The sequence below is a fragment of the Vibrio atypicus genome (assembly GCF_009811315.1).
In the GTDB taxonomy this organism is placed as follows: domain Bacteria; phylum Pseudomonadota; class Gammaproteobacteria; order Enterobacterales; family Vibrionaceae; genus Vibrio; species Vibrio atypicus.
Genome location: NZ_BLID01000013.1, coordinates 1 through 95,880 on the forward strand (window position 1 = coordinate 1; position 95,880 = coordinate 95,880).

General features: G+C 44.4%; 82 protein-coding genes, 7 tRNA genes and 1 riboswitch. Of the genes, 31 read left to right on the plus strand and 58 right to left on the minus strand.

The features are described 5' to 3' along the window. Positions 1-571: 571 nt before the first annotated feature. The 6 genes from fre to trxA form a co-directional block, all read right to left on the minus strand. Positions 572-1,285, minus strand: a complete 714-nt coding sequence (gene fre / locus GVO60_RS20180) for an NAD(P)H-flavin reductase (protein WP_159657307.1) — start codon at positions 1,283-1,285, stop codon at positions 572-574. A gap of 14 nt (positions 1,286-1,299) precedes the next feature. Further along, positions 1,300-1,569 carry a 2Fe-2S iron-sulfur cluster-binding protein gene (locus tag GVO60_RS20185; RefSeq protein WP_159657309.1) on the minus strand — a complete coding sequence of 90 codons (270 nt, stop codon included), beginning with the start codon at positions 1,567-1,569 and terminating at the stop codon, positions 1,300-1,302. After that, complete coding sequence (gene ubiD / locus GVO60_RS20190; RefSeq protein WP_159657311.1) at positions 1,566-3,422, minus strand: 4-hydroxy-3-polyprenylbenzoate decarboxylase; 1,857 nt, start codon at positions 3,420-3,422, stop codon at positions 1,566-1,568. Before ubiD ends, GVO60_RS20185 begins: the two co-directional genes overlap by 4 nt. A 97-nt stretch (positions 3,423-3,519) precedes the next feature. Then, entirely contained in the window at positions 3,520-4,512 is a 993-nt protein-coding gene (locus GVO60_RS20195; protein ID WP_159657313.1) for a hypothetical protein, read from the minus strand. A 106-nt stretch (positions 4,513-4,618) separates the two neighbouring features. Further along, positions 4,619-5,878, minus strand: a complete 1,260-nt coding sequence (gene rho / locus GVO60_RS20200) for a transcription termination factor Rho (protein ID WP_159657315.1) — start codon at positions 5,876-5,878, stop codon at positions 4,619-4,621. A 195-nt stretch (positions 5,879-6,073) separates the two neighbouring features. After that, positions 6,074-6,400, minus strand: a complete 327-nt coding sequence (gene trxA / locus GVO60_RS20205; protein WP_038139762.1) for a thioredoxin TrxA — start codon at positions 6,398-6,400, stop codon at positions 6,074-6,076. A gap of 111 nt (positions 6,401-6,511) precedes the next feature. Between trxA and rhlB the strand changes: the two genes are divergently transcribed. Continuing rightward, positions 6,512-7,813, plus strand: coding sequence for an ATP-dependent RNA helicase RhlB (gene rhlB / locus GVO60_RS20210; RefSeq protein ID WP_159657317.1), 1,302 nt, complete (start codon positions 6,512-6,514; stop codon positions 7,811-7,813). Between the two features lie 7 nt (positions 7,814-7,820). Then, complete coding sequence (gene gppA / locus GVO60_RS20215; RefSeq protein WP_159657319.1) at positions 7,821-9,311, plus strand: guanosine-5'-triphosphate,3'-diphosphate diphosphatase; 1,491 nt, start codon at positions 7,821-7,823, stop codon at positions 9,309-9,311. Between the two features lie 77 nt (positions 9,312-9,388). Here the strand turns inward: gppA and GVO60_RS20220 are convergent, their stop codons facing one another. The 3 genes from GVO60_RS20220 to recQ form a co-directional block, all read right to left on the minus strand. After that, a complete protein-coding gene (locus GVO60_RS20220) occupies positions 9,389-10,057 on the minus strand; it encodes a 7-cyano-7-deazaguanine/7-aminomethyl-7-deazaguanine transporter (RefSeq protein WP_159657321.1) in 669 nt (222 codons plus the stop codon). A 203-nt stretch (positions 10,058-10,260) separates the two neighbouring features. After that, complete coding sequence (locus GVO60_RS20225; protein WP_225874952.1) at positions 10,261-10,593, minus strand: DUF3630 family protein; 333 nt, start codon at positions 10,591-10,593, stop codon at positions 10,261-10,263. Continuing rightward, positions 10,586-12,421, minus strand: a complete 1,836-nt coding sequence (gene recQ, locus GVO60_RS20230; RefSeq protein ID WP_159657323.1) for an ATP-dependent DNA helicase RecQ — start codon at positions 12,419-12,421, stop codon at positions 10,586-10,588. Before recQ ends, GVO60_RS20225 begins: the two co-directional genes overlap by 8 nt. A 157-nt stretch (positions 12,422-12,578) precedes the next feature. On the opposite strand from recQ, the gene rarD reads away from it, so the two are divergent. From rarD to ggt, 4 genes are all read left to right on the plus strand, one after another. After that, the gene (gene rarD / locus GVO60_RS20235) at positions 12,579-13,493 is read left to right on the plus strand and encodes an EamA family transporter RarD (RefSeq protein ID WP_159657325.1); all 915 of its coding nucleotides are present in this window, start codon (positions 12,579-12,581) and stop codon (positions 13,491-13,493) included. A gap of 72 nt (positions 13,494-13,565) precedes the next feature. After that, positions 13,566-14,360 carry an AraC family transcriptional regulator gene (locus tag GVO60_RS20240; RefSeq protein ID WP_159657327.1) on the plus strand — a complete coding sequence of 265 codons (795 nt, stop codon included), beginning with the start codon at positions 13,566-13,568 and terminating at the stop codon, positions 14,358-14,360. Positions 14,361-14,433: 73 nt separating this feature from the next. After that, positions 14,434-15,102 carry a LysE family translocator gene (locus tag GVO60_RS20245; protein WP_159657329.1) on the plus strand — a complete coding sequence of 223 codons (669 nt, stop codon included), beginning with the start codon at positions 14,434-14,436 and terminating at the stop codon, positions 15,100-15,102. A 112-nt stretch (positions 15,103-15,214) separates the two neighbouring features. Continuing rightward, positions 15,215-16,963 (plus strand): gamma-glutamyltransferase, encoded by a 1,749-nt coding sequence (gene ggt, locus GVO60_RS20250; RefSeq protein WP_159657331.1) that lies wholly within the window; start codon positions 15,215-15,217, stop codon positions 16,961-16,963. 770 nt (positions 16,964-17,733) lie between these two features. Here the strand turns inward: ggt and uvrD are convergent. Further along, positions 17,734-19,905 (minus strand): DNA helicase II, encoded by a 2,172-nt coding sequence (uvrD, locus tag GVO60_RS20260; protein WP_159657333.1) that lies wholly within the window; start codon positions 19,903-19,905, stop codon positions 17,734-17,736. Between the two features lie 280 nt (positions 19,906-20,185). Between uvrD and GVO60_RS20265 the strand changes: the two genes are divergently transcribed. The 4 genes from GVO60_RS20265 (at position 20,186) to GVO60_RS20280 (ending at position 22,616) form a co-directional block, all read left to right on the plus strand. Beyond that, complete coding sequence (locus GVO60_RS20265) at positions 20,186-20,446, plus strand: BufA1 family periplasmic bufferin-type metallophore (protein WP_159657335.1); 261 nt, start codon at positions 20,186-20,188, stop codon at positions 20,444-20,446. An 80-nt stretch (positions 20,447-20,526) separates the two neighbouring features. Continuing rightward, positions 20,527-21,390 (plus strand): MNIO family bufferin maturase, encoded by an 864-nt coding sequence (bufB, locus tag GVO60_RS20270; protein WP_159657337.1) that lies wholly within the window; start codon positions 20,527-20,529, stop codon positions 21,388-21,390. Continuing rightward, a complete protein-coding gene (locus GVO60_RS20275; RefSeq protein ID WP_159657339.1) occupies positions 21,387-22,148 on the plus strand; it encodes an HvfC/BufC N-terminal domain-containing protein in 762 nt (253 codons plus the stop codon). Before bufB ends, GVO60_RS20275 begins: the two co-directional genes overlap by 4 nt. 12 nt (positions 22,149-22,160) lie before the next feature. Then, on the plus strand, positions 22,161-22,616 hold the full coding sequence (locus GVO60_RS20280) for a DoxX family protein (protein WP_159657341.1): 456 nt from the start codon (positions 22,161-22,163) through the stop codon (positions 22,614-22,616). Here GVO60_RS20280 and GVO60_RS20285 read toward each other — a convergent pair. Beyond that, positions 22,613-22,798, minus strand: a complete 186-nt coding sequence (locus tag GVO60_RS20285) for a hypothetical protein (RefSeq protein ID WP_159657342.1) — start codon at positions 22,796-22,798, stop codon at positions 22,613-22,615. The genes GVO60_RS20280 and GVO60_RS20285 overlap by 4 nt on opposite strands. 105 nt (positions 22,799-22,903) lie before the next feature. Then, on the minus strand, positions 22,904-24,946 hold the full coding sequence (gene prlC, locus GVO60_RS20290) for an oligopeptidase A (RefSeq protein WP_159657344.1): 2,043 nt from the start codon (positions 24,944-24,946) through the stop codon (positions 22,904-22,906). Positions 24,947-25,105: 159 nt separating this feature from the next. Between prlC and GVO60_RS20295 the strand changes: the two genes are divergently transcribed. The 7 genes from GVO60_RS20295 (at position 25,106) to GVO60_RS20325 (ending at position 35,047) form a co-directional block, all read left to right on the plus strand. Next, on the plus strand, positions 25,106-25,945 hold the full coding sequence (locus tag GVO60_RS20295) for a 23S rRNA (adenine(2030)-N(6))-methyltransferase RlmJ (protein WP_159657346.1): 840 nt from the start codon (positions 25,106-25,108) through the stop codon (positions 25,943-25,945). Positions 25,946-26,148: 203 nt separating this feature from the next. Continuing rightward, on the plus strand, positions 26,149-27,504 hold the full coding sequence (gene gorA, locus GVO60_RS20300) for a glutathione-disulfide reductase (RefSeq protein ID WP_159657348.1): 1,356 nt from the start codon (positions 26,149-26,151) through the stop codon (positions 27,502-27,504). A 160-nt stretch (positions 27,505-27,664) separates the two neighbouring features. Beyond that, positions 27,665-28,972 (plus strand): serine/threonine protein kinase, encoded by a 1,308-nt coding sequence (locus GVO60_RS20305; protein ID WP_159657350.1) that lies wholly within the window; start codon positions 27,665-27,667, stop codon positions 28,970-28,972. Position 28,973: 1 nt separating this feature from the next. Next, complete coding sequence (locus GVO60_RS20310) at positions 28,974-30,425, plus strand: chromosome partitioning protein ParA (protein ID WP_159657352.1); 1,452 nt, start codon at positions 28,974-28,976, stop codon at positions 30,423-30,425. Beyond that, positions 30,426-31,001, plus strand: coding sequence for an ECF-type sigma factor (locus tag GVO60_RS20315; protein WP_159657354.1), 576 nt, complete (start codon positions 30,426-30,428; stop codon positions 30,999-31,001). Further along, positions 30,998-32,548 (plus strand): hypothetical protein, encoded by a 1,551-nt coding sequence (locus GVO60_RS20320; protein WP_159657355.1) that lies wholly within the window; start codon positions 30,998-31,000, stop codon positions 32,546-32,548. Before GVO60_RS20315 ends, GVO60_RS20320 begins: the two co-directional genes overlap by 4 nt. A 195-nt stretch (positions 32,549-32,743) precedes the next feature. Then, positions 32,744-35,047 carry an acid phosphatase gene (locus GVO60_RS20325; RefSeq protein ID WP_159657357.1) on the plus strand — a complete coding sequence of 768 codons (2,304 nt, stop codon included), beginning with the start codon at positions 32,744-32,746 and terminating at the stop codon, positions 35,045-35,047. Between the two features lie 74 nt (positions 35,048-35,121). On the opposite strand, the gene GVO60_RS20330 is transcribed toward GVO60_RS20325, so the two are convergent. From GVO60_RS20330 to GVO60_RS20375, 10 genes are all read right to left on the minus strand, one after another. Beyond that, positions 35,122-36,069: an SPOR domain-containing protein gene (locus tag GVO60_RS20330; protein WP_159657359.1), complete on the minus strand. Its 948-nt coding sequence runs from the start codon at positions 36,067-36,069 to the stop codon at positions 35,122-35,124. 156 nt (positions 36,070-36,225) lie between these two features. After that, on the minus strand, positions 36,226-37,164 hold the full coding sequence (locus GVO60_RS20335) for an ABC transporter permease (RefSeq protein WP_159657361.1): 939 nt from the start codon (positions 37,162-37,164) through the stop codon (positions 36,226-36,228). 2 nt (positions 37,165-37,166) lie between these two features. Further along, positions 37,167-38,144: an ABC transporter permease gene (locus tag GVO60_RS20340; RefSeq protein WP_159657363.1), complete on the minus strand. Its 978-nt coding sequence runs from the start codon at positions 38,142-38,144 to the stop codon at positions 37,167-37,169. 129 nt (positions 38,145-38,273) lie between these two features. Further along, positions 38,274-39,827, minus strand: a complete 1,554-nt coding sequence (locus tag GVO60_RS20345; RefSeq protein ID WP_159657365.1) for an ABC transporter substrate-binding protein — start codon at positions 39,825-39,827, stop codon at positions 38,274-38,276. A gap of 90 nt (positions 39,828-39,917) precedes the next feature. Then, entirely contained in the window at positions 39,918-41,633 is a 1,716-nt protein-coding gene (locus GVO60_RS20350) for a dipeptide ABC transporter ATP-binding protein (RefSeq protein WP_159657367.1), read from the minus strand. A 764-nt stretch (positions 41,634-42,397) separates the two neighbouring features. After that, positions 42,398-42,474: transfer RNA gene (locus tag GVO60_RS20355), tRNA-Pro, on the minus strand. Between the two features lie 9 nt (positions 42,475-42,483). Next, positions 42,484-42,559, minus strand: a tRNA-His gene (locus tag GVO60_RS20360). 44 nt (positions 42,560-42,603) lie between these two features. Beyond that, positions 42,604-42,680: transfer RNA gene (locus tag GVO60_RS20365), tRNA-Pro, on the minus strand. Positions 42,681-42,832: 152 nt separating this feature from the next. After that, positions 42,833-42,908: transfer RNA gene (locus tag GVO60_RS20370), tRNA-His, on the minus strand. 34 nt (positions 42,909-42,942) lie between these two features. Beyond that, positions 42,943-43,019, minus strand: a tRNA-Arg gene (locus GVO60_RS20375). A gap of 288 nt (positions 43,020-43,307) precedes the next feature. Between GVO60_RS20375 and GVO60_RS20380 the strand changes: the two genes are divergently transcribed. Next, a complete protein-coding gene (locus tag GVO60_RS20380) occupies positions 43,308-43,721 on the plus strand; it encodes a c-type cytochrome (protein WP_159657369.1) in 414 nt (137 codons plus the stop codon). Between the two features lie 53 nt (positions 43,722-43,774). On the opposite strand, the gene rep is transcribed toward GVO60_RS20380, so the two are convergent. Further along, positions 43,775-45,793 carry a DNA helicase Rep gene (rep, locus tag GVO60_RS20385; RefSeq protein WP_159657371.1) on the minus strand — a complete coding sequence of 673 codons (2,019 nt, stop codon included), beginning with the start codon at positions 45,791-45,793 and terminating at the stop codon, positions 43,775-43,777. A gap of 199 nt (positions 45,794-45,992) precedes the next feature. Between rep and GVO60_RS20390 the strand changes: the two genes are divergently transcribed. The 4 genes from GVO60_RS20390 (at position 45,993) to ubiK (ending at position 51,219) form a co-directional block, all read left to right on the plus strand. Then, complete coding sequence (locus GVO60_RS20390) at positions 45,993-46,574, plus strand: TetR/AcrR family transcriptional regulator (RefSeq protein ID WP_159657373.1); 582 nt, start codon at positions 45,993-45,995, stop codon at positions 46,572-46,574. An 18-nt stretch (positions 46,575-46,592) separates the two neighbouring features. Then, complete coding sequence (locus GVO60_RS20395; protein WP_159657375.1) at positions 46,593-47,699, plus strand: efflux RND transporter periplasmic adaptor subunit; 1,107 nt, start codon at positions 46,593-46,595, stop codon at positions 47,697-47,699. Positions 47,700-47,710: 11 nt separating this feature from the next. Next, positions 47,711-50,833: a multidrug efflux RND transporter permease subunit gene (locus GVO60_RS20400; protein WP_159657377.1), complete on the plus strand. Its 3,123-nt coding sequence runs from the start codon at positions 47,711-47,713 to the stop codon at positions 50,831-50,833. A gap of 134 nt (positions 50,834-50,967) precedes the next feature. Then, positions 50,968-51,219, plus strand: a complete 252-nt coding sequence (ubiK, locus tag GVO60_RS20405) for a ubiquinone biosynthesis accessory factor UbiK (RefSeq protein ID WP_126575583.1) — start codon at positions 50,968-50,970, stop codon at positions 51,217-51,219. A gap of 452 nt (positions 51,220-51,671) precedes the next feature. Here ubiK and ilvC read toward each other — a convergent pair whose 3' ends face one another. Continuing rightward, complete coding sequence (gene ilvC / locus GVO60_RS20410; protein WP_159657379.1) at positions 51,672-53,156, minus strand: ketol-acid reductoisomerase; 1,485 nt, start codon at positions 53,154-53,156, stop codon at positions 51,672-51,674. Between the two features lie 144 nt (positions 53,157-53,300). On the opposite strand from ilvC, the gene ilvY reads away from it, so the two are divergent. Further along, the gene (gene ilvY / locus GVO60_RS20415; RefSeq protein ID WP_159657381.1) at positions 53,301-54,191 is read left to right on the plus strand and encodes an HTH-type transcriptional activator IlvY; all 891 of its coding nucleotides are present in this window, start codon (positions 53,301-53,303) and stop codon (positions 54,189-54,191) included. A gap of 186 nt (positions 54,192-54,377) precedes the next feature. Here ilvY and hemN read toward each other — a convergent pair whose 3' ends face one another. From hemN to GVO60_RS20440, 5 genes are all read right to left on the minus strand, one after another. Continuing rightward, on the minus strand, positions 54,378-55,766 hold the full coding sequence (hemN, locus tag GVO60_RS20420; protein ID WP_159657383.1) for an oxygen-independent coproporphyrinogen III oxidase: 1,389 nt from the start codon (positions 55,764-55,766) through the stop codon (positions 54,378-54,380). A gap of 186 nt (positions 55,767-55,952) precedes the next feature. Further along, on the minus strand, positions 55,953-56,441 hold the full coding sequence (locus GVO60_RS20425) for a DUF2489 domain-containing protein (RefSeq protein WP_159657456.1): 489 nt from the start codon (positions 56,439-56,441) through the stop codon (positions 55,953-55,955). 8 nt (positions 56,442-56,449) lie between these two features. Next, complete coding sequence (yihI, locus tag GVO60_RS20430; RefSeq protein WP_159657385.1) at positions 56,450-56,995, minus strand: Der GTPase-activating protein YihI; 546 nt, start codon at positions 56,993-56,995, stop codon at positions 56,450-56,452. After that, entirely contained in the window at positions 56,995-57,633 is a 639-nt protein-coding gene (locus tag GVO60_RS20435) for a class I SAM-dependent methyltransferase (protein ID WP_162596559.1), read from the minus strand. The genes yihI and GVO60_RS20435 overlap by 1 nt, the downstream gene beginning before the upstream one ends. Before the next feature lie 739 nt (positions 57,634-58,372). Beyond that, on the minus strand, positions 58,373-58,990 hold the full coding sequence (locus GVO60_RS20440) for a c-type cytochrome (RefSeq protein WP_159657387.1): 618 nt from the start codon (positions 58,988-58,990) through the stop codon (positions 58,373-58,375). A 148-nt stretch (positions 58,991-59,138) separates the two neighbouring features. Here GVO60_RS20440 and yihA point away from each other — a divergent pair, with 148 nt between their 5' ends. Further along, positions 59,139-59,804: a ribosome biogenesis GTP-binding protein YihA/YsxC gene (gene yihA / locus GVO60_RS20445; RefSeq protein ID WP_159657389.1), complete on the plus strand. Its 666-nt coding sequence runs from the start codon at positions 59,139-59,141 to the stop codon at positions 59,802-59,804. 517 nt (positions 59,805-60,321) lie between these two features. On the opposite strand, the gene spfP is transcribed toward yihA, so the two are convergent. From spfP to hemB, 4 genes are all read right to left on the minus strand, one after another. After that, the gene (spfP, locus tag GVO60_RS22700; RefSeq protein WP_438356636.1) at positions 60,322-60,369 is read right to left on the minus strand and encodes a small protein SpfP; all 48 of its coding nucleotides are present in this window, start codon (positions 60,367-60,369) and stop codon (positions 60,322-60,324) included. A 193-nt stretch (positions 60,370-60,562) separates the two neighbouring features. After that, positions 60,563-63,355 carry a DNA polymerase I gene (gene polA / locus GVO60_RS20450; protein ID WP_159657391.1) on the minus strand — a complete coding sequence of 931 codons (2,793 nt, stop codon included), beginning with the start codon at positions 63,353-63,355 and terminating at the stop codon, positions 60,563-60,565. Positions 63,356-63,979: 624 nt separating this feature from the next. Further along, positions 63,980-64,417 carry a GNAT family N-acetyltransferase gene (locus tag GVO60_RS20455; RefSeq protein WP_159657393.1) on the minus strand — a complete coding sequence of 146 codons (438 nt, stop codon included), beginning with the start codon at positions 64,415-64,417 and terminating at the stop codon, positions 63,980-63,982. Positions 64,418-64,487: 70 nt separating this feature from the next. Then, positions 64,488-65,531: a porphobilinogen synthase gene (hemB, locus tag GVO60_RS20460; protein ID WP_159657395.1), complete on the minus strand. Its 1,044-nt coding sequence runs from the start codon at positions 65,529-65,531 to the stop codon at positions 64,488-64,490. Between the two features lie 160 nt (positions 65,532-65,691). Here hemB and GVO60_RS20465 point away from each other — a divergent pair, with 160 nt between their 5' ends. Further along, complete coding sequence (locus GVO60_RS20465) at positions 65,692-66,453, plus strand: TatD family hydrolase (RefSeq protein WP_159657397.1); 762 nt, start codon at positions 65,692-65,694, stop codon at positions 66,451-66,453. An 80-nt stretch (positions 66,454-66,533) separates the two neighbouring features. Here GVO60_RS20465 and tatC read toward each other — a convergent pair whose 3' ends face one another. The 7 genes from tatC to rmuC form a co-directional block, all read right to left on the minus strand. Further along, positions 66,534-67,283 (minus strand): twin-arginine translocase subunit TatC, encoded by a 750-nt coding sequence (gene tatC / locus GVO60_RS20470; protein WP_159657399.1) that lies wholly within the window; start codon positions 67,281-67,283, stop codon positions 66,534-66,536. Between the two features lie 63 nt (positions 67,284-67,346). Next, positions 67,347-67,778: a Sec-independent protein translocase protein TatB gene (gene tatB, locus GVO60_RS20475; protein ID WP_159657401.1), complete on the minus strand. Its 432-nt coding sequence runs from the start codon at positions 67,776-67,778 to the stop codon at positions 67,347-67,349. 3 nt (positions 67,779-67,781) lie between these two features. Then, positions 67,782-68,036 (minus strand): Sec-independent protein translocase subunit TatA, encoded by a 255-nt coding sequence (gene tatA, locus GVO60_RS20480; RefSeq protein WP_159657402.1) that lies wholly within the window; start codon positions 68,034-68,036, stop codon positions 67,782-67,784. Between the two features lie 51 nt (positions 68,037-68,087). Then, on the minus strand, positions 68,088-69,722 hold the full coding sequence (gene ubiB / locus GVO60_RS20485) for a ubiquinone biosynthesis regulatory protein kinase UbiB (protein WP_159657404.1): 1,635 nt from the start codon (positions 69,720-69,722) through the stop codon (positions 68,088-68,090). After that, a complete protein-coding gene (locus tag GVO60_RS20490; protein ID WP_159657406.1) occupies positions 69,719-70,324 on the minus strand; it encodes a ubiquinone biosynthesis accessory factor UbiJ in 606 nt (201 codons plus the stop codon). Before GVO60_RS20490 ends, ubiB begins: the two co-directional genes overlap by 4 nt. 9 nt (positions 70,325-70,333) lie before the next feature. Then, a complete protein-coding gene (gene ubiE / locus GVO60_RS20495) occupies positions 70,334-71,116 on the minus strand; it encodes a bifunctional demethylmenaquinone methyltransferase/2-methoxy-6-polyprenyl-1,4-benzoquinol methylase UbiE (RefSeq protein ID WP_159657408.1) in 783 nt (260 codons plus the stop codon). Positions 71,117-71,173: 57 nt separating this feature from the next. Further along, positions 71,174-72,724: a DNA recombination protein RmuC gene (rmuC, locus tag GVO60_RS20500; protein ID WP_159657410.1), complete on the minus strand. Its 1,551-nt coding sequence runs from the start codon at positions 72,722-72,724 to the stop codon at positions 71,174-71,176. A gap of 167 nt (positions 72,725-72,891) precedes the next feature. Here rmuC and GVO60_RS20505 point away from each other — a divergent pair, with 167 nt between their 5' ends. After that, positions 72,892-73,797, plus strand: coding sequence for a DMT family transporter (locus tag GVO60_RS20505; protein ID WP_159657412.1), 906 nt, complete (start codon positions 72,892-72,894; stop codon positions 73,795-73,797). Positions 73,798-73,817: 20 nt separating this feature from the next. Here GVO60_RS20505 and GVO60_RS20510 read toward each other — a convergent pair whose 3' ends face one another. The 4 genes from GVO60_RS20510 to ftnA form a co-directional block, all read right to left on the minus strand. Further along, positions 73,818-74,642 carry an HDOD domain-containing protein gene (locus tag GVO60_RS20510; protein ID WP_159657414.1) on the minus strand — a complete coding sequence of 275 codons (825 nt, stop codon included), beginning with the start codon at positions 74,640-74,642 and terminating at the stop codon, positions 73,818-73,820. Positions 74,643-74,731: 89 nt separating this feature from the next. Further along, positions 74,732-75,925: a BaiN/RdsA family NAD(P)/FAD-dependent oxidoreductase gene (locus tag GVO60_RS20515; protein ID WP_159657416.1), complete on the minus strand. Its 1,194-nt coding sequence runs from the start codon at positions 75,923-75,925 to the stop codon at positions 74,732-74,734. A gap of 108 nt (positions 75,926-76,033) precedes the next feature. Continuing rightward, positions 76,034-76,357, minus strand: coding sequence for a universal stress protein UspB (gene uspB, locus GVO60_RS20520; RefSeq protein WP_159657418.1), 324 nt, complete (start codon positions 76,355-76,357; stop codon positions 76,034-76,036). Between the two features lie 73 nt (positions 76,358-76,430). Next, complete coding sequence (gene ftnA, locus GVO60_RS20525; RefSeq protein ID WP_159657420.1) at positions 76,431-76,958, minus strand: non-heme ferritin; 528 nt, start codon at positions 76,956-76,958, stop codon at positions 76,431-76,433. A gap of 154 nt (positions 76,959-77,112) precedes the next feature. On the opposite strand from ftnA, the gene uspA reads away from it, so the two are divergent. Together uspA and GVO60_RS20535 are read left to right on the plus strand one after the other, a co-directional pair. Next, positions 77,113-77,538, plus strand: coding sequence for a universal stress protein UspA (uspA, locus tag GVO60_RS20530; protein ID WP_159657422.1), 426 nt, complete (start codon positions 77,113-77,115; stop codon positions 77,536-77,538). Positions 77,539-77,594: 56 nt separating this feature from the next. Next, positions 77,595-78,473: a carboxylate/amino acid/amine transporter gene (locus GVO60_RS20535; RefSeq protein WP_159657424.1), complete on the plus strand. Its 879-nt coding sequence runs from the start codon at positions 77,595-77,597 to the stop codon at positions 78,471-78,473. Positions 78,474-78,535: 62 nt separating this feature from the next. On the opposite strand, the gene GVO60_RS20540 is transcribed toward GVO60_RS20535, so the two are convergent. From GVO60_RS20540 to GVO60_RS20550, 3 genes are all read right to left on the minus strand, one after another. Continuing rightward, positions 78,536-79,102, minus strand: coding sequence for a hypothetical protein (locus GVO60_RS20540; RefSeq protein ID WP_159657426.1), 567 nt, complete (start codon positions 79,100-79,102; stop codon positions 78,536-78,538). 100 nt (positions 79,103-79,202) lie between these two features. Then, positions 79,203-79,982 carry a class I SAM-dependent methyltransferase gene (locus GVO60_RS20545; protein WP_159657428.1) on the minus strand — a complete coding sequence of 260 codons (780 nt, stop codon included), beginning with the start codon at positions 79,980-79,982 and terminating at the stop codon, positions 79,203-79,205. Positions 79,983-80,031: 49 nt separating this feature from the next. Beyond that, positions 80,032-83,178: an ABC transporter substrate binding protein gene (locus GVO60_RS20550; RefSeq protein ID WP_159657430.1), complete on the minus strand. Its 3,147-nt coding sequence runs from the start codon at positions 83,176-83,178 to the stop codon at positions 80,032-80,034. 94 nt (positions 83,179-83,272) lie between these two features. On the opposite strand from GVO60_RS20550, the gene asnC reads away from it, so the two are divergent. Then, a complete protein-coding gene (gene asnC, locus GVO60_RS20555; protein ID WP_159657432.1) occupies positions 83,273-83,737 on the plus strand; it encodes a transcriptional regulator AsnC in 465 nt (154 codons plus the stop codon). A 29-nt stretch (positions 83,738-83,766) separates the two neighbouring features. On the opposite strand, the gene tsrA is transcribed toward asnC, so the two are convergent. Together tsrA and GVO60_RS20565 are read right to left on the minus strand one after the other, a co-directional pair. Next, the gene (tsrA, locus tag GVO60_RS20560; RefSeq protein ID WP_159657434.1) at positions 83,767-84,051 is read right to left on the minus strand and encodes an H-NS-like global regulator TsrA; all 285 of its coding nucleotides are present in this window, start codon (positions 84,049-84,051) and stop codon (positions 83,767-83,769) included. Positions 84,052-84,136: 85 nt separating this feature from the next. After that, positions 84,137-85,330, minus strand: coding sequence for a multidrug effflux MFS transporter (locus GVO60_RS20565; protein WP_159657436.1), 1,194 nt, complete (start codon positions 85,328-85,330; stop codon positions 84,137-84,139). A 106-nt stretch (positions 85,331-85,436) separates the two neighbouring features. On the opposite strand from GVO60_RS20565, the gene GVO60_RS20570 reads away from it, so the two are divergent. Then, positions 85,437-86,378, plus strand: a complete 942-nt coding sequence (locus GVO60_RS20570) for a LysR family transcriptional regulator (RefSeq protein ID WP_159657438.1) — start codon at positions 85,437-85,439, stop codon at positions 86,376-86,378. Between the two features lie 84 nt (positions 86,379-86,462). After that, entirely contained in the window at positions 86,463-88,253 is a 1,791-nt protein-coding gene (locus tag GVO60_RS20575; protein ID WP_159657440.1) for an aminopeptidase P family protein, read from the plus strand. Between the two features lie 91 nt (positions 88,254-88,344). Here the strand turns inward: GVO60_RS20575 and thiH are convergent, their stop codons facing one another. From thiH to GVO60_RS20620, 9 genes are all read right to left on the minus strand, one after another. Further along, entirely contained in the window at positions 88,345-89,472 is a 1,128-nt protein-coding gene (gene thiH, locus GVO60_RS20580; RefSeq protein ID WP_159657442.1) for a 2-iminoacetate synthase ThiH, read from the minus strand. A 12-nt stretch (positions 89,473-89,484) separates the two neighbouring features. Next, positions 89,485-90,252: a thiazole synthase gene (locus tag GVO60_RS20585; protein ID WP_159657444.1), complete on the minus strand. Its 768-nt coding sequence runs from the start codon at positions 90,250-90,252 to the stop codon at positions 89,485-89,487. Between the two features lie 5 nt (positions 90,253-90,257). Further along, positions 90,258-90,467 (minus strand): sulfur carrier protein ThiS, encoded by a 210-nt coding sequence (gene thiS / locus GVO60_RS20590; RefSeq protein WP_159657446.1) that lies wholly within the window; start codon positions 90,465-90,467, stop codon positions 90,258-90,260. Beyond that, entirely contained in the window at positions 90,464-91,303 is an 840-nt protein-coding gene (locus GVO60_RS20595) for a HesA/MoeB/ThiF family protein (protein WP_159657448.1), read from the minus strand. The genes thiS and GVO60_RS20595 overlap by 4 nt, the downstream gene beginning before the upstream one ends. Then, on the minus strand, positions 91,300-92,559 hold the full coding sequence (locus GVO60_RS20600; protein WP_159657461.1) for a thiamine phosphate synthase: 1,260 nt from the start codon (positions 92,557-92,559) through the stop codon (positions 91,300-91,302). The genes GVO60_RS20595 and GVO60_RS20600 overlap by 4 nt, the downstream gene beginning before the upstream one ends. Before the next feature lie 5 nt (positions 92,560-92,564). Beyond that, entirely contained in the window at positions 92,565-94,502 is a 1,938-nt protein-coding gene (gene thiC / locus GVO60_RS20605; RefSeq protein ID WP_159657450.1) for a phosphomethylpyrimidine synthase ThiC, read from the minus strand. 154 nt (positions 94,503-94,656) lie between these two features. Then, positions 94,657-94,755: riboswitch (TPP riboswitch) on the minus strand. Positions 94,756-94,824: 69 nt separating this feature from the next. Beyond that, on the minus strand, positions 94,825-95,208 hold the full coding sequence (crcB, locus tag GVO60_RS20610; protein WP_159657452.1) for a fluoride efflux transporter CrcB: 384 nt from the start codon (positions 95,206-95,208) through the stop codon (positions 94,825-94,827). Positions 95,209-95,631: 423 nt separating this feature from the next. Beyond that, positions 95,632-95,708: transfer RNA gene (locus GVO60_RS20615), tRNA-Trp, on the minus strand. A 64-nt stretch (positions 95,709-95,772) separates the two neighbouring features. Continuing rightward, positions 95,773-95,849 (minus strand) — tRNA-Asp (locus tag GVO60_RS20620). Between the last annotated feature and the right edge of the window lie 31 nt (positions 95,850-95,880).

Here is a 95,880-nt window from a genome sequence, read left to right on the forward strand (position 1 = left end):
TGAGCCATGATCAAACTCTTCAATTTAAGATTTTGTTCGGCTCAATGAATACTGACTTCAAAACTACTGTGTAATTTTAAAGCTATTATCGTTCCAACAGAACGATAATGAATTGACTGTGCCAAGTCTTTCGACTCGTTTGGTCACTCAGTTCATTGAAACCTAATTTGATACCGCTCTCTATAAAGAAAGAATATCTAATTGGATTATCATCAACGAGTGCCCACACAGATTGATAGGTTTATATTGTTAAAGAGCTTTTCTTCTTTGTGACTCACATCACTTCGGAAGAGGCAGCCATTCTAGCGTTTCATTCTCAAGTGTCAAACACTTTTTTGAATTTTTTGTTTCAAGCGTTTCAGCATCAAAACAAGCGAGTTGGCTTTACTGATTTATCGACAAAGCCTTGTGGCGTCTGCCGTGTCAGTGGATGCGCATTATAGGGAGTTCAGCTTTAAGCGCAACCCCTTTTTCAAATAAAATTGAAAAAAGTAACTGTTCGTTGAATTTGTATTCAAAAGCACAAAAAAAGAGAGCAATTCGCTCTCTTTTTAGTCTCTTTTAATCAAGTTTAGATAAATGCATAGGCATCAGCGAACATTCTATCGCTTTGAGCACCTTTATTCTGAGTAAATTGCTCACGCGCAGCTCCTGCCATTTCGAAACGACCCGCAATGTAGATGTCATACTCGGCCAGTGAGGCGAAATCCCCACTCACCGCTTCTAATACGTTACCGACTTTACCTTGCCACTCCGTTGGCGCTTGCTCAACGACTGGTACAAAGTGAACATTGCTGTGTTGCGCTGCGATCTGGTCTAACTCTTCTTTTGCATACAGTTGGCAATCATCACGACCACCCCAGTATAGGTAGATTTCATTATTTAAACTCTGTGCAACACAGTGATCAAGAATTGAACGCACATAGCTAAAGCCAGTGCCACCTGCAATAAGCAGCAATGGACGATCACTATCTTCTTGGATCCAAGCATCACCATGTGGAGCATCAATAGTCATATCACCGCCATTATCAAGGGCAGCTTTCATAGCTTCTACCACTTCTAAGGCGTAAGCGTTTTGTTCAGCTGCACCAATATGCAGTTCTAGCTCACCCTCATGACGGCATGGGCTACTTGCAATAGAGAAAGGACGCTTGTCTTTTTCACCCATCACAACCATTAGGTACTGCCCTGCTTTAAAGTTAACAGGTGACTCTGGGTGAAGAAGAATTTGATAAGTATTACAAGCTAACGGCCTAATTGACTTTACTTTACATTGGATGGTCATGGTGTTCCTCTTACTTACTCCTCAAAAGTAAGTACTAAATTACTTTCGGCGTACGCCTGACAAGCAAATACCCAACCTTGTTGTTGCTCTTTCTCAGTGAGCATCGGTTCAAGGTGGTAACTTACTGTTCCTTCAAGTTTGCGGCACAGACACGCTGCACACGCCCCAACCTGGCATCGATGAGGGAAGCGAATATTATTGTTGAGCGCCGCTTCCAATATCGTCTGCCCATCTTGCACCTCAAAAGCAATACCTTGAGGCAGCAAGACGATAGTGTTTATCATGATATTCCCAGCTTACTCCATTTCGCATCAACCTGCGCAACGAGCTCTGGGTCTTTCTTAATGGGAACGCCCCATTCTCTTTCTACTTCACCACTGAATTTATTCGTTGCATCTAAAGCCAGTTTAGAACAACGTCCATTCTGTGCCGAGATTTGAACCGTATCACGTGCAGGGTCCATTCGAGTCGTCATCGCCCAAATAATGTCATTCCAATCGTGAACATTGACATCTTCATCGCATAACACCACAAATTTTGCGTCCGTATACTGCTCTAATAGTTGCCACAGTTTCTCGAGCAGACGCTTAGACTCTCCAGCCTGGGATTTACGCATCGATACAATCGCAAAGCGGTCGTCACCTGCCGATTTAGGTAGTGCGATATCGATCACTTCACTATTTTCAGCTTTAAATTGTTCTAAGACCTCTTGACTTAGAGACTCAATAGAACGAACCGCTAAATCTGGATCAGACGCTTTTTCTGCGTCCCATTTAATCGTCGCATCCATACCCATTTTTGAGCCTAACCCAACGATAGGTGAAGCGAAGTCTAACGAATCAATCGGCGTATTTTCGATCATCAGAGTATCTCGAACCGGTTCCATGTTATTAGCCATTGCTTTAATCACATCGTCCCAGCTACGAGCATCAACGCTTTCATCACATACGACGACAAATTTGGTATACATGAACTGACGCAAGAAAGACCACACGCCTAACATCACGCGCTTGGCATGACCAGGGTACTGCTTCTTGATCGTCACGACTGCCATCCGATACGAGCACCCTTCAGGCGGTAGGTAGAAATCTTCTATCTCAGGAAACTGCTTTTGTAAAATAGGAACAAACACTTCATTCAGTGCAACTCCTAACACAGCAGGTTCATCTGGCGGACGCCCCGTGTATGTGCTGTGGTAAATCGGGTCTTTACGCATTGTGATATGCGTAATTGTGAAAACGTGGTGCTTTTCTTTTTCGTTGTAATAGCCAGTATGGTCACCATAAGGACCTTCATCAGCATACTCATTTGGATCGATATAACCTTCCATCACAATTTCGGCACTCGCAGGTACTTCAAGGTCATTACTGACTGATTTAACCACTTCAGTTTTACTACCACGAAGTAATCCAGCAAATGCGTATTCAGATAGGGTATCCGGAACCGGTGTAACCGCGCCGAGTATCGTCGCAGGGTCAGCCCCAAAAGCCACAGAAATTGGGAATGGTTTACCCGGGTGTGTTTCCATCCAATCACGTAGATCCAGCGCACCGCCTCTATGGGCTAACCAGCGCATGATGATCTTGTTCTTAGCGATTTTTTGCTGACGGTAAATCCCCAAGTTTTGGCGTTTCTTGTGTGGGCCGCGCGTGACGGTTAATCCCCAAGTCAATAAAGGAGCAACATCATCTTGCCAGCAGCTCATCACAGGGATCTTATCTAAATCGACGTCATCTCCTTGCCAAACCACTTCCTGACATGCGGCTTTTCGAAGACGCTTTGCGGGCATGTTGAGCACTTGCTTAAAAACCGGAATTTTATCCAACGCGTCTTTAAATCCACGTGGCGGTTCTGGTTCTTTCAAGTACGCCAGCAGTTTCCCAACTTCACGCAGCTCTTTCACTTCGCTGCGGCCCATACCCATCGCCACTCGTTCAGGCGTACCAAACAAGTTAGTCAGAACCGGAATATCATAGCCAATGGGATTTTCAAATAACAAAGCAGGACCACCTGAACGTAAAGTCCGGTCGCTGATTTCAGTCATTTCATAATGTGGGTCAACAGGGTGAGTGATGCGTTTCAGTTTGCCCTCTTGTTCAAGATGAGCAATGAAATCACGTAAATCCTTAAAACTCATAGGCCTTCATAATGGCTGGTTAAACTGCAAGCAGTATAACAAAAAGAGGAATCATTCGATCCCTCTTTTTCTTGTGGTTATTTTTACCTGATCAACGCTATTGTGACAGTACGTTCATTATTGCGCTGCTACGCACCGATTGGTTACTACTGACCAACTCTTCTAACCAAGATGTATAGCCTTGGCGTGCCAATTCCTGCGCAACCAAAGGCGCGTCATCCTTTAGAGCCATTCGTTCGATGAGGAATGCTTTTGTCTCTTGGCTCATAGGCCGAATACGGGTTAGCTGCTTAAAGGCATGCTCTTTTAGGCTTGGGTTTTGCGATGCATGAATAATTTGCTCAATAGAAAACTCATCCGCGACTTTCGCCAATCGAGACAACTCTTGTTGGCTATTAAAATCAGCGCGCATTAACCACACCAATTTATACACTTCAGGATCTTCGCTGACTTGAGCCAAACGAACCATCACCTCAGATGAAGGAAGCCAGCTTATTACCGCCTCTTCCGTTAATTGTTTGGCTAACCCAGAAACCGCTTCAGCAGATAGACTATCGAGTTCTCTAATCAATAAGGCTTCACGGGTTTGCACTTGGTAATCGTTACCTGATAGCCACTGCTGTAAATCAAGCTCTCCTCGCTCAGCTTTTAACACAAAGTCGAGTGTCGACTGATCTTGTTTCCACTGTTTCAACAAACGGCTAGCAATAGCAGGATAGTTAAAAGCAGGCACAGAGAACTCGTAGCCATCCCCTCGTTCCAATACTTGATAGGTTGGAACCATAGACTTTTGCTGTTCGACGAATACAGCCATTTTAGGGGTCAGAATGATTTGTTGATGTTCGATCTTATTAAGCAGTAGATAGCGGGTGACTTCTTGTTGAGGTAGGGAAAGCCTTTCGAGAGCGAAATTAAGAGAGTCAATATTGTCTTCAATCACATACTGAAGCAACTGAGCGACTTTTTGATGAACTTGCTCATCTTGCAATAATGTTTCGACGCGGTTGGGCGTCATCTCTGATGCAGAGACAACGGGCGCTCCTAGTAATAATGCGGATAGGAGTACCGACGACAACAGTCCTTGTTGCATGTTAACCTCCTTGTAACATTTCCACCATTGTGCTTGTTATCAGGTGATAATGCAAACAAAAACGCCACCGCTTGTGCGGTGGCGTTTTATTAGAAATCAGTCCGAATTACTGACGACGCATTGCATCGAAGAACTCATCATTGGTCTTCGTCATTGCAAGCTTATCAATCAGGAATTCCATCGCATCGATTTCGCCCATTGGGTGAACAATCTTACGTAGAATCCACATCTTCTGTAGCTCTTCGTTCTTGGTTAGAAGCTCTTCACGACGCGTACCACTACGGTTAAAGTCGATTGCTGGGAATACACGTTTCTCAGCGATCTTACGGTTCAGGTGAATTTCCATGTTACCTGTACCTTTAAACTCTTCGTAGATTACTTCGTCCATCTTAGAACCTGTATCTACTAGCGCTGTCGCCAGAATCGTCAAACTACCGCCTTCTTCAACGTTACGAGCAGCACCGAAGAAGCGCTTAGGACGATGAAGGGCATTCGCATCCACACCACCAGTAAGAACTTTACCTGATGAAGGAACAACGGTGTTGTAAGCACGCGCTAGACGAGTGATAGAGTCAAGCAGGATAACCACGTCTTTCTTGTGTTCAACAAGACGTTTTGCTTTCTCGATCACCATTTCAGCGACTTGCACGTGACGTGATGCTGGCTCATCAAAAGTAGAAGCGATAACTTCACCTTTCACTAAGCGCTGCATCTCTGTTACTTCTTCTGGACGTTCGTCGATAAGAAGTACCATCAACTCACACTCTGGGTGGTTGTAAGCAATGCTCTGCGCAATATTTTGCAGCAGCATTGTTTTACCCGCTTTAGGCGGCGCCACGATCAGACCACGCTGACCTTTACCAATTGGTGACGCTAAATCTAGAACACGAGCAGTAATATCTTCTGTCGAACCGTTACCACGCTCCATAACCATACGCTCGTTTGCGTGCAGTGGCGTCAAGTTTTCAAATAGAATCTTGTTACGCGCGTTATCTGGCTTGTCATCATTAACTGTATTGACTTTAAGCAGAGCAAAATAACGTTCACCGTCTTTTGGTGGACGAATTTTCCCGGCAATAGAGTCACCTGTACGTAGGTTAAAACGACGGATCTGACTTGGAGAAACGTAAATATCGTCCGGACCAGCTAGGTATGAGCTGTCTGCACTACGCAAGAAACCAAAGCCGTCTTGAAGTATTTCCAGAACACCGTCGCCAAAAATATCTTCACCACTTTTAGCGTGCGCTTTTAGGATGGAGAAGATGATGTCTTGCTTTCTTAGACGTGCTAGGTTTTCAAGGCCCAAGCTCTCGCCAAGTTTAACAAGATCAGACACAGGTCTGTTCTTCAATTCTGTAAGATTCATTGTGGTGGATACTTGTTTAGTCAAAATAGGATCTGTTATTTAGTTAAGATGGATTCGGTCTCAGGATCGACCAAGAAGAGAAACTTGTTTAATTAACGTGCGATAAACTAGCACTAAATAGTAGCCTAGTCTAGATTTTGTTGGTGTTCAAAAAACAAAACCGTGCACTATTCCAATGCACGGTCTCATCTACGACTAAAGATTTGCGTCTAAGAACTCTTTTAGTTGAGTCTTAGATAGTGCGCCTACTTTAGTAGCGGCTACGTTACCATCTTTAAATAGAAGCAACGTTGGAATACCACGGATACCAAATTTAGGCGGTGTACCCGCATTTTGGTCGATATTTAGTTTACCGATAGTGAGCTTGCCTTCGTACTCGTCCGCGATTTCGTCCAGGATAGGAGCGATCATTTTACAAGGACCACACCATTCTGCCCAAAAATCAACAAGAACTGGGCCTGCAGCATTGATTACATCGTTTTCAAAACCGTCATCAGTAAGCTGCAAAATCTTATCACTCATCTTCCACTCCAATGTGTTTTTTTGAACTGGTTGCAAGATAACCAGGATTTAGATGCCCTATTGGAATGTATTTACTTTCGTATTGCAAGCTTAAGCTGATATTCTATAGCCATGAAAAAGACGCATATCACAGAGCAAAAGTTCGCCGATTTGGGATTACATCCTCAAGTTACTGAAGGTTTGGAGAAAAAAGGGTTCGAATTTTGTACCCCAATTCAAGCTTTGGCGTTGCCGGTACTGCTCACCGGCCAAGACATCGCAGGTCAGGCTCAAACAGGCACAGGTAAAACCCTGGCTTTCCTGACGGCTACTTTTAACCACTTACTGACGACACCTGAACATGAAGGTCGTAAGCCAACTCAACCGCGCGCTATTATTATGGCACCAACGCGTGAGTTAGCGATTCAGATCTACAATGACGCTGCCCCACTGATTGAAAGCACGGGTATTAAAGCGGCATTAGCTTACGGTGGCGAAAGCTACGACAAGCAATTAGGTAAGCTTGAGCAAGGTGTGGATGTACTGATTGGTACAACTGGCCGCATCATTGACTTCTATAAACAGAAAGTCTTTAACCTAAATCACATTCAAGCCGTTGTACTTGATGAAGCGGATCGCATGTTCGATCTTGGGTTTATTAAAGATATTCGTTTCTTGTTCCGCCGTATGCCAGAACCACAAGACCGCATGAACATGCTGTTTTCTGCCACGCTATCTTACCGTGTACAAGAGTTAGCTTTCGAACACATGCACAACCCAGAGCATGTGGTTGTTGAGCCAGAACGCAAAACGGGTCACCGCATCCAAGAAGAGTTGTTCTACCCATCTAACGAACACAAGATGTCATTGCTTCAGACTCTAATTGAAGAAGAGTGGCCAGATCGCGCGATTATTTTTGCTAACACCAAACACAAATGTGATTCAGTGTGGGGGCACCTAGCGGCAGATGGACACCGAGTCGGTCTACTAACCGGTGATGTTCCACAGAAGAAACGTGAACGCATCCTTGAGCAATTTACTAAGGGCGAAGTGGATCTGTTGGTTGCGACTGATGTTGCCGCTCGTGGCCTACACATTCCACAAGTAACGCACGTATTCAACTTCGACTTGCCTGACGACTGTGAAGACTATGTTCACCGTATTGGCCGTACTGGCCGTGCTGGTGCAAGTGGTCACTCGATTAGCTTTGCTTGTGAAGATTACGCCATTAACCTTCCACCAATCGAAGAATACATTGAACACGCAATTCCAGTTTCGGATTACGACCCAAGCGCTCTGATCGAAGATCTACCTGCGCCAATTCGCATGCGTTCAAATCGTCCGCAGCAGCGTCGTACCAATACTGGTGGTTCTCGTTCAGGTAACCGTCGCCAAAACAATCGCTCTCGTCCACGTCAGCAAAAGGATTCTTAAGTCGTCTATGAGCCAAGCAGTTTCTTCTCCGCTTTACGCAGCCATCGACCTCGGGTCGAACAGTTTTCATATGCTCGTTGTGCGTCACATTGATGGCAGTGTACAAACGATGGCTAAAATCAAACGCAAAGTTCGCCTTGCGGCAGGTTTGGACGAAAATAACGCCCTAAGCCTTGAAGCCATGCAACGCGGTTGGGACTGCTTGAGTCTTTTTGCTGAACGACTGCAAGATATCCCGACGGAAAATATTCGTATCGTCGGCACCGCAACGCTGCGCACCGCAACAAACGTGGATATTTTCTTAAAGAAAGCCAATCAAATCTTAGGTCATGATATTGAAGTGATCTCTGGTGAAGAAGAAGCCGCAACCATATACAAAGGCGTTGCTCATACTTCTGGAGGCAGTGGTCGTCGATTGGTGGTCGATATTGGTGGAGCCAGTACCGAACTGATCATTGGCCAAGGTTTTGAAGCTAAAGCCCTCACCAGTTTAAAGATGGGATGCGTCACTTGGTTGGAACGTCATTTTAAAGACCGCCAACTCACCGTGACTAATTTCAACAATGCCATTTTGGCGGCGAAAGAAACACTTCAGCCGATTTTGGAGCAGTATACAAATATCGGTTGGGATGTCTGTGTCGGCGCCTCTGGCACAGTGCAAGCATTACAAGAAATCATGTTGGCGCAAGGTATGGATGAAGTGATCACTCATGCCAAATTAAAACGCCTACAGAAACAAGCAATGCGAGCAGACCATCTTGAAGAGCTTGAGATTGAAGGTCTGACCCTTGAGCGTGCTTTAGTTTTCCCAAGTGGCTTGTCTATTCTGATTGCGATTTTCGAATTGCTTGAGATTGATTCAATGACACTGGCAGGCGGTGCTTTGCGTGAAGGCTTAGTATATGAAATGGTCGACGAGCTTAAGCAAGACGATATTCGTGCCCGCACCATTGCTAGCATCCAAAGCCGCTACCAGATTGATCGCGCTTATGGCGAGCAAGTCGCAACACTTGCAAATTCGCTGCTGAGTCAATGTCAACCGGACTGGATCGCGGAAGAACAAGGTAAGGTTTTACTCGAAACGGCTGCGAAGCTGCATGAAATTGGTTTAACCATCGATTTCAAAAAAGGTGGGACTCATAGCGCTTACCTTCTACAAAGCTTAGACCTACCAGGCTACACCTTGGCGCAAAAGCACCTATTGGGTGAAATTGCTCGCCGGTATCGTGAGCAATTAACCTCACTGCCTGAGCAACATGCGATCTCAGGAGCAAGTGCTAAGCGCGTATTGCGCCTATTACGCCTTGCGGTGCTACTGACTCATCGCCGTAATCCAGCGCTTGAGCCAGCGATTACATTGGCATCAGAGGCCGATAAGTTAGTCTTAACTGTTGATGCACAATGGTTGGATAACAACCCTCTTACTGCGGCAGAGCTTGAAATTGAAGCAAACCGTCAAAGTGATATTGGGTGGCCGCTGACCGTGATTGCGAACTGATCATTTATCCTCTAATGCAAAAAGCCTGAGAGACCTTATCCCTCGGGCTTTTTATTATCTTCAGCATGTCAAAACAATCAGTTTGCGCCAACGATTTTGAAATCTGGATTTACTGCAGTGAGTTTTCTTACTAAATAGTTAAGAAGCATGCCGTACATTGGTACAAACAGGCCTAAACTAATCACTAGTTTAAATCCGTAATCCACCAGCGCAATTTCCGTCCAGTGCTCTGCCATAAATGGATCTGGGCTTTGGTAAAAAGCAATCGCAAAGAAGGCAATCGTGTCCAACGCATTACCAAACAGCGTCGAACAAGTTGGTGCTACCCACCACTGCTTCAACTGACGTAGGCGGTTGAATACATGCACATCCAGAATTTGCCCTAATAAATAAGCCATAAAACTGGCGATAGCAATACGAGCCACAAACAAGTTGAATTCGCCTAAGTGCGAGAACCCTTGAAATTGACCTTCAAAGAACAAAACGGATAAAGCGTAAGAGACAGCAAGTGCCGGCAACATCACTAAGAAAATGATTTTTCTTGCTAACTTGGCGCCAAAAACACGCACGGTCAAATCTGTCGCTAGAAAAATAAATGGGAAAGTGAATGCACCCCAAGTGGTATGGAAACCGAACACAGTAAAGGGTAATTGTACTAGGTAGTTACTTGATGCAATGATGACCAAGTGAAATAACACTAACAATAGAAGGGCTTTGCGCTGCTGCGCAGGGGTAAAGTTACTCATGCGATACCTTTTTAGTTTGGTTTGGGGGCGAGGGAACCCAAATCGAATCTATTCCAACCCTTTGGAATGACTCTGACCAACAATGTAAAACAAACATGATATTTGAAATGATGAAACTTCTAGCAAGACAAATATCGCGGCGGGCGATTATACATTAACCAATTAACGTCGCAAGCCTAGGTTTCTAAGCAATCGTTGGCGTATTAAAATCCACGTTCAAACAGTGATGCAAGGAAGTCGAGTTCCTGTTTCGAATCACCTGAAGATAACGCTTCTAACCACACACATTCACTGTAGTGCTCCGCACGAAGAAACAGTTGGCAATCTTCAAAATCAATCAACCATGAATGGATATCTGCATCCCACTGCTTCTCGATCGCTTGTGCTGAAAGTAATTTCAACAACTTATCGCCAAGCTCAGGGAAAGTATCAAAATCAAAATTTGGAGTACGGATGATGATGCGACCTTCTTCTGCGTCATACTGAGAAAGACCAAATTCCGTTTGTTGTTCGTTCACCATATTCGTATCAGCCATGATTGGTTAAGTGTTCCTGAATTAAATTTAAAAATGGGTCCGCGTATTTATCCAGTTTACGTTGTCCAACGCCGTTAACCGCGAGCATTTCCCCGTAAGAGGTCGGCAGGATTTCCGCCATATCAATCAAAGTCGCGTCACTGAATACCACGTAAGGTGGTAAGCCATCTTCATCTGCTATCGCTTTGCGCAGCTTACGCAACTTAGCAAACAACTTCTTATCGTAATTCTTACTCGACAACTTATCTGATTTCGCAGCCCGAGCCGCAGTATCAAGGCGAGGCACAGCCAACTCCAGCGACATTTCCCCTCTCAATAAAGGACGCGCTTCTTCGGTCAGTTGCAATGTCGAGTTGCGGGTAATATTTTGCGTCAGTAGTCCTTTATGAATCAACTGACGGAAGATACTCACCCAATAGTCGTGGCTGTTTTCACGGCCAATACCATAAGTAGAGAGTTTGTCGTGGCCATTCTCTCGCACACGGATGTTCTGCATACCACGCAGTACTTCAACGACATAACCAATACCAAAACTCTGATTGACGCGATACACACAAGAGAGCGCTTTTTGTGATTGCTCCGTCGCATCGAAGTGTTTTGGTGGGTCAAGGCAGATGTCGCAGTTACCACAAGGCTTCTCACGATATTCGCCAAAGTAATTAAGCAGAACCTGGCGACGACACGTTTGCGCTTCAGCGAATGCGGTCATCGCATTCAGTTTATGTGCTTCAACCTGCTTTTGTGGGCCTTCGTCTTTTTCATCTAACATTCGGCGCAACCAACTGATATCAGCTGGATCGTACAACATCATCGCTTCAGCGGGTAAACCGTCGCGACCTGCACGTCCTGTCTCTTGATAGTAAGACTCAATGTTACGAGGAATATCAAAGTGCACAACAAAACGTACGTTAGGTTTGTTAATGCCCATACCAAACGCCACCGTCGCGACCACAATTTGAATATCATCGCGTTGGAAGGCTTCTTGTACGTAAGCCCGTTCGTCGGTCTCTAGCCCTGCATGATAGCTGGCCGCTCGCAAACCGTTGTTACACAGCTTCTCTGTGACCATTTCCACTTTTTTACGGCTACCACAATAAATGATGCCGCACTGACCACGTTGGTTTTCCAAAAAGCGTACGACTTGAGAAACCGGTTTATGCTTTTCAACTAAGGTGTAGCGAATATTTGGGCGGTCAAAGCTACCTAAATAACTGTGTGGCTCAGTCAACTGCAGACGCTGCATAATATCTTTACGCGTTGCGTCATCAGCAGTTGCGGTTAGCGCCATAAAAGGCACATGCGGGAAGTATTGCTTCAGTTGGCCAAGAGACGCGTACTCCGGCCTAAAGTCATGTCCCCATTGAGAGATACAGTGAGCTTCATCTACGGCAATCATCGAGAGTGGCAAGTGCTCTAAACGCTCGATAAAATCACGCATCAGCACTCGCTCAGGCGATACATAAATCAACTTGATTGCACCTGAATTCATCCGGTTATACACCGAAATCAACTCTTCGCGTGGCATTGATGAGTTAATGCACTCTGCTGCCACCCCATTCGCCTTCAGCTGATCCACTTGGTCTTTCATCAAAGAAATCAACGGCGATATAACTAAGGTAAGGCCATTTCTCACTAATGCAGGAATTTGATAACAGAGCGACTTACCACCACCAGTCGGCATAATCACCAGGCTATCTTGTCCGGCGACGGCCGCTTCAATCACCTCTTGCTGACCATCGCGAAATTCTTGATAGCCAAAAATCTCCTCAAGTACGCTTTGAGGAGTGGCCATCAAATCAGGTTGTTCAGCGAGCAGTGTGGCAGTCATTCAATTCTCAATAGGGATAGGTATGGAGGTGCAAAAAGCAAAGCGCTAATTGTAATGGGGATTGATGGTGAATAAAACTGCAAATTGTTAGGTGATTTAGAGCGTCGTTCGTATACTGGATGTTTCATTTTGTAAATATAGTGTTGAGAAAACGCGCATGACCCCAGAAGAACAACAGAGAGCAAAGCAAGGCGTCCTACTTGCTATTGGCGCGTATACCATGTGGGGAATCGCCCCAATCTACTTTAAAACCATTAGTGATGTTTCTCCGCTAGAGATCCTCAGCCATCGCGTCGTTTGGTCTTTTTTCCTGTTGGCTGCCCTACTTCATTTTGGAAGGCATTGGCGCGGCGTTCGTGATGTTCTTAAATCAAAAATCAAGATGACATACTTATTGGCCACCTCCATCGTCATCGCTGCAAACTGGTTGATTTTCATCTGGGCGGTCAACACCAATCATATGCTTGATGCGAGCTTGGGCTACTACATCAACCCACTGATCAATGTGCTGCTTGGAATGCTGTTCCTTGGCGAGCGCTTACGTAAAATGCAATGGTTTGCTGTTGTTTTAGCAAGTTGCGGCGTATTGGTTCAGCTGATCGCCTTTGGCTCGGTGCCTGTCGTCGCTATCGTGTTGGCTTTGAGTTTTGGTTGCTATGGCTTGCTAAGAAAGAAAGTCAGCCTAGATGCGCAAACAGGATTATTCATCGAAACTCTGATTTTGCTTCCAGCAGCCGCTATCTATTTATTATGGATAGCTGACAGCTCAACTTCAGATTTAATGGCGAACCCAATCACCCTTAACTTGCTTTTGATTTCAGCCGGTGTGATTACCACCCTGCCACTGCTCTGCTTTACCGGTGCTGCCACTCGCCTAAAGCTCTCGACGTTAGGTTTTTTCCAGTACATTGGGCCAAGCCTGATGTTCCTACTTGCCGTCTTGGTTTACGGCGAAGCCTTTACCGCAGACAAAGCCATCACCTTCGCTTTTATTTGGGGAGCCTTGGTGGTGTTTAGTGTGGATGGAATCAAAACCAGTCGTCAGACACGTAAAACATCACTCGCTAAATGATCGTTTTTTACAAGACAACAACGATATAGCGTTATAAGCTTGGTGAAATATTCACCAAGCTTTTTTTACATTATGGATAAGGTCGATTACCACACCACACAAAATAAAGAGATAAACCTGATTAACGCGAACTATCAAAACTTCGCCTTTCAGCGTCACTATCATCTTGATTTTCACATTGGTCTTATCACTCATGGCGAACAAAAATTTTATCACCAAGGTCAATCTCATCAAGTCGGTCCCGGACAAATGGTCATCATGCCGCCAGATGAGTTGCATGATGGGTATTCAAAGTCTGATTCAGGCTATCAAGTTAAAGTCTTTTCCATTGATCCTAAATGGCTTTCTGATCTTGCCGATCTAAAACGATCCGGAGATATCTTGAGTTTCAATCAGTTAGTGGTTCAGGACCCTCGAGTATTTGCTCCTTTAGTACATTTACACAACTCCCTAGCTCTGCACAATCTTCCTCAGCTCACTAAAGATTGCCTTCCTTATGAAGGCTTAAGTCAATTATTCGAACGCTATGGAAGCATAGAGCAAAAGAACTGTATTCCGCTTGGTAATCAATCTGTTGCCACTTTGAAAGAGTTCTTAATGGAAAACCTTGATCAACCTGTCAGGCTCGAACAGCTGTCTGAGCTTTGCCAATTAAGCCCAACTCAGTTCCAGCGTCATTTCAAAGCAAAGGTAGGTCTAACCCCTTATGCATGGCTGAGCCGCTTACGTTTAGAGCAAGGAATGAGGTTATTAAAAGCAGGAGTGTGTGGCACCGAAGTCGCGCTGCAAATTGGCTTTTATGATCAAGCACATTTCAGCAAAGCGTTTAAATCAACTTATGGCGTACCTCCTTCTCAAATCAGTTAGTGTCAGTTTTTTACAATCACCTCCGAAGTGAACGCGACATAATGGTAGCTCATTAATTTTTAGGTACGACATCATGAGCGAATTCACTATCCTCGCTACACTAGCTTCAGTCCACTTTATCGCCTTAATGAGCCCTGGGCCCGATTTTGCTTTAGTGGTACAAAATGCCACGCGATATGGTCGACAGACTGGGCTATACATTGCGCTGGGTTTATCTTGCGGTATTTTACTCCACTCAATATTGAGCCTTACTGGCGTCAGCTACCTTGTTCACCAACAGCCAACCCTTTTTGCCCTATTGCAAATTGCAGGCGGTAGCTACTTGTCATACCTAGGTTACGGCGCCCTAAAAGGCACATGGCAATCAGTGCAATCTAAGCAAAGTGAACAACAAAATATTGAAGATCCAAGCTTACTACTGACCAATAAGCGCCAAGCTTTCTCCCGAGGCTTTGCGACCAATATTCTCAACCCTAAAGCTCTGGTCTTTTTCGTCAGTCTGATGTCGAGTTTAGTTCCAGCCACGATGTCGCTGACTGGCAAAGGCATCGCGCTCATGATTTTATGGAGCCTATCATTGGTGTGGTTTTCTTTTTTAGCTTGGGCATTGTCTACTCAGCGTATGCAAAAAAAAGTCAAAGCGATGGCTATCTATGTCGATGGGCTTTGTGGCGTACTTTTCTCCGTTATTGGCGTCAGTATTCTATGGCAATCAACAGCAACATTATTCGGCCTGCTTTAAGCGTCCAACTGTCTAAGATTTGATTCAGGATTACAATTTCGTAACAAACCTTTAGACCTTATCCATATCCACTGTCACTCTGAATCTGGCATACCAAGAAAGGAGAATAAAAATGCAGTGGAAATTGACACTTCTCACCACCTATTTGCTTGCAACATCAACCGCAGCTTGGGCCAACCAAGCCGCTGACTCCATCGCACCAGAACAAAGTAGTGGCCTTGAACAAAAGCAACTGGTCACAGCCAAAGATTGGATGGTGACGGCCGCAAACCCAATCGCAACTCAAGCTGGTGCTGACATATTAGCCAAAGGGGGCAACGCCATTGATGCGATGGTGACAACTCAATTAATGCTAGGGTTAGTAGAGCCTCAGTCCTCTGGTATTGGTGGCGGCGCTTTCTTGGTCTACTGGGATGCAGAAAAACAGCAACTCACCACATACGATGGACGTGAAACCGCCCCACTCAATGCGACGCCTCGTTTATTCCAAAACGAAAATGGCGAGCCGCTCAAATTTTATGATGCCGTTGTCGGTGGACGCTCTGTTGGCACCCCAGGGACAGTCAAACTGATGTGGGACACGCACCAGAAATATGGCCAATTGGAATGGGCGGAGTTGATCAAGCCTGTCATTTCAGTCGCTGAACAAGGCTTTGAAATCAGCTCTCGCCTTGCAACTCTGATTGAAAAAGACGCCGAGCGGCTGAGTCGGTTTACAGCAACCAAAGCCTACTTCTTTGAAACCGATGGCTCACCTAAAGCCGCTGGAACACAACTCAAAAACCCTGAATACGCCAAAACACTCACAGCTATTGCTCAGCAAGGTGCAAAAGCGTTCTACCAAGGTAAAATCGCCAACGATATTGTCAACACAGTCCAAAACGCACCCGGTAATCCGGGCGTACTCAGCCAGAAAGACTTAGATACGTATTCGATTAAACAGCGCCAGCCTGTTTGTTCTGCTTATCAGAGTTTCGATGTTTGTGGCATGGGGCCGCCAAGTTCTGGCGCTCTCACTGTCGGCCAGATTCTCACCATGACTGAGCAGTTTGATCTTAAAACGTGGGGACCAGACAATCCAAAATCGTGGCAAGTTATTGCTGACGCATCTCGTCTGGCGTTTGCCGATCGTGGGATGTATATGGCGGATGAAGACTTTGTGCCTATGCCAACGCAAGGTTTGCTTGATAAAGCCTATCTAATACAACGAGCGAAGCTGATCAAGCCAGGGCAAGCATTAGACTCGGTTGACGCTGGCATTCCACCGTGGAGTTACGCGCTCCGCCAAAGCAGTGACGAGTCGATTGAGCTACCATCTACCAGCCATTTCAATGTAGTCGACAAAGCTGGCAATGTTGTTTCTATCACGACAACGATTGAAAATGCATTTGGTTCACGCCTGATGACGAACGGATTCTTACTAAACAATGAGCTAACTGACTTTTCTTTCCGAACCCATAAAGATGGAAAACCGATAGTAAACAGGTTAGAACCTGGCAAACGTCCACGCTCTTCCATGGCACCAACCATTATCATGCAAAACGATCAGCCCTATATGGCGATCGGTTCACCCGGTGGTAGCCGAATTATTGGCTATGTCGCACAAGCGATTATTGCTCATACCCAGTGGGACATGGATATTCAGCAAGCAGCCAATCAGCCTCATTTACTAAATCGGTTCGGTACTCTCGATATAGAGCAAGGTACGCCCGCTGAAAGCCATCAGGCAGCACTGGAAGAAATGGGCTTTAAGGTCAATGTTCGCGACTTAAACTCTGGAATTCACGCTATTTTATTGCAAGATGACCAACTTCAGGGCGCTGCAGATCCACGTAGAGAAGGGACCGCAATCGGGCAATAACGACGATCAGCTCACTTGCTTGTGCGAGATCTCTCACAAGCAAGTGAGTAAAAATAGCTTTTGCGCATAGAAAAATTCAACTTACAAACAATAACTCATTGATTTTAAATGATACGTATAAAATACAAACGAATTTTTATATAGAAAACCGTTTGCGTCATATTGCTCAGCGGAGTTAATAGCGTAATATTAATCCTGTCGGAAGGATGCTGACACGGAACAGGAAATTGCCACGGATTAGGTAATCTTCAGGAAGAAGATACGGTTACTTAGGATGAGTAGTCGGCACGGATAGCAAATTGGACATTGAACGGACGCAAATAGTAACTAGGATGGTTGCTACTAAGGATGGGAAATGGACACCTCTGGACGAGGAAAGGACTAATCATCAGGATGATGAAAAGGACACCGCTCAGGGAACAAGCGAAGAGAGCTAACGAGGATTGTTAGTGGACCAGGATAGGGTCAAGGACACCGCTAGGATGGCGAGAAAAGGACTAAGCTGAAGGACATCAGCATACTATCAAGGATTTGATGCATGGAGCACTTTTAGTAGCCGGATTGCTGCGAGTAAGACTATAACCCCGATGGGCGCAAGCCCTCGGGGTTTTTCTTTATCTTTTTATCTGCATAATTGAACTCGCTGCTACGTTAACTTCGCTTGTACACCCCATCACATAGGTTCCCTATGCTCAGGGGCTTCACTCACTTATTGCCTTGCAGCAAGCCCAATTCTTTTGATAAAAACACTCTCAATAGAGACTGAAAATTTATAGGGTTTCTAACTTAGCGTAAGCAGTCACCAACCACTTAATCCCTTCACCGTTAAAGGCAACTTGCACTCGGCTTTGTGGACCACTGCCTTCAAAATTGATGATAGTGCCTTCGCCAAATTTCGGGTGCATGACTCGTGAGCCAAGGCTAAAGCCAGTTTCATTAAAAGTCTCTTTTACTACCGTTTGGCTAAAGCGGCCTGCACTGGTTGGACGGCTGACTTGCGCTTTCATACGCACTTCATCCAAACACTTTTCCGGTAATTCGCGAATAAAACGCGACGGCTTATGGTATTTATCTTGGCCATATAAGCGGCGCATTTCAGCGTAAGTGATGTAAAGCTTTTCCATCGCTCGGGTCATACCAACGTAGCAAAGACGACGCTCTTCCTCCAAACGCCCTGCTTCTTCAGCTGACATTTGGCTTGGGAACATTCCTTCCTCTACACCAACCATGAAGACTAATGGAAACTCTAGACCTTTCGCACTGTGCAGAGTCATCAATTGCACTGCATCGTCAAACTCATCCGCTTGACCCTCACCGGCTTCTAATGCAGCGTGAGTCAAGAACGCCGTCAGCAGGGTCATTTCATCCGCTTCTTCTGGCTTTTCAAACTGACGGGTTGCGGTAACCAGTTCTTCCAAGTTTTCAATACGAGCTTTTGATTTCTCGCCTTTTTCTTGCTCGTACATCGCAAACAGGCCGGAGTATTTGATCACATGGTCTGTCTGTTCATGCAGTGGCATTTCACAGGTGTCATCTTCTAGCGCATTAACCAACTCAACAAAGCGACTCAACGCGCCCGCAGCTCGACCTGCTAAAACTTTATCTTCCAACAATCGAATACTGGCTTGCCACATGGTGCTGCCTTGATCGCGAGCAGCGAAACGAATCGTCTCTAGTGTTTTATCACCCAAACCACGCGTTGGCGTATTCACCACTCGCTCAAAGGCAGCATCGTCGTTACGGTTCGACATTAAGCGAAGATAGCTCAGCGCATCTTTGATCTCTTGGCGCTCGAAGAATCGCATGCCACCATAAATACGATACGGCAATCCAGCTTGAATCAAGGCTTCTTCAAGTACACGAGACTGGGCGTTGTTTCGATACAACATCGCCGCATCGTTAAGAATGCCGCCCTTGTCTTGCCACTCTTTAATTTTGTTAACTGCAAAGCGGGCTTCATCTAACTCGTTGTAGGCTGAGTAAACAGAGATAGGCTCACCTTCCGCACCATCGGTCCACAGCTCTTTACCCATGCGCTCAGTATTGTTGGCAATCAGGGTATTCGATGCTTCAAGGATGGTTTTCGTTGAACGGTAATTTTGCTCTAGTCGCACCGTGTTAACACTTGGGAACTCAAGCGTAAATTTCTCGATGTTTTCAATTTTCGCGCCGCGCCAACCATAGATAGATTGGTCATCATCACCAACAATCATAACGTGTGCATCAGGACCCGCCATCATGCGCAACCAAGCATATTGAATGTTGTTAGTATCTTGGAATTCGTCAACTAAGATATGCTTGAAGCGCGCCTGGTAGTGCTCACGGATGTGTTTTTTATCACGCAATAGCTCATGCGTACGCAACAAAATTTCTGCGAAATCAACCAAACCCGCACGATCACATGCTTCTTGATAAGCGGTATAAAGCTGAAGGTAAGTTTTAGTGATCGGATCGTGGTACGCATCAATATGACTTGGGCGTAAGCCTTCATCTTTCTTGCCATTAATCCACCACGCAGCTTGCTTCGCTGGCCACTGTTTCTCGTCTAGGTTCTGAGCTTTAATCAGACGACGAAGAAGGCGAACTTGATCATCCGTATCGATAATTTGAAAATCTTCTGGCAACTTAGCATCAAGATAATGAGCGCGTAAGATTCGGTGACAGATACCATGGAATGTACCATTCCACATCCCTGATGCACTGCCCATCATGAGCTCTTCAATACGTCCACGCATCTCTGCCGCAGCCTTGTTAGTAAAGGTTACGGACATAATCGAAAATGGGGAGGCTTGCTCAACGGACATCAGCCACGCAATTCGGTGCACCAAGACGCGTGTTTTACCACTCCCCGCACCTGCAAGTACAAGTAAGTTTTCTAGTGGGGCGGCAACGGCTTCACGCTGCTTGTCGTTTAGACCATCGAGAAGTAATGAAGGATCCATTCGGGGCTCAGCTACTGGTTATCTATACATGAAAAGTGATTATAACCTAAACAGAGCCCGCATTTCAGGAGAAAACCAATAAAATATTACGACTAATTTTCGCCTTATTATTCATAAACTTACATCAACTAAAATAATAAAAATCACTTCTTCTATAATTTTTTTGAAAGTTTTTTTGCTGCTTTTCTATCCTTTTGAATAAGCATGTTAGCTAAACACCCTTGGTTAACTTGCCCAATGAAACTCAAGGAAAAGTAAATAAAAGTCTGAGGAAATTACGATGAAAAAATCAAATCTTGCTGTTACTGCTGCTGTTACTGGTCTTCTAGCTCTAGGTGGCACAATGCTTACTGCTGCGCCTGCTTTTGCAGCAGAAAAAGAGAAATGCTATGGCGTATCTAAAGCGGGCAAAAATGACTGTGCAACTAAAACAAGTTCATGTGCAGGTACAGCAAAAGAAGATAACCAAACCGATGCATTTGTTGTTGTTCCTAAAGGACTTTGCGGCAAGTTAACTGGTGGTAGCACTCAGTCTTCATAATTCTTATCTGCTACCTAATCGATGTGGCGGCTTAGGCTCAACGGGCCGCCCATCAATTACCGCTCGCAAAGGACTCGCACGTGAACAACAATAACTATCACAAACACATTGGTGTAGGGCTGCGATCACCTCATCTGGATTTTTTCTCCACTCAACAGCCTGCGCTCTCGTGGTTAGAAATTCATAGCGAAAACTATTTTCAGCCTTACTCGGCAGCACGACAAACGCTGCGTCAACTTGTCGAACACTATCAAATTAGTTGCCATGGTATTGGTTTATCGCTCGGTAGCGTAGAGCGTGTCAGCCAAAATCACTTAAAGCAACTCAAACAATTGGTCGATGAAGTACAACCTTTTCTTGTCTCTGACCATTTAAGTTGGAGTGAAAATGGTGGTCACTACTTTAATGACCTACTACCGCTCCCTTACACCGAAGAAGCGTTGCAGGTATTTTGTCGCAACGTCGATGAAGTCCAAGATTACCTACAAAGACCCATTCTGATTGAGAATCCATCTAGCTACGTGAAATTCCAACACTCAACGATTAACGAATGGGATTTTTTGACTGAAGTGCAACGTCGCACCGATTGCCGCCTGCTGCTCGACCTGAACAATATTCATGTCTCTGCGTTTAACCACGGCTTCGATACCAAAACCTACCTTGATGCCATTCCAGCTGAATGTGTGGATGAAATTCACTTGGCAGGATTTACCGTCAAACAGTTAGAAAAAGGGGAAATTTGGATTGATACCCATAGCAAACCCGTTAGCGATGAGGTTTGGAAGCTATATGAGCAATGGTTAAGCCAATATGGCTCGCGTCACACTCTGATTGAATGGGATTTGGATATTCCACAGCCAGAAATTTTGCTCGCAGAAGCAGATAAAGCCAACACTCGCGTACTCACTTTTGAATCCCAAACGGCTGAGAGGATTGCCTCATGACATTAGCTCTCGCCAAATTACAACAAACCTTTTCTGCCGCGCTTCATTACCGAGCGAAAGGGGAAGAGTGCAATATCGAAAGTGATCTGTTTACGGCGGACGAACGAATGCAGATCTACCGTAATAACTTCATCATGAGTTTAAGTGAAGTTTTAGAAGCAACCTACCCTATGGTTTGTGCTCTAGTCGGTGAAGAGTGTTTTACTCAGCTCGCTCGTCAGCACGTCCTCCGTTATCCATTGGAAGAGGGAGACGTAACTTACTACGGTGAGCATTTTTGCAACACGATTGAGCGTTTTCCTGCCGTGGTAGATGCCGCTCCATACGCATCTGAAGTTGCGCGCTTTGAATGGCATATCGATCTGGCGCAGCAACTACAAGGAAGTATTCGCCAACCGGAAGATCTGCGGCCTCTTGCTAGGCTCAGCGAAGTGCCACCGGAAGAGCAGCCAACGATTCACTTTCATTTAGCGCCTGGGGTGATTCCCTTTCACTCGCAATATGCCATTTTCTCGCTACGCCAAGCGATTGAACAACAAAGCTTTGATGGTTTAGAGCTGAATGAAACAGAGCAAGGCGCGATTTGCTGCATCAATGATGGGCGGTTATGGACACAATCACTCGACAGTGATGCCTTCTCCTTACTGCAGTACATTCATTCAGGTTGTACGCTTGGTGAGATCCCGCCAGAGCAACTGCCACACCTTAATTTTTTAGTTGAAAGCGAATTAGTCGCTGGGTTTTCGCTTGCGCGATAAAAGGAAAGATAGATGTCGAACTCAATAACAAACTTACTGAAAGGCTATGACTCAGCCATCGACAAAGCGCAATTTGCCTTTGTTCCACTGCTACTGCTCTTTTGCCGACTATGGGTCGCATGGGTATTTTTTAATTCTGGTCTGACTAAGATATCGACTTGGGATAGCACCCTGTTTTTATTCGAATATGAATACCAAGTACCACTTTTACCTTGGCAACTGGCGGCCTATATGGGTACTGCCGCCGAGTTAATCTTGCCGGTATTTGTTGCCATTGGCCTATTAACAAGACCAATGTCAGCCATTCTGTTTGTCTTCAATATTATTGCGGTCGTCTCTTACCCTGTCTTATGGGACAAAGGTTTCTATGACCACCAGCTTTGGGGATTAATGTTACTGATCGTTGTCGTATGGGGACCAGGCCCATTATCCGCTGATAAACTCATTCGCAATAAAGTTGAAAACTAGTCTTCAGAACTCAAGTCATCTTTGACCGAGTTAACTGCGTCACGTGATGCATGACCAATTGCTTTGGTTGTATCGCGTGTCGCATGACCAATCGCCGTCCCTGCCTCTTTTAATTCAGCGCACCCTGATGCACCAACAAGTAAAAAAAGACTCACTAACAATGCTTTAGATAAATTGAGCATATAACCTCCTTGCTAACTAAGTTGCCAATAATACCAATAAACAAAGCCCTTGCCTCATAAAATGAAGCAAGGGCTTAAGCTTATACCTATTCAGTCAGATTCTTGTTAAGCGCTAATACCAGAATGACGTAACAGTGCATCAATTTCTGGCTCACGACCGCGGAAGCGTTTAAATAGCTCCATTGGCTCTTCGCTACCTCCCATTTCTAGGATGTTGTTCAGGAAGCTTTGACCCGTTTCAACGTTAAAGATGCCCTCTTCTTCAAAACGAGAGAAAGCATCTGACGACAAGACTTCAGCCCAAAGATAGCTGTAGTAACCTGCGCTGTAACCACCTGCGAATATATGACCAAAGCTGTGAGAGAAGCGGTTCCACTCTAAGCTAGGCAGAACGGCGACTTTCGATTTCACTTCAGCCAGAGTCTCAAGAACGCGTGGGCCGACTTCTGGATCGAATTCAGTGTGCAACGTGAAATCAAATAGGCCGAACTCTAGTTGGCGCAAGATGAACATCGCTGATTGGAAGTTCTTCGCCGCTAGCATCTTCTCTAGCATCTCTTTTGGTAACGGCTCACCTGTTTCAAAGTGACCAGAGATAAACGCCAGCGCCTCTTCCTCCCAACACCAGTTCTCAAGGAACTGACTTGGCAACTCAACCGCATCCCAAGGCACGCCATTGATACCTGACACTGCGCCCGAATCGACTTTCGTCAACATATGGTGAATACCGTGACCAAATTCGTGGAACAGCGTGACCACTTCATCATGAGTAAACAGTGCGGGCTTATCACCAACAGGACGGTTAAAGTTACACGTTAAGTAAGCCACTGGTGATTGCAGTTCGCCTTCAGCATTGATACGACGTACACGACACTCATCCATCCAAGCGCCACCACGTTTGTGTTCACGCGCATAGAGGTCAAGGTAGAAGCTGCCACGTAGATTGTTATCCGCATCAAAGATGTCAAAGAAGCGGACAGACTCGTGCCAAGTATCCACACCTTCACGTTCTTGAACTGACATGCCAAACACACGCTTAAGCACTTCAAACAGACCGCTTACCGCTTTCGCCTCTGGGAAGTAAGGACGCAGCTCTTCGTCTGAAATTTGGAATAGGTGCTGCTTTTGTTTTTCGCTGTAATAAGCGATATCCCATAGGTTGAGCTCATCAACACCAAACTCTGCTTTAGCAAACTGGCGCAGCTCTTCAACTTCACGTTCGCCTTGCGGTTTCGCTTTGCTTGCTAAATCATTTAAGAAACCAAGTACCTGAGAGGTATTCTCTGCCATCTTGGTGGCTAACGACTTCTCACTGTAGGTATTGAAACCAAGCATACGAGCGATCTCATGACGCAGTTTAAGTTGCTCGTTAATGATTTCGCTGTTATCCCACTCACCCGCTTTCGGACCACGATCTGACGCACGAGTCACGTACGCTTCATACAGCTCTTTACGTAGCTCTTGGTTGTCACAATAAGTCATCACAGGAAGGTAAGAAGGGATATCCAACGTGAGTAGATAACCCTCAAGCTCTTTGGCTTCCGCCGCTGCTTTGGCCGCCGCTAACGCTGACTCCGGCATGCCAGCCAGCTCTTTTTCGTCTGCAACGTGCTTTGTCCAACCCATAGTGGCATCAAGCACATTGTTAGAAAACTTAGAACCTAGCTCAGACATGCGTTTGCTGATCTCACCGTAACGGTGTTGTTCATCAGCCGGCAGCCCGATACCCGATAACTCAAAATCACGCAGTGAATCGGTGATGGTTTTCTTCTGCGCTTGGTTTAATGTCGCAAACTCATCGCTCGCTTTGATCGCTTTATATGCTTCAAATAGACCTTTATGTTGTCCAACCCAAGTGCCGTATTCAGACAATAGTGGCAAACAGCTCTCGTACGCATCACGCAACTCATCGCTATTCACCACAGAATTCATATGGCTCACTGGCGACCAAATGCGGCTTAAACGGTCATCCACCTCTTCGATAGGCGCCACTAAATTCGCCCAGCTTGGAGAAGCGTTATCTTTTAATACAAGTTCAATCTTAGTTCGGCATGCTTCAATCGCTTGCTCAACCGCTGGTTTTACGTGCTCAGGCTTAATCTGTGAAAACGGAGGAAGATCCGTGAAAGTCAGTAGAGGGTTAGACATAAAGCATTCCTTTTGATTCGAAGATGTTATCTCGCGACATCTTTTATTTCTTGTTCGTCTTAGATAGTAAATATAGGTAGGTTCAGCAATTTTCAATAGTAACGTATACTAAGAGCCATCATTCATCATGCTCTTTGCACCTATTCTGAGAGAAATATTTTGTTAAGTTATCGCCATAGCTTTCACGCAGGCAATCATGCCGACGTAATTAAGCATATTGTTCAAAGCCTTATCCTTGATTCTCTTAAGCAGAAGGATAAGCCTTTTGTCTATCATGACACCCACTCTGGCGTTGGTCGCTACGACCTTACTCACGAATGGTCGGAGAAAACCGGTGAATATAAGCAAGGTATTGCGCGAGTTTGGGATCAAAAAGAGATTCCAGCAGATATTCAAGGCTACCTAGACGCGATAAAAACGCTGAACAACGGTGACACCCTACGTTACTACCCAGGCTCACCACGTGTTGCTCGCGCACAAATTCGTCCGCAAGATCGCATGGTATTAACCGAGCTTCACCCAGCTGACCATCCGCTGCTTGAGCAAGAGTTCCATCGCGACCGCCAAGTCGCTATCTATAAAGAAGATGGCTTCAAGCGTCTAAAAGCGAGCTTACCACCACAAGAGCGTCGTGGTCTTGTGCTAATCGACCCACCGTATGAACTTGCAAAAGAGTATCGTGATGTGGTGCAAGCGATCTTCCAAAGCTATAAGCGCTGGGCAACGGGCATCTACGCCATTTGGTATCCAGTGGTTAATCGCTGCGACATCGAAGATATGATTGAAGGACTAGAAGGCCTCGGCATTCGTAAAATTCTGCAAATCGAATTAGGTGTTGCCCCAGATACCAACGAACGCGGAATGACAGCATCAGGCATGATAGTCATCAATCCACCTTGGAAGCTAGAAAGCCAAATGAATGAAATTCTGCCATTCTTAAAAGAAGCAATTGCGCCGGCAACCGGTCACTTTAAAGTGGAATGGATTGTACCGGAATAATCAATTTCAAAAGAGCAGAGTCCAAAAGGCTCTGCTTTATCGCTAATTGTCATAAGCCCTCTCACTTTTTCTCATTGGGAAATGGATGATTGTCGATTTATGATAAGGGACAAAGGACAGCTATGTGCTGCGATTGAGTTTAGTGCTTATCGCCCCAATGTCTTTGGCATAGCAATCAATAATTCAAAAGCTCGGAGAAAGTAATGGCGACTCATTTTGATTACATCTGTATCGGCGGCGGCTCAGGCGGTATCGCATCAGCAAACCGCGCAGCGATGTACGGCGCGAAAGTAGCGCTAATTGAAGCTCAAGATCTAGGTGGCACCTGTGTAAACGTAGGTTGTGTGCCAAAGAAAGTGATGTGGCATGGCGCGCAAATCGCAGATGCAATGAATCTATACGCTGAAGATTACGGCTTCGACGTTGATGTTAAAGGCTTTGACTGGAGCAAACTGGTTGAAAGTCGCCAAGCTTACATTGGTCGCATTCACCAATCTTACGATCGTGTTCTTGGTAACAACAAAGTAAACGTCATCAAAGGCTTTGCTAAATTTGTTGATGAGAAAACCGTTGAAGTAAACGGTGAGCACTACACGGCTGATCACATCCTGATCGCTGTCGGTGGTCGTCCAACTATCCCTAACATCCCTGGTGCTGAGTACGGCATCGACTCAAATGGCTTCTTCGATCTTGAGCAGCAGCCAAAACGCGTGGCGGTTATCGGCGCAGGTTACATCGCAGTAGAAATTGCAGGTGTACTGAATGCGCTAGGCACCGAGACTCACCTATTTGTTCGTAAGGAATCACCGCTACGTAGCTTCGACCCTATGATCATCGAAACATTGGTAGAAGTGATGGAAGCGGAAGGTCCTCAGCTTCATACACACTCTATTCCAAAAGAGATCGTCAAAGAAGCGGATGGTAGCCTGACTCTACACCTAGAAAACGGTAACACGCAGAACGTTGACCAGCTTATTTGGGCAATCGGTCGTCACCCAGCAACGGATGCGATCAACCTGGCGTCAACGGGCGTTGAGACGAATGATCGCGGCTACATCAAAGTAGACGAATTCCAAGCGACTAACGTTCCTGGTATCTACTGTGTGGGTGACATCATGGAAGGCGGTATCGAGCTCACTCCTGTCGCTGTTAAAGCAGGTCGTCAGCTTTCTGAGCGCCTATTCAACGGTAAAGCCAACGCAAAGATGGACTACAACCTAGTTCCGACTGTTGTATTTAGCCACCCACCTATCGGCACTATTGGCCTAACAACTCAAGAAGCTGAAGAGAAGTACGGCAAAGACAACGTGAAAGTGTATACGTCTGGCTTTACGGCAATGTACACTGCGGTAACTAAGCACCGTCAACCATGTAAGATGAAGCTAGTTTGTGCTGGCGAAGAAGAGACTGTAGTCGGCCTACACGGCATCGGCTTCACGGTTGATGAAATGATCCAAGGCTTCGGCGTTGCAATGAAGATGGGCGCAACCAAAGCAGACTTCGACTCTGTCGTTGCTATCCACCCAACTGGCTCGGAAGAGTTTGTTACCATGCGCTAAGCGACTAGCTTGATTTTGAAAAGCAGCCAACTTGGCTGCTTTTTTATTACCCGATCTATCAAATAACCCTTTAACATTCTCAATTTCAATAATTTTAATAAGAAACCTCTGAATTTTTCTATACACTGTACGCCGAAAAATAAATATAAACCGACGTTCAGTGAAGCTAGATTCAAGTAAAACCGATGTGTATTACTTGCTGTTGGATTTAGATGACCAACAAAAAAGAGAAGCCTTAGAAAAACTACAAAAGCAACACCCCTCGCTATACAAACAAGTTGCCCCATTAGTGGCAGCAGAGATGTCCGATCAACTTGATCAGATATTTCAGTTTACGCTTGAGCATAGCGCTTCTCAGCAAGTGGATTACACCAACCGACAAATAGACAAATATCGCATTCTGCACGAGATTGGTCGTGGTGGGATGGGAGTAGTGTATGCTGCGTGCCGCGCAGATGAAGCGTTCGAGCAAAAACTGGCGATCAAATTCCTGCAATCAGACCTTGCACCTATACTCAGCCAACAAGCACTGTTCCAAGAAGCGCAGCTACTCGCGAAACTGAATCATCCTAATATTGCCAAGGTATTTGACGGTGGTATTCACAACGAATCCGTCTACATCGTAATGGAGCAAATCGAGGGCCAATCACTGGCTGATTATGACAAAACTCAACTCAATAAAAATGAACGCCTTCAACTCGTTGTCCAACTTTGTAATGCTCTAGAACATAGCCATCAGCAAGGGGTCGTGCATGGCGATCTGAAACCCGACAATATTTTGATCGACAGCAATCAGCAGGTGAAGCTGATTGATTTTAATCTGACCCAAAAAACCAATCAGGATAGCAACAGCCAACTAATTGCATTCAATAAAGAGTACGCAAGTCCAGAGCAGCAATCTCAAGCAACATTGACCCCCTTGAGTGACATTTACTCGGTAGGCAAACTTCTGAACTGGCTATTCCCAAATGAGCGCACTTTATCTGATCTTTGGGCTATTCAGCACCATGCTACCGATTTAGCGCCAACCAAACGTTATTCCAGTATCGATAAGGTTCGACTGGATATTGAAGCAGTGCTCTCCAAAAGACCGGTATCGCAGAAAAAAAGCATTCCGTTTTATCCATCATTGCGCCTATTTCAACGCAATCCTATCACCAGTAGCCTATGCCTATTGTTAGCACTCTCAGGGGCTTTCTTTACTCACTTTTTAGTTGCAAAGAATCAACAGCTACAAAAAGAAAAACAAATTGCGGAAAACATGATTTTCGAGGTTTCAAGCATGATGTTTCATTCAAAAAGTTTGGCTGCCCAGGAAATGCCATTGCACGCCGTTGTCGATTTAACTCGACGCCGCATTCTTGCTAACCCCGAAATACCAAAACATATCAAGCACAAACTGCTATTGGTCATGATGACCCCCATTGAAGAAAAAGCAGCACCTACCCCAACCCAAAATGAGAGTTAAAATGCGCACCATCTATCAAACACTTTCATGGTTAAGCCTACTATTACCCTCATTTTGCTTGGCCAATGATACGTCAATTGAAACCGGCTACTTTATCGATTCCCCCGTTACTGGTCTCTACTACCAGACGAGCTCGAATCTAAGTGGTCGAACAGATAAAGGGGCTTTTCAATTCCGCTCGGGCGATGTTGTAAACTTTTTCTTAGGGGAGGATGAAAACGACTACTTATTATCTACGGTTTCAGCGCAATCGGTTTTGACGCCCAATCATATCTCGACAAAACCAAGCCGTAGCATCAACATTACTCGACTGCTGCTTTCTTTAGACAGTACACCCAAAAATCGCCAAGAGATTTTATTACTCGACTCGCAATTAAGTGACGCTCGATTTCAAGAAGCGCTGACTAAAATTGACCTCAACCAACTGGTGGAGGACGACATAAAAAACCTACAGCTTGATCATTTGGCGTCAGTACAAGAAGCGGTTGAACATTTAAATCAGAGTCAGAAGTACATTCGTGAAAACTTTCAATCTGAGCAGGTTATTTTTGAGCCTATCAATCGCTATTTAACCAACGTCATCATTAAACAACGTGACAACGCCGGCCGCCTATGCGCTTTTGATCTGAGACTGCGTAATCACCCCAATTACAAGCCTCCTATCGGCAAGCTAACTTATAAAATCACTCAAAATTCCATAGTGGAATACCCTGATATTGGTGATGACTTCAGAGGTTGCCAAATACAACCACGCCAAGATACTGAGCAAGTGGAAACTCCACTAGCACAGTACCCAGATAGCTATGGAACCTTCCACTGTGCGGCTCGTGGATGCACGCGTAATGATTTGAACGGCTTTACTATTGATGATTTCAACGATGAAGGTGACTACAAATACCGCTCGATTGCCATTAACTTCGATCCGACAACTCAACTGTTAATGGAGAAATCGCAGGGGTTAGGTGTAAGAGAGAATATTACTCACCCAAACAAAGGTGAAAAGATCTGGTTTACCTTTCCCAAGGAACACTTCACTCGCTTGAATTATCAAGGCGTATGGCGTCAGACCACCTACGAACAAAACCAGATAGACGAAAGCTGCTTATGGATTGCAAACGGCCTAATTAAGCGTGCTGACCTTGTCGGTGACCAATGCCCTTTGAGTCGAGACCACTATCAGCAGAACGTGACTCATCAATTTGCCGATATGTGGTGGGTGCGAGCAGACACACCAACCGCTTCCATTGAGCAACTCAACCTGATAGTCCGCTGGTATCTACCAAAACAACCAAGACCCAAGTACACCACATGGGAGTATCTACCCGCAGGTGAGAAGTGGGACAAAGGTGTACTTTATCGTTACCAGCAACAACTCACAAAAACACAAGATGGAACAGAGCTACTTCGCACAGAGAGTGTCTCTGAATACAGAAAAGTTAAGGAGAGTATTTAAATGGCTTCAGCCACTTCGTTAACTCAAATCATTCACCAATGGCAATCGGGTGATAAACAAGCCGAGCATCATCTGTATCAATTTGCCTACCTACAACTAAGAAAAATCGCCCAACAAGAGAGAGCTCGTAGCGCCAAAAAGTATGGCGAAGCCAATCAGGTTCTGGCAGATAGCGTCAATAGCACAACCGCATTGATTCATGAAGCCTACTTAAAAATGTCAAAGTCAGACCTATCAGAAGTCGCTTCTCAGAGAGAATTCTATTTGATGGCGGCTAAAATCATGCGCCAGATTTTGATCGACAATGCACGCTCACAACAGGCTCAAAAAAGGCAGCTGCTCTATCTAGAGCCAGAGCAAAGTGAACAACGCTTTGAACAACTCTTTATACTCGACCGAGCATTAGACAACTTTAGTGATCGCTACCCAAGGCAATCCAATGCGCTCAAACTGAAGTACCTGATGGGGCTCAAGAACCAAGAAATTAGTCAACTACTGGAGTGCAGCAGTAGCCTTATAGAGAAAGACCTAAAATTCTCTCGCAGTTGGCTTCAGTCTCGTATGGCTGCATCATGAAAAAGAAAATCACGCTAGGAGCCGTTATACTCCTAGCAACATTGAGCTTTAGTCAGTTTCAATCTGCCAGTGATGATACCCAACTAAATAGCCCGAGTGATCACTTATCTATTGAACCGAACAATAAGTCATTGACTGAGCTTCAAACCAACTCATTTGATGGAAAAACAAACTCCGCTTTTGATGATGAAAATACGGGGCTAGCCCGTGTGAAGCCTACCAACACACCTGAAGTTCAAACCAATCACGAAACCGCCCCACCTCTGACAGAAGCACAACACTGGTATAGCGACGACTCTATCCACCAAACAGAAGTAATAAACCCAACGAAAATGCCACTTGAGGGCGTCGGCGAGAATTCCCTTCCTTTTATCGTACAAGACATTTACCAACAGCTTCAGCAGCAGATAGATAACTGGACACTGTCCGAGTCTGAAGCCATCCACTATCAACTCAATGTGAGCAATCTGTTTGATGACCCTGATAACGACTTGTTGTCCTCACGTATTTCCCTTAACTTGGCGGGCGTAAAGCTTTCTGGAAACCACTTAATCACGCTATCTGGCACGCCTAAAACAACCACCTCTCCAAGCTTGACCATTGCCGCTCAAGATAGTTACCACGGTGAACAGTGGGTAGAAGCACACTTCACTCTACCTAGCATCAACCATGACCTAGCAACACAGCACCCACTCGAAGGCGAGTTGTTGTTTCGCTTGGAAAGCAGTAATGAGTTTGCCGGACAATATACTCTGTATGAAGTGGTGTACTGCCAAGCATTTAAATTCATCAACCAAGAGGTCTATTTTGCTACAGCAAGTAATCGATCACACTGCCCGACAGAAGCTCAGCTAACCAAAGTCGGTAGCTATCATATCGATAACGAACACATTGTTATTTCAAACCAAAATTCATATCTTGCAGCCAACCAACGCTGGCAACTTCAACATCAATACCCATCTAGCGTGAAGACTGATGTGACGAATTACTTCGTCTCTGTACATGACGGCAACCAATATGAAAGTTACACCATGCAAAAAGATGTCAAAGCAATGGAGCAAAGGCTCAGTGCAATGACGGGCCAATACTTGTTTCAAATAACGTGGTTTGACTATCTACTACCAATACCAAACCATCAATTTTTGCCTATTAAAGTCGGTAACTACCTATTTGATCACCAAGAAAATATTGCAGGGCCAAATAACGAAACCATCGATTCAGATCTTAACCTAAAGGCTTATGGGACTAGCTTAAACTGTGAAAACGTCGCGACCTGGTATGAGGTTGATGTCGTGGGTGGTCAAGGAGAATATGGGATAGAGCTGGTTTCTTCATCTGATTCCTCGAACCCGCGTTATAACGTTGAATGTTTGGAGTACATCAGTAACCCAGAAACAGGGCAGATTTCACTGGCTTTTGATGCAGCCTATACCCCTTATGACAAGTTTGTCGATGGTGAGATCTACAGCTACATACTCAGACCGAAGCCACAATACGCAGATAAAGTCGAAGAGCTAAAAATCAATATGATTTATCGACAGCCTTAGGGAAAAACAACCAATCCAACAAATAGAGAAAATAAATAAAAAAAATTACGGTTTTTTTGCTGTTTTCCGTGCCTTGCTTTCGCCTGGATGCAACGGTAAAAAGTGACCAATTTATCAGCAAACTAAACTTTGGGCTTAAAATTTTAGTGTGCTGAATACTTATAAAGAGCTTAAACAAGCAAGGAAATATTTAGAATGAAGAAGATCAGTTTACTAGCAACGTCAGTCGCAATTGCGTTAACCGGTTGTGGTGGTGGTTCAGGTGGCAGTAGTGATGACAATACAACTCGTGATGGCGTAATCCTAACAGGCTTTGATGGTTATTTTAAAAATGCCGTAGTATTTGTCGACAACAACAATAACGGTCAATGGGACATCACTACAGATACGTTTCTAGGCTTAACAGACGGCCGTGGTCAAATCAATGTTGGTTCGAGCAAACCACAAGGTACACTTGCACTCCAAACCCTAACACCAGGCGGGACAGCTCAAGGAAAACTGATCTCTGTTGATGCTGAAAAATATGCTGGCGTATACACCGTAGATATGGATTTGCCAGGGCAACCAATGGAGCATGAGTTGGTCTTCCGTGCACCAAACTCATCAAATGTGATTTCTCCTATTACTGATCTTGTGGCAATTGAAGTTGAAAGTGGCAAATCACTTGAGGCAGCAGAAGAAGCAGTAAAAGAAGCGCTGACAGGTCAAACAGACGGTGACATCAACCTATACTCTGATTACGTAGACGGAGCGCAAGCCGATTCTAAACTGCATAAAACTGCGCAGATCCTTACAGAAACTAAAGCTGCAAACCCTAGTACTTACCAAGACTCTGCCACTGAGATTGCCAAAGAAGCAGATAAAGCCGTAGAGGAAATAGCACAAACAAACCCTGAACTGCTTGATGAAGACAGCTTCAAGCCTGTGGTGCCTGTCTCAGGTAGCGGTTCCGTATCACCGATCCCAAGCGATACGATTGATAATCCAAGCTTTAAAACCACAGTTAATGACGATGTCCATGATGCCATCCAAGAGTCACTAGACTCACTTGATCTAGAACTGGGAATGGCAGGTTCAACAGATTACTTTATTCAACTTGATCTAACAGGCTTGTTTGAAGATAAAGACATTCAAGAGATCGACTTGAGCTACATTAAGGTTGACGACAGCTCACTTAATGGCAGTAACATCCAAACCGTTTACAGCTATGATACCCAGAAGCTAAATATTGGCGTCAGCCCAAGTGAAAGCATTATCAAGGCTGGTGAGTTTGAAATCATCGTCGAGATTGGAAATTCAGAGCACACCAATTACACCACAGCTATTTTCACGTTAGAAGTTGACGAAGGAGAAGCTCAAGCACCTGAGTATTCAGAGAATGACCTAGCTGGCCTACAAGACGGTGTCGATCTTTGGGAGCTAATCAAAGGTACAGATTTAGGTGAAGGCTACACGCTAGACTTTTCTGGGTTATTCAACGGGGAAAACCTCACTCTAACTTTTTCTTCTAACGCAACAACCAATGGTCTTATCTTTGACGCCATGGGCGAAGGCCTGATCGGTGTGCAAGGTACGCCAATTCGTTCCGAAAATGAAGATGACACAGATTACACTATTAAGTTAACGGCAACAGACCGAGCAGGTCTCTCAACAACTGTCGAACTTGAACTACCAGAAGTTCAACAAGCTGCAACTCCAGAGCCAGAGCCTCAACACCCGCTAGTAGGCCAGACTCTCTACTTCATTGAAACGCCAGAAGGAGACGACGAGGTTCAATTGAACTACTGCGAGACTTTCCATTTAGAAGGCGGTCAGGTTTACTTTGGCAGTGATTCTTACAATGGTGATTTAACTAAAAGCTGTGCGCCAGTGTCTGATACAGCCAGCGCAACTTACACCATCGAAGGAAATGTTATCACCATCCGCGAAGATGACTATGACCCAATGACTCTAGAGATCAAACATACTTCTACAGTAGGAGATAACCCTCGCTATATAGTAAACAGTGTGGAATTGGACTCAGGTGACGATGACTACTATTCAGCATTTGAAGCTCTGACCAACAAAGCTGAAGCTGAAAGTCGACTCAACACCGTCTCGACAGGTACATGGGAAAATACAGCTCAATTAACCACACTCTTCATTAATGGAGATTACGTAGAACTGTACATCACCCCACAAATGCGAAATAACGCAAACGACGGTGAAGTAGCTGATGCAGACCTTTTCATTGACAATCCAAACGGTGATATTTCTTGTTCAGACATTCAAAATTCGTTTGATGCAGGCTTCTTTGGCGAAGAATGGGCAAACTTTACCGAAGATAACAAGTGTTGGACGCAGACTGAAGACGATAAGGAATACGTAAGCTTAGACTTTGACTACAGCAATGAGTTTACTAACCCAAGCACTCATCGTATCCAACTGATGGGCCTTACTGATCGAGTACCTTCATTCAATATGAACATTCAGTATGTAGGTGATAGTGCTTACGATTAAATAGCTCTAAAAGTCATAACTTTAACAAAGCCCCGCAATCGCGGGGCTTTTTATAGTCTTGAATGATAGGGAAATCACTTCACACACATCACATTCAACAATGACGAGCCTTTCAGTTGATTAACCTTGCCACTAAAGAATAGACCTGCTTTTTGCGATCCCCAGTAAGGTAAGTGCATTGGCCACTTGTCTTTTTCCATCACTTTCGAATCCAATAATGCCTGCCACTCTACTGGCGTTGCTAAACGCATTCCTTGTCGGTAACAGGTTTTATACGCTTGCTCGTAACTCATTCGATTCCATGGTAAATCGTGTTCCATATAGAATTGATCATCGCTGAACATGATGTAAGGCACTTGGTATTCAACACCATCGATAGAAGCAGTTAAACGAATCGCAACTTCACTTTCTATCTTATCTTTCGCTGGACGAGTGTTTGAAATAGCTGGAGTAGAAACCACAGGCGGTAAAACAGTTGTTGCTTGCTTAACTGGAGCAGGAACGGGCTTCGGTTCAACTTTTTGCTTTGCTTTTGGCTTTACAACAGGTTTAGGCGCTGGTTTAGTTTGTTTGGCAGGCGCACCTTTTACAATCTCTCGCACGAACGCTTCTTTGTAATCCGAGAGTTGCTTCACTTTTGCTAATTCACCTTTCACCACAGAAAAATCTTGATACGGACCTATCAAACAACGATACGCTTTAGACTCCGGCTTCAGCCATACATCCGTTGATATGTGCTGATACAACGCTTTTGCCTTTTGTAGCGACAAAGGCTTACTGTACACACCACACTGTATCCAAAACTGAGACTCTTGGCCTTTAGGTTTCTGCTTTCCCCACAAACCTTTACCTATTGGACACGATTGATCTAATTGCGGTAACTCTTGAGTCGATACCTGAGTGGCATCACATAGAAACTCGTCCGCAAAAGATGGCGCGGATATCATTGGCAAGGCTAATAATGCAGTGCTCAAGAGTGTTACTAATGGTCGCTTTGGCATCACAGCCATCTTCATATCCATACCCTTAATTCAAACCTTTAGTTTCCTATCCTAGCGATGGGATAGTGTGACATTATTGACGGCTCACGGCTGAGAAAAATAGATGCAAAAAAAGAGCCGTAACAAGTTACGACTCTTAGTGTAGTGAAATTTTTAGATTAAAATCTAAGGGTTAGATCACCCTTTGTAGATTTTCGGGTTAAATACATCACGTAGCCAGTCACCCAGTAGGTTAATCACCAATACTAACGTCACCAAAACAATCCCAGGGAAAGCGGTAATCCACCATGCACCTGAGAAGATGTAGTTAAAACCAATACTGATCAGTGCACCGAGTGAAGGTTGGTCTACCGGTAAACCTAAACCTAGGAAGGAAAGTGCCGCCTCAGACATGATGGCATTTGCCACCTGAACCGTCGAGATAACCAAGATTGGTGATAAACAGTTAGGCAAAATATGTCGGAACATAATACGCGGTGCCTTAAAACCCATCACACGCGCAGCTTCAACGTATTCTTTCTTCTTCTCAGCCAATACGGATGCACGAATGGTACGCGCATACTGAGGCCATTCTGCCACACCAATGATCACCACCAGCATGACAACGGCGTACTGACTGTAGAAGTCACTGCCAAAGCTGGCTTTGAATATGGCTGACACAATGATCGCAACCATCATGGTTGAGAATGAAAGCTGTACGTCAGCAAATCGCATCAAAAAGCTATCAATACGACCACCAAAGTAACCCGCAGACAATCCAATCACGATACCAAGAAAGAGCTGAAGGCCAACGGCCAGAAAACCAATCGTCAAAGACAATCGAGAACCATAAAGAATGGTCGATAAAATGTCTCGGCCCTGCTCATCTGTCCCCAAAAGGAAACGAGAATCCCCATCTTCCATCCAAGACGGTGGTAATTCCGAGTCCATGATATCGATAGAGGCTAGATCATAAGGGTCCGTTGGTGATAGAACTGGCGCTGCCAATGCCATCACCAAGAACATCATGAAGATGGTAAAACTTGTCATCGCGACTTTGTCACGCTTGAAGTAATACAAGAAATCAGACTGTTTAAATCGCTCCCAACGAGAAGGAGCTGCTGCTGTTTGACTCATGATTATGCTCCTTTTCCGGTTAGATTTACGGTCGGGTTGATGATGCCGTATAGCAAGTCAACGATGGTGTTTGTAACCACGAAAATCAGGCCAACAAATATAACGTAAGCGGTGATGAGTGGCGTATCAACACGGTTGATCGCTTCTAGGAAAAGGAAACCAGTACCTGGCCATTGGAATACGGTTTCAGTCAGAATGGTATAAGCCACCATGGTACCAATTTGAACACCACCGACAGTCAGTACTGGCAGCATGGTGTTTTTAAGTGCATGTTGGTAATAGATTTTGTTTAGCGCTAATCCTTTGGCCTTACCAAATTTGATGTATTCAGAGCTCAATACTTCCAGCATTTCTGAGCGCACCAAACGAATAAATAGGGGTAGCATGATCGATGCTAGAGCGATACATGGCAGTACAAGATGGGCTAAACCATCAAGGGTAAAGTAGCCTGACTCCCAACCAAATATATTCGCAGTTTCACCTCGCCCATAAGACGGTAACCACCCAAGCTCAATTGAGAAAACGTACATCAGCATAATCGCGGTTAAGAAGACTGGGATTGAAATACCGATACTGCTGCCTGCCATCACGATTTTGGTGAAGATGCTTTTTGGGTTAATCGCAGAATAGACCCCTAGTGGGATCGAACAGAAGACAATAATTAGAGTCGCACCAAACACTAGCTCTAGCGTCGCGACGAGTTTATCGAGGATGACTTCAACCGCCGGGCGTTTGAAGAAATAAGATGTGCCTAAATCACCTTGCAGCGCATTACCAACAAAGCGAGTGTATTTTGTAATGAAGGGATCATTCAGTCCTAAGTCATCACGTAAAGCTTGACGCTCTGATTCCGAAACAGACTGACCAACAAGCTCACGCAGCGGGTCACCCAGGTTATCCTGAATGGCAAACGCCACCAAACTGATCACAAACATCACTATCAGTGCCTGAAACAGGCGCTTGACCAGAAACGAAAACATTCCTTGCCCCTTAACTTTCCATAGATTTCAGTCTTAAAAATGGTACTTAACCCGACTGAAACAAAGCTAAGCACCAAAAATCGACCAAGTACTCAGAGAGTCACGAGTACTTGGTCTGGTTCACTGTGATTATTTAACCACTAGATCACCGAAGTATGGGAAGTTCATACCGTTGATGATTGGACCAATCTCAACGTTACCTTTCGCAGCCCATGAAGGATCTTGCCAGTGTAGAGGAACGAACGCCGCTTCGTTGTATAGAATCTCTTCTACTTTCTTCAACGATGCACTACGTTTAGCAAGATCTGTCATCTTGTTCGTTTCTTCGATTAGCTTGTCCACTTCTGCATTTGAGTAGTGACCACAGTTGTACTGACCTTTACCAGTCTCTGCATTACGAGTCATAGCAAGGAACTCAGTGAAGTTACCTGAATCTTCTGTATCTGGGTGCCAGCCGATCATTAACATGTCTGCTGCACACTTATCAAACTCAGGCCAGTATTGCGCTTTAGGCATTGTCTTCAGGTCAACCTTGATACCAATCTTAGATAGCATTGCCGCAGAAGCTTGAGCGATCTTGTCATCGTTCACGTAACGGTTATTCGGCGCCATCATCGTTAGCGTGAAGCCTTTCTCGTAACCCGCTTCTTTCATCAGCTCTTTAGCTTTATTAAGATCGTAGCGAGGTTTTAGGTCGTCATTGTGACCAACAAAACCAACTGGGCTCTGTTGAGCAGCTGCTGTCGCCGCACCTTTCATTACTTTCTTCGTGATACCTTCGTTGTTGATCGCATAGGTAATCGCTTGACGAACGCGCACATCTTTCAGTGCAGGGTTGCTGTTTTGGTTCATTTGGAACGTGATAACGCGAGTACCAGGCATAGTGTAAAGGTCTACACTGTCAGCCTTCTCGATACGCTTGTAATCATTCGGAGCAACTGGCGCAATCATGTCTACATCACCAGAAAGAAGTGCTGCTACGCGTGTTGCATCTTCTTTGATTGGCACTAGAGTTAGCTTGTCTACGTTACCTTCTGACGCGCTATCCCAGTAATCATTGAAACGCTCAAACGTTACTTTCACACCTTGCTCACGCTGAGTGATAATGAAAGGCCCCGTACCTGACACGTTTGTTGAAGCAAAAGAGTTACCGTGCTTCACTAGCTCGTCTTTCGCTTTACCATCTGACGTTTGACCAGAGTAAAACTTACTATCCATTGGGAATAGGTAAGTCATTACGTTCTCAACAAGTGGGTAAACGCCATCGGTTTTGATTTCTACTTTGTAGTCACCAGCTTTCGTGATCGAAACGATTGGACCAAAGATACCTTTGAAGTCTGGAGAGTTTTTCAGACGGTCAAAAGTCCAAACTACGTCGTCTGCACTTAACGTGTTGCCAGAGTGGAACTTAACACCTTGGCGAATGTTGAAGTGCATTGTTTCGCCGTCAATACGTTCCCAAGACTCTGCTAAGCGAGGTTCAAATTCCATTTTTTGATTGAAGCGAATAAGTGGGTCAAACACCATGTGAGACATTTGCAGTGTGCCGCCAGATAGCTGCTCATGCGGGTCAAGAGACACTGGGTCTGCGTCATAAGCGACGGTGATATCTGCTGCAGCTGCACTAAAGCTTAAGCCTGCTGCCATTAAAGCCACTGCTAGTTTGCTTTTCATGGTTTTCATTGCATAACTCCTTATGCGGGATTCATCCCTAGTTGTTGTATTTGCGTCTGTTTTTGTAACCCAAGTTTGTCTGGGCCGTAGATCTACGACTTACGCCGTTTTTATTTCTTCTCTTAAGCCCGTAAATTCAGGCATTAGGGAAATCAGTTGCTTGCTGTATTCATGCTGTGGATTAGTAAACAATTGCTCGGTCGGAGCGACTTCGAGCAAAGTTCCCATCTGCATCACTCCGACGCGATCACACATCTGGCGAATCACAGGTAAATCGTGACTGATAAACAGCATGGTTAGATTGAGCTCATCTTGGAGATCTTTCAGCAAGTTGAGAATTTGTGCTTGTACCGATACATCAAGCGCTGAAGTTGGTTCATCACAAATAAGAAGACGAGGTCGCGTCGCAAGCGCACGTGCAATCGAAATACGCTGACGCTGACCACCTGAAAACTCATGCGGGTATTTCACACCTGCCATTTTACCCAGACCAACATGATCCAGTAGATCGTTCACGATCGTGCGAGTTTCTGTCTCGCTGTTGGTAAGCTTATGAAAACGGATGGGCTCTGCGATGATATCGAAGATTTTCATACGCGGGTTCATAGAAGTGTATGGGTTTTGGAACACCATCTGCATTTGGCGGCGCAGTGGGCGACGCTCTTTTTCAGATTTAAGAGCCGTTAAATCAATGCCCTCAAATGTGACCTTGCCAGAGTTTGGTTCATACAACCCAGCAATAACACGTGCAATCGTCGATTTACCCGAACCAGACTCACCCACTAAACCAAACGTTTCACCTTCAAATACATCGAAGCTGACATTATTGGATGCCTGAACGTATTCGCGGCGGCTTTCAAATAGCGAATCTTTAGTCACAAAGCGTAGATTTACATTTTCGACGCTCAGTAGTGAACCGGTGTAATCTCGATGATCTTGGCTTTGACCCAGCCAGTGGTTTTTAACATCTAAAGGCTCCATCTCGTGAGCTTCTTCGATGTAGCTCACTAACGGAAAGCGATCGAGCTTCATGTCTGAGCGCGGAACCGCTGAAATCAAGCTTCGAGTGTATGAGTGGTCTGGATCACCCAGCACTTTCGCTGTTGGACCAAACTCAACTAAGTCACCACGATACATAACCGCCACTCGATCAGTCACGTTAGAAACCACACCCATATCGTGCGTCACCAACATACAACCAACGTTATTCTTAATACATAAATCACGGATCAAGCTTAGAATTTGGTCTTGAATCGATACATCAAGCGCTGTGGTTGGTTCGTCTGCAATGATTAGATCTGGTTCACCGGCAAGTGCTATAGCAATAACCACACGCTGACGCATACCACCCGAGAATTGGTGCGGGTACTGCTTCAAGCGGTTTTCTGGTTGTGGGATACCTACTTGTTCCATCAATGACAACGCACGCTGGTATGCCTGCTCGTCAGTGACTTTCATATTCGCGTGGATGGTTTCTTTTAACTGCTGCTCAACCGTGAAAAGTGGGTTGAGTGATGTCATTGGATCTTGGAAGATAAAGCCAATTTTTGAACCACGTACGCTGCGCATTTGCTCTGGAGATAGACCAGAAATCAACTCACCATCGAGATAAACATCACCACTAGCAATGCGACCCGGAGGGCTTAACAGATCAATCACGGCATTCCCTACCGTCGATTTACCCGCACCAGATTCACCAACAACGCCGACGATTTCACCTCGTTCAATATTAAACGATAGTGCTTTTACAGCTGCATGCACACCGTGACGAGACGGGTACTCAATACGAAGATTTTTAACTTCTAAAAGTGACATTAAACCAGACCTCTACTGCTTCGGCAGCTTTCTGCCCTGTCTGAAAATTGAATCCATTCAAGCCAGTATAATGTTCTGGCAATTTACAAGGTCATCAATTTGGCAAAAAATTCACAGAAAAGCAACATAACTAGAATAAAAAGTTGAAATGGAACAAAAAACAAGCAGCTTAGCAAAATAAATATGCGTACTAGCGAAATGATACGTTAGTTCTTACCTCTTATTTATTCCATAAAAGACACCATATCTACTGGCCTAAACTCTAATATCGTAGAATTAAAAATTCTCTACGCAACATCATAAAATGAATAAGTATTCTATCTGCCACGTAGAATTAGCATTAACAAATATAAAACATAACACCAAATCAATAATGAAATTCAATACGAAACCCCAAAATATAACAGGAAATTAGGATTAAAATTAGATTAAACCTTAATTAGACAGCCTAAGCTGCCGTGACTATTTAAGGTAAGTTTAGTCGAGTATTTGCACTATATGAAATTGCTTGTAGCACTATTTATTGATAGACCAGGGTTAAATTTCGACCTAGTAGAGAGTGGAGATTTTTCAGGCGAGTCGCATTCTTGGCGCGAGTGAATCGAGAGTTTTTTAAACTCCGGGTAAGCCTCACTTTGGTTTCAGAGCAGCGATCAAACGCTAGAAACTTTCTGACGCAGGCAGCCAATTGAAGCTTTCTTGAAGTTCTAGCCGAGAACTCCAGATGTAAAAAAGCCCTAGTCTTTCGACTAGGGCTTCAATAGTGGTCGGTGAAGAGGGATTCGAACCCCCGACCCTCTGGTCCCAAACCAGATGCGCTACCAAGCTGCGCTATTCACCGAGCAAATCATGGGGTGGCTAACGGGATTTGAACCCGCGACAACCGGAATCACAATCCGGGACTCTACCAACTGAGCTATAGCCACCACTAAATTATATTGTTTACCGCTATCAGCGTTAAACTAAATAGTGGTCGGTGAAGAGGGATTCGAACCCCCGACCCTCTGGTCCCAAACCAGATGCGCTACCAAGCTGCGCTATTCACCGACATGGTATTTTTTTACTTGGTTTACGTTATAGAGGTTTAACCCTCTGGTCCCGCTTATTCCAAGAGCCGAGATGCGCTACAAAACACGCTATTCACCGACTTATGTTTTATCTCATTTCCACAAGAAAGGAAGCAAAGCTACCTAAATAAATGGGGTGGCTAACGGGATTCGAACCCGCGACAACCGGAATCACAATCCGGGACTCTACCAACTGAGCTATAGCCACCACTGAAATTTTTACCGATAAACCTTTAGGCGAATGGTACGCCCGAAAGGATTCGAACCTTCGACCTTTGGCTCCGGAGGCCAACGCTCTATCCAACTGAGCTACGGGCGCATGCCCTATCGGCGGAGTGGAATAATACGGATATCACACTAGGCCGTCTAGTACTTTTTCAACTTTTTTTATCGTTTGATGCCTTTTTGGGCAATTAAAGTGTGATAAACCCCTATTTCCCATTAGATAACTGCTAGGAAGGAGGTAACTTGCTGTTTATTGCAACAAGTTAACAGGATATAATCACCCATTATTTACATTGATTTAACAGGTTAGCCCTGTTGGTCATTGCCACACTCTTATAATAGGTAAGCATGAACTTACCTTCAGGAATGTAAAGTGAGTTTAATGGATATGTCTCAAAAAATCTTAACCGCTTTGGTTGCTGCAGTAACCTTTTCTAGCGCCTCTTTTGCAGCAAGTGTTAGCCAAGAAGAATATGATGCGATTGCAGAACGCATTAAACCCGTTGGTGATGTTTACCTAGCTGGCGCTGAGCCGGTAAAAGCGGAGCCAACTGGCCCACGTGATGGTGCAACGGTTTACGGTACTTTCTGTATCGCTTGTCACGCATCAGGTGTGAGTGGTGCGCCAAAAACAGGCGATGCTGGCGATTGGGCTCCACGTATTGCACAAGGCAGTGACGTACTAGCAGACCACGCAATCAACGGCTTCAATGCAATGCCTGCGAAAGGTTCTTGTATGGATTGTTCAGATGACGAAATCATTGCCGCGATTGAGCACATGATCGAAGGCCTATAACCTCATCTCTTCCATATAAAAATGGCTTGGTGAATACCAAGCCATTTTTGTTTCTATTTTTTATTAAACATCGCTTTTAGGTTAGCAATATGCGCTTGGCCCTTCGCCATGCGTTCTTCTGCTGTTTGTGGCTTCTTGTGCACTTCCCACTCAAGGTCATCGAAAGGCAGCTCATCTAAGAATCGGCTTTGCGTCGGTTTAATCAACTCACCGAATTGGCGACGCTCTTTACAGATAGTAAACGTCAGCTCTTTTTGAGCTCGTGTAATACCTACGTACATCAAGCGACGCTCTTCTTCTACGTTCTCTTCATCAATACTGGTTTGGTGTGGCAAAATGCCCTCTTCCGAACCAATCAAATAAACGTATGGAAACTCAAGGCCTTTTGAGGCATGTAATGTCATCAACTGCACTGCATCACTATCTTCATCATCTTCACCCCGCTCCATCATGTCACGTAAGGTCAGGCGCTGAACCACTTCCTTGATGCTCTTCTCTTCTTTATCGTAATTATCACCTTCTAGGTCAGCAACAATCCAAGAGTAGAGATCAGAGACGTTCTTCATACGCATCTCAGCCGCTTTGGGGCTCGCAGAAGTCTCATAAAGCCAGTCTTCATAATTAATATCACGAACAAGCGAACGCACCGCCTCAACGGTATCACCTCGCTCGGATTGATCGGCAATTTTCACAAGCCAAGTGGTAAATCGGCGTAGGTTTTCAAGTCCTCGACCAGATAGCGATTGTTCAAGCCCGAGCTCAAAACTGGCTTCAAATAAGCTTTTGCCGCGCATATTGGCGTAACTGCCCAGTTTTTCTAAAGTAACCGGACCAATTTCACGTCTTGGCGTGTTCACAATACGCAAAAATGCATTGTCATCATCTGGGTTCACCAGCACACGTAAGTACGCCATGATGTCTTTGATTTCCGCCCGCGCAAAAAATGACGTACCACCAGAGAGCTTATAAGGCACTCGGTTCTGCATCAGAGATTTTTCAATCAAGCGAGATTGATGGTTACCTCGATATAAAACCGCGTAATCTTTGTATTCAGTACGATTTAGAAACTTGTGAGCGATTAACTCACCCGTGACGCGTTCCGCTTCATGCTCTTCATTCTTCGCCATCAAGACCTTTAGCTTTTCACCATCAGGAATTTCAGAGAAGAGAGACTTTTCATACACGTGCGGGTTATTGGCGATCAAGATGTTCGCTGCACGTAAAATTCGACTGGTCGAACGGTAGTTTTGCTCAAGCTTAATCAGGCGCAGATTCGGGTAATCTTCACCAAGCAAGACTAAGTTCTGCGGCTTTGCACCACGCCACGAGTAAATAGATTGGTCATCATCACCTACAACCGTTAAGCGCCCGCGCTCACCGACAATCAATCGAACCAAATCATACTGACTGGTATTGGTATCTTGATATTCATCCACCAACAAGTAACGAATGCGATTCTGCCAACGCTGACGTACTTCTTCGTTAGTCTTAAGCAGCAATACGGGTAACGAAATCAAATCATCAAAATCGAGTGCGTTGTAGGCCTTCATCTGTTTTTGATACATCTCAAAGCAGAACGCAAACAGCTGCTGTTGCTCACCTTTAGCTTGAGCCTTGACTTGATCCGGCGTCAACATGTCATTTTTCCAATTGGAGATCGCACTCATCAATTGGCGTAGCAGATCTTTATCGCCATCAAGCTGCTTTTCTGTCAACTCTTTCAACAGAGCAAACTGGTCTTGGTCATCAAACAGCGAAAAGCCCGACTTCAAACCCAAAGCTTTGTATTCGCGCTTAATGATGTTCAGGCCTAAAGTGTGGAACGTCGACACCATTAAACCTTTCGATTCATTTTTACCAAGAGTCTGACCTACACGCTCTTTCATTTCACGAGCGGCTTTATTGGTAAAGGTCACAGCAGCAATGTTTCGCGCTTTGTAGCCACACTGCTGAACCAAGTAAGCAATCTTATTGGTGATTACACGAGTTTTACCAGAACCAGCGCCAGCCAGTACCAAGCAAGGGCCTGATACATACTTTACTGCTTCATCTTGTCTTGGGTTCAGCTTCATAGGTGTCTCAAAGGTGAAAATTAGTGGCGCATATAATAATGGTGCAACTGATCGATTGCTATGGTTAATCGTAACGCAATAACAAGGTCAGTATTTTCTTAATCACTATAAATAAGGCTGATTAATTAAAATACTTTATTGCACAACTGTATAGTAGTTAGGCTATAATGAATGAACGTTCATTCATTGTGGTGGGGTTATGTCTAGTAACACCAATATAGATAAGCGAGAGCAAATTCTAGCTGCAGCTGAAAAGCTCATTGCTGAATCTGGCTTTCAGGGCCTATCGATGCAAAAACTGGCCAAAGAGGCTGGCGTTGCGGCGGGGACCATCTATCGATATTTCTCTGATAAAGAGCACCTCCTTGATGAAGTACGTTTGATGGTTTCAAGACGCATCGCCGACGCTGTGCAAGCAGGCGTGAGTGATGACATGCCTTTAAAACAACGCTATCGCATGATGTGGCTTAATATTTGGAATTTAGCCGCTTCAAATATTGATACTATTAGCAATCGCGTTCAGTATGAATCTTTGCCCTGTGCAAACAAGCGCAATACAAGGGAACTTGAGCGAGAAATGTTTGCCCAAGTGGATCGCTTGTTTGCTGAAGGTAAAGAACAAGGTGTCTTTAAGCCATTGGATAACGAAATTTTGTCGGGGCTTAGTTTTGAAGCGAGTGTCACACTCGCTCGCAAGCATGCTTTAGGGTTTTATCAACTGGACGATGACGCATTAGATGCCGCCATTGAAGCCAGTTGGGATGCAATAATTACACATTAACTTGGAGTTCTAGTTGGAATGAAAAAGTGGACTTTCTTTATGTTACTTATCGCAATACTGCTATTTGGCAGCGTGATAGGTTTCAATCTTTATAAACAGCAGAAGATTGCCGAATACATGGCTAATCGTCCTGAACCAGAATTTCCTGTGACAGTGACTGAAGTACAGCCAGTAGATTGGGTACCTGTTATTGAAGCCATTGGTTTTATCGAACCAAACCAAGGTGTAACAGTTGCGAATGAAACCAGTGGCGTTATCGATCAGATTTCTTTTGAGTCAGGCACTCAGGTGGAAGATGGCCAGCCATTAGTGTTGCTAGATTCTGCGGTAGAAAAAGCTAACCTAAAAAGTACTCAAGCTAAGCTCCCAGCAGCGCAAGCTAAGTACAAGCGTTACCAAGGTCTTTACAAAAAAGGGTCTATTTCAAAAGAAGCTTACGATGAAGCAGAAGCAAACTACTTCTCTCTACAAGCTGATATTGAGAGCCTAAAAGCGTCTATTGACCGCCGTGAAATCAAAGCTCCATTTGCTGGTGTTGTTGGTATTCGTAACGTTTACCTTGGTCAATACCTACAAGCCGGTACAGATATCGTTCGTTTAGAAGATACTAGCGTAATGCGTCTGCGCTTTACGGTTCCGCAAACGGATATCTCTCGTATCAACCTTGATCAAGAAGTGGATATCTTTGTCGACTCTTACCCAGAGATCGCTTTCAAAGGTTCTATTTCTGCTATCGAGCCTGCGGTAAACATTCAAAGTGGCTTGATTCAAGTTCAAGCAGACATCCCAAACAGCGATGGCAAATTGCGTAGTGGTATGTTCGCTCGCGCTAACATCATTCTACCTAAGCTAGATAACCAAGTAACACTGCCTCAAACCGCGATTACTTTCACTCTATACGGTGACAACGTGTACATCATTTCAGAGAAAGATGGCGAGAAGCGTGTAACACAGCAAGTGGTTAAAGTGGGTGAGCGAACTCAAGATATCGCACACATTCTAGAAGGCGTTAAGCCAGGTGACGTGGTCGTAACTTCAGGCCAAGTTCGCCTAAGTAACCATGCAAAAGTTCGTGTAGTAGAAAGCGATGCAACTACTCCACCAGCTGAAACACCAATGCTGTAATTGGAGGCTTCATGCGCTTTACTGATGTTTTTATTAAACGTCCGGTTTTAGCGGTATCGATCAGCTTTTTGATAGCTCTGCTTGGTTTACAAGCAATCTTCAAAATGCAGGTCCGTGAATACCCTGAAATGACGAATACAGTAGTAACGGTTTCAACCAGTTACTACGGTGCCAGTGCCGATCTTATCCAAGGCTTTATCACTCAGCCCTTGGAGCAAGCGGTCGCACAGGCAGATAACATAGACTATATGACTTCTCAGTCGGTGCTTGGTAAATCTACCATTACCGTCAACATGAAGTTGAACACCGACCCGAATGCGGCGTTGTCTGACATTCTGGCTAAGACTAACTCTGTTCGTTCTCAGCTTCCTAAAGAGGCAGAAGACCCGACAGTAACTATGTCTACAGGTTCAACGACAGCGGTACTTTACATTGGTTTTACCAGTGATGAGCTTTCTTCAAGCCAAATCACTGATTACCTAGAACGTGTAATCAACCCGCAGTTATTCACGGTTAACGGTGTATCAAAAGTCGACCTTTACGGTGGTATGAAGTACGCCCTGCGTATTTGGCTAGACCCATCTAAAATGGCGGCTCTTGGTTTAACTGCGACTGATGTTATGGGTGTATTGAATGCCAATAACTATCAATCTGCGACTGGTCAAGCAATTGGTGAGTTTGTTCTTTACAACGGTAGCGCTGATACTCAGGTTTCTAACGTTGAAGAGCTGTCCAACCTTGTGGTTAGTACTGATGAAGGTGAAGTGACTCGTTTAAGTGATATTGCAAAAGTAACACTAGAGAAGAGCCACGACGTTTACCGCGCAAGTGCGAACGGCCAAGAAGCGGTGGTTGCGGCGATCAACGCTGCGCCAAGTGCGAACCCAATTAACATCGCGGCAGATGTACTTGAACTGTTACCTCAACTAGAGCGTAACTTACCAAGCACAATCAAAATGAACGTGATGTATGACTCTACTATCGCGATCAATGAATCGATTCACGAGGTAATTAAAACCATCGTCGAAGCGGCACTGATTGTACTCGTGGTAATCACGCTGTTCTTAGGCTCTTTCCGCGCAGTAATCATTCCGATTGTCACCATCCCGCTATCACTTATCGGTGTAGCTATGGTTATGCAAGGTATGGGCTTCTCGTGGAACTTAATGACACTACTGGCAATGGTTCTAGCAATCGGTCTGGTAGTAGATGATGCGATCGTTGTTCTTGAGAACGTTGACCGTCACATTAAGCTAGGTGAATCACCATTCCGTGCTGCCATCATTGGTACACGTGAAATTGCGGTACCGGTTATCGCGATGACATTAACGCTAGGTGCAGTATATGCGCCAATCGCATTAATGGGTGGTATTACAGGCTCGCTATTTAAAGAATTCGCCTTAACACTAGCAGGCTCGGTATTCGTATCCGGTATTGTGGCATTAACACTATCGCCAATGATGTGTTCAAAAATGCTGAAAGCCAACGAAGAACCAAGCAAGTTTGAGCAAAAAGTACATCACATCCTTGATGGTATGACGAACCGTTACGAGAAGATGCTAAAAGCAGTTATGCTTCATCGTCCTGTCGTACTCGCATTCGCTGTGATCGTATTCGGTAGCTTACCGCTGCTGTTTAAGTTCATTCCAAGTGAGCTAGCGCCTTCAGAAGATAAAGGTGTGGTGATGCTGATGGGTACTGCCCCATCGAATGCCAACTTAGATTTCATGCAAAACACCATGAACGATGTAAACGAAATTCTGTCTGATCAGCCAGAAGTAGCGTTTGCTCAGGTGTTTACCGGTGTTCCAAACTCAAACCAAGCCTTTGGTATTGCGTCTATGGTGCCTTGGAGCGAGCGTGAAGCGAGTCAGTCTGAAGTAGCGAACCGTGTAGGTGGTCTTGTTGGTAACGTACCTGGTATGGCGGTAACGGCATTCCAGATGCCAGAACTGCCTGGTGCGGGTTCGGGTCTACCGATTCAGTTCGTTATCACAACACCAAATGCCTTTGAAAGCCTGTTTGCAATTGCAACCGAAGTGCTGACAGAAGTGAAATCGAGCCCGATGTTCGTTTACTCAGATCTTGATCTGAACTACGACTCGGCAACGATGAAAATCAACATCGATAAAGACAAAGCCGGTGCTTACGGTGTGACCATGCAAGACATTGGTATCACACTAAGTACCATGATGGCAGATGGCTACGTAAACCGTATCGACCTTAATGGCCGTTCATACGAAGTTATCCCTCAGGTTGAGCGTAAGTGGCGTCTAAACCCTGAATCGATGAACAACTACTACGTGCGCTCTGCAAACGGCAAAGCGGTACCACTTGGTAGCTTGATTACGATTGATGTGGTTGCTGAGCCTCGCTCTCTACCTCACTTCAACCAGCTAAACTCAGCGACCGTCGGTGCCGTTCCAGCGCCAGGTACTGCTATGGGCGATGCAATTACATGGTTTGAAGGTATTGCGACAGACAAACTGCCAAGTGGCTACAACCATGACTACATGGGTGAAGCTCGCCAATACGTAACTGAAGGCAGTGCCTTGTACGCAACGTTTGGTTTGGCTCTAGCAATCATCTTCTTGGTTCTGGCGATTCAGTTTGAATCTCTAAAAGACCCGATTGTTATTATGGTATCAGTACCTCTTGCTGTCTGTGGTGCCTTAATTGCACTTGCATGGGGCGCGGCGACCATGAACATCTACTCGCAAGTTGGTTTGATTACTCTGGTTGGTCTAATTACCAAGCACGGTATCTTGATTTGTGAAGTAGCAAAAGAAGAGCAATTGCATAACAAACTGGGTCGAATGGAAGCAGTGATGGAAGCGGCAAAAGTACGTCTTCGTCCTATCCTTATGACAACAGCGGCGATGATCGCAGGTCTGATTCCACTGATGTATGCAAGTGGTGCTGGTGCGGCTCAGCGCTTCAGTATCGGTATCGTAATCGTTGCTGGTCTAGCGATTGGTACTCTGTTTACGCTATTCGTACTGCCTGTGATTTACAGCTACCTAGCTGAAAAACACAAACCTCTACCAGTTTTTGTTGAAGACAAAGACTTAGAGAAATTGGCGCGCATAGATGAAGCGAAAGCGGCACAACGTGAATTAGCGGATAACCACTAATCTCTACGAAACTACGTATAAAAGGTCACTTCGGTGGCCTTTTTTATTGCCGCTCTCTTTTTTAGCACTGAGCTAGCGACTTTTTCGCCACGTTTAAATAGAATGTAGCCAAAGATACAGGAGTTTTAGACACCATGTTTGATCCAAAGAAACTAGAGCAAATCGCTAAACAGATTCACGATTCTATGCCAGCACCAGTCAAAGAGCTGGGTTCTGATGTAGACCAAAAAGTTCGCCAAGTCATTCAAGGTCAGCTAAACAAGCTAGACGTTGTTAGCCGCGAAGAGTTCGATGTACAGACACAAGTACTGCTTCGCACTCGCCAAAAGCTAACAGAAATGGAAAAGAAATTGGCTGATTTAGAAGAGAAGCTAGCAGATAAGTAAGCTGAAAAGCTTGAAAATCCTGAGGGCTGACGTGAAAACGTCGGCCTTTTTTATTGTCACCTTCAAAAACGAGGGATAAGTAAATTGGGGATCTCTTATCATGGGTTGAGAACCATTGGAGATTCCCTATTTGCTTCTTTGTCAGTCCAGGAAGTAACGATGCTTAACGACTTTAGCTCAACGCTCAAAAACAAAAAAGGGCTTGGTCAACGGCGACCAAGCCCTTTTAATTAGATGTTGTGTTTTATTTTGTACTTATCGACCCCAATCTATCTGGAGTTCTTACTGCTTTGCTTTAATGCAATTACGCAGATTGTATATTCAAAGCTAAGGGCTAAGTCCCTTAGGGAACTAATTACGCTGAATTAAGGTTTCATTTCTAGGAGAAGGCGCGGAGTTTACGATAGTAAATGAGCACTTTCGACACCGAAATGGAACCTTAAGGCAAGTAATTAGCCGCCTACCGCGATGTTCTTCATATCAGTCATGTAACCACGTAGCTCTTCACCGATGTACTCAACTGGGTGATTACGGATAGCATCGTTTACTGCGATTAGCGTAGCGTTATCTACTTGATTAGATGTTTCACCTAGACCTTTACCGATAACGTCTGTTGATACTGATGGCATGAACTTCTCACGCAGTAGCGGAGTTGCTACGTTAGCGAATAGGTAGTTACCGTATTCCGCTGTATCTGAGATTACTACGTTCATTTCGTATAGACGCTTACGTGCTACTGTGTTTGCAATTAGTGGTAGCTCGTGTAGTGACTCGTAGTACGCTGACTCATCGATGATGCCCGATGCTGTCATTGCTTCGAATGCTAGTTCAACGCCAGCGCGAACCATTGCCACTAGTAGAATGCCGTTATCGAAGTACTCTTGCTCTGAGATTTCCACATCACTTGCTGGGTAGTTTTCAAATGCTGTTTCACCAGTCTCTTCACGCCAGCCTAGTAGGTTTGCATCGTCGTTCGCCCAGTCAGCCATCATAGTGCTTGAGAACTCACCAGTGATGATGTCATCCATGTGCTTGTTGTAAAGCGGACGCATTAGCTCTTTAAGCTCTTCAGAAAGTTCGAATGCTTTTACTTTTGCTGGGTTTGATAGACGGTCCATCATGTGCGTAATGCCACCGAATTTCAGTGCTTCTGTGATGGTTTCCCAACCGTACTGTAGAAGTTTACCTGCGTAGCTTGGGTCAATGCCGTCAGCGATCATCTTCTCGTAAGAAACGATAGAACCCGCTTGTAGCATGCCACATAGAATAGTTTGCTCACCCATTAGGTCAGATTTAACTTCTGCAACGAATGAAGACTCTAGACAACCTGCGCGGTGACCACCTGTACCTGCCGCCCATGCTTTCGCGATATCCCAACCTTCACCTTTTGGATCGTTCTCTGGGTGAACAGCGATTAGCGTTGGAACGCCGAAGCCACGCTTGTACTCTTCACGAACTTCTGTACCTGGACACTTAGGTGCAACCATGACAACCGTTAGGTCTTTACGGATTTGCATGCCCTCTTCAACCACGTTAAATCCGTGTGAGTAACCTAGTGCTGCGCCTTCTTTCATTAGCGGCATTACCGTTTCTACAACGTTAGTGTGCTGCTTATCTGGAGTCAGGTTGATTACTAGATCTGCTTCTGGGATTAGCGTTTCGTAGCTTGCTACTTCAAAACCGTTCTCTTTTGCGTTTTTGTATGACTGACGCTGCTCGTCAATCGCTGCCTGACGTAGTGCATATGCTACGTTTAGGCCCGAATCACGCATGTTTAGACCTTGGTTTAGGCCTTGAGCACCACAACCGACAATAACCACTTTCTTACCTTTAAGGTAATCTGCTTCTGTAGCAAACTCGCTACGGTCCATAAAGCGACAGCGACCTAGTTGGTCTAGCTGCTCACGTAGGTTTAAAGTATTGAAATAGTTAGCCATTGGGCGCTCCTTTAGAGAATTTTTCCATTGAGGTCGGTCGTTTTCTTACCGAATGAGTTCATACTAAATCAGACAAATGATTGCTTAAAGTGATATATTCACAATTAGTAATTGCAATTAATGCAACAAGGATGTGACCCTTTCATGAACATTAAATGTCTGCAGTTGTTCATTCATCTGTGTGATAGTAAAAGCTTTGCCAAGACCGCTTCTGCAATGCATATCAGCCCCTCCGCTCTCAGCCGTCAGATTCAAAAGTTGGAAAACGACACCAACCAAGTGCTGTTTGTGCGTGACAATCGGAGTGTGGATCTCACACCGGCAGCAAAAAAGCTTCTGCCCGTTGCGATGAAGATTTTGGGGGAATGGCAAAACTACAATGCACAACTAAAAGGCCATGAAGAAGAACTCAAAGGCGAAATTCGCCTGTTTTGTTCTGTCACCGCTAGCTATAGCCACCTGCCTGAGTTGTTGTCTGAGTTTCGTCTTCAACACCCTTTTATTGAATTCAAGCTTTCAACCGGTGACCCCGCTCAAGCCATTGGTAAAGTCCTCGCCGATGAAGCTGATATCGCAATTTCAGCGCAGCCAGAACAGCTGCCTGCTCGAATTGAATTTGAAACCATCAGTGAGATTCCCCTCTCGGTAATCGCTCCGATCGGAGTCAGCAACTTCGCTGAAGAACTACAAAAAGATAAGCCAGATTGGTCTTCGATTCCTTTTATTGTTCCTGAGTCAGGTACCGCCAGAGACCGCGCCAATGCTTGGTTCAAGACTATGAAGATCAAACCAACCATCTACGCACAAGTATCCGGTCACGAGGCAATTGTTAGTATGGTGGCACTTGGGTGCGGCGTAGGCATTGCGCCTGATGTGGTGATCAATAACAGCCCAGTAAAAGAAAAGATTCAACGCCTTAAAGTGGCATCCATTAAGCCCTTTAAGCTTGGGGTCTGCTGTAAGCGTTCGCAACTAGAGAACCCATTAATAAATGCGCTATGGGAAATGGCTCACGACACCTATATCGCGCCCTAGCTTACCTCCAGATACAACAAAGCCACCGTTTTCAGATAAAAGAAAGACGGTGGCTTTTGATATAGGCAACTTTCTAACACTCTGTCGTCATTTCCGAGAAGGAGGAAAGACTGAGTTGGAAACCTCTAATCGCTTGATGAGATTCCCGACTACACGACTTCGTCGCTATCGGCAATGACGTAGAAATTAGATCACTCTAGAGAACTGCTGCTGCCTAGCCTTAGCCCTTAAATACTTATCGAAACACATACAGATGTTACGAATCAGTAGGCGACCACGTAAAGTCACGCGAATTTCTTTCTCATCGACTTCAACCAGTTCATCGTTAATGAACGTTTGTAGCAGGCCTAAATCTTCTTTGAAGTAACCATTAAAGTCGACACTGAATTCCGACTCAATCATGGTTTTATCTAGCTTAAAGTTACAAATCAGCTGCTTGATCACTTCACGGCGCAGTAAGTCATCACTATCTAGTGCAACCCCTTTCCACAAGGCATGGCGCTGGTCATTCACCTGAGCATAGTACTTTTTCAGCTCTTTCTGGTTTTGCGCATACGCGTCACCAATCATCGAAATCGCGGATACACCAAAACCAACCAAATCCGCTTCACCTTGTGTGGTATAGCCTTGGAAATTTCGATGTAGTACGCCTTCACGTTGCGCCACAGCCAGTTCATCATCAGGTAGAGCAAAATGGTCCATACCGATAAACTGATACTCAGCATCAGTCAGCGTTGCAATGGTATCTTGTAAGATCGCCATTTTCTCTTCAGCAATCGGCAAATCTTCATCTTTAATCTTACGCTGCGCAGCAAACAGTTGCGGCATATGAGCATAGTTAAATACAGACAAGCGACCTGGCTTCATTTCCAATACTTGCTTGAGCGTTGCTGCAAATGAATCTTTAGTTTGCTTTGGTAGGCCGTAAATCAAATCGAGATTGGTAGAACGGAAACCAAGCTGTTTCGCTCGCTCAACCATTGCGAAGATAAACTCTTCATCTTGTTCACGGTTTACTAGTTTCTGAACTTCTTTGTTGAAGTCCTGAACACCAATACTTAAGCGGTTAAACCCTTCGCCACGTAAGTGATCCAACATATCGAGCTCAATCTCACGAGGGTCAACTTCGATACTGATTTCAGCGTCACCAGTAAAGAAAAACTCTCCGCGAAGAATCGCCATCAATCGGCTGATCTGTGCTTTGGTCAAAAACGTTGGAGTACCGCCACCAAAGTGAAGTTGGGTCACTTCACGACCTTGTAGCAGTGCTGCTCGCGTGCGGATCTCTTGCTCTAACACATCCAAGTACTCGTCCGCTTTATGCGCATGACGGGTGATCACTTTATTACAGCCACAGTAATAGCAAAGCTTGTGGCAGAAAGGGATGTGGATATAAAGAGAGAGTGGACGCTCTGGATACTGAGTACAAGCCATATCATAGTCGGCCACCGTAAACGCCTCATGGAACTCTAAGGCTGTTGGATACGAGGTGTAGCGAGGACCTGAATAGTTGTACTTATCAAGAACGGCTTGATCCCAGACAATTTGTTGGCTTGCGACGACAGGCTGCGACATGATGGTATTTCCGTTTAGGCTTTAGTACTTATTTGACTCAACGAGCCATTGAAATTAGCAGGCTATTTTGCCACACCTAAGTAATACAAGGCGGAGGGCAAGCTGCTTTTTGAGCAGTAATACTCAGAATTGATAACTCGATCACTTACCCTAAAGTGTAAGCGATCGAGTTATAAAAGTATCAATCTAGATCATTTGAATATTGATCTGATTGTTAAGAGGCTGAACTTTCTTTTTTAGACGCTTCAATTCTTCAACAATCGAATCTTGAAGGCGAGATTCTGCCTTGTGGCGCTCAAGATTCTGCTTCATGCGATCTTTCTTCGCGAGTGTTTGACGCTCTTCACCGCGAGCCATATCTTTTACAATATGAAAAAGCTCTGCGGTTGCCGGGTATTCTGCATCGAAATCAACACGCTCTTCACCTTGAACATGATCCATGATGTTATAGACACGAATGCTGATCTCAGAGAGGTCACACTGACCCTGAATACCCGCCATACAAAGAATATGAACGTTCTCATAGATATTAGCATTGCGTTTCTCAATCGCTAATTTCTTATGCTGCAGCTGCAATTCCTTTTGCTTCTTGAGTTGGAGCAGAAGGTAACCCGCATATGACGCTAAGCCGAGAATAATTACTCCACCTGCAATGGCTAACAAGGTTACATTCATCTGCACATCTACCCTTTAAACTGGTCGAGGTCTAAATCTTCAAACTGAGAAAGAAGTTCATCATCTGAACCGGCTTTCTTACGAGATTCACTCTCTACTGGCATTGCTTCTTCAAACTCTTCGTCATCTTCATAGATGCCAAGTTGCTTCATCAGAGCTTCAATGCGCGCTAGCTTCTCATCTACGTATTTCTGTAGACCTGCACCTAGGTTTTCACCTTCATCGATACGATCGAGCAACACGTTAAGTTGCGCGTCATTTTCCAGCATCTCAAGTTCTTTTTCAGCACTGATACGGCGCTCAGCTTTGTTTAGCTTCTTCGCTGGTTCAACAATCAAAGGAATCTTTTTCTTGCTGCCTAAACGTGGATCACGCTGTTGGCCATTACCTTGATGTTTATTCTGCTTTTCGTCTGAATTGCGGTTACCCGTCTTCAAACCTTTGCGCTTTTTGTCTTTTTTACGTAGACGGCCTTCAACGTCTGATTGCGTACGATTACGTACAACGACCACGTCGCTATTGCCACCTGAACGGACTTTTTTATTACGGCTCATTACTGGGCTTTCCTCAGTAAAATTACATCATTACCAATAAATTCAAGCTCGAGCTGATCCCGCTCTGCCAAATATTGAAACGTTTTTTGGCTAAAAAAGATCACATGCGTTTGATCATTTTTATAGTGCCAAGAAGCAAACGCTTCAACATCGATAACCATTTTGGTCATAAGACCAATCCAGCCACCGGGCTTAACTAAATTCAACCATTGCTGCCACACAGTGTTAGGGTCATAAAGATGTTCTATCACTTCTGTAGCTGTCATAAAGTCATACGATTGCTCTAACACCGACTTATCTGGGTGATAGTAAATATCATATAAACTCATGGTATGCCCCTGCTCTTGCAACATTAAAGATAACGTTGGTCCAGGGCCACAACCAAAATCGATCCCGTGAGATGCAGGTGCAATACGCGCTAATATCGGATCAGCAACCCGAGATAAGAAGCGTCGATAGCCTTCATCAGTTGGATTATTTTCGTGTAAATCATAGTGTGCTTTTTCTGCTTGTGCATCGAGACGTTGATCTGGATGAACAAAAACCAATTCACACTGCTGACACTGAAGATATTCGCGTCGCTTGTCAGCAAAGTAATGCTGAGTATCCAAGCTGTGACAAAGGGGACAAGTGTGCATCATTACATCCTCAAACAGGGATGCGAAACATACCAGAAAGTCAGGTTAGAGTGGAGTACTATTGTGCAAATATTCAGCGATTTTGAAAAATATTCCTCAATACGCAGTGAATTCGACCAATATAAAAAAAGCGATAGGGTTAACTATCGCTTTCTAAATGCCTTGCGGCCAAACTGTGTTGCACTGATTTGAGTGCATCAAGTATCCATTTGTTTTTGGCGCTTTCCCTGCAAAAGGTGTTTTTTTTCACCATCCTAGTGAATTTTGGCTTTCCTTTTACTTCCCGTAACTGGGCTATTCCTTAGCCTGATCCATTCCGCTGTCTTAAACCATTAGACAAGTCGACCATCCATATCAAGTGAGTATCCTACCCACCTAGTATCCTTACTCCGACAATCAAGCGTCCTTCGCTTGCATCCTTGGAGACCTTCCTAGTCTGAAATCCTTCATCAGCGCCCTGCCGATAACTACACTTTACTGGTTTGAGCTTTTTGGACAATCTACTCTTCAAAATAATCGCGACTAATTTTTTACTATTTTTTTCCTGCTTTGTTTTTCAACAACTTAAAAGAGAGCGCGAGATATACTCACCTGCAAGTATGGCAAATATCTCACACAAGTTCGGGAGAGATAGAGAGTTGAGGCGTAAAAGCCGATGTGATCTTTGTCATACGAAAAAGCCCAGAGAGTTCTCTGGGCTTTTTCAATACAACTTTATGCTCGAACGAATAAGTAGGGCTTAGTGCAGGCCACCAACGTATTTAGAAAGTGTATCGATATCTTCATCCGTTAGCTTCTTCGCGATATCACGCATCATAGCGTTCATATCATTACCACGAGAACCGTCACGGAATTTTTCTAACTGAGCTTTGATGTAGTCAGCATGCTGACCAGAAATTTTAGGGAAACCTGAAAGCTCAGTACCATCACCACGAGGACCATGACAAGCAATACATGCTGTTAGACCACGTTCCGCATCACCAGCAGAGTAAAGAACCTTACCTTGCTCTACGACATTTTCAGGAGTGGTGTTGTTCGAAATCGGTAATGACGCATAGTAAGCAGAGATATCTTTCATATCTTGTTCTGTTAGTGGCATAGCCATACCACTCATTACTGGGTCGTAACGACCTTGCTTACCACCGCTGGTCATACCCAACTTGAGGTCTTTCAGCTGCTTTTCAATATACTTAGCATGCTGACCTGCAATTTTAGGGTACATAGCGAGTTGACTGTTGCCGTCAGCACCGTGGCAGGCAACACAGGTTTGGGATTTTGCTTTACCAGCTTCGATGCTGCCTTGGGCCCACACAGAGCAGCTGGCTAAAAGACTCAAGATTAGCGCTAATTTCTTCATGACATTCCATTATAATTATCAAGCTTCCGGTACCACTCTGCGTTGCCACTCATGGTACAATAGGCGACCTTATGCCGAGCACGGTTATTTTACACAATTTCACAAAAAAGTAATCAATCGACTACACAAAGTCGAGATGGAGTTAACAGTGAGCGTAAAAATTCATTATCAAAACACGCATTTCATCACCAGCGCACCTGATATTCGTGCACTGCCAGAAGATGAAGGTATCGAAGTTGCGTTTGCAGGGCGCTCCAACGCGGGTAAGTCAAGCTCTCTAAATCGCCTGACAAATCAACGTAGTCTAGCAAAAACCAGTAAAACCCCTGGTCGTACGCAGCTTATTAACTTATTTAAAGTCACGGACGGTTGTCACATCGTCGATTTGCCAGGATACGGCTTTGCTCAAGTTCCATTAGAACTAAAGAAAAAGTGGCAAAAATCGTTGGGTGAATACCTACAAAAACGCCAGAGCCTAAAAGGTTTGGTGGTGCTTATGGATATTCGCCACCCAATGAAAGACTTAGACCAACAGCTTATCTTTTGGGCCGTTGACAGTGGTATTCCAGTACAAGTATTGCTGACCAAAGCTGACAAACTAAAAAGTGGCGCACGCAAAGCTCAAGTACTAAAAATCCAAAAAGATTCTGTTGGATTTGGGGGTGATGTCAAAGTAGCCGCTTTCTCTTCGTTGAAAGGCATTGGTGTTGATACATTACGCAACCGCCTAGATGAATGGTTTGCACCCGCTTTAACAGATTCTGTGATCGAAGAGATCGCTGAAGAAGAGCAACTAAATAACGACCAAGAGTAAGTTACTCACTTCTCATATGTTAATTTAATGTATAAATGCCCTGCTCTATGAGTGGGGCTTTTTTATAGCTGTGCTTTTATTACAAACATAAAAAAACCCACCGATATAGTGGGGTAACGGGAGAGAAATAGGAGGTAATAGTTATTATTCGCTCAAGGTGAACGATCTATGACTGCAATGCAACTCCCTCTCGTTTCAGCTCTCCACGTGAAAACAACCCCTCAACACACAGTCAAATGCTTGAATTAATAGATATTTTAACACTAATAAATGAAAGGAATGCTTATACAAGGCACTTTCATTCTCAAGAAAAATAACCAAAGTGTGAATGGTGTAAATTTACATATCACAACAAGCGCAGATAAAAGAATCAGCTAGAGAAGATCAGAGCTAGAAAAGAGAAAGGAAAGGGTTGGACAGGGAAAAACCAACAATAAATGGTAAATTATTGAGCAGAAAAACTTTTCTTTCGCCCAATAAAAAACGCCCCAGTCAAAAGCTGACTGGGGCGGCTGAATCAGCCTAATCCAATAACGTGAAACAAAAGGTCTGAAAGATAGAACATCTTACCTCTGTACCCTACGCAGAATAATGTACAACAATTAGTCAGAAATGGAAACTATTTTTGTAAGTTTTTTTCATTAAAGTTTTATTAAGCAACATACAAACCGTTTTTGAAATGACTTTTTTAGCGACAAAAAAAAGCCAGTGTTTGTGCACTAGCTCATGTTATATCGCTATATTTGATTGCTTTTTGACTAGTGGGCTTGATCCCAGTTGTCACCATGACCAGACTCAGCCACGAGCGGAACATCTAACTGAGCTGCAGACTCCATCAATTCCTGTACTTTACTTTCAATTTCGGTCAAAGCTGACTCTTGAACTTCAAATACCAATTCATCGTGTACTTGCATCAAAAGCTTCACTCGACCATCACCTTCAGCCTGGATCCATTCATCCACTAGCAGCATGGCTTTCTTGATGATATCTGCCGCAGTGCCCTGCATTGGCGCATTAATAGCAGCACGCTCTGCCGCTTTACGACGCATACCATTGCGAGATTGAATTTCAGGAAGGTGCAGGCGGCGACCAAAAATGGTTTCTACGTAACCTTGCTCAGACGCAGTGCTGCGAGTGTCTTCCATGTACTGCATAACACCAGGGTAACGTTCAAAATACTTATTCATGTAATCTTGAGCTTCACCACGCGGAATACCTAGCTGCTTAGCCAAACCAAACGCACTCATCCCGTAGATCAGACCGAAGTTAACGGCTTTAGCGCGACGACGCTGCTCAGAACTGACTTGGTCAATCGTCGTACCCATGATTTCAGCCGCTGTTGCTGAGTGAATATCTTTACCTTGCTGGAAAGCTTCCAACAGTGCTTTATCACCAGATAAGTGCGCCATAATACGCAGTTCAATCTGTGAGTAATCGACTGCCATGATCTTGTAACCGTGCGGAGCAATAAATGCTTGACGAATACGACGGCCTTCATCATTACGAATTGGAATGTTCTGTAGGTTTGGATCCGTTGAAGATAGACGCCCCGTTGCTGTCACTGCCTGGTGATATGAAGTATGTACTCGACCCGTTTCCGCGTTGATCATCTTCGGCAGCTTATCTGTATAAGTAGATTTGAGCTTAGCAAGACCACGATACTCAAGAATCAGTTTCGGCAGCGGGTAATCCAACGCCAATTCCTGCAGTACTTCTTCGTTAGTTGAAGGCGTGCCTGATGGTGTCTTCTTAATCACAGGTAGGCCCATCTTCTCAAACAGAAGCGCTTGCAGTTGCTTTGGCGAATTCATGTTGAACTCTTGCTCTGCGATCTCATAGGCTTTCTGTTCAAGTTCATCAAGGCGTAGAGCAATTTCCTGAGATTGTGCCGCAAGCTTCATGTCGTCAATCAGCACACCTGTACGCTCGATACGGGATAAGACAGGAACAAGGGGAACTTCGATCTCTTGGTAAATCGATTTTAGTTTCTCGTCCTGTTCGATATTTTCCATCAAACGATTGTGCAATCGAAGCGTCACATCCGCATCTTCAGCCGCATAAGGCGAGGCTTGATCTAGTTCAATTTGGTTAAAGGTTAGTTGCTTTTTACCTTTACCCGCAATCTGCTCAAACGAGATACAGCTGTGCTGTAGGAAGCGCAGTGCCAGGCTATCCATATCATGCTTTCCACCCACGCTATTGTATACGTATGAAGCCAGCATAGTATCGTGCTTAATACCCTTCATCTCAATGCCATAGCGCGCTAATACGCTCGCATCGTATTTCAGGTTTTGACCCACTTTCGCTTGCGAATCGTCTTCTAAAATAGGTTTAAGTTGTGCCAGCACCCAATCTCGATCAAGCTGCTCTGGTGCATCTAAGTAATCATGAGCAACAGGAACGTAAGCAGCAATGCCCTCTTCTGTTGCAAATGAAAGACCAACTAGATTTGCCACCATGTAATCAAGGCTGTCTGTTTCGGTATCAAAGGCGAACACGTCGGAAGCTTTGAGCTTTTCTAGCCAAGCGTTAAAAGAGGCTTCATCTAAAACAGTTTCGTACTGGCTACGGTCGATAGTGACCGCTGATGTATCCATCTCAATCGCACTTGATGAGCCTGATTTTGCAACAGAGCCTGATTTTTCATCGGCTTCAACCACGCCAGTACCACCGTCAAGTAACTCGTTGAGCCATGACTTAAATACTAGCTGACCGTACAGTTTGATCAGCTCATCTTTATTTGGTTCCGCTTTAAGAAGTGAATCTGGTGTTTCTTCCAGTTCAACATCAAGCTTAATGGTTGCCAATTCATACGATAATTTTGCGTTGTCTTTATTATCGACAAGCTTTTTCGCCATAGTCTTTGAGCCACGGAAACCAAGCGCTGCGATATCATCAAGATGCTCATACAACTTGTCGATACCACCAATGCCTTGTAGCAAAGCTGTTGCGGTTTTATCACCCACTCCAGGTACACCTGGAATGTTATCAACTTTATCGCCCATCAAAGCTAAGTAATCGATGATCAGTTCCGGCGGAATACCAAACTTCTCGACAACACCTTCACGATCCATGACTACGTTGGTCATGGTGTTGATCAAGGTAACATTCTCATCCACCAGTTGTGCCATATCTTTATCACCAGTACTAATAAGCACTGGCATGCCCGCTTGTGAAGCTTGATGAGCTAAAGTCCCAATCACATCATCGGCTTCAACGCCGGGAATACAGATCAGAGGTAAACCCATCGCGCGGATAACATTGTGTAAGGGTTCAATTTGGCAGCGAAGATCATCTGGCATCGGAGGACGATTCGCTTTGTACTCTGGATACATGTCATCGCGGAAAGTTTTGCCTTTCGCATCAAAAACCACAGCAATACGATCAGAAGCAAACTGACGCATCATACTGCGCAGCATGTTCACTACACCATACACAGCGTTTGTCGGGATATCTCCGTTGCTCATTGTGCCTGGGTAGGCATGAAATGCACGATAGAGGTAAGAAGAACCATCGATTAAAATCAACGGATTATCAGGAATATTAGCCATAGTCTTTACGTATCCAAAGAAAATGCATGAAAGATCTGCTTAGGATGCCATGACTGCGTCAGTGAATCCATTTTAACTCCTTGAACTCTACTCACACATTTGGTGATTCTTTTACCACCTTGGCAAGCATTCTGTGGATAACTCTGTTTATAGTATTTATCCACAAGATATAAAACGCCCTCAATAAAGACCTCTTTTAAAAATAAGACCATGTAATAAAAGAATAAATTATCAGATCGACGATCTAAAGATCGATCTAATAATGATCCTTAGCTGTGGAAAAGACTATTGGTGCCCTTTTGTCCATCAATATTCTTCAGGCATAAAAAAAGCGACATCTTATCGATGTCGCCTAGCAAAAAGGGGTCAAAGCGAATTCAGGTGAATAAAGTGCTTTGCCATAAAGCTATAAATTACACTGGAAGCAATGTGAGCAATGTCGTGTCAAAAAGAACTAGTGCAAGTTCGTTTAAGTTCAGTGTCATCACCGGCTCCAAGTTGAATCTGGTAACTCCACGTCCTTGTGAACTTCTCTCATTCCCTAAGACGAGACAAATAATAACCATTCTCATTTAAATCGTCAATACCTAAATGAGAAAAAATCTCATTTAATATTTTAGGCGTCTAGAATTGCTTTAAAAAATGCACCCTACTTTCAATCAACGCTTCTCTTTCTTCAAATTTTTCAATCATATAATCATTACGAAGAAGAAGCCTTAGCATCGCTGGAAATTCATTTCTCGATTTCACTTTTAGCTGTTTATAGCCCCGATTAGTAACCCACTCTTCCTGCTTATCCAATAATTTTTGCGCCACACCTTTGTTTCTTGCCGCGTGTGAAACTCCACCAAACCAACTATAGAAAGTTAGCTCATCCAATTGATAGCCTATTTTAAAACCAAGTAAGGTGCCCGACTCTTCGGCAACCAGAATCAAACTCTCAGTTTTATCTTCCAAACGCGCTGCTAAAGTTTGTACCGTTTCTTTATGAGAAAATTCCGTGATCTGTTCCACCACCTGAATACACTCTTCCAGACTACCTTCGCGATATACAATGCTCATCCACGATCACCAAAACTAAAAAAGGCTGACAATCGCCAGCCTTTACATCTATCTAATTAAGCAGTAACGCTTACTCACCTTTCAAAAAGGTTGCAGCTTGCGCATTCTCTTCAGCTAACCACTCAGCTACGTCTTTTGCAAAGTAAGTTAAGATGCCATCAGCCCCGGCGCGCTTAAAGCAAAGCAGAGATTCCATGACAGTTTCACGCTCTTTCAACCAACCATTGGCAAAAGCAGCTTTGTGCATCGCATACTCACCTGAAACCTGATAAGCAAAAGTTGGGACTTGAAGCTCTGTTTTGACACGACGAACCACATCTAGATATGGCATACCTGGCTTCACCATCACCATGTCAGCGCCTTCACTCACGTCTAACGCCACTTCATGAATCGCTTCATCACTGTTTGCCGGATCCATTTGGTAGTTCTTTTTGTTACCGCCTTTCAAGTTACTAGCACTACCAACCGCATCACGGAAAGGACCATAGTAACAAGAAGCATATTTAGCAGAGTAAGCCATGATCTGAGTGTTCACGTGGCCAGCATTTTCTAGCGCTTCACGAATAGCGCCAATACGACCATCCATCATATCTGATGGCGCAACAACGTCTGCACCAGCTTCAGCATGAGAGAGCGCCTGCTTGACGAGAACCTTGGTCGTTTCATCATTCAGAACATAACCATCTTCATCAATGATGCCATCTTGGCCATGCGTCGTGAATGGATCTAACGCGATATCGGTAATAACGCCAATTTCCGGGATATGCTCTTTTAGTGAACGTACCGCTCGTTGAACTAGGCCTTCTGGGTTGTACGCTTCAGCAGCACACAAGCTTTTTGCATCTTGATTCACCACTGGGAACAGAGCAATCGCTGGCACACCCAGTTGCGCCAAATATTGCGCTTCTTCTAGCATCAGGTCGATAGATAAACGCTCAACACCTGGCATAGATTCAACCGTTTCACGACGATCTTTACCCATTAGGATAAACATTGGATAAATAAGGTCGTTTACAGACAACTGATTTTCAGCCATTAGGCGACGGCTAAAGTCATGCTTACGCATACGGCGCATGCGACGGCCAGGGAATTGGCCTTGAATAGAAACTGACACTCTGTTCTCCTTGTGTGGTGAAAGTGCTTGTCCCGCATCATATCACTCCAAGATTCAGACGCCAGCGGCTGAAAGGAAAAATGCAGAAAATGACCAAATGCTCACACTGCCGTATACTGAGCCCAAAGACCAATCAAGCTAACCACTCAAGAGAACAACCATGATCGATAGCCACGCCCATATCTACGCCAGTGAATTTGACCAAGACCGCGACCAGGTCGTCCAACGCGCACTTGAGCAAGGCGTAGAGAAAATTTTAATGCCAAATATCGATCTAGATTCCATTCAACCTATGCTCAAAACTCAAGCAGCATACCCACAAGTCTGCCACTCAATGATGGGCCTTCACCCTTGTTATGTTGACAGCAACGTCAAACAGACACTCGATATTATCCACTCTTGGTTCGACAAGCATAACTTCGTTGCTGTAGGTGAAATTGGCATCGACCTATATTGGGATAAAACTTATAAAGCAGAGCAAGAGATGGCATTTATCACTCAATTAAATTGGGCGAAAGAGATGAAGTTACCGGTCGTAATCCATACTCGAGATTCTATTGAAGAAACGTTAGCACTACTGCGAAAAGAACAAGACGGCTCACTGTCAGGGGTTTTTCATTGCTTCGGTGGTAGCGTAGAAGAAGCAAAAGCGATCAATGACCTTGGTTTCCATTTAGGTTTAGGTGGCGTTTCTACCTTTAAAAATGGTGGGATGGATAAAGTCATTCCACACCTCGATATGAATTACGTCATTCTTGAAACAGATTGCCCTTATTTAGCACCAGTGCCCCACCGAGGTAAACGTAATGAGCCGGCTTATACCTCTCTTGTTGCCCAGCGTGTTGCTGATTTAAGAGAGCTCTCTATAAAAGAGGTTGATCGCATTACCACACACAATGCGAGCCAGCTCTTTGGGTTATAAGCAGCTCGATCGTATATTGCTCCAAACATACAAAAGGGGCTGATAGATATCTATCAGCCCCTTTTTTCGTTTCAGAATTATTACTCTTCTACCGCTTCATCATCGTTATCTTTACGCACATAAAAACGCGCAAAGAACAAACCAACTTCAAATAGCAAACACATTGGAATAGCGAGCAAGGTCTGAGAAATCATATCTGGTGGCGTCAGCATCATACCGACAATAAACGCCCCCACAACAATGTATGGACGCTTTTCACTTAAACTCTTCGGCGTTGTCGCTCCTGTCCAGCACAATAAGATAATTGCAACAGGGACTTCAAACGCGATACCAAAAGCTAAAAACAGTGCTAATACAAAATCAAGATAACTTGAAATGTCAGTAGCAAACTCGACACCACCCAATGAAATGGCGGTAAAGAAGCCGAACACCAATGGGAAGACGACGAAATAAGCGAATGCGACACCACAGTAGAAAAGCAAAGAGCTTGAAAACATCAATGGCATTATCAAACGGCGTTCATGCTTATATAACCCTGGAGCAACGAAGGCCCAGACTTGATACAAGATAAAAGGCACCGCTATAAATATTGCGGCAACAAGTGTCAGTTTTAGTGGCGTAAAGAAAGGTGACGCCACATCAGTAGCAATCATTGTTGCACCCTCAGGTAAACGCTCTACCAAAGGTGCTGAGACAAACTCATAGATATCATTCGAAAAATAGATCAGCCCAATGAACACCACCAATACTGCAAGAATCGCTCGCAACAGTCGGTTACGGAGTTCCAGCAAATGGCTGATCAAAGGCTGTGTCTGCTGCGCAGAAGACATGGAAACCTCTACTATAAAAGATCGAAAAGGAGCTACTGTTTAGTAGCTCCTCCTAATGCGAGACTATTCGGCTTTCTTATCTGCCTGTGATGACGTTGGAGTACTTAAGCTCTCGACGGCATCCACTGAGTCATTAGCACTCTGAACAGATTCAACATTCTTATTCAAAGCCTCGGCATTGTTATCTGCTGAGTCGCTTTTGCTCGCGTATGGGCGTTGCACCTCTTGGGCAGCTTGCTTCAATTCTTCTACTGAAGATCTCAGCTCTGGAGATAAATCTTCCATCCCCATCTGCTCCGCCTTGCGCAGGTTATCTTGTAATTCCTGAACCTTAAGCTCGTGAGAAAGTTCATCTTTCACACTGTTTGCCATACTTTTCGCAGAGCTAATAAACTTAGAAACACTACGAATTGCATGTGGCAAGCGTTCAGGACCAAGAACCACCAGCCCAACGACAGATATTAATACCAGTTCCCAGAAACCGATATCAAACACGTGTTATGCCTGCTCTTTGTCTTTCTTTACTTCAGCAGAAGCGTCTGTCTTCTGCTGCTCTAAGTTCTTTTGCTCTTCAGCAGATTTTGGCTCAAAGTCAGCGTCTTTTTTCGCTGGCTCATCTTCGCTCATCGCTTTTTTAAAGCCTTTCACGGCACCACCTAAGTCACCACCAATACCGCGCAGCTTCTTAGTTCCGAATAGTAGAACGACGATGACAGCAATAATCAGAAGTTGCCAAATACTAATACCACCCATTCTTTTTACCTCGGGTCTTTTATAAACAAATTTATTTCAAGAGTTTAACGTCTATTGACGGTAAGCTCGCCAACTAAGCAACCAAAATGTGACACCACCTAGGGCGCTGACCATAGAAAGTTGCTCATAAGTGCTGTTTACCAATATTGCCGAGCATACGACTAATGTGGCACCAACACCAAATAAAAATTTTCCTGTCGCTTGCTGACGTTTGCTCGAACGGTAACCTTGGTATAGCTGATCCATTCGTTGGTTCATCATTTTACCTTGGCGCAAGCTGTCATACAGAAGCTCTGGCAGCTCTGGTAATTTCTCTGCCCAGAACGGCGCACGATCTTTCACCGCGTTGATCACCGCTTGCGGTCCAACTTGGTTCATCATCCACTCTTCAAGGAATGGTTTTGCCGTTTCCCACAAATCCAGTTGCGGATAAAGCTGTCGACCAAGCCCTTCAACGTAAAGTAATGTTTTTTGCAGCAACACGAGTTGTGGCTGCACTTCCATATTAAAGCGACGTGCTGTGTTAAACAGGTTCAGCAGTACATGACCAAATGATATTTCACATAATGGTTTCGCGAAAATCGGTTCACAGACAATGCGAATCGCAAACTCGAACTCATCAATATTGGTTTCACGTGGAACCCAACCCGAATCGACATGCAACTCAGCCACTCGACGGTAATCTCGGTTAAAAAACGCTAAGAAGTTTTCCGCTAAGTAACGCTTATCTTCACTGTTAAGCGTTCCGACGATTCCGCAATCCAAGCCAATCCAGCGTGGATTCTCCGGATGCTGCGGTTCAACAAACACATTACCTGGATGCATGTCCGCATGAAAAAAGCTGTCTCTAAACACTTGGGTAAAGAAGACGCTTACACCACGCTCCGCGAGCAGCTTCATATTAGTGCCGTTCGCTTTAAGGCCTTCAATGTCAGAGACTTGAATGCCGTATATTCGCTCAGAAACCATGACAGTTTCATTACTAAAGTCAGTAATAACTTCAGGAACGTATAATTCTTCGCTGTTTTCGAAGTTGCGACGCAGTTGAATCGCATTCGCTGCTTCACGACGTAGGTCGAGTTCATCCAGTAATGTTTTTTCGTACTCACGTACTACTTCAACGGGTTTTAAACGACGTGCTTCAGGAAGAGCCTTGGCGACTATACGCGCCATTCGGTACATCAGTTTTAGATCTGCATCAATGACTGGGCGAATATCTGGCCTGATGACCTTTAATACCACTTCTTGGTTAGTCGACTTCAGTTTGGCGGTATGGACCTGAGCAATTGACGCTGAAGCAAGAGGTTCAAGTTCAAAATCATCAAACCAAGTCTCAACAGGGCCACCTAATGCACGTTCAATGCACTCTTTTGCTAGTTTGCCATCAAATGGAGATACCTGATCTTGCAATAGGGCCAATGGGTCAGCGATATGAGCGGGAAACAGATCTCGACGGGTCGACATCATCTGACCAAACTTAATCCATACTGGCCCAAGCTCTTGTAATGCCAAACGAAGTCGCTCACCCAACTCTTTGTCTGCGTGCTGGTTTTTAATCCAGAATAACCCTTTACGGGCCAATAAAGGTGCTTTAGTCAGCTGATGATTAGGTAGTAGTTCATCCAAGCCATACTCAAGCTGTACTTTAATGATGCGATATAAACGTCTTAGCTCTGCAGGAGTCATGCACGCTCCAACAGTTGATTCAGTTTAGCTTCTACACGGGCAGCTTGGCTTTTTACGTCATCCACTTGATCGCAGAAATGCGCAACTTCTAACGGTGCGGGTGCAACACGCCACTCTTCGGTCAACACTTGGCCAATATGGCGTTGATGTTTCGATGCTTGACTTGTCACTAGCTGACCTAAGTTAGATACCCCTTTGATTACGGTATGTGCTACCACATCTCCAGTCACACGTGATAACCACTCTTCGACGTCAGGCTTGCAGTCCGTCATCAATTGAGAGAACTTTTGCGCCAGCTGAATATCGCCTTCCAAAATCAGCTTATCTTGCTTAATAAGCTTAGTGATATTGGATTGGTCACGTAATTCCGGCAGCACCGCCAGATTTAATGAAAGATAACAATCCGGCTTGCCTTCATAATTACCTAGTACATCTATCTGCTGGCTAAAGATAAAAGTCAGCGTTTTATTGATCTCTTTTAAGTGAACTTGAATCACCTGCCCTTTCAAACGACCAAGACGACGCCCCAATTCCGGATCGTCTTTAATCAGGGTATTTAATGTGGTTTCAATGACTGCTGTTACCAATGGTTCAAATGGCATAACGCACCCTTAGAATTTGTAGCCACGGTGTAGCGCAACGATACCACCAGTTAGATTGTAATAACCGGTTTGATCAAAGCCTGCCTCATCCATCATGCCTTTCAAGGTCTCTTGATCTGGGTGCATGCGAATGGATTCCGCTAGGTAACGGTAGCTTTCGGCATCATTCGCCACTAACTCGCCCATTTTTGGCAACAGGTGGAATGAATACGCGTCATAAATTTTTGAAAGTGGATCTAGAATTGGTTTAGAGAATTCTAATACTAATAGACGACCACCTGGTTTAAGCACGCGGTACATCGAACGTAATGCTTTGTCTTTGTCTGTTACGTTACGTAGACAAAAACTAATTGTAATCGCATCAAAATAGTCATCTGGGAATGGCAGCTCTTCAGCATTTGCTTGCACGTAATGAACATTACCAACAACGCCGTTGTCACGCAGCTTGTCACGGCCTACGTTGAGCATAGAGTTGTTGATGTCAGCCAGAATAACATGGCCTTTCTCACCCACAATACGAGAGAACTTTGCCGTCAGGTCGCCAGTACCGCCGCCAAGGTCAAGGACACGGTGACCAGGACGAACACCACTACAATCGATCGTAAAACGCTTCCAAAGACGATGTACGCCACCCGACATTAAGTCGTTCATGATGTCGTATTTTGCCGCTACAGAGTGAAATACTTCTGCCACTTTTTCGACTTTCTGTTCTTTTGCTACGGTGGTGAAACCAAAGTGGGTTGTTTCACTCGATTCTAAAGCTGTATTCGATTGCACGCTTGTATCCGTCATGATGATTCCTCTTCGAGCAGTACTTCTTAATTAATACGACCTGAGTACTGCGGGCGATTAGTTTACTTTATCCTCAGCCGGATGTCTTTGTACGAAAGAATCATTTTCATTCAATGCACTATTTTCTGTGAGCCCATCATATTGGGCCATTTGCGTTAAGCTCGTTGAGATAGGTCTTTTTACCTCAACACCTAACTCTTTAAAGCTCTCAGCCTGTCGAATCACGTTTCCTCGTCCACTGGCCAGTTTATTCATCGCACCTTGATAGTTCTGGTTCGCTTTGTCTAAGGCGCCGCCTAAACTTTCCATGTCATCCACAAATAGACGCAACTTGTCGTACAACTTGCTGGCACGTTCAGCAATGATTTGAGCATTCTGATTTTGTCGTTCATTGCGCCACAAATTATCAATAGTACGAAGCGCGACGAGTAAGGTTGTAGGGCTCACGATGATGATGTTTTGCTCCAGTGCATCTTTCACTAAGCTTGGGTCAGCTTGAATAGCGACTTGGAATGCAGGCTCGACCGGAATAAACATCAACACATAATCGAGGCTCTGAATGCCTTTGAGTTGATGATAATCTTTATTGGATAAACCTTTAATATGAGCCCGCAATGCAAGTAAGTGGTCACTTAGGGCAGCTTCCCGTTCAACGTCGTTGCTCGCGTTGAAGTAACGTTCATACGCCACCAAAGCCATTTTTGAATCCACCACCACTTGTTTATCTTGAGGTAAGTGAACAATCACATCCGGTTGATAGCGTTTACCCGCTTCATTTTGCAGGCTCACTTGAGTTTGGTACTCATGCCCTTCACGCAAGCCAGACTCTGCCAAAACGCGAGCAAGAACCACTTCTCCCCAGTTACCTTGCTGCTTATTGTCCCCTTTCAACGCGAGCGTTAGGTTCACGGCTTCTCTGGTCATCTGCTCATTAAGGCGCTGAAGGTTTTTAAGTTCATGGGTTAAGGTGTGACGCTCTTTGGCTTCAAGGTTAAAGCTGTCATTCACTTGCTTCTTAAAGCCCTCAAGCTGCTCTTTTAATGGCGAGAGTAGCCCTTCTAAGCTTTGCCTATTTTGCTGATCGACCTTAGCGGTTTTAGTTTCGAAGAGTTGGTTGGCTAAGTGCTCAAACTGCTGCTTAAGGCGATCTTCCGCTTTTTCGAGCAGCTGCAGTTTCTCTTGATTGGCTTTGTTTTCTTGCTCATGACGCGCTTCTTGCTCTCTCAATTGAGCATCAAGCTGTGACTTTTGCTCACGAATCAAGTTCAGATCATCAGCGTACTGTTGGCGCTCTTGCTTTACGGCTTCAAAGTAGCGCAGCTTCTCCATCACCGCCATTAACTTGCCATGTGCCTGTTTCAATTCATACGCTGATTTATCACGCTCACTATCCAACTCATCAAGCTCGATTTGAGACTGCTGCAATTCACGCTGTAGTTGGCTAATTTGGCTATTCGCCAGTTGCTGATTGGACTCTAATTGTTGCTCCAAAAGCTGACTGTGAAACTGCATTTTCTGTTTTATCCACCAGCCGACTCCGACTCCAGATAAAACGGCGCTGCTGATCGCGGTTAACAGTAAACTTTGATTGTCGAGAATCCATTGCATAGTAAAGCTTTAACTCACTTTTTTAGTCTTATTTCCATGGTATTTTACCACTGGATAAATGTCCAGTTTGTCGGCTAGATATCGAACAGATAGACTAGGCGCTCCGTATTCCATCCCACCGCGTAAAAATTGGGTCTTTAACCCATTGGTTTTATTGAAGGAGCATCATGAACGAACGTCGCGCGTTAGGGTTTGGCCTTTCAGCTGTCCTACTATGGTCAACTGTGGCTACCGCATTCAAACTGACTTTGGCTGAGTTTACGCCTATCCAAATGCTAACTATGGCTAGCATCGTATCGGCGATCGCGTTAACTGCGATTTGCGCAGTGCAAGGTAAACTCTCTTCACTGGCCAGCACTTTTTTATCTAACCCTTGGTACTACTTTTTACTGGGTTTAATCAACCCTCTGGCGTACTACATCATTCTATTCAAAGCTTATGACCTGTTACCCGCCTCTCAAGCGCAAGCGATCAACTACAGTTGGGCTATCACGCTAACGCTCATGGCAGCGGTATTTCTTGGTCAAAAAATTCGTAAGCAAGATTGGATCGCCTGCACGCTGAGTTATTTTGGCGTGATTGTGATTGCGACGAAAGGTGATGTACTTGGGCTGAACTTTGAAAGCCCACTAGGCGTAGGGCTAGCGTTGGTTTCGACCCTACTTTGGGCCAGTTATTGGATTCTGAACACTAAAAACAAAGCTGATCCAATTGTTGGTGTACTACTCGGATTTCTGGTGGCGATTCCTTTTGCTATCGGGCTTAGCGTGTATGAAGGCGCCCAATGGTCGCACATCAGCTCAAAAGGCTGGTTAGCCGTGACTTATGTTGGCCTGTTTGAAATGGGGGTCACCTTTGTACTGTGGCTGAGCGCACTAAAACTAACGCAAAATACGGCGCGTATCAGTAACCTCATCTTCGCCTCGCCATTTATTTCATTGGCATTACTAGCGACCATCATAGGTGAAGAGATACATCCAACAACCTTGATAGGCTTATTGCTGATCATTGGTGGCTTGGTGATCCAACAGATCAAATTTAGCAAAAAAGATCCCACACAAAGCGCCGCCTAACAAGCGATTAAAATGGCTTATCAGAATAGTTGATAAGCCAACTCACTGCCTTGGCCACGTATGCCATCAATTTTATCCGCCAAATCTGGTGATGCATGCAGAGCTAAGGCAGCCTTACTTGACGTTAAGTAAGCGTGTTTCTCATTCTGATCCAGCATGTTGTCCCAACGCTGATGAATATCTCTAGCCAGATACATTAAACAAGCCAAGCGTTTTGACTCAACCGCTTTTGCTGGGTGGTTAACATTGGCAATCGCATCCACCAGCTCATTAGGAAACTGCCAAGTTTCAGCCAATACCGCCCCAAGTTGCTGAGCGTTGGTGCCCAATACTTCTTGCTGAACTTGAGTCGCATTTTCACCATTCATCACACGCTCTTGAATATCGAGTGCCTTCTCTGGCTCTAAGGTGTGAATCATTAATTCGCCAATATTGTGAAGGATTCCTGTGGTAAACGCTTCATTGGGATCGAGTTTAATATCTTTCGCAATGGTGCTCGCGATGGTCGCAACTTCAAATGTCCCCGCCCAATAATCTTTAATATTAATGGTTTCTAATTTTGGAAAAGTCGATGCAAGGATCGAAGAAGAGATAAGGTTACGGATGGCACCAACACCGATACGAACGATAGCGTCATTGATGTTAGAGATACCTTTAATACCACCGAATTGTGCCGAATTAGCCATGCGCAGTACACGCGCGAGTAACACTTGGTCCATCGACATTTTACGCGCCAACTCGCCAAAATCTATTGGTTCACTGTTGACCATTTCGAGCAATTCTTGCAGTACGCTTTCGATACGAGGTAATTCGTTAATACGAGAAATTAACGCTTCTTGACTCATAGAGTTTACTCCTTCCAAGACACTCGCTGTATTAATAAACTAAGTGTAGTACTAAAGAGTAAACTCTCATTAATATTTATTTAGGCAGTTTATACCCACTGACCAGCAGTAAAACCAGAGCTCCAACACCACTGGAAGTTGTAACCACCAAGCCAACCTGTGACATCCATAACTTCACCAATAAAGTACAAACCTTTGATTTCTTTGCACTCCATTGTTTTTGATGAAATATGATCGGTATTCACACCACCAAGGGTCACCTCCGCCGTTCGATAGCCTTCTGTCCCATTAGGTGTGATATGCCAGTTTTGTAGTGTTTCAGTAATCGCCTTTAATTGATGTACACCAAACTGTTTTAGCGGTTTGTCTTCTAGCACTTTTCGTTCAACTAAAACCTCAACCAAACGCTTAGGTAGAACTTTAGCTAAGGTATTCTTCAAGCTTTGATTTGGGTGTTTATCTAACGACTGGGTTAATAGCTCATTGATATCGACTTCCGGTACTAAGTTAATTTTTACCTTTTCACCCGGCTTCCAGAAAGACGAAATTTGCAGCACAGAGGGCCCTGACAAGCCACGATGGGTAAACAGCATGGCTTCTTTGAATTCTGTCTTATTCTCTGAGGTAACTTCGACGGGAATAGCAATTCCAGATAACTCTGCAAAGTCTTCCTTGTCCTCTTTGTGTAAAGTAAATGGTACCAAGCCTGCCGTAGTGGGAACTATAGATAAACCAAACTGCTCAGCGATTTTGTACCCAAATGGTGTCGCGCCCAATTTTGGCATCGATAGCCCACCAGTTGCCACCACTAAAGAATCACATACAATCTCACTGGTTTTTGTCTGTAGGGAAAAACCTGTTGCTGTTTTTTCTATACTTTGAATGTCTTGTTGGTAGCGTTGGTGCACCGAGGGCAAGTTACACTCAGCCAGTAGCATCTTGACGATATCTTTTGAATCGAAATCTCCGACACAAAACAACTGCCCATGAGAGCGTTCTTCAAACTCGATGCCATGTTTATAGATCATCGAGATAAAATCCCAATTGGTGTATTGAGCCAAAGCTGATTTCACAAAGTGCGGGTTGTTACAAAGATAGTTTTTAGCTGTCACGTCATAGTTGGTGAAATTACAACGACCACCACCAGCAATCAGAATTTTACGGCCAGGTTTTTTGGCGTGATCAAGCAGCAGTACTTTACGACCGCGCTTACCCGCTTCAGCGGCACACATTAAACCTGCGGCACCTGCGCCAATGATGACTACGTCGAACTTTTCTGTCATGACCACTACTACTCAAAAAAACCAATAAAAAAGGATGTGCATAACGCACATCCTTTGCAATTTAGCTCGCTATTCTAACGATTATCTGACTGCTTGCCAATTCACCAATTAGAGAATAAAAGCCGCCAATAAGGTCACACCGAGTAATGAGGTTGATAGGATAAATAACTCTCTAACACGCTCACACTTGCCCGTGAACAGCTCATCATGATGATGGTGATACTCTCTGCTTTTGAGGTAATGAAACAAACGAACTTGTTTGGTCATGTTGCCATGCGTAGTGAAAAAGCCATTGCCATCCACTTGTTGATACAACAAGGGGTGAGCTTCTCGCATAATGTAAATCAGAGAACGCAGCGCGGTAAGATATCTGGCCATATTAACTATGGTCACCAACATCAGCGTGAATAGAATGGTATCAGCATTGATCATCTTTTCCTCCCTACACCTTCGTAGGATGCCCAGAAGAAAAAGACGATCTAATTAAAGAGTCTCTTGCTGAAGTTTATTCAGCAGTGGCATCCATAATAGAAGATGAACCTTCTTTCGCTAGAGCCGCTAGATCTTTATCAATAAAGAACAACGCTTTGCCGTCTTCACCAACCAGTTCTAGCTTGTCTAAAATCCCTTTAAATAACTTCTCTTCCTCGTGCTGTTCAGCGACGTACCACTGTAAGAAGTTAAAAGTTGAGTAGTCTTGTGACGTAAACGCACCATGAGCTAGCTTGTTGATCTGTTGAGTAATCATCTGCTCATGCTCGTAAGTTTCACGGAATACTTCGCCAAGGCTATTGAACTCATGTTTAGGCGCTTCAATTGCACCTAGAATTGGCATCGCACCCGTCTCGCTTACGTAAGTGAAAAGACGTTGCATGTGCTCCATTTCTTCTACGGCATGCGCGCGTAAAAATTCGGCTGCACCTTCAAATCCTTTGTCTTCACACCAAGCACTCATTTGTAAGTATAGATTGGATGAGAAAAATTCGAGATTAATTTGCTCATTCAATTGTTCAACCATTGCCTGTGACAGCATTTCCTACTCCTACTAAGTCTATGAACTTAAACTGACTATATCATGATCATTACCATAACACTTTGACGTATGAATGTGGATCTGAGATCACCGCAGCAAAATTTATCTATCTCTGGTGCTAATCTTAAATCAGTTACCTAAAGGAGATAGCACTATGAGTTATCAACATATTTTGGTTGCTGTTGACCTCTCAGAAGACAGTAAACTTTTGATCGATAAAGCCGTATCCCTAGCAAAACCACTCGATGCCGCGGTCTCTTTTGTCCATATCGATGTGAATTATGCTGAACTTTATACTGGGCTCATCGATATCAACCTCGCTGAAACACAACATCAAGCCGTTCAAGCTTCTCAAAGCCAATTGCAGGATTTTGCCGATCATGCCAATTATCCAATCAAACACACCTTAGTCGGCAGTGGTGATTTAGGTAACGAGCTTTGTGAAACTATTCAAGAGTTCAATATTGATCTTGTGGTATGCGGGCACCACCAAGATTTCTGGAGTAAGCTGCTTTCTTCAACTCGTCAGCTGATCAATTGTTCGCCAGTTGATATGTTGGTCGTGCCACTTAAAGACTGATCGTCAAACGAAATTCAGATAGACTGCAGAGCAAATATTGATAATGAGTATTAGTTATGGGTTATCTCTCTGCAGTAACGCTGTTGTGGGCGTTCTCTTTTAGCTTAATCGGCGTTTATCTCGCGGGTCAGGTCGACTCGTGGTTTTCTGTTTTAATGCGGGTGGCGCTCGCGAGTATCGTTTTCCTGCCATTCCTAAAATTTAGAGAAGTGGATAAGACACTCATAGCTAAGCTGATGACAGTTGGTGGTTTTCAGCTTGGTTTAATGTATTGCTTCTACTACCAATCTTTTCTGCTCCTTTCTGTTCCAGAAGTTCTACTGTTCACTGTATTTACCCCAATTTACGTCACCCTGATTTATGATCTACTTAAAGGTCGCTTCTCACCGTGGTATTTAGTCTCTGCGGTCATTGCTGTGATTGGCGCAGCACTGATTAAGTTTGCCGGTATCAATGAGAATTTCTTGTTAGGCTTCTTAGTCGTACAAGGCGCAAACATCTGTTTTGCCATCGGCCAAGTTGGTTACAAATACATTATGGAGAAAACTCCGGTAGAGCTTCCTCAGCATACGGTGTTTGGCTATTTTTACTTAGGCGCTTTGTGTGTTGCCCTAACTGCATTTGCTTTGATGGGTAATATCGACAAGCTCCCAACAACACAAACTCAATGGGGCATTCTGGTCTACCTTGGGGTTATTGCATCAGGACTGGGCTATTTCGCTTGGAATAAAGGAGCAACAATGGTCAATGCTGGCGCGCTAGCCGTGATGAACAATGCCCTTGTACCTGCAGGTCTTATCGTCAATATTGTGATTTGGAACCGTGATGTCGACTTAACTCGATTAGCCTTGGGTGGCGCAGTCATCATGCTCTCATTGTGGATCAATGAAACTTGGGTGAAAAAGAAAGTCGCTAAAAGCTACCAGTCCGCTTAAGCTCTTTTCCTTTTAAAAAAAACGCTCTCCAAGTTGGAGAGCGTTTTTTTATTTATTCAAACTTAGTGTACTTGGGATTCAACTCGTACATCCACCAGCTCTGGGATAATAATCGGCGGCTGCTTCGAAACATGAGCTTCTAGCTTTTTCTGACGCTTTAACAACTTCTGTTGTTTCTTGGCTAACTTAAGCAGCTTCTGTTGTTGTTTGTAGTACTTCTTAAGGGCTTTTTTGGCGCTCTTTAGCGCTTTCTTATCGTAAACTTCAACAGCTTGAACCCGGCTATCTGTACGATCAGGGTTAGTATTTATCTGAATCTCATTCGCCGCTTTCTGTTTGACTCGTTCTACCACACGGCGAACTGCTTGCGCTTTTTTATCAGCGATGGACTCTACAGAGGCCAATTTAGGCAGTGCCTCAGTTAATAAGACACACGCTCTTTGCTGTTCTATTGGCATCTCTTGGCATGATTGAGGAGGAATAGCTGCTGGCTTACAAAGAGAAGACTGAGACGCAGATGAACGCGCACATGAGCGGCAAACAAATTTAGGTTCCACCACCAAGCGATGGATATCCCCTAGATTGTCCGCAATTTGTTTACGGTTCATCTTACAAAGACGTTTAGCCATGCTACAACTCCAGCTAAGAATACGAATAGTTCTTAGTAAGATATACCTGCATGACTATTATTTAGCAAGCACTAAATTATGTTTTGAAACACTCTGTGCGCTAAGTCATTGATGCTTTAACGTAAACATCAAAGCGATTTTTTTTGGTCTCAATCGCCATTGCGGGTTTTTGCTCATCAAGCCAATTAGCGTAATCTGGACGCTTGACCACAACCCTTTTAGTTGCAAGGGCTAAGGCGGGTTCCAATAGACTATCAGCATCATGATCCGTGCCAACCAAAGACTGGAAAACGCGCATCTCTTTTTTGACCAAGGCGCTTTTTTTCTTGTTCTCAGGGTGCGGGTACATGGGATCTAAATAGACAACATCAGGCTTGATGAAGTTTTCATCTTTGGCTAAATCATCTAACGCACTGTGGCTTGAAGCATGAAGCAATGACATTCGTTCACTAACCCAAGTACCTATTTCTGCATCTTGCTTCGCGCGCTCTAAGCCATCATCAAGCAGTGCAGCAACTACTGGGTGCCTCTCAACCATTTGAACTTTGCAACCTAATGATGCCAATACAAAAGCATCACGTCCCAAACCAGCTGTACCATCAAGTACTGTCGGTGTGGCACCTTTATTTAATCCAGCCGCCTTAGCGATCGCCTGGCCCTTACCGCCACCAAATTTACGACGATGTCCGACCGCGCCCCCCACTAAATCAACGTAGATAGCGCCTAGCTTAGGCTCATCCACTTTACGCAGCTCTAAACGCTCTTCAGTCAACACTAAGGCGAAGAGACTCTCTGTGCTATGAGTTAACCCCCAACGCTCAGCGACAAGCTCAAGTTGCTCACTTTGAGCTGGGTTTTCACAAATTAGTTGTAGCTGCACAATGGGCTCCGAATAGCGAATCTTTTAACTGGCGCAAGTGTAATGGATTTTATGAGTTGGTACTAACCTTGTTCTCACTCATCAACTCTTCCGCTAATTGAGCTAAAGGCTGTGGCTTACCAATGATATAGCCTTGTGCGTAATCAACGCCAAGCTCCATCAACTGATCGATTATTCGAGTGTTTTCAACAAACTCAGCAACCGTGCGTTTACCCATCTGTTTTGCCAAATCATTGATAGAGCGCACCATCAAATGGTCCATCTCATTTACATCGATATCTCGAACAAAAATACCATCAATTTTTACTATATCGACAGGTAGTTTTTGTAAGTAACCAAAAGAAGATAGCCCTGAGCCAAAGTCATCTAAAGCAATCAAACAGCCCAAATCTTTTAGCTTGGTAAAGAACTCAATCGCTTGACTCATATTACTCATTGCCGCGGTTTCAGTGATTTCTAGACACACCTTATGGCAAGGAACCACACTCTCTTCCAATCGAGTCAATAAGAACTGAATAAACTCTCGATTGCCCATGGAGTGCCCTGAAAGGTTGATCGCAACCTGGCTTAGCTCAGCCAGAGCAACAGGGTTCCCTTCAAACCAATCTAACGTTTGACTCACCACTTCTTTATCGATCATATGAGCAATATTGTAGCGTTCAGATGCAGGCATGAAGATGCCAGGCGATATGTAGTCCCCTTTTGAATTGCGAATTCTAACCAAAATCTCAAAATGCATTCCTGGCTCATCATCATTAAGTGCAATGATTCGCTGAGCAAACAACTCTATACGCTGATTAGCCAATGCATCATGCACTAGATTGACGCTTTCCATCTCTTGCTCGCGTCGACGCAACTCTTTGTCATCAAGACAGTACAAACTGTAGCGGTTACGCCCTTCTTCTTTCGCGACGTGACAAGCCGTATCGGCCTGCGCATGCACCATCTGCGGTGAGGCCGCGGTATGGTCAATAAGTCGAATTCCGATAGAACAATTCAAACTTAAGCGAATATCCTCCCAAATAAAGGGCTGCTCACTTAAAGTATCAAGAATCATTTTTGCCAGTTTTTTGGTATCAAGCTCGGTACAGTCTTTCAGCAGTATGGCAAATTCATCGCCTCCCATACGCGCTAAGATCGTGTTGTATGGCAGAATTTCTTCAAGCATGCTGGCGCAAAACTGAATCGCGGCATCTCCAGCCTCATGGCCGGCAGTATCATTGAGTACCTTCAACTGGTCCAAGTCGATGTAGAGCATGGCATGAGTTCGAGTGTAGCTTTCAACTTCAAGCAGTGCTTTTGTTAACTCTTTTTCGAAATAATTTCGACTGTAGGTTCCGGTCAATAAGTCGTGTCGAGCTTGATAGGTCAATTGCTCTGAAAGATGATGCATCTCGGTAATGTCTTCACCAACGATAAGCAGATGCCCCGACTCTGCTAATGGGCGAATGTTTTCTCGTACCCACAGCACTGAGCCATCAGCATGACGATACTCAATCTCTCTTCGCCAAACCCCTTTCATCGCTTGCTTAGGTTGCAATAGTACCTGACGAGGAATCAACGCATCTTCATGCAAATAAAACTCTCGCAAGCGATGCCCTAGCACCTGCTCCTCGGTATAGCCTAGAAGCTGCTCAGCAAAGTGGTTTACTTGTTGAATTCGATTTTGATCGTCCAATGTCACCATCATGACGGGTTGTTGATCGTAGTAGTGACTCAGATTCGCCTCGCGCTGATAAAGGCGCTCTTCAGTAATTTTTCTAGAGGTGATATCGCGCGCTTCAAGAAGGTAACGAGCAGAGGTGATATCTGATGGAATAGGTTTCAACGAAATTTCCAGCACCAGAGCACCTTGCTCTGCATGCCAAATTTCAGCTTCAAACTGGGTAACCGTCTCTTGATCCGTATTGGAGAAAAACTCTTGTAGTTGGTTAACGGCCTCACTTTGCCAATATTGATGCTGCCAAATCGGGTGTTCTTGGCCAAAGTCTTGATTATAAAGGAGCTCTTGTAACTTACTATTGCTCGAAGTCAGGCAGCCCTTATCGTCCAGGACTCCTATAAAGTGGTAACTCTGATCAAACACCATTTCTGTCAACATTTGGCTCTCTGTTGCCAACTGCTCACTGCGCTTAAGGCGACTTAAGTAATAAACCAGTGCGATGATTATCAGCAGTAGAATAGATACTATGCTGCCAGCTATTTTCAACTCATGGCGATATTTATCAGTAAATGCGAGCGGCTTGTTGAAAATGACAGAAGCGGCTTCATTTTCTGCCCCTAACCCCCACTTCACGATGGCTTGATAATCGAGCTTAATTTCCGGTGAGCCAACTCTAACCTTTGGTAAAGTGCTATTACCACGCAATGCCTCCAGCAGCATTTCACCCGTTTGATGACCGTGTATCTTGCCACTTTGAATAACACCACCAACTGCGCCATGACCTAACCCTAAATCATGCACCATATAAATTGGAGCGTTGGCAACTTGATTAATCTCTTTCCAATGATCTTTTTGAGAAAAGACCACGCCATCTTTATCTCGATAGTAAACCCAGAAAAGAACACTACTGGTTGGCTTTATGTTTTTTAACTGAACTAAAAGTTGCTGATAGCTTTCCGGTATTATCTGGCGAACTTTCTGCGTATATTCTGGATAGCGCGTTAAAAACTGAGCAATTTGTTCACGTACAGCAACTCCAGTAACAGAGTAGTCACTTACGATATAAATATTGTCGACTTTAGGTTGAATACGTTCTATCAAAGAAATGTTGCTATAAAGATCGATATCTTCAATAACACCAGTCGCATTTAAGTTACTGTGCAGCGAAGAAGAATAATTGTTTATTCCGCCAAAGATTACTGGAGTATCACTGAGTTCTGCACCAAGTCTATTCATTAAATTAAGCGCGGTATTGTCACTCACCACTACTGCCTTGAATCGCTCACTCTCAAATTTAGTTTTATAAAGTGTATAAAGTTGATTAAGGTAGTGTTGGTTTTGCATTCGCTTGGTATCAAGGTACAGAACACGTGTCGTGATATCTTCATCACGTAACGCGTCTTCCAACCCACCCTGAAAGCTATCCGTCCAGAAAAATCCTTGATGGTACGAATGGACGATAAGTACGTTTTCATCGTCAGCGTGAATGATGGATGAAAAAAATACAGCTAGAAGAAGTAGACTAAAGCGCACTAAAATAGCTCTCAAGTAGAGTAATTAACTCATTTAATAGTATCACCCCTGCTGATATTTTGAACTACATCTATAGCTTTATTGGGAGACGACCATGCAGACTAGCAACGTAAAACTGGACGATTTAGATAGAGCGATCTTGAAAACCTTGATGGAAGACGCTCGGACACCTTACGCCGAAATGGCAAAGCAGTTTGATGTTAGTCCGGCGACTATTCATGTGCGTATCGAAAAAATGAAGTCTGCTGATATCATTCAAGGAACGGAAGTCATTGTTGATACCAAAAAGCTTGGCTATGACGTGTGTTGTTTTATCGGGATAAACTTAAACGCTGCGCGCGATTACCATTCAGCGTTAGAAAAGCTTAATGCTTTAGAAGAAGTCGTTGAAGCCTATTACACCACTGGCGCTTACAATATCTTCGTAAAACTGATGTGTCGTTCTATTGAAGAGCTGCAATATGTCTTGATCGATAAGCTGCAAGCTATTGATGAAGTTCAATCTACCGAGACACTTATCTCGTTGCAAAACCCGATCAATCGTAACGTCAACCCATAAAAAAAGACCCGCTTATGCGAGTCTTCTTTTTAACGTGATTCTAAATACTTTTTCAGCTCTTCGACCGAGATACCTTGCTCGGCGATAGATTGCGCCATCAATTCGACTTGCTCACCTTTACGAGCTTCTATAACTTGCTGGAATTGATAAACAATATCTCGCAACATGTGTATCGGCACTTGCTTCGCAGCACTGCGAATGCGCTCACCACTTTGATTACCTAGCTCGTTCAGTAGTTTACCAAACATTACTTTTTCTGGAGAATCTTCTAATTGCTCCAAAACACGAGCCATTTCATAAGTTGTCATCGACATCGTCGTTTACGATCCACAATTTCGTTTATAAAGAAGCTCAAATATACAACGTTTTGGTGAGACATCAAAGCAGTTACATGGATTCTTAAGCAGCAGCATAGTGCCAGCTTCTGCCTTTTTTGCTCATTAGGATTAATAACCCTGGAACGAGAATGAGCATCTGCAATGCGATCATCAATTGTGGTTCCATGCCTAAGCGTTGAACGCTACCAACTACTAAGCCTGAACCACTCATTTGAAATAAGCCTAACAGAGCAGCGGCCGTTCCTGCTTTATCACCAAATGGAGCAAGCGCTTTGCCCGCCGCTGCACCTAAGATCCATGCAAAGCCGATTGAAGACATGAAAATCGGAAGCATAAAGGCGAAAGCAGATTGTTGCGATGCCAGCATTAACATAGTAACGCCAGCGAAAGCTAAAGTAGAAATGCCAACCACTAACGTTTTATGTGTACCGTACTTCTCCATGAACTTAGGTGCGGTCATGCAAGCAATAATATTAATCACCGCGTTGATGCCGAACCACATGGTGAATTCATTCATAGTCAGCCCTAGGTTTTCCATCAAAACCACAGGGGCAGATGTCACGTACGCAAGGATCACAGCCATCGCAAGCATACAAAGTGATGCATGGAATATGAATGATGGTGTCTTTAGTACAGACCAATAGCGGCTTGGCTTAAATACGGCCTCTTTACTTAGCGATGGATTCGTCTCCTTCAAGCCAATCGACATAGCAACCAAAGCAAAAGCAGCAAAACCCGCCATAAAGCTAAAGTTTGAACGCCAGCCAAATTGCTGAGTCAACCACGCCCCTAGAATTGGAGCCAGCGCTGGAATGAAACAAATCGCACCATTCAGGTAGCTAATCATCTTGCCACTTTTCTCTGGCCCAAAGAGATCGCGAACTGTTGCAAAGGCTGCTACTGATGTCGCGCACGCACCTAAGCCTTGTAGCAATCTGGAGATCAGCATCCATTCGATGTTTTGAGCACTCCACGCCAATACAGCGCTCAATGCATAAATGGTGATCCCCCCCAATGCAACAGTTCGACGTCCTAGTTTATCTGCAAGTGGACCAGCAAATAGTTGACCTATGCCCATCGCAAATAGAAACCATGTAATCGTGTCTTGCGCCAGTGCATGTTCCACGTGAAACGCTGACGAAATCTGAGGTAAAGCCGGTAGATAGATATCAATCGCGAGCGGACTAAACAGCACCAGCATGGTAAGTAAAGCTAATTGAATTTTGCTGTGCTGCAATTGATTAGAGGAATGCACGACTGTCTCCACAGGAAGAAATGAAATTGCGTATATTCTAAGCTAAAGTAAGATATGACTAAAAATGATTAATAGTCATTAAAGATATTCCATATGAGAATTTTATATGAACTTGGAAAAGTTAGTCCGAATAGACCTCAATCTGTTGGTTTGTTTAAAGGTGTTAATCGAAGAGCTCAATGTTACTCGCGCTGCGCATAGGCTATGTTTAAGCCAATCAGCAGTCAGCAAAAACCTAGCAAAATTACGAACGCAGTTTGATGATCCTCTCTTCGTTCGTCATGCCCATGGATTGAAGCCAACACCAAAAGCATTATTTTTGCGCCCTAAACTCGATATCTTGATCAACCAATTGGAACAAATTACCCAGCCCGAAGAGTTCAAACCTCAAACCAGCAGCTATCGCTTTCAAATTGCGGCGGTAGAGAGTGTTTATCCACTAATACTTCCGCATTTCTTGCCTGCGATATTTAGCCAGGCACCGGATGTTACGATCAGCACTCACGCCTGGTCCGATACGACATTCAAAATGTTACAGCGCGGCGAACTGGATCTCGGAATTACAGGTAAAGACATCGATATCAATGATGCAAAACTGACTATGCTTCCCCCGAATGATATCTGCGAACATGAGATATACCGCGATAGCCAAATGTGCCTATTACGCAGTGACCACCCTGCTCTCAATGGCGCATGGAACCTCGACAATTATCTCTCTTTCCGTCACGTACAAGTTCGATGTGACGGCAATGAACGCTGGTTGCTCGACTACAGATTGGCCGACATAGGTAAAGAGAGAGATATCGCAATTACAGTGCCAGACTTTAACAGTGCTGCTAGCCTTTGTTCTTACACAGATTTTATCTTCACGGCACCTAGCCACTTTGTGAAGCTTGCATCTAAACAACTGAACCTCACGGTACTGCCTTTACCTATCGAGTTTCCGCCGATGGCTTACACTCTTTTTTGGCACAGAGATAGAGAAAATGACCCTGCTTTAACCTGGCTGCGACAGATCATCAATGATAAGACTCAAACTCTTAGATAATTTGCAGCCTTATGTTAAAAGGAGTAGCTTATTGCCATCGTCCCAATTGAAGAATGGACGCAGAACAAATTTGAAGGATTAACGATGCTAATCACTACAGAACAACGTCTTTCAGCTATTCGCCAGTGGCTGAAAAATAATAATTTCGATGCCCTACTGGTTCCTCACGAAGATGAGTATTTAGGCGAGTATGTGCCTGCACACAATGAACGCCTCCATTGGTTAACTGGCTTTACCGGTTCCGCAGGTGCAGCTGTGATCACTCAAGACAAAGCCGCTATCTTTGTGGATGGTCGCTACACGGTACAAGTAACCAAACAAGTACCCGGAGATCTATTTGAATATCGACACCTTATTGATGAGCCTGCGCTAGATTGGTTAAAGCAATCAGTCTCTACAGGAACTTCTCTTGCTATTGACCCTCGTATGCATAATTCAGCATGGTTAGATTCCGCACAGGCGAAGCTAGCAGGATCTGTTGAGCTAAAAATTCTAGACTCAAACCCAATTGATGAACTTTGGAGTGACCGACCTGAGCCTGTAGTTTCTGACGTTCATCTAATGGCAGAAGACTCCGTTGGCCAATCAAGCCAAAGTAAGCGTGAAGAGATTGCAAAACTTCTAAGCGACGCTGGTGCTGATAGCGCAGTTATTACCGCGCTCGACTCTGTATGTTGGTTGCTGAACATCCGAGGCTTGGATGTATCGCGTCTACCTGTTCTATTGTCTCATGTGATTCTGCATAAAGATTCGAGCCTAGAATACTTCCTTGACCCGGCAAGACTACCAGCCGAATTTGAAGCCCATGTGGGTCCTGGTGTGTCTGTCTTTAAACCTGAGCAACTACAACACCGCTTAGAACAACTTCAAGGTAGTAAGGTCCTTGTTGATCCCGCAACCAGCAACGCTTGGTTTAAGCTGGTACTGCAAAACTCAGGCGCTACTGTCGTAAGCAAAGCGGATCCGTGTCTAATGCCAAAAGCTGCGAAAAATGAAATAGAGATTGCAGGGATGAAAGCATGTCATATTCGTGATGGCGCGGCGATGGCTCAATTCCTTTGTTGGTTAGACAACGAAGTTGCCGCTGGTAACTTGCACAACGAAGCGGTTCTTTCAGACAAACTGGAAGCAATCCGTTTCCAAGATCCTACCCTAAAAGATTTAAGCTTCGATACTATTTCGGCAGCCGGTGGCAATGCAGCCATGTGTCACTACAATCATGAAAACCAGCCAGAGCCTGGTAAACTTGAGTTAAACACACTTTATCTGGTTGACTCAGGTGGCCAGTACCTTGACGGCACAACAGACATCACTCGTACGATCGCGATTGGTCAACCAAGCGAAGAGATGATTAAGCAATTTACACTGGCTCTTAAAGGCCACATTGGTATTGCTCGAGCGCGCTTCCCACAAGGTACCCGTGGTTTCCAACTCGATACACTGGCTCGACAACACCTATGGGCTGAGGGTTACGATTATGATCACGGTACCGGTCACGGTGTCGGTCACTTCTTAAGTGTTCACGAAGGACCAATCAGTATCTCTAAACGACTCATTGACGTTCCTCTAATGAAAGGGATGGTGCTGTCTAACGAACCAGGTTATTACCGCGCTGAACAATTTGGTATTCGCATCGAGAATCTTGAACTGGTTGTAGAACAAGAAACGAGTGGAGACTTTTCAGTACTCGCATTTGAATCACTAACACGTTGCCCTATTGATGCACGCAATATCAATGTTGATATGCTTACTCGACCAGAGCTTGCATGGCTAAACAACTACCATCAGAAAGTTTGGGATGACGTAAGCCCACTTGTTGATGGTGAAGTGCTAGAGTGGCTACGTAATGCAACACAACCGTTAGCTCATTCATAATATAGTACTTATCGAAACGAAAAGGCTCTCACTGTCACCAGTAAGAGCCTTTTAATTTTCTAATCAATGTTTCACGTGAAACACAGAGCTATCAACCTGAATATCCCGAGTGCCAGTCTTTCCATACTGGGTCAAAACCTCTGTCCTTGATCATCTGCTCAACTGATGCAGCACTTCTCTCATCACTAATCTCAAACTGTTCTAACTCCTGCTCTTCCGATGCGTATCCACCGGGTTGAGTTTTTGATGCAGCCGACATCGTTGTGATACCAAGTGGTAATACATTGTCTCTAAATACCTCTGACTCACGTGTTGAGAGTGACAATTCAACTTCAGGATTAAGCAATCGATAAGCACAGATCAATTGGACTAATTGTCTATCTGACATGACCGACTTCGGTTGAACCTTTCCTGGTGCGTTGTTTCCCTCACAAGGTCGTAGCCGAGGAAAAGAAATCGAGTACCGTGTTTGCCAGTATGTTCGCTCCAAATAATCTAGATGGGCGGCAACATAGAAACAATCCGCTCTCCACTCATCCAAACCAATCAGAGCACCAATACCAATCTTATCGATACCCGCTTTAGCTAAACGATCAGGCGTCTCGAGACGATACTCAAAGTCCATTTTGTTTCCCCGTAAATGGTGCTTTGCATACGTAGCACGCTGATAGGTTTCTTGATAGACCATCACCGCATCCAAACCCAATCTCTTGAGCTCGGTGTAATCAACTTGAGCTAATGGCTGAACTTCCATCGCCAGATAATTAAAGTGAGGCTTAATTACAGGTAATATTTCACGAAAGTAATTCATGCCAACTTTGGTTTCATGTTCGCCAGTAACCAGAAGCACGCTATCAAACTTCATCGCTTTAATCGCTTCAATTTCCGCTCTTACTTCTTCCTGATTTAACGTTCGACGTTTAATACGGTTGTCCATTGAAAAACCACAGTAAGTACACGAATTGGCGCACAGGTTCGATAAATACAATGGAATATAAAGCGACATTGTATTGCCAAATCTCTTACGTGTTGCTGTATAAGACAACTGTGCCATCTGCTCTAGATAAGCTTCCGCTGCTGGTGAGATTAGCGCTTTAAAGTCTTCCAGGTTACGTGTCGATTTCGCTAGCGCCCTCTCAACGTCTTGTGTTGTTTTAGAATAAATCGACATAGAGACGTCATCCCAGTTAAGGGAGTTAAACACATCAACAAAACTCATTTTCTCCCTCCACTAAATCTCATCAAGAAATGAAGTAAGTGGACTCGAAGCAACCGCATGAGAAACCTGGCCAGCCAAACCGGACTCAAAAGCCAAACGACCAGACTCTACCGCCAACTTAAATGCTTTGGCCATAGACACTGGATTCACTGAGGTAGCTATCGCAGTATTCACAAGGACAGCATCAGCGCCCATCTCCATCGCTCGAGCAGCATGAGAAGGTGCACCAATTCCCGCATCAACCACAACAGGCACTTTCGCTTGGTCAATTATGATCTCAAGGAAATCTTGAGAGACCACACCTTTGTTCGAGCCGATTGGTGCTCCCAAAGGCATCACAGCATGACAACCTACTTCTTCTAAACGTTTGCACAAGACGGGGTCTGCGTGGCAATAAGGTAGAACGATAAAACCATCTTTAACCAATTGTTCAGCCGCAGCTAAAGTCTCTATTGGGTCCGGCATTAAGTATTTTGGATCCGGATGAATTTCCAATTTAAGCCAATTGGTACCTAGAGCTTCGCGAGCTAAGTGTGCTGCAAAAATTGCATCTTTTGAATTTTTTGCACCGGACGTATTAGGTAGCAAGTTTACGCCAGACATGACTAGCGGCTTTAAAATGTCATCATCTTGATTGTGAACATCTACTCGCTTCAGAGCCATGGTAGCAAGCTGTGATCCTGATTCTTTGATAGCCTGAGCCATCACCTGACTATTAGAAAACTTGCCTGTACCAGTAAATAGACGCGATTGAAATTGTTTATCACCAATCGTTAGCATAGTAATTACCCTCCTGCGATAGCTTGGAATAATGAGATAGAATCGCCGTTATTTAGCCGTATTTCATGCCACTTGCTTCGGGGGATAATTTCATTGTTAATGGCAAAAACACATCCCAGTTCAGGTAATGAAAATAGCTCTATGATATGAACGAGGCTTGTTTGGTCAGCCACATGTTCGACCTGATCATTTATGGTTATCTGAATCGAGTTCATGCTGCACCTCCTGGTTGGCTTTGAACGGAGCTGCCACTCAAACCAGCACCACATACCTCGCAGTCACTGTCCTGTGAGAGCGCAAGCTGTTGCCAATTTAAAGAGAGACCGTCAAACACATGTAATGTTCTCGTTGAAAGGGAATACGCTCCTGTTGTCAGTTTCTGGATTGCAGCCAGAGCTTGATAATTACCCAGTGTGCCAACGACTGGCCCTATAACTCCGACTTCATTACATGAGCGAGGCGATGGCAACTCATCAAATGGATAAACGCAACGATAACAAGCTTGAGGTTCAACAAATGTGTTCGAATGCTCGAAGACCGAAAATTGTCCTTGCCAACCTATAGCTGAAGCAAAAATCAGATCTGTTTTAAGTTCGAAGCATGCCTTATTTATTAATTGCCTTGAGCGGATATTGTCAGTGCAATCAAGTACTACGTCCGCCAACATGACTTCTAACTTCAACTGCGAATGATCAAGCCTACCGTTAATAGCACGCACATTGATATTTGAATTGATATTAAGTAATTGCCGACGCATTGCTACAGCTTTAGGCATACCTAAGTCAGACTCACGATAGATGGTTTGCCGTTGCAAGTTACTGCTCTCTACAACATCATCATCGACTAACACTAAATGCCCGACGCCAGCTGCAGCAAGAAACTGAGCGGCCGCACTGCCTAAACCGCCACAGCCAATGATAAGCACATGAGATGTAGCCAAATGCTCCTGACCATGTTCACCAATTTCAGGTAAAGATACCTGACGCTGGTAACGAAGAAACTCGACATCACTAATCCCGTGACGATGTTGCTCAGACTTCGATCTAGTCATGGTGTAACCTCGGCTATACTTTCTGTCCGTTGAACTGGGGACATCACTTTAGCAAAAGCATCGACTACGCTTTTAGGATCATCAGACAACGTAACGGCTCTTACCACAGCAAGACTTGATACTCCGCACTGCCACACTTGATTTGCATTGGTCAAATCTATGCCACCAATCGCAACCGTAGGAAAGCCGATATCGTCGCCATATGGGATCGTATCTATCAATTGTTGGTAGAGCTTCAATCGCACTAAGCCCTGAGGGAGTGATGGCATTTGCTTCGTTGTCGTAGGGAAAATATGACCAAGCGCTATATAGCTCGGGGGAATTTGAGTGATACGCAATAACTCGTAATAACCATGTGTGGAAAGCCCAAGCCTAACATTCGCTTGAGCTAATTCATCAAGATTTGCCTCATTGATATCTTCCTGACCTAGATGAACTCCAAAGGCTCCGTGTTCAATTGCCAATTGCCAATAGTCATTGATGAAGACTTGTGCTTGATACTGCTTACCTAGTTCAATTGCTTGAACAATCTGATGCTCTAAATCCGCTTGTTGCGAATTTTTAATGCGTAGCTGAATAGTAGTAACACCTAAGGCAAGTAGGCGTTCTATCCAAGCTATATCATCGACGACTGGATAAAGCCCTAAACTTTCCTTATTTAGTAGATCAAATGCTAAGGCATTATCTGATGTCACTGAGGCTTCTAAAGACCAGTTAGAAACTATGCCTAACTTTGGATTATTCAGCACAGGGACTGGAAAGAGGCTATATTCACATGCCCATGTTTCACGTGAAACATTGAGCTGAGCTCGAGCCAAAGTTAAGCTATCCTCAATGGGAAAATCAAGTGCGAGCAAAGTAATAACCCAAGCAAAGTGTTTTATTCGCTGAGCTTCAGTAATCGGTCGCTTACTCAAAAGTGCGCGCACTTCACCGTTTGACGGATGGCGCCAAACATCGAATGACGCACCTTGATCTTCAATACTCAAGTGAACGACATTATCTCTTTTGATATTGCTATCTAGAAACGTACCTTCTTGGTAGCGAAGCTGATGGTTAGAATCATACAAATCGGTGGATATAATGTCGGAAGATATCGTTGTGACACTGCGCAAAAATACAAGCTCAACCAACTGAGTTGAGCTTACGCCCAACTCAATATTGTCGATATCAAAGCCTTGTTGCTTAGCTAATGATAAACAAGCTTGTATCTCGCCCGTGACATCAATGATTGATGAAGGGACTAAGATACGCATCTTCATTACTCCACCTCAGTCACTACGGCAGGATGATAAAGCTCAGATCCTGTTGCCTTAAACTCTTCCGACTTCTGACGCATTCCCTCTAGAGGGTCGTCCAACATTTTAATGGAAATAGCTTGGTCAGCTGCCACCTGCTCGGTGTCTTTGGCATACTCTCGCACTTCTTGGGAGATTTTCATTGAACAGAATTTAGGGCCACACATAGAACAGAAATGAGCGACTTTTCCTGACTCTTGAGGAAGCGTTTCATCATGAAAACTGCGGGCTGTTTCGGGGTCCAGAGAAAGGTTAAATTGGTCCTCCCAACGAAACTCAAAACGCGCCTTTGATAAAGCATTATCTCGAACCTGAGCGCCTGGGTGTCCTTTTGCGAGATCAGCCGCGTGTGCGGCTAACTTGTACGTAATCAATCCAGTCTTTACGTCTTCTTTATTTGGTAAGCCCAAGTGCTCTTTTGGTGTAACGTAACAGAGCATTGCGCAGCCATACCAACCAATCATGGCAGCACCTATTCCAGAAGTAATATGATCATAGCCCGGTGCGATATCTGTTGTCAGAGGGCCCAAGGTATAGAATGGAGCTTCATGACAATGCTCAAGCTGCTCATCCATATTTTCTTTGATCATATGCATAGGAACATGACCAGGGCCTTCAATAATCACCTGAACATCATATTCCCAAGCAATCTTGGTCAATTCACCTAGTGTTCTAAGCTCAGCAAACTGAGCTTCATCATTCGCATCAGCAACCGAGCCTGGGCGAAGACCATCACCTAGAGACAGCGCGACATCATACTTCGCACAAATCTCACAAATCTCGCGGAAGTTAGTATATAGGAAGCTCTCCTGATGGTGCCCCAAACACCACTTAGCGATAATCGAACCACCACGAGACACAATGCCTGTTACACGTTTTGCTGTCATAGGAACATAACGTAACAGCAGGCCAGCATGGATCGTGAAGTAATCGACCCCCTGTTCCGCCTGTTCAATCAACGTATCTCGCATGACTTCCCAGTTTAGGTTTTCAGCAATACCATTTACTTTTTCCAATGCTTGATACATTGGAACCGTACCAATAGGGACAGGGCTATTACGTAAAATCCACTCTCGTGTCTCATGAATATTACGTCCTGTAGAGAGGTCCATTACCGTATCTCCACCCCAGCGTGTCGACCAAACCAACTTTTCGACTTCTTCCTCAATTGAAGAACTGACTGACGAGTTACCTATATTTGCGTTTACTTTAACTAAAAAGTTGCGGCCAATAATCATAGGCTCAGATTCTGGATGGTTAATATTGGAAGGAATGATTGCTCGTCCTTCTGCAACCTCTTTGCGAACAAATTCAGGGGTGATATCTTTTGGTAGGTTTGCGCCAAAACTCTGGCCAGGGTGCTGTTGGGTAAGAACCTCATCACGATAACGCGCACGACCCATATTTTCACGTAAAGCTATGTATTCCATTTCTGGAGTGATAATACCTTTACGCGCATAGTGAAGTTGAGTAACACAATGCCCTTCTTTTGCTTGACGGATACGTGGCAAATTTCCATATCGAAGCTCGTCTAAAGTCTCATCTTCTAGGCGCTGCTTTGTATAAACTGAACTTACATCATCAAGTTCTAGAGTATCATCTCGTTCTTCTATCCAACGCTCCCTAAGCTTAGGTAAGCCTTTATAGAGATCAATAGAGTAATCAGGGTCAGTATAAACTCCAGACGTGTCATAAACGCGTATAGGTTCGTTAGGCTCAAAAATAGGCTCACCTTTAGTTCCACCTATTAAACTATCTGCCAAAGTAATCTCTCGCATAGGAACGCGGATATCGCTTCTAGAGCCTTCAACATAGACTTTATGTGAATTGGGGTAAGGTTGTACCGATAGCGTATCGATAAATTGTTTAGCTTCCAGTCTCGCTTGTTTGCGACTCGACATAGCATTTTTCCTTGCTTTGTTATTCTAGATAAAAAGATTTTGGATAAAAATGCTTGGCGGATAGATGCACAAGAGGAATTAAAAGTCTGGGGACAAAGGTATGTCTACCCCATTACTTTCAATTATTGATAGAAAATATCAGCATGGAACTGATATAGATATCTCTCCTGTTCCCTTCGCAGATACTAATCTGATCAGGTTCAACGGATCCCGAATTAACGGTCTCAGCCTTAAGGCACTCCGACAAGTAAAGCGAGTATATAAAATCAGCTTGATTAAGCCAAGCCGACCTGTTGATAATTTGTTAAAACCTTAAGTTTGACTAACTTTTAATCAGCAATTGAAAGCCAATCCAGGCTGCAGAAATGCTCAATACAACATTTAGAAGCACGTTCAAGCCCATTTTTAAAAATGCGCCTTGTTGCATCAGTAATACATTATCCATTGAAAACGTAGAGAAGGTCGTAAGTGCACCAAGAAAGCCCAAACCAATGATTTGCCTCCAAGGTTCAGTGGCAAGCATCTCGTTTTCAAATGCTGCGATTAATAGGCCCATCATCAATGAACCAATCACGTTAACAGTCAGTGTTCCATAGGGGAAACCACGTCCTAATAACACTGCACACAACTCAGCAACTAGATATCGGGAGCACGCACCAACCGCACCTCCGATAGCAATAAAGCCTAAGATAGATAGTTGTCCCATACACCCTCCAAAAAATTAGCTCTATTTTAGCGCTACAGCAAAACAAATCGAGTATTCATATCAATAAATAGACCAATAAAACTACTAAGATTTGAAATGTTACAGGTGTCACTTTAACAGTTATATGGATATTGGTGTAATCTGATAAAGAGTGTATTGCTTTACTTTAAAACGACCTGTATCGCTCTCAGAGATTGATAACGAAACTAGCTAGATAGTTTTACTAACTAAAGTAAAACACCCTATGGCGAATATTAAAGAGCACATAATAATATGGAATAACTGATACTAGTAATCAAAGACTCAGACTCTAAATGTAATCATTCTTATTAGGGTGAGAAGAATCCATAGCTCTGCCAATGAGATGCTTGAAGTTCAAAACGCAAAAAGGCTCTAGTCTTTCGACTAGAGCCTTTTTTAATATGGCAGGGGTGGAGAGATTCGAACTCCCAACACGCGGATTTGGAATCCGCTGCTCTGCCAATTGGAGCTACACCCCTATAGATCTTTTCAGATTTTAGATTCGAAAAAACCTCGCTAATAGCGAGGCTTTTTCTGAATAAATGGCGGAGCGGACGGGACTCGAACCCGCGACCCCCGGCGTGACAGGCCGGTATTCTAACCAACTGAACTACCGCTCCGCACTGGTCAGACATTGAAGTCTAAATTTAA

Excerpts from the sequence above, each read along its gene's own strand:
- fre (WP_159657307.1), bottom strand. The coding sequence starts at position 1,285 with ATGACCATCCAATGTAAAGTAAAGTCAATTAGGCCGTTAGCTTGTAAT.
- GVO60_RS20185 (WP_159657309.1), bottom strand. The coding sequence starts at position 1,569 with ATGATAAACACTATCGTCTTGCTGCCTCAAGGTATTGCTTTTGAGGTG.
- ubiD (WP_159657311.1), bottom strand. The coding sequence starts at position 3,422 with ATGAGTTTTAAGGATTTACGTGATTTCATTGCTCATCTTGAACAAGAG.
- GVO60_RS20195 (WP_159657313.1), bottom strand. The coding sequence starts at position 4,512 with ATGCAACAAGGACTGTTGTCGTCGGTACTCCTATCCGCATTATTACTA.
- rho (WP_159657315.1), bottom strand. The coding sequence starts at position 5,878 with ATGAATCTTACAGAATTGAAGAACAGACCTGTGTCTGATCTTGTTAAA.
- trxA (WP_038139762.1), bottom strand. The coding sequence starts at position 6,400 with ATGAGTGATAAGATTTTGCAGCTTACTGATGACGGTTTTGAAAACGAT.
- rhlB (WP_159657317.1), top strand. The coding sequence starts at position 6,512 with ATGAAAAAGACGCATATCACAGAGCAAAAGTTCGCCGATTTGGGATTA.
- gppA (WP_159657319.1), top strand. The coding sequence starts at position 7,821 with ATGAGCCAAGCAGTTTCTTCTCCGCTTTACGCAGCCATCGACCTCGGG.
- GVO60_RS20220 (WP_159657321.1), bottom strand. The coding sequence starts at position 10,057 with ATGAGTAACTTTACCCCTGCGCAGCAGCGCAAAGCCCTTCTATTGTTA.
- GVO60_RS20225 (WP_225874952.1), bottom strand. The coding sequence starts at position 10,593 with ATGGCTGATACGAATATGGTGAACGAACAACAAACGGAATTTGGTCTT.
- recQ (WP_159657323.1), bottom strand. The coding sequence starts at position 12,421 with ATGACTGCCACACTGCTCGCTGAACAACCTGATTTGATGGCCACTCCT.
- rarD (WP_159657325.1), top strand. The coding sequence starts at position 12,579 with ATGACCCCAGAAGAACAACAGAGAGCAAAGCAAGGCGTCCTACTTGCT.
- GVO60_RS20240 (WP_159657327.1), top strand. The coding sequence starts at position 13,566 with ATGGATAAGGTCGATTACCACACCACACAAAATAAAGAGATAAACCTG.
- GVO60_RS20245 (WP_159657329.1), top strand. The coding sequence starts at position 14,434 with ATGAGCGAATTCACTATCCTCGCTACACTAGCTTCAGTCCACTTTATC.
- ggt (WP_159657331.1), top strand. The coding sequence starts at position 15,215 with ATGCAGTGGAAATTGACACTTCTCACCACCTATTTGCTTGCAACATCA.
- uvrD (WP_159657333.1), bottom strand. The coding sequence starts at position 19,905 with ATGGATCCTTCATTACTTCTCGATGGTCTAAACGACAAGCAGCGTGAA.
- GVO60_RS20265 (WP_159657335.1), top strand. The coding sequence starts at position 20,186 with ATGAAAAAATCAAATCTTGCTGTTACTGCTGCTGTTACTGGTCTTCTA.
- GVO60_RS20275 (WP_159657339.1), top strand. The coding sequence starts at position 21,387 with ATGACATTAGCTCTCGCCAAATTACAACAAACCTTTTCTGCCGCGCTT.
- GVO60_RS20280 (WP_159657341.1), top strand. The coding sequence starts at position 22,161 with ATGTCGAACTCAATAACAAACTTACTGAAAGGCTATGACTCAGCCATC.
- GVO60_RS20285 (WP_159657342.1), bottom strand. The coding sequence starts at position 22,798 with ATGCTCAATTTATCTAAAGCATTGTTAGTGAGTCTTTTTTTACTTGTT.
- prlC (WP_159657344.1), bottom strand. The coding sequence starts at position 24,946 with ATGTCTAACCCTCTACTGACTTTCACGGATCTTCCTCCGTTTTCACAG.
- gorA (WP_159657348.1), top strand. The coding sequence starts at position 26,149 with ATGGCGACTCATTTTGATTACATCTGTATCGGCGGCGGCTCAGGCGGT.
- GVO60_RS20310 (WP_159657352.1), top strand. The coding sequence starts at position 28,974 with ATGCGCACCATCTATCAAACACTTTCATGGTTAAGCCTACTATTACCC.
- GVO60_RS20315 (WP_159657354.1), top strand. The coding sequence starts at position 30,426 with ATGGCTTCAGCCACTTCGTTAACTCAAATCATTCACCAATGGCAATCG.
- GVO60_RS20320 (WP_159657355.1), top strand. The coding sequence starts at position 30,998 with ATGAAAAAGAAAATCACGCTAGGAGCCGTTATACTCCTAGCAACATTG.
- GVO60_RS20325 (WP_159657357.1), top strand. The coding sequence starts at position 32,744 with ATGAAGAAGATCAGTTTACTAGCAACGTCAGTCGCAATTGCGTTAACC.
- GVO60_RS20330 (WP_159657359.1), bottom strand. The coding sequence starts at position 36,069 with ATGGATATGAAGATGGCTGTGATGCCAAAGCGACCATTAGTAACACTC.
- GVO60_RS20335 (WP_159657361.1), bottom strand. The coding sequence starts at position 37,164 with ATGAGTCAAACAGCAGCAGCTCCTTCTCGTTGGGAGCGATTTAAACAG.
- GVO60_RS20340 (WP_159657363.1), bottom strand. The coding sequence starts at position 38,144 with ATGTTTTCGTTTCTGGTCAAGCGCCTGTTTCAGGCACTGATAGTGATG.
- GVO60_RS20345 (WP_159657365.1), bottom strand. The coding sequence starts at position 39,827 with ATGAAAACCATGAAAAGCAAACTAGCAGTGGCTTTAATGGCAGCAGGC.
- GVO60_RS20350 (WP_159657367.1), bottom strand. The coding sequence starts at position 41,633 with ATGTCACTTTTAGAAGTTAAAAATCTTCGTATTGAGTACCCGTCTCGT.
- GVO60_RS20380 (WP_159657369.1), top strand. The coding sequence starts at position 43,308 with ATGGATATGTCTCAAAAAATCTTAACCGCTTTGGTTGCTGCAGTAACC.
- rep (WP_159657371.1), bottom strand. The coding sequence starts at position 45,793 with ATGAAGCTGAACCCAAGACAAGATGAAGCAGTAAAGTATGTATCAGGC.
- GVO60_RS20390 (WP_159657373.1), top strand. The coding sequence starts at position 45,993 with ATGTCTAGTAACACCAATATAGATAAGCGAGAGCAAATTCTAGCTGCA.
- GVO60_RS20395 (WP_159657375.1), top strand. The coding sequence starts at position 46,593 with ATGAAAAAGTGGACTTTCTTTATGTTACTTATCGCAATACTGCTATTT.
- GVO60_RS20400 (WP_159657377.1), top strand. The coding sequence starts at position 47,711 with ATGCGCTTTACTGATGTTTTTATTAAACGTCCGGTTTTAGCGGTATCG.
- ubiK (WP_126575583.1), top strand. The coding sequence starts at position 50,968 with ATGTTTGATCCAAAGAAACTAGAGCAAATCGCTAAACAGATTCACGAT.
- ilvC (WP_159657379.1), bottom strand. The coding sequence starts at position 53,156 with ATGGCTAACTATTTCAATACTTTAAACCTACGTGAGCAGCTAGACCAA.
- ilvY (WP_159657381.1), top strand. The coding sequence starts at position 53,301 with ATGAACATTAAATGTCTGCAGTTGTTCATTCATCTGTGTGATAGTAAA.
- hemN (WP_159657383.1), bottom strand. The coding sequence starts at position 55,766 with ATGTCGCAGCCTGTCGTCGCAAGCCAACAAATTGTCTGGGATCAAGCC.
- GVO60_RS20425 (WP_159657456.1), bottom strand. The coding sequence starts at position 56,441 with ATGAATGTAACCTTGTTAGCCATTGCAGGTGGAGTAATTATTCTCGGC.
- yihI (WP_159657385.1), bottom strand. The coding sequence starts at position 56,995 with ATGAGCCGTAATAAAAAAGTCCGTTCAGGTGGCAATAGCGACGTGGTC.
- GVO60_RS20435 (WP_162596559.1), bottom strand. The coding sequence starts at position 57,633 with ATGCACACTTGTCCCCTTTGTCACAGCTTGGATACTCAGCATTACTTT.
- GVO60_RS20440 (WP_159657387.1), bottom strand. The coding sequence starts at position 58,990 with ATGAAGAAATTAGCGCTAATCTTGAGTCTTTTAGCCAGCTGCTCTGTG.
- polA (WP_159657391.1), bottom strand. The coding sequence starts at position 63,355 with ATGGCTAATATTCCTGATAATCCGTTGATTTTAATCGATGGTTCTTCT.
- GVO60_RS20455 (WP_159657393.1), bottom strand. The coding sequence starts at position 64,417 with ATGAGCATTGTATATCGCGAAGGTAGTCTGGAAGAGTGTATTCAGGTG.
- GVO60_RS20465 (WP_159657397.1), top strand. The coding sequence starts at position 65,692 with ATGATCGATAGCCACGCCCATATCTACGCCAGTGAATTTGACCAAGAC.
- tatC (WP_159657399.1), bottom strand. The coding sequence starts at position 67,283 with ATGTCTTCTGCGCAGCAGACACAGCCTTTGATCAGCCATTTGCTGGAA.
- tatA (WP_159657402.1), bottom strand. The coding sequence starts at position 68,036 with ATGGGTGGTATTAGTATTTGGCAACTTCTGATTATTGCTGTCATCGTC.
- ubiB (WP_159657404.1), bottom strand. The coding sequence starts at position 69,722 with ATGACTCCTGCAGAGCTAAGACGTTTATATCGCATCATTAAAGTACAG.
- GVO60_RS20490 (WP_159657406.1), bottom strand. The coding sequence starts at position 70,324 with ATGCCATTTGAACCATTGGTAACAGCAGTCATTGAAACCACATTAAAT.
- ubiE (WP_159657408.1), bottom strand. The coding sequence starts at position 71,116 with ATGACGGATACAAGCGTGCAATCGAATACAGCTTTAGAATCGAGTGAA.
- rmuC (WP_159657410.1), bottom strand. The coding sequence starts at position 72,724 with ATGCAATGGATTCTCGACAATCAAAGTTTACTGTTAACCGCGATCAGC.
- GVO60_RS20505 (WP_159657412.1), top strand. The coding sequence starts at position 72,892 with ATGAACGAACGTCGCGCGTTAGGGTTTGGCCTTTCAGCTGTCCTACTA.
- GVO60_RS20510 (WP_159657414.1), bottom strand. The coding sequence starts at position 74,642 with ATGAGTCAAGAAGCGTTAATTTCTCGTATTAACGAATTACCTCGTATC.
- GVO60_RS20515 (WP_159657416.1), bottom strand. The coding sequence starts at position 75,925 with ATGACAGAAAAGTTCGACGTAGTCATCATTGGCGCAGGTGCCGCAGGT.
- uspB (WP_159657418.1), bottom strand. The coding sequence starts at position 76,357 with ATGATCAATGCTGATACCATTCTATTCACGCTGATGTTGGTGACCATA.
- ftnA (WP_159657420.1), bottom strand. The coding sequence starts at position 76,958 with ATGCTGTCACAGGCAATGGTTGAACAATTGAATGAGCAAATTAATCTC.
- uspA (WP_159657422.1), top strand. The coding sequence starts at position 77,113 with ATGAGTTATCAACATATTTTGGTTGCTGTTGACCTCTCAGAAGACAGT.
- GVO60_RS20535 (WP_159657424.1), top strand. The coding sequence starts at position 77,595 with ATGGGTTATCTCTCTGCAGTAACGCTGTTGTGGGCGTTCTCTTTTAGC.
- GVO60_RS20540 (WP_159657426.1), bottom strand. The coding sequence starts at position 79,102 with ATGGCTAAACGTCTTTGTAAGATGAACCGTAAACAAATTGCGGACAAT.
- asnC (WP_159657432.1), top strand. The coding sequence starts at position 83,273 with ATGCAGACTAGCAACGTAAAACTGGACGATTTAGATAGAGCGATCTTG.
- tsrA (WP_159657434.1), bottom strand. The coding sequence starts at position 84,051 with ATGTCGATGACAACTTATGAAATGGCTCGTGTTTTGGAGCAATTAGAA.
- GVO60_RS20570 (WP_159657438.1), top strand. The coding sequence starts at position 85,437 with ATGAACTTGGAAAAGTTAGTCCGAATAGACCTCAATCTGTTGGTTTGT.
- GVO60_RS20575 (WP_159657440.1), top strand. The coding sequence starts at position 86,463 with ATGCTAATCACTACAGAACAACGTCTTTCAGCTATTCGCCAGTGGCTG.
- thiH (WP_159657442.1), bottom strand. The coding sequence starts at position 89,472 with ATGAGTTTTGTTGATGTGTTTAACTCCCTTAACTGGGATGACGTCTCT.
- GVO60_RS20585 (WP_159657444.1), bottom strand. The coding sequence starts at position 90,252 with ATGCTAACGATTGGTGATAAACAATTTCAATCGCGTCTATTTACTGGT.
- thiS (WP_159657446.1), bottom strand. The coding sequence starts at position 90,467 with ATGAACTCGATTCAGATAACCATAAATGATCAGGTCGAACATGTGGCT.
- GVO60_RS20595 (WP_159657448.1), bottom strand. The coding sequence starts at position 91,303 with ATGACTAGATCGAAGTCTGAGCAACATCGTCACGGGATTAGTGATGTC.
- GVO60_RS20600 (WP_159657461.1), bottom strand. The coding sequence starts at position 92,559 with ATGCGTATCTTAGTCCCTTCATCAATCATTGATGTCACGGGCGAGATA.
- thiC (WP_159657450.1), bottom strand. The coding sequence starts at position 94,502 with ATGTCGAGTCGCAAACAAGCGAGACTGGAAGCTAAACAATTTATCGAT.
- crcB (WP_159657452.1), bottom strand. The coding sequence starts at position 95,208 with ATGGGACAACTATCTATCTTAGGCTTTATTGCTATCGGAGGTGCGGTT.